The sequence below is a fragment of the Vreelandella lionensis genome, from assembly GCF_002087295.1.
Classification (GTDB): Bacteria; Pseudomonadota; Gammaproteobacteria; order Pseudomonadales; family Halomonadaceae; genus Vreelandella; species Vreelandella lionensis.
Genome location: NZ_MWVI01000074.1, coordinates 1 through 114,914 on the forward strand (window position 1 = coordinate 1; position 114,914 = coordinate 114,914).

General features: G+C 56.4%; 89 protein-coding genes and 24 pseudogenes (1 of these 113 running past the window's edge). 53 read left to right on the plus strand and 60 right to left on the minus strand.

Annotated features, from left to right (window positions below):
* Positions 1 to 32: 32 nt before the first annotated feature.
* Positions 33 to 479, minus strand: coding sequence for a MerR family transcriptional regulator (locus tag B4967_RS10170; RefSeq protein ID WP_083025044.1), 447 nt, complete (start codon positions 477 to 479; stop codon positions 33 to 35).
* A 138-nt stretch (positions 480 to 617) separates the two neighbouring features.
* Here B4967_RS10170 and B4967_RS10175 point away from each other — a divergent pair, with 138 nt between their 5' ends.
* Positions 618 to 1,574 carry an SO_0444 family Cu/Zn efflux transporter gene (locus B4967_RS10175; protein WP_243470522.1) on the plus strand — a complete coding sequence of 319 codons (957 nt, stop codon included), beginning with the start codon at positions 618 to 620 and terminating at the stop codon, positions 1,572 to 1,574.
* Positions 1,575 to 1,599: 25 nt separating this feature from the next.
* On the opposite strand, the gene B4967_RS10180 is transcribed toward B4967_RS10175, so the two are convergent.
* From B4967_RS10180 to B4967_RS10195, 4 genes and pseudogenes are all read right to left on the minus strand, one after another.
* Positions 1,600 to 2,964, minus strand: a complete 1,365-nt coding sequence (locus tag B4967_RS10180) for a metal-dependent hydrolase family protein (RefSeq protein WP_083025194.1) — start codon at positions 2,962 to 2,964, stop codon at positions 1,600 to 1,602.
* A gap of 275 nt (positions 2,965 to 3,239) precedes the next feature.
* A pseudogene (locus B4967_RS21340) lies at positions 3,240 to 4,543 on the minus strand (PQQ-dependent sugar dehydrogenase).
* Positions 4,540 to 4,968 carry a DUF2231 domain-containing protein gene (locus B4967_RS10190; protein WP_083025195.1) on the minus strand — a complete coding sequence of 143 codons (429 nt, stop codon included), beginning with the start codon at positions 4,966 to 4,968 and terminating at the stop codon, positions 4,540 to 4,542. Before B4967_RS10190 ends, B4967_RS21340 begins: the two are co-directional and overlap by 4 nt.
* Before the next feature lie 150 nt (positions 4,969 to 5,118).
* Positions 5,119 to 5,982: a LysR family transcriptional regulator gene (locus B4967_RS10195; protein WP_207953616.1), complete on the minus strand. Its 864-nt coding sequence runs from the start codon at positions 5,980 to 5,982 to the stop codon at positions 5,119 to 5,121.
* A 213-nt stretch (positions 5,983 to 6,195) separates the two neighbouring features.
* Here B4967_RS10195 and B4967_RS10200 point away from each other — a divergent pair, with 213 nt between their 5' ends.
* Positions 6,196 to 6,774: an NAD(P)H-dependent oxidoreductase gene (locus B4967_RS10200; protein ID WP_083025045.1), complete on the plus strand. Its 579-nt coding sequence runs from the start codon at positions 6,196 to 6,198 to the stop codon at positions 6,772 to 6,774.
* Positions 6,775 to 6,795: 21 nt separating this feature from the next.
* Here B4967_RS10200 and B4967_RS21345 read toward each other — a convergent pair whose 3' ends face one another.
* Both B4967_RS21345 and B4967_RS10210 read right to left on the minus strand, forming a co-directional pair.
* Positions 6,796 to 7,131 carry a response regulator gene (locus B4967_RS21345; protein WP_392567186.1) on the minus strand — a complete coding sequence of 112 codons (336 nt, stop codon included), beginning with the start codon at positions 7,129 to 7,131 and terminating at the stop codon, positions 6,796 to 6,798.
* Positions 7,132 to 7,156: 25 nt separating this feature from the next.
* Complete coding sequence (locus tag B4967_RS10210) at positions 7,157 to 7,348, minus strand: hypothetical protein (RefSeq protein WP_083025047.1); 192 nt, start codon at positions 7,346 to 7,348, stop codon at positions 7,157 to 7,159.
* Positions 7,349 to 7,536: 188 nt separating this feature from the next.
* Here B4967_RS10210 and B4967_RS10215 point away from each other — a divergent pair, with 188 nt between their 5' ends.
* From B4967_RS10215 to B4967_RS10230, 4 genes are all read left to right on the plus strand, one after another.
* On the plus strand, positions 7,537 to 8,511 hold the full coding sequence (locus tag B4967_RS10215; protein WP_083025049.1) for a DUF2157 domain-containing protein: 975 nt from the start codon (positions 7,537 to 7,539) through the stop codon (positions 8,509 to 8,511).
* On the plus strand, positions 8,508 to 9,476 hold the full coding sequence (locus tag B4967_RS10220) for a DUF4401 domain-containing protein (RefSeq protein ID WP_083025051.1): 969 nt from the start codon (positions 8,508 to 8,510) through the stop codon (positions 9,474 to 9,476). Before B4967_RS10215 ends, B4967_RS10220 begins: the two co-directional genes overlap by 4 nt.
* 94 nt (positions 9,477 to 9,570) lie before the next feature.
* The gene (locus B4967_RS10225; RefSeq protein WP_083025052.1) at positions 9,571 to 10,110 is read left to right on the plus strand and encodes a GDYXXLXY domain-containing protein; all 540 of its coding nucleotides are present in this window, start codon (positions 9,571 to 9,573) and stop codon (positions 10,108 to 10,110) included.
* 186 nt (positions 10,111 to 10,296) lie between these two features.
* Entirely contained in the window at positions 10,297 to 12,066 is a 1,770-nt protein-coding gene (locus tag B4967_RS10230; RefSeq protein WP_083025054.1) for a mechanosensitive ion channel family protein, read from the plus strand.
* Between the two features lie 41 nt (positions 12,067 to 12,107).
* Here the strand turns inward: B4967_RS10230 and B4967_RS10235 are convergent.
* Positions 12,108 to 15,587: pseudogene (locus tag B4967_RS10235) on the minus strand (acyl-[ACP]--phospholipid O-acyltransferase).
* A gap of 192 nt (positions 15,588 to 15,779) precedes the next feature.
* On the opposite strand from B4967_RS10235, the gene B4967_RS10240 reads away from it, so the two are divergent.
* A complete protein-coding gene (locus tag B4967_RS10240) occupies positions 15,780 to 16,634 on the plus strand; it encodes a putative RNA methyltransferase (protein ID WP_083025056.1) in 855 nt (284 codons plus the stop codon).
* Positions 16,635 to 16,741: 107 nt separating this feature from the next.
* Here B4967_RS10240 and B4967_RS10245 read toward each other — a convergent pair whose 3' ends face one another.
* Complete coding sequence (locus B4967_RS10245; RefSeq protein ID WP_009095703.1) at positions 16,742 to 16,948, minus strand: cold-shock protein; 207 nt, start codon at positions 16,946 to 16,948, stop codon at positions 16,742 to 16,744.
* Positions 16,949 to 17,170: 222 nt separating this feature from the next.
* Positions 17,171 to 17,386: a TIGR02450 family Trp-rich protein gene (locus tag B4967_RS10250; protein ID WP_083025057.1), complete on the minus strand. Its 216-nt coding sequence runs from the start codon at positions 17,384 to 17,386 to the stop codon at positions 17,171 to 17,173.
* A gap of 200 nt (positions 17,387 to 17,586) precedes the next feature.
* On the opposite strand from B4967_RS10250, the gene B4967_RS10255 reads away from it, so the two are divergent.
* Both B4967_RS10255 and B4967_RS10260 read left to right on the plus strand, forming a co-directional pair.
* Complete coding sequence (locus B4967_RS10255; RefSeq protein WP_083025059.1) at positions 17,587 to 18,852, plus strand: dicarboxylate/amino acid:cation symporter; 1,266 nt, start codon at positions 17,587 to 17,589, stop codon at positions 18,850 to 18,852.
* A gap of 29 nt (positions 18,853 to 18,881) precedes the next feature.
* Entirely contained in the window at positions 18,882 to 19,358 is a 477-nt protein-coding gene (locus B4967_RS10260) for a nucleoside deaminase (RefSeq protein WP_083025062.1), read from the plus strand.
* 103 nt (positions 19,359 to 19,461) lie between these two features.
* Here the strand turns inward: B4967_RS10260 and B4967_RS10265 are convergent, their stop codons facing one another.
* Complete coding sequence (locus B4967_RS10265) at positions 19,462 to 19,635, minus strand: YqaE/Pmp3 family membrane protein (protein ID WP_044629799.1); 174 nt, start codon at positions 19,633 to 19,635, stop codon at positions 19,462 to 19,464.
* Positions 19,636 to 19,821: 186 nt separating this feature from the next.
* Here B4967_RS10265 and B4967_RS10270 point away from each other — a divergent pair.
* Positions 19,822 to 21,863: pseudogene (locus tag B4967_RS10270) on the plus strand (TonB-dependent receptor family protein).
* A gap of 200 nt (positions 21,864 to 22,063) precedes the next feature.
* Here B4967_RS10270 and B4967_RS10275 read toward each other — a convergent pair.
* From B4967_RS10275 to B4967_RS10285, 3 genes and pseudogenes are all read right to left on the minus strand, one after another.
* Positions 22,064 to 24,643, minus strand: a pseudogene (locus B4967_RS10275) (glucose/quinate/shikimate family membrane-bound PQQ-dependent dehydrogenase).
* Positions 24,644 to 24,924: 281 nt separating this feature from the next.
* Positions 24,925 to 25,929, minus strand: coding sequence for an NADP-dependent oxidoreductase (locus tag B4967_RS10280; protein ID WP_083025064.1), 1,005 nt, complete (start codon positions 25,927 to 25,929; stop codon positions 24,925 to 24,927).
* A 186-nt stretch (positions 25,930 to 26,115) separates the two neighbouring features.
* Complete coding sequence (locus tag B4967_RS10285) at positions 26,116 to 26,508, minus strand: septal ring lytic transglycosylase RlpA family protein (RefSeq protein ID WP_083025067.1); 393 nt, start codon at positions 26,506 to 26,508, stop codon at positions 26,116 to 26,118.
* 318 nt (positions 26,509 to 26,826) lie between these two features.
* Between B4967_RS10285 and B4967_RS10290 the strand changes: the two genes are divergently transcribed.
* From B4967_RS10290 to B4967_RS10300, 3 genes are all read left to right on the plus strand, one after another.
* On the plus strand, positions 26,827 to 28,284 hold the full coding sequence (locus B4967_RS10290; protein ID WP_083025069.1) for a hypothetical protein: 1,458 nt from the start codon (positions 26,827 to 26,829) through the stop codon (positions 28,282 to 28,284).
* 117 nt (positions 28,285 to 28,401) lie between these two features.
* Entirely contained in the window at positions 28,402 to 29,199 is a 798-nt protein-coding gene (locus tag B4967_RS10295; RefSeq protein WP_083025070.1) for an RsiV family protein, read from the plus strand.
* A 126-nt stretch (positions 29,200 to 29,325) separates the two neighbouring features.
* Entirely contained in the window at positions 29,326 to 29,814 is a 489-nt protein-coding gene (locus tag B4967_RS10300) for an NUDIX domain-containing protein (protein WP_161491501.1), read from the plus strand.
* Here B4967_RS10300 and B4967_RS20880 read toward each other — a convergent pair.
* The gene (locus tag B4967_RS20880) at positions 29,797 to 29,976 is read right to left on the minus strand and encodes a hypothetical protein (protein ID WP_340638737.1); all 180 of its coding nucleotides are present in this window, start codon (positions 29,974 to 29,976) and stop codon (positions 29,797 to 29,799) included. The two genes, B4967_RS10300 and B4967_RS20880, sit on opposite strands and share 18 nt — an antisense overlap.
* Positions 29,960 to 30,676 carry an EamA family transporter gene (locus tag B4967_RS10305; RefSeq protein ID WP_340638738.1) on the minus strand — a complete coding sequence of 239 codons (717 nt, stop codon included), beginning with the start codon at positions 30,674 to 30,676 and terminating at the stop codon, positions 29,960 to 29,962. Before B4967_RS10305 ends, B4967_RS20880 begins: the two co-directional genes overlap by 17 nt.
* Positions 30,677 to 30,816: 140 nt before the next feature.
* Here B4967_RS10305 and B4967_RS10310 point away from each other — a divergent pair.
* Both B4967_RS10310 and B4967_RS10315 read left to right on the plus strand, forming a co-directional pair.
* A pseudogene (locus B4967_RS10310) lies at positions 30,817 to 31,689 on the plus strand (LysR substrate-binding domain-containing protein).
* 88 nt (positions 31,690 to 31,777) lie between these two features.
* The gene (locus tag B4967_RS10315) at positions 31,778 to 32,335 is read left to right on the plus strand and encodes a cytochrome b (protein WP_083025073.1); all 558 of its coding nucleotides are present in this window, start codon (positions 31,778 to 31,780) and stop codon (positions 32,333 to 32,335) included.
* Between the two features lie 162 nt (positions 32,336 to 32,497).
* Here the strand turns inward: B4967_RS10315 and B4967_RS10320 are convergent.
* Positions 32,498 to 33,363, minus strand: a pseudogene (locus B4967_RS10320) (LysR family transcriptional regulator ArgP).
* Between the two features lie 156 nt (positions 33,364 to 33,519).
* On the opposite strand from B4967_RS10320, the pseudogene B4967_RS10325 reads away from it, so the two are divergent.
* Positions 33,520 to 35,176: pseudogene (locus B4967_RS10325) on the plus strand (multidrug ABC transporter permease/ATP-binding protein).
* Between the two features lie 8 nt (positions 35,177 to 35,184).
* Here B4967_RS10325 and fhuF read toward each other — a convergent pair.
* The 3 genes from fhuF to B4967_RS10340 form a co-directional block, all read right to left on the minus strand.
* Entirely contained in the window at positions 35,185 to 35,958 is a 774-nt protein-coding gene (gene fhuF / locus B4967_RS10330) for a siderophore-iron reductase FhuF (RefSeq protein WP_083025075.1), read from the minus strand.
* A gap of 110 nt (positions 35,959 to 36,068) precedes the next feature.
* Positions 36,069 to 36,836, minus strand: a complete 768-nt coding sequence (locus B4967_RS10335; RefSeq protein ID WP_083025077.1) for an ATP-binding cassette domain-containing protein — start codon at positions 36,834 to 36,836, stop codon at positions 36,069 to 36,071.
* Positions 36,837 to 36,902: 66 nt separating this feature from the next.
* Positions 36,903 to 37,487, minus strand: coding sequence for a cytochrome b (locus B4967_RS10340; protein WP_083025197.1), 585 nt, complete (start codon positions 37,485 to 37,487; stop codon positions 36,903 to 36,905).
* A 169-nt stretch (positions 37,488 to 37,656) separates the two neighbouring features.
* Between B4967_RS10340 and fhuB the strand changes: the two genes are divergently transcribed.
* Positions 37,657 to 39,627 carry a Fe(3+)-hydroxamate ABC transporter permease FhuB gene (gene fhuB / locus B4967_RS10345; protein ID WP_422821854.1) on the plus strand — a complete coding sequence of 657 codons (1,971 nt, stop codon included), beginning with the start codon at positions 37,657 to 37,659 and terminating at the stop codon, positions 39,625 to 39,627.
* Positions 39,628 to 39,744: 117 nt separating this feature from the next.
* A pseudogene (locus B4967_RS10350) lies at positions 39,745 to 40,355 on the plus strand (LysE/ArgO family amino acid transporter).
* 97 nt (positions 40,356 to 40,452) lie between these two features.
* Here the strand turns inward: B4967_RS10350 and ltaE are convergent.
* A pseudogene (gene ltaE / locus B4967_RS10355) lies at positions 40,453 to 41,378 on the minus strand (low-specificity L-threonine aldolase); the annotation flags it as partial.
* Positions 41,379 to 41,535: 157 nt separating this feature from the next.
* Between ltaE and B4967_RS19400 the strand changes: the two are divergent.
* From B4967_RS19400 to speG, 3 genes are all read left to right on the plus strand, one after another.
* Positions 41,536 to 41,940 (plus strand): FAD-dependent oxidoreductase, encoded by a 405-nt coding sequence (locus B4967_RS19400; RefSeq protein WP_243470501.1) that lies wholly within the window; start codon positions 41,536 to 41,538, stop codon positions 41,938 to 41,940.
* 146 nt (positions 41,941 to 42,086) lie between these two features.
* Positions 42,087 to 42,740 (plus strand): NAD(P)/FAD-dependent oxidoreductase, encoded by a 654-nt coding sequence (locus tag B4967_RS19405; RefSeq protein ID WP_243470502.1) that lies wholly within the window; start codon positions 42,087 to 42,089, stop codon positions 42,738 to 42,740.
* Positions 42,741 to 42,865: 125 nt separating this feature from the next.
* Entirely contained in the window at positions 42,866 to 43,417 is a 552-nt protein-coding gene (speG, locus tag B4967_RS10365) for a spermidine N1-acetyltransferase (RefSeq protein ID WP_083025080.1), read from the plus strand.
* Between the two features lie 64 nt (positions 43,418 to 43,481).
* On the opposite strand, the gene B4967_RS20355 is transcribed toward speG, so the two are convergent.
* Complete coding sequence (locus tag B4967_RS20355) at positions 43,482 to 43,604, minus strand: hypothetical protein (RefSeq protein WP_255319117.1); 123 nt, start codon at positions 43,602 to 43,604, stop codon at positions 43,482 to 43,484.
* A 584-nt stretch (positions 43,605 to 44,188) separates the two neighbouring features.
* On the opposite strand from B4967_RS20355, the gene B4967_RS19410 reads away from it, so the two are divergent.
* From B4967_RS19410 to B4967_RS10385, 5 genes are all read left to right on the plus strand, one after another.
* Complete coding sequence (locus tag B4967_RS19410; protein WP_243470503.1) at positions 44,189 to 44,572, plus strand: thiamine pyrophosphate-binding protein; 384 nt, start codon at positions 44,189 to 44,191, stop codon at positions 44,570 to 44,572.
* Positions 44,562 to 45,902, plus strand: a complete 1,341-nt coding sequence (locus tag B4967_RS10370) for a thiamine pyrophosphate-dependent enzyme (RefSeq protein WP_243470504.1) — start codon at positions 44,562 to 44,564, stop codon at positions 45,900 to 45,902. Before B4967_RS19410 ends, B4967_RS10370 begins: the two co-directional genes overlap by 11 nt.
* 63 nt (positions 45,903 to 45,965) lie before the next feature.
* The gene (locus tag B4967_RS10375; protein WP_083025083.1) at positions 45,966 to 46,769 is read left to right on the plus strand and encodes an alpha/beta fold hydrolase; all 804 of its coding nucleotides are present in this window, start codon (positions 45,966 to 45,968) and stop codon (positions 46,767 to 46,769) included.
* Positions 46,770 to 46,812: 43 nt separating this feature from the next.
* Positions 46,813 to 47,580, plus strand: a complete 768-nt coding sequence (locus tag B4967_RS10380) for a metallophosphoesterase (protein WP_083025084.1) — start codon at positions 46,813 to 46,815, stop codon at positions 47,578 to 47,580.
* 90 nt (positions 47,581 to 47,670) lie between these two features.
* Complete coding sequence (locus B4967_RS10385) at positions 47,671 to 49,167, plus strand: alanine/glycine:cation symporter family protein (RefSeq protein ID WP_083025091.1); 1,497 nt, start codon at positions 47,671 to 47,673, stop codon at positions 49,165 to 49,167.
* A 44-nt stretch (positions 49,168 to 49,211) separates the two neighbouring features.
* Here the strand turns inward: B4967_RS10385 and B4967_RS10390 are convergent, their stop codons facing one another.
* Entirely contained in the window at positions 49,212 to 50,150 is a 939-nt protein-coding gene (locus tag B4967_RS10390; protein ID WP_083025097.1) for a cation diffusion facilitator family transporter, read from the minus strand.
* Between the two features lie 167 nt (positions 50,151 to 50,317).
* Here B4967_RS10390 and B4967_RS10395 point away from each other — a divergent pair.
* Positions 50,318 to 51,153: pseudogene (locus tag B4967_RS10395) on the plus strand (alpha/beta fold hydrolase).
* An 88-nt stretch (positions 51,154 to 51,241) separates the two neighbouring features.
* On the opposite strand, the gene nirD reads toward B4967_RS10395, so the two are convergent.
* The 3 genes and pseudogenes from nirD to B4967_RS10410 all read right to left on the minus strand — a co-directional run bounded on the left by nirD (position 51,242) and on the right by B4967_RS10410 (position 55,508).
* Entirely contained in the window at positions 51,242 to 51,616 is a 375-nt protein-coding gene (nirD, locus tag B4967_RS10400; protein ID WP_083025099.1) for a nitrite reductase small subunit NirD, read from the minus strand.
* Between the two features lie 28 nt (positions 51,617 to 51,644).
* A pseudogene (nirB, locus tag B4967_RS10405) lies at positions 51,645 to 54,171 on the minus strand (nitrite reductase large subunit NirB).
* Positions 54,172 to 54,188: 17 nt separating this feature from the next.
* Entirely contained in the window at positions 54,189 to 55,508 is a 1,320-nt protein-coding gene (locus B4967_RS10410) for an NAD(P)/FAD-dependent oxidoreductase (protein WP_083025101.1), read from the minus strand.
* 636 nt (positions 55,509 to 56,144) lie between these two features.
* On the opposite strand from B4967_RS10410, the gene B4967_RS10415 reads away from it, so the two are divergent.
* The 4 genes and pseudogenes from B4967_RS10415 to arfA all read left to right on the plus strand — a co-directional run bounded on the left by B4967_RS10415 (position 56,145) and on the right by arfA (position 60,980).
* Complete coding sequence (locus B4967_RS10415) at positions 56,145 to 58,904, plus strand: nitrate reductase (RefSeq protein WP_083025103.1); 2,760 nt, start codon at positions 56,145 to 56,147, stop codon at positions 58,902 to 58,904.
* Positions 58,864 to 59,737 (plus strand): annotated as a pseudogene (cobA, locus tag B4967_RS10420) (uroporphyrinogen-III C-methyltransferase). Before B4967_RS10415 ends, cobA begins: the two are co-directional and overlap by 41 nt.
* Positions 59,738 to 59,849: 112 nt before the next feature.
* Positions 59,850 to 60,674, plus strand: a complete 825-nt coding sequence (dkgB, locus tag B4967_RS10425) for a 2,5-didehydrogluconate reductase DkgB (protein ID WP_083025104.1) — start codon at positions 59,850 to 59,852, stop codon at positions 60,672 to 60,674.
* A gap of 123 nt (positions 60,675 to 60,797) precedes the next feature.
* On the plus strand, positions 60,798 to 60,980 hold the full coding sequence (gene arfA, locus B4967_RS10430) for an alternative ribosome rescue factor ArfA (protein ID WP_139794468.1): 183 nt from the start codon (positions 60,798 to 60,800) through the stop codon (positions 60,978 to 60,980).
* Between the two features lie 103 nt (positions 60,981 to 61,083).
* On the opposite strand, the gene B4967_RS10435 is transcribed toward arfA, so the two are convergent.
* Complete coding sequence (locus B4967_RS10435) at positions 61,084 to 61,797, minus strand: response regulator transcription factor (protein ID WP_083025106.1); 714 nt, start codon at positions 61,795 to 61,797, stop codon at positions 61,084 to 61,086.
* Between the two features lie 158 nt (positions 61,798 to 61,955).
* Here B4967_RS10435 and B4967_RS10440 point away from each other — a divergent pair, with 158 nt between their 5' ends.
* The 3 genes from B4967_RS10440 (at position 61,956) to B4967_RS10445 (ending at position 64,743) form a co-directional block, all read left to right on the plus strand.
* A complete protein-coding gene (locus tag B4967_RS10440; RefSeq protein ID WP_083025108.1) occupies positions 61,956 to 62,462 on the plus strand; it encodes a putative pterin-binding protein in 507 nt (168 codons plus the stop codon).
* A 176-nt stretch (positions 62,463 to 62,638) separates the two neighbouring features.
* Entirely contained in the window at positions 62,639 to 63,184 is a 546-nt protein-coding gene (locus tag B4967_RS19415) for a hypothetical protein (RefSeq protein ID WP_243470505.1), read from the plus strand.
* 77 nt (positions 63,185 to 63,261) lie between these two features.
* A complete protein-coding gene (locus tag B4967_RS10445) occupies positions 63,262 to 64,743 on the plus strand; it encodes an ATP-binding protein (RefSeq protein ID WP_243470506.1) in 1,482 nt (493 codons plus the stop codon).
* A gap of 64 nt (positions 64,744 to 64,807) precedes the next feature.
* On the opposite strand, the gene B4967_RS10450 is transcribed toward B4967_RS10445, so the two are convergent.
* From B4967_RS10450 to B4967_RS10490, 13 genes and pseudogenes are all read right to left on the minus strand, one after another.
* Positions 64,808 to 65,968 (minus strand): EAL domain-containing response regulator, encoded by a 1,161-nt coding sequence (locus B4967_RS10450; protein WP_083025110.1) that lies wholly within the window; start codon positions 65,966 to 65,968, stop codon positions 64,808 to 64,810.
* 168 nt (positions 65,969 to 66,136) lie between these two features.
* The gene (locus B4967_RS19420; RefSeq protein WP_340638740.1) at positions 66,137 to 66,574 is read right to left on the minus strand and encodes a methyl-accepting chemotaxis protein; all 438 of its coding nucleotides are present in this window, start codon (positions 66,572 to 66,574) and stop codon (positions 66,137 to 66,139) included.
* 13 nt (positions 66,575 to 66,587) lie between these two features.
* Complete coding sequence (locus tag B4967_RS19425; RefSeq protein ID WP_243470508.1) at positions 66,588 to 67,211, minus strand: methyl-accepting chemotaxis protein; 624 nt, start codon at positions 67,209 to 67,211, stop codon at positions 66,588 to 66,590.
* 133 nt (positions 67,212 to 67,344) lie between these two features.
* The gene (locus B4967_RS19430) at positions 67,345 to 67,821 is read right to left on the minus strand and encodes an MCP four helix bundle domain-containing protein (RefSeq protein WP_139794469.1); all 477 of its coding nucleotides are present in this window, start codon (positions 67,819 to 67,821) and stop codon (positions 67,345 to 67,347) included.
* Between the two features lie 171 nt (positions 67,822 to 67,992).
* A pseudogene (locus B4967_RS10460) lies at positions 67,993 to 69,842 on the minus strand (ABC transporter ATP-binding protein).
* Between the two features lie 122 nt (positions 69,843 to 69,964).
* A pseudogene (locus B4967_RS10465) lies at positions 69,965 to 71,574 on the minus strand (gamma-glutamyltransferase family protein).
* 59 nt (positions 71,575 to 71,633) lie between these two features.
* Positions 71,634 to 72,379: pseudogene (locus B4967_RS19435) on the minus strand (tripartite tricarboxylate transporter permease).
* Positions 72,376 to 73,110, minus strand: a complete 735-nt coding sequence (locus B4967_RS19445) for a tripartite tricarboxylate transporter permease (protein ID WP_243470509.1) — start codon at positions 73,108 to 73,110, stop codon at positions 72,376 to 72,378. Before B4967_RS19445 ends, B4967_RS19435 begins: the two are co-directional and overlap by 4 nt.
* Before the next feature lie 16 nt (positions 73,111 to 73,126).
* A complete protein-coding gene (locus B4967_RS10475; protein WP_083025111.1) occupies positions 73,127 to 73,597 on the minus strand; it encodes a tripartite tricarboxylate transporter TctB family protein in 471 nt (156 codons plus the stop codon).
* Between the two features lie 68 nt (positions 73,598 to 73,665).
* Positions 73,666 to 74,109, minus strand: coding sequence for a tripartite tricarboxylate transporter substrate-binding protein (locus tag B4967_RS20360; protein WP_279384695.1), 444 nt, complete (start codon positions 74,107 to 74,109; stop codon positions 73,666 to 73,668).
* 1 nt (position 74,110) lies between these two features.
* Positions 74,111 to 74,647 carry a Bug family tripartite tricarboxylate transporter substrate binding protein gene (locus B4967_RS20365; protein WP_279384696.1) on the minus strand — a complete coding sequence of 179 codons (537 nt, stop codon included), beginning with the start codon at positions 74,645 to 74,647 and terminating at the stop codon, positions 74,111 to 74,113.
* A gap of 127 nt (positions 74,648 to 74,774) precedes the next feature.
* On the minus strand, positions 74,775 to 75,305 hold the full coding sequence (locus tag B4967_RS10485; RefSeq protein WP_083025114.1) for a chromate transporter: 531 nt from the start codon (positions 75,303 to 75,305) through the stop codon (positions 74,775 to 74,777).
* Positions 75,302 to 75,859: a chromate transporter gene (locus B4967_RS10490; RefSeq protein WP_083025116.1), complete on the minus strand. Its 558-nt coding sequence runs from the start codon at positions 75,857 to 75,859 to the stop codon at positions 75,302 to 75,304. Before B4967_RS10490 ends, B4967_RS10485 begins: the two co-directional genes overlap by 4 nt.
* A gap of 189 nt (positions 75,860 to 76,048) precedes the next feature.
* Between B4967_RS10490 and B4967_RS10495 the strand changes: the two genes are divergently transcribed.
* The gene (locus B4967_RS10495; RefSeq protein WP_083025118.1) at positions 76,049 to 76,717 is read left to right on the plus strand and encodes a GntR family transcriptional regulator; all 669 of its coding nucleotides are present in this window, start codon (positions 76,049 to 76,051) and stop codon (positions 76,715 to 76,717) included.
* A gap of 91 nt (positions 76,718 to 76,808) precedes the next feature.
* Positions 76,809 to 77,373 (plus strand): annotated as a pseudogene (locus B4967_RS10500) (DUF1415 domain-containing protein).
* Here B4967_RS10500 and B4967_RS10505 read toward each other — a convergent pair.
* From B4967_RS10505 to B4967_RS10515, 3 genes are all read right to left on the minus strand, one after another.
* Positions 77,351 to 78,937 (minus strand): sensor domain-containing diguanylate cyclase, encoded by a 1,587-nt coding sequence (locus tag B4967_RS10505; protein ID WP_243470510.1) that lies wholly within the window; start codon positions 78,935 to 78,937, stop codon positions 77,351 to 77,353. The pseudogene B4967_RS10500 and the gene B4967_RS10505 overlap by 23 nt on opposite strands.
* 212 nt (positions 78,938 to 79,149) lie before the next feature.
* Complete coding sequence (locus B4967_RS10510; protein ID WP_083025122.1) at positions 79,150 to 80,826, minus strand: methyl-accepting chemotaxis protein; 1,677 nt, start codon at positions 80,824 to 80,826, stop codon at positions 79,150 to 79,152.
* 170 nt (positions 80,827 to 80,996) lie between these two features.
* Complete coding sequence (locus B4967_RS10515) at positions 80,997 to 81,500, minus strand: GNAT family N-acetyltransferase (RefSeq protein WP_083025124.1); 504 nt, start codon at positions 81,498 to 81,500, stop codon at positions 80,997 to 80,999.
* Positions 81,501 to 81,615: 115 nt separating this feature from the next.
* Here B4967_RS10515 and B4967_RS20885 point away from each other — a divergent pair, with 115 nt between their 5' ends.
* Both B4967_RS20885 and B4967_RS20890 read left to right on the plus strand, forming a co-directional pair.
* Positions 81,616 to 81,933 (plus strand): LysE family translocator, encoded by a 318-nt coding sequence (locus B4967_RS20885; RefSeq protein WP_340638742.1) that lies wholly within the window; start codon positions 81,616 to 81,618, stop codon positions 81,931 to 81,933.
* On the plus strand, positions 81,899 to 82,249 hold the full coding sequence (locus B4967_RS20890) for a LysE family translocator (protein WP_340638739.1): 351 nt from the start codon (positions 81,899 to 81,901) through the stop codon (positions 82,247 to 82,249). The genes B4967_RS20885 and B4967_RS20890 overlap by 35 nt, the downstream gene beginning before the upstream one ends.
* A 10-nt stretch (positions 82,250 to 82,259) precedes the next feature.
* On the opposite strand, the pseudogene B4967_RS10525 reads toward B4967_RS20890, so the two are convergent.
* The 7 genes and pseudogenes from B4967_RS10525 to B4967_RS19450 all read right to left on the minus strand — a co-directional run bounded on the left by B4967_RS10525 (position 82,260) and on the right by B4967_RS19450 (position 89,358).
* Positions 82,260 to 83,254 (minus strand): annotated as a pseudogene (locus B4967_RS10525) (LLM class flavin-dependent oxidoreductase).
* Positions 83,255 to 83,364: 110 nt separating this feature from the next.
* Entirely contained in the window at positions 83,365 to 84,051 is a 687-nt protein-coding gene (locus B4967_RS10530; protein WP_062361441.1) for an SDR family oxidoreductase, read from the minus strand.
* 89 nt (positions 84,052 to 84,140) lie between these two features.
* Positions 84,141 to 85,184, minus strand: a complete 1,044-nt coding sequence (locus B4967_RS10535; RefSeq protein WP_243470511.1) for a nitrate regulatory protein — start codon at positions 85,182 to 85,184, stop codon at positions 84,141 to 84,143.
* 300 nt (positions 85,185 to 85,484) lie between these two features.
* Positions 85,485 to 86,837: an MFS transporter gene (locus B4967_RS10540; protein ID WP_083025126.1), complete on the minus strand. Its 1,353-nt coding sequence runs from the start codon at positions 86,835 to 86,837 to the stop codon at positions 85,485 to 85,487.
* Between the two features lie 316 nt (positions 86,838 to 87,153).
* Positions 87,154 to 88,173 (minus strand): patatin-like phospholipase family protein, encoded by a 1,020-nt coding sequence (locus B4967_RS10545; protein WP_083025128.1) that lies wholly within the window; start codon positions 88,171 to 88,173, stop codon positions 87,154 to 87,156.
* Positions 88,174 to 88,260: 87 nt separating this feature from the next.
* A complete protein-coding gene (locus B4967_RS10550) occupies positions 88,261 to 89,127 on the minus strand; it encodes a CZB domain-containing protein (protein WP_243470512.1) in 867 nt (288 codons plus the stop codon).
* A 54-nt stretch (positions 89,128 to 89,181) separates the two neighbouring features.
* The gene (locus B4967_RS19450; RefSeq protein WP_243470513.1) at positions 89,182 to 89,358 is read right to left on the minus strand and encodes a hypothetical protein; all 177 of its coding nucleotides are present in this window, start codon (positions 89,356 to 89,358) and stop codon (positions 89,182 to 89,184) included.
* A gap of 451 nt (positions 89,359 to 89,809) precedes the next feature.
* Between B4967_RS19450 and B4967_RS19455 the strand changes: the two genes are divergently transcribed.
* The 3 genes from B4967_RS19455 to B4967_RS19465 are packed head-to-tail and all read left to right on the plus strand — an operon-like array spanning position 89,810 to position 91,557.
* Entirely contained in the window at positions 89,810 to 90,142 is a 333-nt protein-coding gene (locus B4967_RS19455) for a hypothetical protein (protein WP_243470514.1), read from the plus strand.
* Complete coding sequence (locus B4967_RS19460) at positions 90,111 to 90,566, plus strand: cache domain-containing protein (protein WP_243470515.1); 456 nt, start codon at positions 90,111 to 90,113, stop codon at positions 90,564 to 90,566. The genes B4967_RS19455 and B4967_RS19460 overlap by 32 nt, the downstream gene beginning before the upstream one ends.
* Positions 90,505 to 91,557, plus strand: coding sequence for a methyl-accepting chemotaxis protein (locus B4967_RS19465; protein ID WP_243470516.1), 1,053 nt, complete (start codon positions 90,505 to 90,507; stop codon positions 91,555 to 91,557). Before B4967_RS19460 ends, B4967_RS19465 begins: the two co-directional genes overlap by 62 nt.
* 63 nt (positions 91,558 to 91,620) lie before the next feature.
* On the opposite strand, the gene B4967_RS10560 is transcribed toward B4967_RS19465, so the two are convergent.
* Positions 91,621 to 92,340 (minus strand): murein L,D-transpeptidase catalytic domain family protein, encoded by a 720-nt coding sequence (locus B4967_RS10560; protein WP_083025129.1) that lies wholly within the window; start codon positions 92,338 to 92,340, stop codon positions 91,621 to 91,623.
* Positions 92,341 to 92,512: 172 nt separating this feature from the next.
* On the opposite strand from B4967_RS10560, the gene B4967_RS10565 reads away from it, so the two are divergent.
* The gene (locus tag B4967_RS10565; RefSeq protein ID WP_083025131.1) at positions 92,513 to 94,150 is read left to right on the plus strand and encodes a L,D-transpeptidase family protein; all 1,638 of its coding nucleotides are present in this window, start codon (positions 92,513 to 92,515) and stop codon (positions 94,148 to 94,150) included.
* Between the two features lie 80 nt (positions 94,151 to 94,230).
* Here B4967_RS10565 and B4967_RS10570 read toward each other — a convergent pair whose 3' ends face one another.
* Entirely contained in the window at positions 94,231 to 95,937 is a 1,707-nt protein-coding gene (locus B4967_RS10570) for a peptidoglycan DD-metalloendopeptidase family protein (RefSeq protein WP_083025132.1), read from the minus strand.
* Between the two features lie 593 nt (positions 95,938 to 96,530).
* On the opposite strand from B4967_RS10570, the pseudogene B4967_RS10575 reads away from it, so the two are divergent.
* Positions 96,531 to 97,451: pseudogene (locus tag B4967_RS10575) on the plus strand (LysR family transcriptional regulator).
* Positions 97,452 to 97,532: 81 nt separating this feature from the next.
* Positions 97,533 to 98,526, plus strand: a pseudogene (locus B4967_RS10580) (glutathione S-transferase family protein).
* Between the two features lie 89 nt (positions 98,527 to 98,615).
* Here B4967_RS10580 and B4967_RS10585 read toward each other — a convergent pair.
* Together B4967_RS10585 and B4967_RS10590 are read right to left on the minus strand one after the other, a co-directional pair.
* Entirely contained in the window at positions 98,616 to 99,098 is a 483-nt protein-coding gene (locus B4967_RS10585; protein ID WP_083025134.1) for a PRC-barrel domain-containing protein, read from the minus strand.
* 101 nt (positions 99,099 to 99,199) lie between these two features.
* A pseudogene (locus B4967_RS10590) lies at positions 99,200 to 99,399 on the minus strand (CsbD family protein).
* Positions 99,400 to 99,918: 519 nt separating this feature from the next.
* Between B4967_RS10590 and B4967_RS10595 the strand changes: the two are divergent.
* Both B4967_RS10595 and nfi read left to right on the plus strand, forming a co-directional pair.
* Positions 99,919 to 101,632, plus strand: a pseudogene (locus B4967_RS10595) (DEAD/DEAH box helicase).
* A 141-nt stretch (positions 101,633 to 101,773) separates the two neighbouring features.
* The gene (gene nfi, locus B4967_RS10600) at positions 101,774 to 102,463 is read left to right on the plus strand and encodes a deoxyribonuclease V (RefSeq protein WP_083025137.1); all 690 of its coding nucleotides are present in this window, start codon (positions 101,774 to 101,776) and stop codon (positions 102,461 to 102,463) included.
* Here the strand turns inward: nfi and B4967_RS10605 are convergent.
* On the minus strand, positions 102,460 to 103,125 hold the full coding sequence (locus B4967_RS10605) for a glutamine amidotransferase (RefSeq protein ID WP_243470517.1): 666 nt from the start codon (positions 103,123 to 103,125) through the stop codon (positions 102,460 to 102,462). The genes nfi and B4967_RS10605 overlap by 4 nt on opposite strands.
* A gap of 157 nt (positions 103,126 to 103,282) precedes the next feature.
* On the opposite strand from B4967_RS10605, the gene tpx reads away from it, so the two are divergent.
* Complete coding sequence (gene tpx / locus B4967_RS10610; RefSeq protein ID WP_054645311.1) at positions 103,283 to 103,786, plus strand: thiol peroxidase; 504 nt, start codon at positions 103,283 to 103,285, stop codon at positions 103,784 to 103,786.
* Here the strand turns inward: tpx and B4967_RS10615 are convergent.
* Positions 103,776 to 104,459 (minus strand): gamma-glutamyl-gamma-aminobutyrate hydrolase family protein, encoded by a 684-nt coding sequence (locus tag B4967_RS10615; RefSeq protein WP_083025139.1) that lies wholly within the window; start codon positions 104,457 to 104,459, stop codon positions 103,776 to 103,778. The genes tpx and B4967_RS10615 overlap by 11 nt on opposite strands.
* 47 nt (positions 104,460 to 104,506) lie before the next feature.
* A pseudogene (locus B4967_RS10620) lies at positions 104,507 to 105,515 on the minus strand (amidoligase family protein).
* Between the two features lie 126 nt (positions 105,516 to 105,641).
* On the opposite strand from B4967_RS10620, the pseudogene B4967_RS10625 reads away from it, so the two are divergent.
* A pseudogene (locus B4967_RS10625) lies at positions 105,642 to 108,069 on the plus strand (mechanosensitive ion channel domain-containing protein).
* Here the strand turns inward: B4967_RS10625 and B4967_RS10630 are convergent.
* A complete protein-coding gene (locus tag B4967_RS10630) occupies positions 107,986 to 108,417 on the minus strand; it encodes a hypothetical protein (protein ID WP_083025141.1) in 432 nt (143 codons plus the stop codon). The pseudogene B4967_RS10625 and the gene B4967_RS10630 sit on opposite strands and share 84 nt — an antisense overlap.
* A gap of 32 nt (positions 108,418 to 108,449) precedes the next feature.
* The gene (locus tag B4967_RS10635) at positions 108,450 to 109,442 is read right to left on the minus strand and encodes a DnaJ domain-containing protein (RefSeq protein WP_083025143.1); all 993 of its coding nucleotides are present in this window, start codon (positions 109,440 to 109,442) and stop codon (positions 108,450 to 108,452) included.
* 111 nt (positions 109,443 to 109,553) lie between these two features.
* On the opposite strand from B4967_RS10635, the gene B4967_RS10640 reads away from it, so the two are divergent.
* Together B4967_RS10640 and B4967_RS10645 are read left to right on the plus strand one after the other, a co-directional pair.
* Entirely contained in the window at positions 109,554 to 110,984 is a 1,431-nt protein-coding gene (locus B4967_RS10640) for a hypothetical protein (RefSeq protein WP_083025144.1), read from the plus strand.
* 138 nt (positions 110,985 to 111,122) lie between these two features.
* Complete coding sequence (locus tag B4967_RS10645; RefSeq protein WP_083025146.1) at positions 111,123 to 111,812, plus strand: CBS domain-containing protein; 690 nt, start codon at positions 111,123 to 111,125, stop codon at positions 111,810 to 111,812.
* 117 nt (positions 111,813 to 111,929) lie between these two features.
* Here B4967_RS10645 and B4967_RS10650 read toward each other — a convergent pair.
* Positions 111,930 to 113,056 (minus strand): annotated as a pseudogene (locus tag B4967_RS10650) (aminotransferase class V-fold PLP-dependent enzyme).
* A 239-nt stretch (positions 113,057 to 113,295) separates the two neighbouring features.
* Between B4967_RS10650 and B4967_RS10655 the strand changes: the two are divergent.
* The 3 genes in view from B4967_RS10655 to B4967_RS19470 are tightly spaced (each overlapping or abutting the next) and all read left to right on the plus strand, a layout consistent with a single transcriptional unit that may run on beyond the window.
* The gene (locus B4967_RS10655; protein ID WP_083025148.1) at positions 113,296 to 114,075 is read left to right on the plus strand and encodes a ThuA domain-containing protein; all 780 of its coding nucleotides are present in this window, start codon (positions 113,296 to 113,298) and stop codon (positions 114,073 to 114,075) included.
* Complete coding sequence (locus B4967_RS10660; RefSeq protein WP_243470518.1) at positions 114,072 to 114,767, plus strand: Gfo/Idh/MocA family protein; 696 nt, start codon at positions 114,072 to 114,074, stop codon at positions 114,765 to 114,767. The genes B4967_RS10655 and B4967_RS10660 overlap by 4 nt, the downstream gene beginning before the upstream one ends.
* On the plus strand, positions 114,767 to 114,914 hold the start of the coding sequence (locus tag B4967_RS19470) for a Gfo/Idh/MocA family oxidoreductase (protein WP_243470519.1). 206 nt of this gene lie beyond the right edge of the window; the window shows 148 of its 354 coding nt (coding positions 1-148); the start codon lies at positions 114,767 to 114,769; its stop codon lies off the right edge, out of view. The genes B4967_RS10660 and B4967_RS19470 overlap by 1 nt, the downstream gene beginning before the upstream one ends.

The following is a 114,914-nucleotide window of genomic DNA, read 5'->3' on the forward strand; positions in this document are numbered from 1 at the left end:
CAAATCCACGTGAAGTGACGAAGAACCATTTTTTATGTATTGGGTTTTGTCCCACACCCCCGCTCGCTGCAGGTGGGTTGGTGGTCGTAGAGGGTTTGAATAATCTGGCAGTCGGCGGTTTTACCGCCCCGGCACTGATGAACCACTTGGCGCAGCTCGTCGGCTAGCGCCTGAAGCTTGGCAATACGCTCTTCTAGGTGCTCTAAATGGCGGCTGGCGATCTCATCGGCGGCGCTGCAGTCGGTATCTGGGTGGTCGGAAAGCTCGAGCAATTCCTGAATATTGTGTAGGTCTAGCCCTAGGCTGCGGCCATGGCGAATAAACCCAATGCGTTCCAGCGCGGCCTGACTATACAGCCGGTAGCCTTGCTCCCCACGTTTGGGTGGTGGCAATAGGCCCAGCTTTTCATAGTGGCGAATACTCTCTGGTGAGCAGCCTGTGCGGGCAGCAACATCTCCAATGCGGTAATACGTACTCATCGGCTTGCCCCTGCAACGATTACAGGGTTTAAGCTAGTCCTCATTCCCACCGTGAACAAGTAGGTGATGAGATGACGCTGATAACCGAGCTGCTACAAATTGCCTTAACGGCGGCCCCGTGGCTGCTGTTTGGGGCTAGTGATTGCCGGGCTGATTAAGGCGTGGTTGCCAGAACGCTTACTGCAGCGTTGGATGGGTGGTCGCGGCCTGGGTAGCATTGTGAGGGCGGCAGTGATTGGGATGCCGCTGCCACTGTGTTCCTGCGGGGCGATTCCTACCGCGATTGCGCTGCACCGGGGCGGTGCGGGGCGCGGGCCGACTACCTCGTTCTTAATTAGCACCCCAGGCGTGGGTGTGGACTCGATTCTGCTGACCAGCGTGCTGCTTGGCCCGCTGATGGCGGTGGTGCGCGTTGTGGGCGCATTGGTGACGGCCATTGTGACGGGCTTACTGGTGGGCTTTACCCGCGAAGCAGAGGCGGTTGAGCCTGTTGCTAAGAGCGGCTGCTGTTCGCCGCATGGCTGCCATGACCCCCACGCCGAAACCGGCGAACCTAGCGGTTTGAAAGCGGGGCTGCGTTATGCGTTTAACGATCTGTTGGATGACATCAGCGCGTGGATGTTTGCCGGGTTACTACTGGCTGGGGTGCTGATCACACTGGTGCCGCCAGATACCTTGGCACAATATTCAGGCGGTCTTTGGGCGTTGCTGCTGATGGCGGTGGTAGGTATTCCGCTCTACATATGTGCGGCTGCCGCCACGCCTGTGGCCGCTGGGCTACTATTAGCCGGTATCTCACCAGGAATGGCGCTGGTGTTCTTGCTGGCGGGGCCGATTTCCAGCCTTGCCACCCTCGCCATTCTGCGCCGCGAGCTGGGTAACTCAGCATTGGCGGTTTACTTGGCTAGCGTGCTGGTAGTGACCGTACTGGTAGGTTGGCTGTTTGATGTGGCCGTTGGCATGGCCGGCTGGAACCCGGTGGAGCAGGCCAGCCAAGTGCAAGAGCTGCTGCCCCACTGGTTAGAGTGGTTGGCTTTGGCGATGTTGGCTATGGTGGCTATCCGGCCGGTGCGTCGCCGTTTACTGGGCTTTTAACCGATAATGAGCTTTTAACCGAGGCTTAGCGGGTGTCTTTGTAAATACGCCCGCCTTTCATAATCATGCGCAGGTTCTGCTCTGGGTCGTGCAGAAAATCCAGATTGCGGCTGGGGTCGCCGTCTACCAGCAGTAGGTCTGCCCAGGCACCGGGTTCGATCTTGCCTAGCGTGCCGGGGTAGGGGTTGCGCGGGCCGGAGAGCGCTAGTAGTTCGCCGTTACGCCCGGTGGCCATAGCAAGCACGGTGAGCGGGTCGTAGAAGCGGGTGAGTTTGGCGAGCTGGCGCAGCTGGTTGGGCGTATTTTGTGGGTTAAACAGAATATCGGTGCCCCAGGCGGTTTTAATATCGAAGCGCTTAGCGAGTTCATAGGCGCGCACGGTGCCTTCTGCTACTTGCCGCTGAGATTCGCGACGGGCGGCATCGGGGTAAACGTTGGCGTCCTCATCCTGCAAAAATGGCTGCAGGCTCCACGAGGCGCCTTCGCCCGCCATCATGCGGGCGGCTTCTTCATCGGCCAGCTGGCCGTGTTCGATGGATTTCACACCCGCCCTCAGCGCCCGCTGTATGCCCCTTGGGGTGTACACATGCACCATCACATAGGTGCCCCAGTCGTCGGCAGCCTCTACCGCCGCCCGTAGTTCGCGCTCGGTAAACTGGGTGCTGTCGAGTGGGTCGTACAGCGAGGCAACGCCGCCACCGGCCATTAGTTTGATTTGTGAAGCGCCTAACATGAGCTGCTGACGGGTGCGTCTCAGTACTTCATCCTCCCCATCGGCAATCGCGGCTACCCCTTGGCGCTCCTGCTCGCTGAGCGGGGTGTTCGTGCTCCGTGGAATCTCGTGGCGCATACGGAAATCGCCATGCCCTGAGGTTTGAGAAATCATCGCCCCGGCGGGAAAGATGCGCGGGCCATCCACAATGCCTTCGTTAATGGCGCGTTGCTGCGCGAACGAGGGCCCGCCCACATCCCGTACTGTCGTTACACCCCGCATCAGCGTGCGCTTAGCTTCTTGAGCCGCCACCAGGTGAATGTAGCCCACATCAGCTGTCATGGCGGTGGTTTGGGTAATGGCCGCCAGCGTGGTGTGCCAGTGGGCGTCGATAAGCCCTGGCATTAATACGCGGCCGCCGCAGTCGACCACCTCTGCCCCTTCGGCAGCGGCATCAGCGGGCAGTAAGGAGTGAATACGGCCCTCTTCGATACGTACCGAAACGCCGCTTTGCAGGGCACTGCCACTGCCATCAAACAGCTGTAGGTTGGTTAGCAGCAGCGGGCCGTTGGTTTGGCGGGGCTGCGCACTCACCACCGAGGGCACGCTGAGCCCGGCAAACATCGCCATCAACGCAGCGGTGCCGCCCAGCACTTGGCGGCGCGTGAGGTCGGCCATAAACCCGTTCATGAAATTGCTGAAGCATAGGTGAACCGCAGTAGCAGGCACCGTGCCCATGCGTATGGTGGGCGTGAAACAGCGGAGCGTGAAGCGCATTGGCAGCGGGCATAGGCGGTCTCTTATCAGCGAGGTGAGCATTAAGGCGCTAAGCGCCGCGTAGCGATAGCACTTAATAAACTATAGTGAGTGCCGCTAAGCAAGTGCGGGATGGGGAGGCAGTGTGGGGGTGGGCAGGTGAGGAGGGAGGGGGTGGCAGGCCACCCGCCGAGGGCTTATGGACTATCCGGCGTCACCCGCCAAATAACGTTAGATAGGTCGTCGGCAATGATCAGCGCGCCGTCGGGGTCGACGGTGACACCTACCGGGCGGCCACGGGCGCGACCATCATCGGTGAGAAAGCCTGAAACAAAATCGATGGGGTCGCCGCTGGGCTGGCCGTTTCGGAACGGCACAAACACGACTTTGTAGCCTACCGGGTCGGCGCGGTTCCAACTGCCGTGTTCGCCGATAAACACCCCTTCAGCGAACTCATCGCCCATTTCGGGGATAGAAAAGGCGAGGCCTAGCGGTGCCACATGGGAACCCAAGGCGTAATCCGGCGCGATGGCGCTCTCGACTTTCTCCGGGTGGCGGGGCTGAACGCGGTGGTCTACGTGTTGGCCCCAGTAGCTGTAAGGCCAGCCGTAAAAGCCGCCCTCCTGCACGGTGGTGAGGTAATCGGGAACGAGGTCAGGGCCTAGCTCGTCGCGCTCGTTGACGACCGTCCATAGCTGCTCGGTGCCGGGCTGAATCGCCATAGCGGTGGGGTTACGCAGGCCGGTGGCGTAGGGGCGGTGCATGCCGGTGTTAGGGTCGATCTGCCAAATTTCCGCCCGATTAACCTCTGCCTCCATACCACGCTCGGTGATGTTGCTGTTGGAGCCAATCCCCACATAGAGAAACTGCCCATCGGCACTGGCGGCCATCGCTTTGGTCCAGTGGTGGTTGATCTCGGCGGGGAGGTGGGTAATTACCTCCGGTGGCTCGCTGGCTTGGGTTTGGCCCTCTTCGTAGTCAAAACGCACCAGGGCATCTTGGTTGGCCACGTAGAGGTTGTTATCCACCAGCGCGAGGCCGTAAGGGGCGTTGAGGTCGTCGGAAAGGTGGTTTGCTCTTCATAGCGACCGTCGCCGTCGGCATCGCGCAGCAGAGTCAGGCGATTACCGCTCTGCACCGAGGTGGTGCCCTGGGATTTAATCAGCCCGGCAATAAAGTCCTTCGGTTTGAGCTGCGGCGCGCTGCCGCCACTGCCTTCTGCCACCAAAATATCGCCGTTGGGCAGGACCAAAGTTTGGCGAGGGATCTGCAGGTCGGTGGCAATGGCGGTAATCGTGTAGCCCTCCGGCACGCTGGGTAGGGGGTCGCCCCACTCGGCGGGTTCGGGCACGCTCATATCCGGCAGCAGGCCACGGGAAGGCTCGGGCAGCGTGGGGTTGGGGCCGGAGCGCGTTATTTCTTGGGCGCTGGCGCTGCCTGCCGCCAATAGCAGGCAGAGCGGCGCGGCGTAAAGGCGAGGGTGTTTGATGCCATCCTTCATGGTTTGCCTCCGTGGCCGAAGCGGGAAAAACCGACCCAAACGGCGGTGCCCGCAAAGATGGTGACCACCAGGGAGAGCGCAAAACCAATCGGCATCATGCCCCAGGCATCCCGTGCGTGTATCAGGGCGTTCACAAAGCCGAGTACCCAGGTCAGTAGCAGTAGCGCTGGGTAGATCAGCAGCATAATGCTGCGCGGTTGGGCACGGAAGTAGCTAATCAGCGCGCTAATCAGCGCTAGCCGGGCAAACACTAGCCCGCCTGCGTTGAGCCAGGAGGCGAAGGTCGCCCACTGTATTTGGTAGCTGTTGGAGTAGGCGTAGTCGCTGAGCGTTGCGCCTAGAAACAGCGGTAGGCACCCCACCAGAAAAACCGCATGGAAGAGGGGCAGTCCACGTTGATAGGTATGCGTGTGGGTGGCTGTCACGGCATGCTCCTTATGCTGATCTAGCGAATGGCCATGCTTGGCTAATGGGATGATGTGCGTTCCGCCAAGCAACGGCCTCCTGTGTTGCCTACCCAGTGGAGGTCAGTGGCCGAGTTTTACCCAAAGCGAAGCAAGCGGCGCTTAGCGTTCTCACGGGCCGTGGGCATACTGCGCGGGGAGCCGCTCGGCTAAAAAATCCATGAACAGCCGTGTACGCTGAGACAGGGTGGCTTGCCGGTAGTAAACCGCGTTAATCGGCTGCGTGACGAGCTCGGTGTGGTCGGGCAGTACCTCTACCAAGGTGCGGTTTTGCCGGGGCGCGCGGGTCATGAAGTCCGCCAAACACACGATTCCTTCACCCTTGAGTGCGAGCTCCAGCAGCGTGCTGCCGCTGGAGGCAGCGAGGGTGGGCGTGATATGTAAGCGCTTACCATCGGCGCAGATCAGCGGCCAGTGGTTCAAGTGGTCGAGCTGGCTAAAACCGAGCAGGCTATGGCGGCAAAGCTCCTCTACCTGCTGCGGCGTGCCGTGGCGGGCTAAATAGGCGGGGCTAGCCAGCACCCGCAGTGCGCTATGGCCAAGGGGGCGGGCGTGAAGGGAGGAGTCCTCCAATGCGCCAATGCGAATGGCTAGATCTACCCGCTGCTCCAGCAAATCCACAAAGCGGTCATGGGTATCCAGCTCTAGGGTAATGCCAGGGTAGCGGGCGCGGAATTCGCCAATCACCGGCACAATCACGAACTGCATAAAACTGGGAGCGGCGTTAACCCGCAGCCGACCCTGGGGCTGGTCGTGACGGTCGAGCAGGGCCTCTTCGGCCTCTTCCACGGCGGCGATGATGCAGCGGCAGTGGGCTAGAAAGGTGTCCCCCTCTTCGGTCAGTTCCAAACGGCGGGTCGGGCGGCGCAGCAGCGTCGTGCCGAGCTTCTGCTCCAGGCGGTTCAGCGCACGGCTGACGCCGGAAACGGTAATGCCCAACCGCTCGGCGGCGGCGGTGATCGAGCCGCAATCCACGACGGGAAATAAACGCTTGCTGCTCTTCCAAGGTGCTTTTCATAGGTGGCTTGGGGGTGCGCCATGACTAAACAATTATTGATATTAGCGCAAAAGTATCTTGCCGACTCCTTGGTTTTTCTCGGCTGCTTTGCACTGCACAATAGCCGCCACTTAATGCCCTGCCCACCCTTGATAAGCGGGGCGGTCACGATAGACGGTGCGGTTTAAGCAATGAAGATACTGTTGATCAATGGTGGTAAGGCGTTTGCCCACTCTGGCGGTGAACTCAACAATACCCTGCATGCCGTGGCGGTGGATACGCTGAAAGAGCTAGGCCATGAAGTGCGCGAAACGGTTATCGAGCAGGGCTATGAGGTTGCCACCGAAGTGCAAAACTTCCTCTGGGCGGACAGCATTGTGTATCAAATGCCCGGCTGGTGGATGGGCACCCCCTGGACCGTAAAGCGCTACATTGATGAAGTCTTCACTGAAGGTCATGGCTCTCTGTACGCCAGCGATGGCCGCTCTCGCCAAGACCCGACCAAGCAGTATGGCAGCGGTGGCTTACTGCAAGGCCGCCATTACATGCTGTCGCTGACCTGGAACGCGCCGATTGAAGCGTTCGACGAGCCGGATAACTTCTTTGAAGGCCGTGGGGTGGATGGCGTTTACTTCCCGTTCCACAAGTCTCAGGAGTTTATTGGCCTTGCGGCTCAGCCGACCTTTATTGCCAATGATGTGATGAAGGTGCCGAATGTAGAGCGTGATAAAGCCGCTTACCGTACACACCTGCGCCGTGTGTTTGGTTAATTCGCCACGCTGCTAAAGCATTCACACACGCATCAACACAAGCGCCCACCGACGTCGGTGGGCGTTTTTTTGTGCCACGCTTAGCGCTCTCGGCTCAGGCTTTACACGGTGAATGAGCCGGTAGACGCAGGCAGAAAGATACGCCCTGATTTTTTCAAGTGAGGCGGAAGCCATGGCATCCACTCGCCGAAACAGCGCTTTTACCCGGGCGGAAAGCTCTGCCACGCTGAATGGCTTCGTGAGATAGTTGTCTGCTTCCATTTCCAGCCTCAGCACTCTGTCCAGCTCGGCCACGTGCATACGAACCAGCTCGCCGATACCTGGGTTGTCCTCGATGATCAGTACGTTTCGCGTCATAGCTTCCTGGCTCTCGAAAGGGGCGTTACTCTTTCATGCTGTCGGTGGAGTCCATGTGATCGCTCTCCATGCTCATGTCGTCCATGGAGTGGCTCATGCCATCGGATTGCATATTGTCTTGCATCATGCCGCCATCGTTTTTCATCTCTTCTGCATGGCTGACCATTGCCATCAGGCTGAATAGGCATAATGCTGCCAGAGTAGTGAACTTGTTCATGTGCTTAACTCTCCGAGAGAAGACCTGCCGGGTTGGTAGGCTCACTGTTAGTCTCGGAGTTCCTCGTCACGGGAACATCACAGGGTGTTAAAGAGTTTATCTCGCAAGTTTAACGAATGTATAACGCAGCGCTGCGAATACCGGTAGATACAACGACTGTGCATAAAAACTGTGCATAAGGAACCTCTGTGACCACGAACCGCCGTGAACTCGTCTCGCTGATTGAGCAAGGGGCGATGGCCCCTGAGCAGGTAGCCAAGGCCGTGAGCGTGGCAGGCCTGCATCCTGCGCCTCACGCCTGGGCGGCACTGCTCGATAGGCTGCTGCTGTGGCTAGGCGGCTTAGCACTGGCCTTTGCGGTGCTGTTTTTCGTGGCGTACCACTGGGTGGCGATGGGCCACTGGCTGCGCTTTGGCTTGGTGCAAGCGGCGCTATTGGTGGCCATTGGGGCAGCGGTTTGGTGGCCAGCCAGCCGCCGGGTGGTTCAGGTCGCGCTGACCGCTGCCTTTGTGCTGCTGGGCGTTCTGCTGGCGCTAGTAGGGCAGGTATACCAAACCGGCGCAGACCCGTGGCAGCTCTTTTTCGCCTGGGCCCTCTTGGGGCTGCCGTGGGTATGGGCGGCGCGTTTTAGCCCGCTTTGGCTGGTATGGCTGGGCGTGGGGAATCTGGCGATTTGGCTGCATGCCAGCGTATGGGGCTGGGGAGTGAATGGCCGCTTTCTCGCCGGGGAGTCGGGCTTATGGGGGCTTTGGGCAGCCAACGTAGCGGCGCAAGCAGTGTGGGAGTGGGGCGCCCAGCGACGAGGCTGGCCAGGGCGCTGGGCAATACGCACGCTGGCGCTGGGCAGTGGCCTACCCATCACGCTGCTCATGATGAGTTGGGTGGCTGGGTTCACCTTTGGCGTCACGCCAAGCGCGTTGCTTTACCCCGTTTGGTTGGCTGCGCTTTATGGCGTTTACCGTTGGTGGCGGTTGGATCTGTTTATGCTGGCCGGTGGCTGCGTATCGGTTATCGCCGTGCTGACGCTTTGTATGGCTCGCATGGTGATGTGGGAGGGGCAAGGCGATCCAGGCGGACTGCTGATCGTTGCCGTGACGGTATTTGCGCTAGGAGCGGCAGCCGTAGCGTGGCTAAAACGCCTACAGCGTGAGGCTATCCAATGAGCCAACAATATTCACCGTTGAAGCAAGCACTCGCGCAAGCGGGAGTGGTTCTGAATGAGCGGGCCACTGCCACGCATTCTATGCCCTGGTTCGTGCGCGGCGTTCAAGCGCTATCGGGCTGGCTGGCCGCGCTGTTTTTGTTGGGGTTTATCGCCACCGGCGTAGTGTGGGTGCTGGAAAGCCCGCTCGCGGCACTCCTGGTCGGCGGATTGATGGTACTAGGCGCGTATGCGCTGCTGCGACGCTCACCCGGCAGCGATGTGATGGAGCATATGGCGCTTGCGTTTAGCTTGGTGGGGCAGCTGTTGATCGCGTGGCCGCTAGCGGATGCGCTTAGCTTTTCTGTGGGCTTGGGCTGGGCACTGGTGATCATGCAAATGGCCGTGGCATGGGGGATGCCAAGTCGCCTTCACCGCTTTGTGGCCGTCGTGTTGGCGTGCCTTGCTTTGGAGTTTTCGCTTGCCGCCAGTGGGTTGACGCAGGTGGCGAGTGGCTTTGTGGTATTAGCGCTGGTGGGGCTGTGGTTGAACGAGTTGCGCTGGCCGGAGCGCCTGAGTGATATGCATGCCTGGGGCGTGGGCCTGTTAGTGGGCGTGCTTATGCTGCAAGGCGTTGCCCATGCGGGGCAGGCGCTATGGTTAGGCCACTTTGTGGAAATTGATGCGATTTCCCCGATGCTCAGCCGCAGCATCAGCACGGCGTTGGCAGGCGTGGCGCTGTTATGGGTGGTACATACGGCGCTGAGCCGCCACTCGACCTCAAGCAGTATGAGGTGGGCGGCGTATGGTGCTGCCTTGCTGGTGGCGGTGCTCTCTTATTTTGCGCCTGGGCTGAGTAGCGGCATCGCGGTGCTGCTGCTGGGCGTTGCGATTAGCCATCGGGTGTTAATGGCCAGCGGCATACTTCTTCTACTAGCGGCGGTCAGCGCCTATTTCTACTGGTTAGATATCTCGCTACTTCATTAGGCAGCGCTGCTGTGTGTGCTGGGCTTCGCGCTGTGAGCGCTGCATTGGGGGTTGCAACGCTGGCGCTTAGCGACAACAAAAGGCGGTGAACACCATGGCCGCTAGCGTTAGGCGTTTTCGATGGGTGGTGAGGCTGGCCACGCTGGCGGTGTTGGTCGTGGTCAACAACGCCATTTGGCAGAAGGAGCGACATATCGAGGAAGGGGAGGAGGTTTACCTGGAACTGGCCCCGGTCGACCCCCGCTCCCTAATGCAGGGCGACTATATGGCGCTAAACTTTGCCCTGGCGCACCGCCTGCAAAGCGAGCTCTATCAGCGCGCTGAAAATCTCCCAACCTCTATGAACGGTGACGTGGTCGTCCGTGTCGATAGCGCTCGAGTTGCTCACTTCCAGCGAATAGACGATGGCACACCGCTAGACGCGGATGAGCGGCGCTTAAAGTTTCGCCTGCGCCATGGGCAGGCGCGCTTTGCCACCAACGCCTTCTTCTTTCAGGAGGGCCACGCCAAGCGCTATGAAGCGGCCCATTACGGCGAGTTTCGAGTCAATAAAGGGGGCGAGTTGTTGCTCACCGCGCTGTATGACGACGCGTTTAACCGCTTAGGCAATTTGGAAAACGGAGTGAAAAACTAAGCTGTCATTTCTTGCCTCCTCCATACGCCAACAAGCGCTAGAGCCGCTATTGCTTGCCGGATAAGGTAACGTGGTCTGTACTTTGACCAACCATCGACACGGATAGCCCTCTGATTTAAGTGGGCGGGCGGCACAAGCCGTTGGTTGATGGCGGGTATTGGCTCACTTTTACTGAATAAGGCAAGGATGAAAAATTACAGCTCGTGGCCCGTTTGGGGTGTGCTGGTTGTCACGCTACTGTTCTCTAGCGTTGGCATGGCGCAAACGCAAGGCGATGAGAGCGAGGACCCGCGTTGGTTCACCATGGATGCGATCAACGCAGGGTTGGATGAGGTGCCTGAAGAGGCGAAACGTATGTCGCCCCGGGAGACCATCCGCAGCTTTTTGAATTTCACCGACGATGAAAATTACGCCGATGCGGCGCATTTGTTGAATCTGGCAGATATCGACCCTAGCGAGCAGCCCGCGCGGGGTACGGAGCTAGCCAAGCAACTGGCAGAGGTATTACGACGAGGTGAGTGGCTGAACGCCTCTAACCTGCCGGGTCGCCAAGATGCCGCCATTGAAGATCCTTCTGGCCAAAATCCTTTGGCTGGTGAGCCACGGCGCAACATTGAGTTGGCCGCGTTGCAAATAGAAGGGCAGGCCTACGATGTGCGGCTAGGGCGCTATCGGGTAGGCGAAGAAGACCCCATATGGCTCATTATGCCGGAGAGCGTCTCGTCGATTCCTGCGCTGTATGAAGAGTACGGACCCTCCATGCTAGAGAGCTACATTCCCGAGCAGCTCAAAGCGTCGTTTGGCGTGCTGAAGGTCTGGGAGTGGCTGGCGATCCCTATTTTTCTGATCACGATTGGCGTCACGGGTATCGCTACTTACTATTTGGTAGGCCTTATTGCGCGCATTCTGCCTCCCGGTATTTCCACCATTTTTGCTGATCAAATCGGCGTACCGGTAGCGATGATTGTGATGTCGTTGGTCACCCAGATGCTGCTGGATTACGTTGTGTCGTTTTCAGCGGTAGCGACCACGACGTTTAGGGTGCTACTGATTAGTATCATGGCGTGGGGCGCAGTCACCATTGCGTTAGGGGTGGTCGATACCATCATGCTGCGCATGACCCGCCGCTTGGTGGGGGAAATCGACGATACCAAACCCAAAGACAAACGCCGGCTGCTGACCTCACTCTACGCCCTGCGCCGGGTGATTATTTTAATCACCGTGGTGGCGGTTTCGGTGTATGTGCTGGGGCAAATCCAGCTGTTTGAATCCCTGGGGCTTTCCATTCTGGCCTCGGCCAGTGTGCTGGCGGTGCTGGTGGGCATCGCGGGGCAGACGGTGCTGGGGAATATCCTGTCATCGTTTCAGCTCTCGCTGGCCAAACCCATCCGCATTGGCGATTTGGTGATCTTTGAAGGACAGTGGTGCTATGTGGAAGGGATTTTCTACACCTTCATCCGCCTACGCTCCTGGGATGAGCGGCGGGTAATTGTGCCGGTCACCTACTTTACCTCCAAGCCGTTTGAAAACCTCTCGGTGAAGAGCACCAAAATGTATCGCTTTATGGAGTTAACCCTGCACCTAAGCGCGGCAATCTCCCAGGTGCGCGAGAAGTTTTTAGACTTCGCCAAGGAGGAGGAAAGCGTGATAGAGCATCATAAGCTGCTCTGCTACGTCACCGGTCAAACTGCCCACGCGCAAACGGTCACCTGCTACTTAATGACTTCCGACCCAATGGCAGGCTGGACCGCTGAGATGAACGTGCGTGAGAAGTTAATGGCCTATATCCGCGACGAACACCCGGAATGGTGGCCCCGCGACGTGGTGGTGATTAGCCACCATGATATTGCGCGTGGTGAGCATGCCAGACAATCAAGAGGCCAACAGAAAGGTGCGACTGGACAAACCGGTGAGTCAAACGACTCAAATGACGCACCGGACGGCAGCGCTGAGTAAGTTCACCAGAAAGGGCAGCGGCTAGGCCGCTGCCCTGTTTACTAAGGTGATAGACGGACGTCGGCCGCCAACTGCGCTTCGGCAAGCCGTTTCGCGCCAGCAAAGTCTGCTTTTCCTGACCCTAAACGAGGTATCTCTTCCACGGTGAGCCAGTCGCTGGGAATCATTAACGCGGGCGTGCCGTGGCTGCGTAGGGCGGTTTTGAGCGTTTTGGCGTCTAGCGGTGCTTCGCGCAGTAGGACGATACGTTCACCTTTGTTTGCATCGGGCAGGCTGACGGCCATCAGCGGTATGTCGGGGTCGTCGACGACCGCTCTGACCGCGGCTTCGACGGCGCTGAGGCTGATCATTTCGCCGCCGATTTTGGCAAAACGGGCGTAGCGGTCGATCAGTGTTAAAAAGCCATCTTCATCAATAAACCCTTTATCGCCGGTAACGTACCAGCGCTGGCCGTCGAAGCTTTTGAGGGCCTGTTCGGTGCGCTGGGGGTCGTTGAGATAGCCCTGCATCACCTGCGGCCCGCTAATCACAATCATGCCTGGCTCGTTGGTGGGTAGCTCCTCGAAGCGCTCAGGGTCGACGACCTTAATGCTGGTGCCGGGGAGCGGCATACCCACGGTGCCGGGCTTATTGCCTTTTTGAACCTGCTGGTAGTGAACGCCGACGGCGTCGGGTAGGCTAACGGCTGCCACTGGAGCGGTTTCTGTCGCGCCGTAGCCTTCATAAATTGCCTTATTGAATTTGTGCGCAAACCCTTCACGTACGCTGTCATCCAGGTTCTCGGCACCAGCCACCACAACACGCAGGCTTTCCAGCATGGCGGGCCGTACCTTTGCGCTGCGGTTGAACAGCCGCAGCATGCGGGAGGTTCCGAACATAATGGTGGCTTTAGGCTTGGCGACCGCGTTGGCGACGCCTGGGGCATCGGTGGGGTCGGCGTGACTGACCAGCGGCAGCCCTTCGATCAATGGCAGTAGCTGGGTGACGGTAAAACCGAACGCATGAAAGAGCGGCAGCGAGGCCATGACCACATCGTCGTGCTGAGTATTGAGCACATCGGAGGTCTGTTTGATATTGGCCATCAGGTTGGGGGGGCTCAGCATCACACCCTTGGGCTGCCCTTCGCTGCCGCTGGAGAACAGAATGGCCGCCGGGGCGCCCGCATTCCGTCCATAGCAGAACAGCGCTTGTAACAACCAAGCGGGCAGCGGGCGCACGGCAAGAAACGTACTGATGCGCTCAAACCGGGAGATCCCCGCCTGTAGATCTTCCAAATAGATCACCTGCTTGCCTTCCAGCAGCGCTTCCACCGCCAGCCCCCGCTGGCTCAGCTTTTCCATAAAGCGGCGTGAGGTGACGACGGTGCGAATATCGGCTTGCTGCAGCGCAGAGGCCAGGGCAGCTTGGCTGGCGGTGTAATTCAGGTTCACCAGCGTTTTACCCGCGAGCAGCGTGGCCACATTGGCCAATACCCCAGACGTGCTGGTAGGCAGCAGTAGGCCAAGCGTCGATTCGTTGAGGCTGCGGTGGCGAAAGCGCTTGGCGAGCAGCAGGCTAGCGGTGAGCGCTTGGCCTGCGTTGAGTGGGCGACTCAAGGTGTCGGCCAGCGTTGGGGCGCTTGGGCTGCGTTTGACACTGTTGATCCAGGCCTCAGGCAGCGAAGGCAGTTACTCCATGGCGTGTTGCCACGAGTGGGTCGCCTGCTCGAAAATACGCCGGTTGAGTACGTCGGCGGGGGTGTCTTTGGGCAGCGGTTTGCCAAAGGCAACTACCACCCCGCGGTGCAGCGGCGCATTGCGTAGCTCTTTGAGTTTGCTAGACGAGCGGGAGAATTGGCTGCCCCACAGGCCGCGCAGGTAAAACGGCACGATGCGTACTCTGGGTGGGCGTGTTTGCAGGCGCGCTCGTAGCCACGGCGCAGCTCACCCAGCTGGCCGTTGCGGCTAATCGCTCCTTCGGGAAACAGGCAAACCACTTCCCCTGCGTTGAGCTGCTCGGCCACGGCGGCCAGCGCGTTCTCGGCCCCTGCGCCGCGCTCAATGGGAATGCAGCCCAGCGCTTTAAAGAACCAGCGTAGGTACCAGCGCTGGTAGATGTTTTTCAGCATCACAAAGCGCACCGGGCGCGGGCTAGCAATTTGCACCATCGCCCAGTCTACCCAGCTAATGTGGTTGCCCAGCAGCAGCACGCCGCCTTGGGCCGGCAGGTTTTCCAGTCCGTGAACGTCTACGCGGTAACGGCGGGTAAGCAGGAAGCTGAGAATGAAGCGCACTAAGCTCTGGGGCAGTTTGAAAATGGTGTAGCCACCGCCCACCATCGCCACGCTGGCGACCAAAAGCAGCAGGTAGTGGCTATCTACCCCCGCCAGCGCGAACAGCGCAGTGAGCACCAAAAAGCCCAGCATCGACAGGTTTTGGATCCAGTTATTGGCGGCCAGCACGGTGCCAAGCTCGTGGTCCGCCGCATGAAACTGGATTAATGCGTTGAGCGGCACGATAAATAGCCCGCCCATCATGCCGATGCACACAAAGTTGAGCGCTTGGCTGGTGGGCGTGGTGAGGAGAGGAAGGCACCAAAGCCCGACGGCGACACCGACAGCGCCCAGCGGAATTAACCCGGATTCAATACGGTTGCGGGAGAGCTTGCTGGCTAACAGCGAGCCGAGAGCAATGCCGATACCGCTGGCGGCGAGAATGGCTTGCAGCACCAGCGTGTTCTCAAGGCTGAGCGCTTCTTTGGCATAGGCGGGAAAAGCGGCCAGCAGCACTTGCCCCACCGACCAGAACGTTGCCAACCCAATGATGGAGAGCCGCAGCACCGGCTGGCGGGCAAGAATGCTCAAGTTGTCTTTTAACGCAGTGCCACTGCGGTAGCGTGCCCAAGTTAGCGGGGCAGCAGTAGGCTGTGCTTCTCCAGTTTGAGCTGATAAAGGGCGACGACCTGAAGGCCGCTGTTAAGCACCAGTAGCAGCCCAGCGGGGCGATATGGCGCAGTAGGTCGCTTGGGGTGCGGGCGCTGGGTGTGACCCAGTGTTCAAACAGGGCGGTAAACGCCACCGTCCCGGCCAAGATCGCGCCAATGGTAACCGCCTGCACTAGCCCGTTGGCTTCGGCTAGCCGGGGCTTACCAAATAGCCCTTTCACTAGGCCGTACTTGGCGGGTGAGTAGAACGCCGACTGAATGGCCAGCAGCAGCGTCATCGCAAAAGCAAGCCAGAACCAGCCTTGGTAATAGGCGGCCGTGATCCCCAGCGACACCGCCACCGCCGTCCAGGCGGAGAGCCTTAGCACACGTACTTTGGGAGTGCTGTCGGCAATATGGCCTGTCGGGCTGAAGAGGAGAATAAACGGAAGCAGAATCAGCCCATTCACCAGGGCGGTAAGCACGACCTGGGTTGCGCCATCGTAGCTTTTGAAAATCGTATTCTGAATGACGATTTTGTGCCCGAGATCTACGAAGGCATTGAGAAAAATGGCCATCAAGTAGGGCCAAGCGCCCGCGATGCGCAGCAAAGGTTGCATGGTGTGTCGCCTTAGTCGCCGAAAGTTAACGCACTGTCGGCAAACGGGGTGAGTGTTGCAACGCTCACCGTTCAAGTTGAGTTATATGGGCTTTCCGGTATCGTTAATGTTTAGATGCCTGATGCCCTCGATGATGTGTCAGCATATTGCCCGTCTATTCACACCAGAAAAAGCCGTCACGAGAAACTTCCGATGAATCGTACCCCTTTTCAGGCCCTGGCCTGCCCGTTAGACGGCGAACCGCTCCATTTGGAAGGCGGCACTTGGCGGTGTGCGTCAAACCACAGTTTCGATGTGGCGAAACAGGGCTATATCAATCTGCTACCAGTGCAGCAGAAACGCTCCACCGACCCCGGCGACAGCAAAGCTATGGTGGCCGCACGCCAGCGCTTTTTGGCGGCGGGTGACTATGCGCCCATTGCAAAGGCGCTTAGCCAGGCGGTGATGCGCCACTGTGAGCAGGCAGAAACGTACAGTTGCCTGGATGCAGGCTGTGGCGAGGGTTACTACCTGCGCCAGGTGGCTCAGCGCTTGCCCGAGAACCAGCCGCTCTCACTGATGGGGCTGGATATCTCGAAGTGGGCGGTGCAGTCGGCGGCGAAGCAAGAGGATAAGCACGCACCGATCAGCCGTTGGGTAGTGGGCAGTAACGCCCAATTGCCGGTGCAGTCAGCAACGCTGGATAGCGTGCTGTGTATGTTTGGATTTCCGGTACACGGTGAGTTTGCACGTGTACTTAAGCCGGGCGGGCAACTGCTTCAAGTAGAAGCGGGGCCGGAGCACCTGCGCGAGCTGCGGGAAATTATTTATCCCACCTTAAAACCTGCACGTGAGAAAGCGCCTGATGTACCGGAAGGGCTTGCCCACCGAGCTTCCGAGCAGATTCGCTACGCTATTTCATTAGAAGGGGCCGACGTTATCCGCGATTTGCTGACCATGACGCCGCATTTGTATCGTGCCAGTGCGGAGGGGCGCGAGCGAGCAGCTAACTTGGAGCAGCTAACGCTGACTATTGATGCTCAACTGATCGTATGGGAGAGGATTTAATACCCAAACGCAAAAAGGCCCGCCGAGGCGGGCCTTTCTGTTCGAACCGTTCACCTAATGGGTGAGGGTTCTAGCAAACTTTTCAGTGCTATCTAAGAAGATAGGACTTAGGAGATTTGCTTGATGTTAGAAGCCTGAAGGCCTTTTTTACCCTGGGTAACGTCGAAAGAGACGTTAGCGCCTTCCTGAAGGGTTTTGAAGCCGTCAGACTGAATTTCGGAGAAGTGTGCAAACAGATCGTCGCCACCGTCAGAAGGAGCGATGAAACCGAAGCCTTTGGTGTCGTTAAACCATTTAACTGTGCCAGTTGCCATTGTGTAAATCCTTTCGCGCTAATGCGCCGTAATAAAATTCCTGGTATTACCCAGATGAAGTAGCGGGTGAAACAAGGAATACAATATCAGGCTGCCGAAAAAGATCGTACACTTCTGAAACCATGCTGCTTGCTAACCAACTGACGCTACAGTGTCATGCTTCTTAGCCTAGGTCAAAGCCTTTTTGCATTTATTTTCTTAGGGCAGGGAGTGATAGGTTCGCTACTTCCAACCCATTTTCCAGGTGCTATCGTCTTTTAGCGCTTGCCACGCCATCGTTGTTTCCCGGTGGGAGTGAACCGCTTCCAGCACCACGTCCACTACGTTCTCCTCTTCATCACGTAGCAGTTGGGTCACGATAAAGTGTTTTTCTTTATTACGTGGCGTCACCGCGGTCCATTTGCTGTGGTGGAGTTTGTTAGGGTTGATCGTATTCATAGTGGCTCCTGTTAGTGGCGTTGAGGAGAGGCAAGCAATCGGCCCTGTGTAAAGTCGCCATAGGTGCCATGCTAAGCTATTTAGTCGGCGTGATGGAGTGCAATTAAACACCGCGCTGGCTTGGCAACCCGTGATGATGCTCCATGACGTGGTTTTACCACTGATTTACATCAACCTGATTTCAACCAGCAGGGCATTCAATGACATATTTATGGAAGCGCTACCTTCAAGCGTCACTCATTTTGCGCGTCACCATCGCGCTGGTGATGGGGGTTCTGGTGGGCATCGTTGGCGGTGACTGGGTGGCCGTTTGGCTGGCACCGCTGGGCGATTTACTGCTTCGTCTCCTGACCTTCCTCATCGTGCCGATTGTACTGTTTACACTCATGGTAGGGGTGAATCAGTCGCGGGAAGGCAGTGCAGGGCGCGTTGGCGGCAAAGTGTTTATTTACTATTTGGCCTCTTCAGCATTCGCCATCGTGGTAGGCCTAACCGTGGCAACGCTATTTAGCCCAGGCAGCGGCATGACGCTCAACGACAGCGCGAGTTTCTCGGTACCCGAGAATCCCGGCGTGGTCGATGCGCTGCTCAATATCGTGCCGGGTAATATCGTGGCCGCCTTTGCCGAACTCAATATGCTGGGCATCATCTTTACCGCGCTGGTGTTCGGGATTGCGCTGTTGAAAATGCGCCAATCTGAGCAGCAGCACGCGCTTGGCGAGCAGCTTTATCAAGTTATTGAAGGGTTAAACGAGGTCACCCTGAAAGTGATGTCGGGGGTGCTGCATTTTGTGCCCATTGGCGTCTTTGCCATTGTTGCTGAAACGGTGAGCCAGCAGGGGATGGAAACGCTTCTCTCGTTGGGTGACATGGTGATGGTGCTGTACATCGCGCTCGGCGCACAGCTGTTGATCTACTGTGCGGTGATGCTGCTGTTTGGCGTGAAGTTACGCAGCTTTTTTGGTGAGGCGCGCACGCCGATGGCCACCGCGTTTGCAACCCAAAGCAGCTCCGGCACGCTGCCTGTCACGATTAACGCCGCGCAGCGTTTAGGCATCCCGAAAAGTATTTATGGCTTTAGCCTGCCGCTGGGAGCAACGCTCAATATGGACGGTGCCGCCATCCGTATTGCCATTTCAGCGGTGTTTGCCGCCAACGTGATTGGCGCGCCGCTGGATTTGATGAGCATGGTGCAGATTGTGCGGATCGGCACGCTGGTGACGGTAGGCACGGCTGGGGTGCCGGGGGCGGGCATTATCATGATTGCCACCGTGTTTGCTCAAGTAGGCCTGCCCATTGAAACCGTGGCGCTATTAACCGCCATTGATGCCCTGGTAGGCATGGGTGCAACAGCGCTGAATGTCACGGGAGACTTGGTCGGCACGACCGTGATTGCCCGAAGTGAAGGGCATACGCTGGCTGAAGCGCCTGATGAAGAGGGCGGCCACGCGGTGGAGAACGGTTAATCCGTATTCAGACGATAGGGGAGGTCAGCATGGTTTACGATCATGAGTATCGCTACTTAGAACGCGCCGTGGCGCTGGCAGAAGAGGCGCTCAACGCCGGTGATGAACCCTTTGGCAGCGTATTAGTCAGCGCCCAGGGCGAGATACTGGCGGAAGACCGCAACCGTATTGCTGGAGGCGACGCCACGCAGCACCCTGAGTTTGCGCTGGCCCGCTGGGCAGCCAATCACCTGTCACCAGAAGCGCGTGCGGCCGCCACGGTGTATACCTCGGGTGAGCACTGCCCCATGTGTGCGGCGGCCCATGGCTGGGTAGGGTTGGGGCGGATCATTTACGTCAGCTCAACCGAGCAGCTAGGGAAGTGGTTGGCCGAGTGGGGCGTGGCACCGCCGCCAGTGGCTACGCTACCAATCAACGAGGTAGTGCCTGGGCTTGCGGTAGATGGCCCGGTGCCAGGGTTGGACGAGCAAGTACACGCGTTGCATCGCCGCCTGCATGGCAAATAGCCGCGCTGTTTCAACCATGGCTAAACGAGAACGCCGCCTTGCGCAAAGCAAGGCGGCGTTTGTTAAACTAATGACGCAATGAGAGATTACGCAATGAAAGAGGCTAGTGCTTCAATATGACGTAGAAGGCGTGAATGATGCCTGGAATGAAGCCAAAGAGCGTCAGCAGGATATTGAGCCAAAAGTGTCCTTTGAAACCGACCTCAAAAAACACCCCTAGCGGGGGGAAGATAACCGCAAAAATCATCTTGATCGGGTCAGTCGCGGTAAACGCCATGTAGCCTCCTTTGCTTACACCGTTAGTATAATGTTGCCCAGCCGCCAGTGTAGAACTAATCCCTACACTTGGCTAATTAGTCACTCCATCATACGACTACCATTTTACGTAGCCGTTCCCCGATGAACGTCATAACGTTGAACGTTCACTGATGATTCACTGGGATTTTTCATTGGAAAGGATGCCATGACTCGCTATCTCTCACCTTCATTATTGTTACTCAGCACCGCTTTTGCCGCCCCCGTATGGGCACAAACTGATGCAGAAGCCGTACTGCCCACCGTAGAAGTCAGCGCACCGCGTTTAGCGCGTGAGCTTTACGCCACGCCTGCTGCGGTCTCGACGATAGAGCAAGACGCCATTGCCCAAGGCCAGCAGCGGGTGCGTTTGGATGAGTCGCTCAACCGGGTGCCGGGTGTTTTCCTGCAGAACCGCGATAATTTTGCCCAGGGGCAGCGTATTTCGATTCGCGGCTTTGGTGCCCGTGCGCCGTTTGGGGTGCGAGGCATTACGGTGATGGTGGACGGCATTCCCTACACGCTGCCGGATGGGCAGGCCCAGCTAGATGCGATTGATTTGGATAGCGCTGAGCGCATTGAGGTCATTCGCGGGCCGTCCTCGGTGCTCTACGGCAACGCGGCGGGTGGCGTGATCGACATTACCACCGCCGATGGAGCGACAACCCCGGCACTCGGCTGCGCATGGGCGCCGGTAGCGATGGCTACCAGAAAATGGCGCTGCAAAATGGCGGCGTGCAGGGGGATTGGTCGCACCATATCAGCCTCACTGCGCTGAACGTAGATGGCTACCGGGAGCAGAGTTCCACCGAGAAGTATCTTCTCAATGCCAAGCTGCGCCGTGAGCTGGGCAGCGATCGGGCACTCACCGCGATTATTAACCTGCTGGATAATCCCCGCTCGGAAGACCCCGGCGCGCTCAACGCCCGCGAGGTGGCCGAAGGGCGCGACCAAGCCGCACCGAACTCGCTGGCGCTGGATGCTGGTCAAACCGTCGATCAGCAGTTGATCGGCCTGCAATACGAGGATTTGTCCGCTGGGGAGGGCGAACTGTACCTGAAAGGCTTTATCGCTCAGAGGGATTTTGAGCAACAGCTACCGTTTGTGGGCAGCAGCCGCTTGGGCTATCAGCGCGATTACATGGGCGCTAGCGCCGAATATCACCACGAGGTAACGCTAGGCAACCTGCCGCTGAATTACATCGTTGGGGTGGATGCCGCACGCCAGAAAGATGACCGCTTCCGCAACGATGTGAATCCCCAAGGGGAGGTGGGCGAGCCGCTCGCCGATGAAACCCAAACCGCGACCTCCACTGGCGTGTTTGCCCAGGGGGATTTAGCGCTGTCGGAGCCGCTGACGCTGTCGCTGGGCGCGCGGTTTGACCGGGTGGACCTTGATGTCGACGACGATTTTGCCGCCGACGGTGACCAGAGCGGCCAGCGCACCTTCAACGAATGGAGCGGCTCTGCCGGGCTGAGTTACCGCTACCGCCCGCAGCACCAAGCGTATATCAATACCGGTACCGCCTTTGAGACGCCGACGTTCTCTGAGTTTGCCAACCCCGCTGGCGGTGGTTTCAACCCCAGCGTAGAGCCGCAAAAAGCCTGGAACCGTGAAGTGGGGCTGCGCGGTTATATCGAGCCGCTGGCGCTGGATTACGATGTAGCGCTCTTCTCCGTCCGTGTGCGCGATGAGCTGGTGCCCTACGACGAAGGCGGCCGCACGTTCTACCAGAACGCCGGGGATACCAACCGTGATGGTGTCGAACTGGCGTTGGGGTGGCAGCTGGCCGACCAGTGGCGCTTGGACAGTGCGCTGACCCTGGCGCGCTACGAGTTCGACGAGTTTGCCACTCCTTCTGAACGCTTCGATGGCAACCGCATTCCCGGCCTGCCGGAACAAACCTGGGTGAACCAGCTAACGTGGGAGAACCTCGACGAGCGCTTCGCCACGCTAGAGACTGAATACGTCGGTGACTTGGTGGCCGATAACGCCAACGAGACGTCGGTGGATAGCTACTGGCTGGTGAACCTGCGGGTAGGCGACGGCTGGCAGCTGAGCCAACAGACTCGGCTAAGCGCTTATGTGGGCCTGCGAAATCTGCTGGATGAAGAGCACTACTCCCATGTGCGCTTGAACGGCACCTTTGGACGCTTTTACGAACCCGCCCCAGGGCGTAGCGTCTATGGTGGTGTCGAGCTGAGTTTTTAAGACAGGCGATGTTTAAGGCTGCATCAGAGTTTGATGGCTGAGCAACCCGTAGCGGGGGCCTTTCGCCATGGATGGCGAAAGTAGCGTCCATGGATGGATTTACAGCGCCCCCGCCCAGGGTTGTTCAGACAGCCCCATACACGAAAAGGGCGGCCATTGGCCGCCCGTTTTCTATCTAGCTGACTCCGTAGAGCTAGCAGTTACTCCGGTAACGCGTAGCCAATCACGTAGTCACCCATCTTGGTGCCAAAGGTACCGTGACCACCGGCCGTCACCACCACGTACTGGCGGCCATCGGCGCCGGTATAGGTCATCGGCGTGGCCTGACCACCGGCGGGGAAACGCGCTTTTTACAGCTCTTCACCCCTGGTGATGTCGTAGCCGCGCAGATACTGGTCCAGCGTGCCGCTCAAGAAAGAGACGCCGCCAGCGGTGGTCAGCGGGCCGCCCAGCGCGGGCACGCCCACGTTCAACCCAATCGGCAGGCCAAAGGGCATGCTGTCGCGGGTAGTACCGTTGCGATGTTTCCACACGACTTCGGCATCCTGCAGGTCAATACCGGCCACATCGCCCCAGGAGGGCGCTTGGCAGGGTAAGCCCAGCACGGAAAGCAGCGGGCCTAGTTCTACCGCATAGGGCGCGCCTTCGTTGGGCTGTAGACCCTGCTCGCTGGCGGAGCCTTGGCCCTCTTGCACTGGGTCACGGGGCACCAGCGTAGACACGAATGCGAGGTACTTCGCGCCGGTAAACAGTGCCTGGCGCTCAGGATCCACCGCAACGCCACCCCAGTTCATTACCCCCACATTACCCGGGTAGACGATGCTGCCTTCCAAGGAGGGCGGCGTGTACTGGCCTTCGTAGCGCAGCGAGCGGAACTGGATACGACACATCATCTGATCGAACGGTGACGCGCCCCACATATCCCGCTCGGTGAGCGGCGGTGGCAGCAGGTTCAGTGCCGAGCGTGGCTGCGTTTCTGCGGTCCAGTCGCCTTCGATAGCCCCTTGCGGTGCGGGCACTTCTTCGATCGGCACGATGGGCTCGCCGGTTTCCCGGTTGAGCACGTAGAGGCTGCCCTGCTTTGTGGGCTGAATGACGGCGGGCTGGGTGCCGTTTTCCGTTGCCAAGTCGATCAGAACCGGCTGAGCCGGGGTGTCCATATCCCACAGGTCGTGGTGAACGAACTGGTAGACCCAGGCCACTTTGCCGTCGTCCAAATTCAGCGCTACGAGCCCTGCGCTGTAGGTTTCATCGTTTTCAGAGCGGTCAGCGCCGTACTGATCCGGCGTGGCGTTGCCCATGGGCAGATACACAAGCCCCAATTCTTCATCGACGCTGATGGGTGCCCACACGTTGGGAGAGCCGCGGGTATAGGTTTCACCCTCTTCGAGTGGGGCGGTGTCGTCTGGGTTGCCACTGTCCCAGTTCCACACCAGCTCGCCGGTATGCACGTCGAAGGCACGAATCACGCCGGACGGCTCGTCGATGGAGCTGTTGTCGGTGCCGTGGCCGCCCAAAATGACCAGGTCTTCCGTCACCGTGGCTGGAGAGGTGGAGTAGTAGCCGCCGGGGGAGAACTCGCCGATGTTATTGGTAAGATCCACTTCGCCGTTGTTGCCAAAGCTTTCGCAGCGCGCGCCGGTATCGGCATTCAGCGCAATCAGGCGGGCATCGGCAGTGGGCAAGTAGAGCCTGCGCGGGCACATTACGTCCGTGGAGCTAATCATCTCAGAAGCGTCACCTTCATCGGATGCCAGCGCCGGGCTGTCGCCGAGGCCGCTGATGAAGAGCAGGAAGGCCAGGTCCAGGTCGAACTGGCTGCCGTCATCGAACAGCACGCGAGGAGTGGCCGCGCCGTCTTCCGCAGACGCCGTGCCATCGTTAGTGCTGCTGTCTGTATTTTCAGCGTCGTCGTTCGAGGCTTCGTCGTTAGAAGAATCGTAGTTAGACGCATCGTAGTAGGCGAGGCCGCGGCAGGTCATGTGGGCCCAACCGGAGAAATCGTCTGCGCCCATGGTGCTGATATTGGGATCAAACTCCCAAAGGGTTTCGCCGGTTTCCGGTGACAGCGCCATGGCACGGCTATGCGAGGTGCAGATATATAGGCTGTCGTTGACTTTCAGCGGCGTGTTCTGGTTGGTAATTTCCGGCGGAGCGTTGGGGCCGGGTTCATCGCCGGTTTGAATGCGCCACACTTCTTCCAGTTCGCCAACGTTCTCGGGCGTGATTTGGTCGCGTGACGAGTAGTGGGTGCCAGCATTGGTACCGCCGTAGGCAGGCCAGTCGTCGCCCGCGACCTGGGCCGGATTAACGTCCTCGGTGTTATTGGCGGACTCGATGGTGCCCTCCACCGTACCGGGGTAGCTAAACTGGCTGGCAATAGCGACGATGATAGCCGCGCCAATGCTGGCCGTAAGGGCGAGGCTGCCACCGCGCGAGTTGAGCGGTTTGCGCCACCACGGCAGCAGCATGATGATGCCGATGAGACAGGGAATGGCGACCCTGGGTACCAGTTGCCACCAGTCGAGGCCTACTTCCCAAAGTGCCCAAACCAGGGTGGCCAATAGAATGAGCGCGTACAGCCAAAGTGCCGCGCCTTTTCGCAGTGCTAGCAGCAGCCCAGCAACCACCACGGCGACCCCAGCGATCAAGTAGTAAGCGCTACCGCCTAGCATAAGCAGTTGGCCGCCGCCCACGGCAAGTGCTACGCCAACTATCGCTAGCAGCAAACCCAGCAGCAAGGCTGGCCATTTGCCGCGAGCACGTGTGTGTTCATCCATGAGGTAAACCCCTATTTACAACGAGTTGATGCTGATTTACCAAAGAGTAAAAGCAGCGGTTCCACAACGTGCCCTAACCCATCGGCAGCGCCGATGGGTTAAAACACACATTGATTATCTATAATTTTAATAATCAATTCGCTTTTGGTCTAATACTTTGCTGGCTAATTATTTCTATCGACAAAAAAGCCGCGCTATTCACCATAGCGCGGCTCAGATAGATAAGCTGGGAAAGGTGTCAGATTTAACCTAGCGTAACCTCGTTAACAGCAGCCTGGTGCTTAATCAGATAGCTTCACCAGCATTTTGCCGGTATTGCCGCCTTCAAACAGCGCTAAAAAGGCGTCTGGCGTGCTTTCAAGACCTTCTTTGATCGTCTCTTTATAGTCCAGCTTGCCATCAGCGACCTGAGGAGCGACTTCATTTAAGAAGTAGCCATAGCTGGCCCAGTGGTCGGCGACAATAAAGCCCTGCATTTTGGCTTTACGTGCCACCAACTGCGACAGGTTACTTGGCCCTGGGGCTGGGGTTTCCGCATTGTAGCCATCAATCATCCCGCAGACGGCAATGCGTGCGCCTTCGTTAAGTTGGCTGAGTGCCGCTTCCAGGCAGATACCGCCTACGTTCTTAAAATAGACGTCGATGCCGTTGGGGCTGGCGAGCTTAATGGCATCGCTCAGTTCTTGAGCGCTGCGGTCACGATAGCTGACCGGTTCAACGCCTAGCGACTCCCGCCAAGCAAGCTTATGCGCAGCACCTGCGATACCCACGACATGGCAGCCTTTTGCTTTTGCCAGCTGCACCACCAGAGACCCCACCGCGCCGCTGGCGGCACTCACCAAAACGTTATCGCCCGGCTTGCACTCGGCAATCAGGTTAAGGCCTGTCCAGGCGGTCATGCCGGGCATGCCCAGAACGCCTAGGTAGGCTTGGTCGGGCACGTTGTGATCTGGAAGAACGGTGACACTATCTCCCGGCAGCTGTGCGATATCGCGCCAGCCGCCCATGTGGCTCACTTTATCGCCCACTTTCAAGTGGGGGTGGTTAGAGGCGATGACTTCGCCAATCGCGCCGCCCTCCATTGGCTTTCCAAGCTGAAAGGGCGCTACGTAGGTGTGCACGCCGCTCATCCGGCCACGCATGTAGGGGTCTACCGAGAGCCAGTGATTGCGAATGCGTACTTCGCCTTCATCTAGGTCGGGAAGCTCCTGGCTCTCTAAGGAAAATAGCTCGCGCTTAGGTAGGCCGGTGGGGTGGTCGGTGAGGGTATAAAAACGAGATAGCATCGCTGCCTCCTGCATCAAGATGGTAAGTCACGCTCCTAGCAGGGTAGAGACCATTAGCACGCATGCAAGTTCGCGGACTTAACACGAGCATATAAAAAAGCGGCCCTGGGTGGGGCCGCTTTACTCAGCATTTGCTGCAACGCTGATCGCTTAAGGGGTATCACACGCTTGCGGATGTGTTATCCGTTAATCTACCAGGGTGATCATCACAGGTGCCGTGCCTCGGCGAATCATCCCTAGTGCACGCGCTGCCCGCTTAGAGAGATCAATAACGCGTCCTTTAACAAAGGGGCCGCGGTCATTAATCAGTACTTCCACTTCTTGCCCGGTATCCGGGCGGGTGACCAACACCTTGGTGCCAAACGGTAGGCTTGGATGCGCCGCCGTGAGTGCCTGTTGATCGAAGGGCTCGCCGCTTGCGGTGGTTGCCCCTTGGAAGCGGTCACTGTAAAACGAAGCGACCCCTTCTTGTAACTCAGTGCTTGATCCTGTTTGGTTGGCAACTGCCTGATTTGCGGTGAAAAGCAGGAGTAATGCAACCAAACAGCTCGTTCGGATAGTGCGTTTATGGGCTCCCATAGGAGTACCTCAGTGGTTCGTAAAGCGGACTCCACATTCATCGATGAGATGCCTGATAGGCGTATGGATAGTAGCTGGCGTTGCTAGAGTCAGCAAGCTTTAAGAAGATCGACGCAATTGGCCCCATAATTACGCTTTTTATTATGTGACGTTATGCCCTTTTTGTTTCAGTAAGTTATGCTGCCTCAATGAAAATGGCTAATGATGATTTTTGTGCGATGCAATATTTTTCATTAAACGCTCACTTTAACTCGCTAGGCGCCATATAATTCATTGATGCAATCACCGCATTTGTTGCCAATGATCAAGGATGCCCCTATGGCCAAGTCTTCTACTCTTACCCTGTTGGTAGTGGCGGTGGGCGGCGTTGCCGTCGGTTACGTTGCCGCGCAAACGCTTCCAAGCCAAGCGCCTGCTGCTGAAGAGCCCAGGGTGGAAACCACCACAGCTGATATGACTACTGAGCAGGACGCCACGCCTACCGCCCTGCAGGGCTTAAACTACCTTACGCTTGGTGAGCGTACGCGTGGAGAAATCACGTCTGCAAGCGAGCTAAACGGTAAAGATGGCAGTCGATTTGAGCGCTATGGGATTCGGTTAGATGAAGAATTCTTGGTGGAAATATCCCTGAGTGGTGCGCTTCAGGGAGTTGTTGCCCTATATGATGATCAACTACAGCTTTTAGCTAACGCGGAGACGGTTCGTCACCGCATTGAAGAGGGTGGTGACTATATTGTGGTGGTGAGCGGTACGGATGCTCACAGCTATGGCCCGTTCAGCGTTAATAGCCGCACCATTGAACTTAGCGATGCGGACACTATGAGCGTAGGGACCCCCATCGATAGCTGGTTAGACAGCGCGGATCGTGAAGTGACCCTGTCCATTGAAGAAGCGGGCATGTACCAAATCGAAATGCGAGCCGATGATTTCGATGCCTACCTGGAGCTGGAAGGCCCTAATGGTTATTACCGTGAAGATGATGACAGCGCCGGTAATTTAAACGCCCGTATTTCAGATTTTCTCGCACCCGGCGAATATACCCTTACCGCGCGCACGGCCTTTGGCGAGGGTGGTGGGCTATTTACCCTCACGGCCGAGCCACGCGAGCTGCCAAGTGATGGCGAGTTGCGTAACGATGGAACAGTGACACCTAACGAGACGCTAAGCGGTTGGTACAGCGGCCAGGACATCAGCTATCAGTTAGAAATTGATGAAGCAGGTATGTATCAAATCGATATGAGCTCCAGCGATGTGGATGCCTACTTGGTGCTGGAAGGCCCCAACGGCTACTACCGCGAAGATGACGATAGCGCCGGTAATTTGGATGCGCGAATCGCTGACTTTCTAGCGCCCGGCAGCTATCAACTCACAGCCCGTACCGCGTATGGCACCGACAGCGGCTTGTTTACGCTCTCCATAGAGCCGCGTGATCTACCTAACGGCGTAGAGTTACGCAATGAAGGCGCGCTAACCCCAGATGAAACGTTCAATGGTTGGTACAGTGGTGAAGCGTTAACCTACCAGCTCACTCTAGAAGAAAGCTCTCTGGTGACGCTGAGCATGAGCTCCAGTGACTTCGATACCTACTTGGAGCTTTACGGTGAAGGAGTTTCCTACAGCGATGACGACAGCGGCGGTGGTACTAATGCCCGTTTAGAACAGGCGCTGCTACCCGGTACCTATACCGGTAGCGCGCGGGGCTTTAGTGCAAGTGGCAGCGGCATGTTTGAATTGCAGGTGAGTGCTGAACCCACCGAAATGCAGCCAGATACCTAAACGTAAAGCTCATTCTTTCACGCTTCATACCAGCGCCCTTGCGTAACCGCAGGGGCGTTGCCGTTTTACTATGATCAACTAGCCTAATAAGGGTGAGTGATCCACAAGGAGGTTATTATGCCGCGCTTTTTCAGAACGTTAGGAGTGGGTCTATCACTCGTAGGGATATTACTGTTGGGCGGCTGCTTAGCCGCTGATACATCATCCTCTAAGCCGCTCACACTGGCATCCCTGGCCGTTGAAAAGCAGTATGTTGCACCTGACTGCCAAGGTGAGCAGTGCACAACAGTGACGATCTCTGCACTAGAGTTTCCTCAATCACCGGCGTTAAGCGAAGCGCTACAAACCCGCTTGCTGACGCTGGGAATGTCGATCAGTGAAGAGGCCGCCCAGCCTGCTGAAAGCTGGGAAGGTTATGCAGAGCGTTTTTTCGCGCTCGCTGAAGAGGATAACCGTACAGCGCCAGGCAACATGACCAGTGAAGCGCTGTTGGAAGCGACGATTCACGCGCGTCACTACGACCTCTTAGTGGTCGAGCTGAATAGCTATGTCTACCACGCAGGCCAAGCCCATGGGCTACCTCTGACGGAATACATGGTCATTGACGAGCGGGAGCGGCGCGTAGTTGAAGCGGATGAGATGCTGCTAGACGGCCAGGAGGCGGCATTCGATGCACTGCTGGTACAGGCACATCAGCGCTGGATAGGTGAGATGGGCTTCGATGATCAGTTTACTGCCAACTGGCCGCTTAGCCAGAGCCACAATATTGCCCCGCTGGAAAATAGTTGGGAAGTTACCTACAACGTTTATGAGATAGCCCCTTATGCCGTTGGTCAGCCCACGCTCACCATTCCACTTGAAGCGTTAGAGGGCGTCGCCAAACCGCGCTACTTGGGACGGGGAGGTGATGAGTAGATAGGGGGCGCCGCGCGTAAGTGCCCTAAACCAGCTATGTTTAAACTAGCTATGTTTAAACCAGCTCACCGAAACGCCATCATGGGTGAGCTGGTTTTATCTATCACTAATAGGCATGGATCGCTTATGACACCTAACAATGCAGTACGTCGGCTAGTAAGCCTGCTGGCGGTTGACCCTGAAGGCCGCCTGCTGTTGAAACGTTACGACTCGCCTACTCACTCCGCCCAGTGGTTACCCTTAGGGGGCGAGTTGTTAAGCGATGAAGATTATCCCGCAGCGGCAATGCGCTTGTTACACGAAGAAGCCGAGCTAAGCTGTCCCCTTGGGCCGTTACTGAGGCAACGTGACCTCACTGAACAGTCAGACTACTCAGTAGAAGAGCGCTTTTTCCTAGTACGTTGCCCTAGCGTTCAAGACAGTGATCAAAAGGGCACTCAGGGGGAGCTTTTGCTAACGGCAGCCAGCGGCGCTGAGCCTCTTTATCAGTGGTGGCCGCTGGCCGAGATGCAGTGCACCGATTCAGAAGAGTTTTCCCCCTCTTGGCTACCTGAGCTACTGGCCAGTGTGCTATTTAGCGAAATGATGATGCCGACCTCAACGGCTCGCCTTTAAACAACCCACAGCCACCAGCAGGGCGGCTGTGGGTAGGCGCCAGTCAAAGACGCTTACCCCGGCAAGTACGAGCAGTAAGGCCGCCAGGATAGGCACACCATAGGCCAAGCTGCCCACTAAGCTTGCTTGGCCAAAGCGCAGCGCTTTATCCCAGGCCACCATAGCAATGCCATATGGGCCCAATCCCAACGCGATACCTGCTAGCAGCGGCTTCACCGCGGGGTAGAGGGGCACTGCTTTCCAATAGTAGGCTTGCCGCGCAGGTGATCGCACAGGCCACTAATAGTAAACGCGGCAGCAACGGTGTTAAAGAAACCGGTGCTGCCTGCCCAAGCCAGGAATAAAGCGCCCAGCAGAAGGCGGCGAGCAGTGCCAAACCATAGCCGGATACAGCGCCTCCAAAACTACCATTCAACGCTTGGGGCAGCAGCAGAAGCGCTGCGCCTGAAAAGGCAATTAGCGCGCCAGCCACACTAGCCCACCTCAGGCGACACCAGCGGCTCCATTGGCTCAATAGCACAAACAGCACCGGCCACGTGTAGGTAATCAACGCCGCTTCGGCGGCGGGGGCAAGGCGCATACCGATGAAGTAGCTGCTAACGGCCCCAACGATCAGTAGCGGGATACCCAGCCACACGCTTAGCCGCCAGCCTAGCGAACAGGTTCGCGTAGCAGCACGACGACTCAACGGCAGAGTGGCAAGTGCACCTGCTAGCAAGGTACGTGCTGTTAGCTGAAGTGGGGCGGTGTCGGGGGCAAGCTCCGCCAGTAGCGGCGCAATGCTCCACAACGTCACCGCCACCAAGGCGGAGCAGACGCTGAATTTCGGGGATATGACTACTGGGGAGTGAATGGGATGCATGACGCGCCTCCTGGAGCCTTCAGTGATCCAAACTTTGAAGAGGACCAAGTCTTGTAATGATCCTATGGCGCGCAGCATACTCATCACCCACTCATCAAGATAACGATTTTTATGATCAATATCATCAACAGTGGTGATGTATGCGCGCACCCACGTTTGACTTAACGCTGTTGCGAACGCTAGTGGCGATTGCGGATACCGGAAGCGTGACCGCAGCGGCGAAACGGCTGGCCTATACGCAGTCCACGGTGAGTATGCAGCTACAGCGGTTAGAAGCGCAGTTAGCGGTCAGCCTGCACGAGCGAGATGGGCGGCGGCTGCGCTTTACCGCTGAAGGTGAGCGCTTACTGGCTCATTCGCGAAGGCTGCTGGCGCTAAACGACGAGGCCTGGAGCGATATGCAGGCCCGCCAGATTACCGGAGATCTCACCCTCGGCATCCCTGAGGATTACGCCTCGCTGCTACCGTCGGTGTTTGCCTACTTTCACCAGCTCTATCCGGCGGTGGGATTAACCGTTAAGTGCGGCACCAGTGCTCATTTGGTCGAGCAAGTGAAAGCCTCGTAACTGGATCTTGCACTGGTAACGCGCCAGCGCAACTCCCCAGGGGGCGATGTAATTCGTCGTGAGCCGCTGGTCTGGGCGGTAGGAGTTCACCAGCAGCCATCATTGAGCGACCCTATTCCGCTAGCGCTATATTCCCCAGGGGCGGATGTGTTTCGTGAGGTGGGGGAGCAGGCCTTCCAGGCCGCCGGGCGGGATTGGCGAGTGGCTTACACTAGCCAGTCTATGGCGGGGCTTGCGCCGATTGTGACTGCAGGGGTGGCAGTGGGGGTTGGGGCGCGGAGTATGCTCACACCTACGCTGCGACCGGTAGATGAGAGTAGCGGGCTGCCTGCTTTGCCGATGATTGAGCTGGCGTTGCACCGTGCGCCGCACCGGCCTTCAGAGCCAGCTCGACGGCTGGGTGAATTGATTCGCGAACAGCTAGCGGCTCCCAGCGAAGCATTATAAGGTATGTCATTACCTAACAATCATTTTTCTATCGTGACGCCGCTGAACTAAGCTAACGGTGACGACGCTACTGGGCAGGGAGTTTTGAATGCACGAGTTAGATCACTATATCTACCCACATCGGGTGCTGCACTGGCTGGTAGCACTGGCGGTGCTGCTATCGCTAGCGAGTGGCCTAACCCTTGGGTTTTTGGGCTATGAACGTACTGTAGCGCTCGTCGGGAATACTCTGCCCACCCTACTTTATACTAGCCATAAGACCCTGGGCGTCACGATTTTGCTGCTGATGACGCTGAGCATTATTACCCGAATTGCCTTTGTAGTACCGGATCACGATCCGCCCCTGAATGCCTTTGAGCGCATTGTGAGCACCAGCGTGCACCATTTGCTCTATGTGGGACTGGTCGTTATGCCCCTCCTCGGCTGGGCAGCCACCGCCACAGGCGGTTTTCCGGTGGAGTTTTTTCACTCGCATTTGCCAGGGCTACTAGGTAAGAATGAGGCGCTCTCGGAAACTCTGTTTATGTGGCACGAGCGTGTAGGTTGGGCACTGGTGGTGCTGATTACGCTGCATGTGGCTGGCGCGCTGTTTCATTGGCGAATTAAGCGCCATAACGTGATGAAGCGCATGAGCCTGTTTGATTAAATCGCTGCCTACGCATCTTCTAAGTCACGCTGAACCATAGCCATTAAAAGCAGGTGGTTTGGCGTGCTTTTTCCGTACACATAAGCTGCCGTTGGAGAGTAATGGGGCTGCTCTGGTTCCTTGAGTGTAGACCTCTTTTTAGAGCCTTGAGTAAACATGATGTTAAAGCGTGAGATGGCTCAGCCTTTCCGTGAGCCGCTGAAACAGCTGCCCGCTGTGACGCCAAAAGTGCAAGTAGAGCGGTACGGTTAATCCGTGCCCCGGCGCGATACTCACAAGTTGGCTGCTTGCAACTGTTCGGCAGCTTGGCGCTGCGGAATCATGCCGTATCCAATGCCCGCCATGGCCAAACGCACGAAGCCCTCTGAAGAAGGGCACAAATGGTAGGGAAAGTGCCCCTGGTAGCCGCACTGGGCCAAAAACTTGTGCTGTAGCTGGTCGTGGGGGCCAAAGACGATAGCGGGGGCTTTTTGAAAGGCCTCTGCGCTCGGGCCTGCCGGAAAAAAGTGTGCGGCATAGCTGGGCGATGCCAGCGGTTGATAAGACATATCCCCCACGTGTAGGCAGCGGGCACCGGCAATAGGGTTGGGTGTGGCGCATAGGCAGGCGGCAACATCGCCATCCCGCAGGCGCTTCAACCCCACGTCCTGGTCTTCAATGACCAAATCCAGCAGCACCTCTTCCGTTTGGCAGATATCCGCCACGGCGTCGGCCCACCAGGTCACCACGCTATCGGCATTCAGGGCAATGCGTAGCCTTGGCGCGGCTTTTTCTAGAGAGGGAAGAGCATCGTGTAAATCGCGCTCCAAGAGCTGCACCTGCTGGTAATGAGCCAATAATCGCTGGCCGGCAGGCGTGGGCGCGAGAGTGGGGTGGCGCACCAGCACCGGCTGGCCCAAGCGAATTTCCAGCGCTTTTACCCGTTGAGAGATGGCTGATTGCGAAAGGCCCATCACGTCGCCTGCTCGCTCGAAGCCGCCGCACTCCACCACGGTGGCCAGTGCATGCAGTAATTTGTAATCCACCATGGCGTTCTCTCTGTTGTTGGCTAGGGCAGTTAACCAACCCCGCAACGGTGAGTAAAGGCATGCACATCACGTTGCGTAAATGAAAATCAGTCTCTTTGTTTGACTTGCCGGGGAAGTGCGTCACAATTCGCCGCTTATGTGTAAAGGGGATGCAGCATGGAATTATTGCGGGTGGTTTTTCGTCACTACCGCTGGCCGTTTCTAGGCGCACTAGCGCTGAGCCTGGTGAGTGCCGGGCTAGGGGTCGGTGTGATTGCGTTCATCAACCAGCGGCTGATCGAAGCGGGCAGCGCCCTCTCCGCATTGCCCCAGTTTTTAGGGCTATTGGCGCTGCTGCTGGCAGTCACGCTGGGTACGCAGCTAGCGCTTACCTTGCTGGGCCACTACTTCGTCTTCGACCTGCGCTCCCGGCTGGTGAAGCGGATTCTGGATACCGATATCGAACGGTTAGAGCAGCTTGGCAACGCCACGCTGCTGGCAAGTCTTTCAAGCGATGTGCGTAATATCACCATCGGTTTTGTGCGCTTACCTGAGCTGGTGCAGGGCGTAGTGCTGACGCTGGCCTCAGTGGCGTACCTTGCGTGGCTCTCGCCGCAGATGGTGGTGATTACCGTGCTGTGGATGGCCTTCACTATGGGCGTTGGCTGGGTGCTGGTGTCGAAGGTGTATCGCCACTTTCATCAGGTGCGCGAAAGCGAGGATCGGCTGTATAAGGATTATCAATCGGCGATTGAGGGCCGCAAAGAGTTGGCGCTTAACCGTGACCGCGCGCGGCGCTTTTTTGATGAATACTACACGGATACCGCAAAAGCGTATCGACACCATATTATTCGCGCAGACACCTACCATCTCAGCGCCAATAACTGGTCCAATATCATGATGCTGGGCGCTATTGGCGTGGTGTTCTTCATGGCCAACGTGCTGGGCTGGGCAAGCCCTGCGGTGGCAGCCACCTTTGCTTTAACCCTGCTGTTTTTACGCACGCCCTTGATTCAAGCCGTAGGCGCATGGCCCACGTTAATCAGCGCCCAGGTGGCGTTCGATAAACTGGCCAGCCTGGAGCTAGCGGAGTACCAGCCGGGCTTCGATGTGGAGGATCGTTTCCACGACTGGCAGCGCTTAACGCTCACCAACGTGGTGTATCGCTACGCGCCGTCCTCCGGGGGAGAAGGTTTTCAGGTGGGGCCGTTGAACCTCACCCTAATCCGTGGCGAGCAGGTGTTTCTGATTGGCGGTAACGGCAGCGGTAAATCGACGCTGGCGCGTCTGCTTTCAGGGTTGTACCGCCCGCAAAGTGGCGAAATTAGTGTGGATTGGCAAAGAGCTTAGCCCGCCAGAGTGGGCTGCGTTTCGGGCGCGTTTTGCTAGCGTCTTTACCGATTTCCACCAGTTCGACCAAGCCATGGGGCCGGGTGGCAAAGCGGCTGACCCGGTACTGGTCGCGACATGGCTCGAGCGGTTGCAGATGCAGCAAAAGCTTGAATGGCAAGATGACCGCGTGGTGAATACGCAGCTCTCGCAAGGGCAGCGCAAGCGTTTGGCACTGCTGCTGGCGATTGCCGAAGAGCGGGATATTTTGCTGCTGGATGAGTGGGCGGCGGACCAGGACCCGCAGTTCAGGCGGCTGTTTTACCGCGAACTGTTACCTCACTTGAAGGCGATGGGCAAAACCGTGTTTGCCATTAGCCACGACGACAGCTACTTCGTCCATGCGGACCGCTTATTGGAGATGTCCAAGGGGCAGTTGAGTGAGCTGACGGGAGAGCAGCGGGCACAGGCCAGTGAGGACGCGGTGGCGCAGATCAGCTCGTAATGAGCTGCTTACCCTTTGCGCCGCGCCTGGCGGTCGCACCCTTCCAGCGGGCAATTACCGCATACGTCAAACTCATCGAGCAGGTAGCGCAGGCAGCAGAGCTTGCGCACCCGCTTGACCTCTTCACTGCCGCTGGGCTGATAAGTGCGCACTGGCTCGAATAGCGGATTGCGCTGCCCGTTGAGGGTGCGCGATTCCAGCAGCGCGCGCGTGGCGGCCAGCGCCTCTTGGTTGACCAGCGGATGCGCTGCCAGGGCATTGACGTAATAGTCCACGTAGCCGCCTGCATTGCTCCAAAACACCCGTGGCGCGGCTCCAGAAATGGCCGAGAGGCGCTCGATGAGCGGTGCCCAGTGTTGCTCGATGAGCGTGGTAAAGCGCTCGGTGGTGTCCTGCGTTGTAAAGCGCTCGCCTTCATGGGGCAGCCAAAGCCCTTGAGCGCAGCCTTCTTCATTTTGGATCACATAGAGATCGTCCAGCCCGACGGGTAGGTCGCGGTTCAGCAGCAGATGAGCGGTCAGCGTGGGAACCGTGACGGTGCTGAAGTGCCACTTCGACCAGAGCGAGGCAATGGCTCGCTTATCTCCGCCGGGGTAGCGGCTGGCGTAGCACGCCATATCCTCTTCAAGCAACGCAGCGTTGCGCCAACGGGATGCCTTGATCGCCCCATGCGGCACCGCACCACCGATCAATGGCGGCGTAAAGTGCTCAAGCGGCCCCTGATAGCAATCAGCGAGAGACAGTGGCAGGGCGGTGTCGGGCTGGCGCAAGGCGAGAGGCATAACCGAACTCCAAGACGTGATAAACGCACGTGGGTAGAGCACCAGCATAAGCGATAATGCTTATCAGTTGAAGAGTTAATTGAGAACGACTCGTCTTCCAGCCGTGGCGATTATTGCGCCACAGCTATGCGGTGCCCGCCGTTTGGATGCTGCATGACCTGCATGGGTAGCCCGTAAATGGCTTCCAACGTGTCGTTTTGCATCAGAGCATCGGGCTTGCCGTGGGCCAGCAGGCGGCCGCTGTGAAGCGCCATGAGTTCATCGCAGTAGCGCGACGCCATATTAATATCGTGAAGCACGATGATCACGCCCAGATTCAGCTCGTCGCAGAGCTTACGAATCAGCGCCAATACTTCCATTTGGTGGGCGATATCCAGCGCTGCGAGCGGCTCATCCAGCAGTAAAAAACGGCTGCCTTGGGCGATCAGCATAGCGAGCCACACCCGTTGGCGTTCACCGCCTGAAAGCGTATCTACCAAGCGGTCGGCGAAGGCTTCCGTGTGGGTGAGGGTAATTGCCCGCTCAATCGCGTTTTTATCTGTTTGATTATGGCGACCTAGTAGACCGTGCCAGGGGTAACGCCCAAACGCCACCAGCTCGCGTCCGGTGAGATTTTCGGCGCTGGGTAGATGCTGGGGCAGGTAGGCAACTTGGCGTGCAAACTCGCGGTTGCCCCACTCTTGTAAAGGGCGTTGATCGAAGTGAATATCGCCTTCGCTGACGGGCTGCTGCTGGGCCAGCAACTTAATCAACGTCGATTTGCCAGAACCGTTATGACCAATCAGGCCATACACCTTGCCTTCTTCAAAGGTGTGGTGGATAGGTTGAAGAAGGGGCTTGCCGTTGATGGCGAAGGTGGCACCCTGAACGTTAAACATGCGTCACTCCTAGCCGAGCGGACATCGCGCTAATGAAAAGCGTATTGTATCGTTAATAGTTATCATTTAGAAATCTTTCCGTGACCGGGAGCCTGCTTTTGTCATCAACGGCAGGCGTTTGTGTGCGATGGCCATCACGATATGCCCGACGACCAGCAGAAGCAGTAACCAAGAAAGAGGGCTGTGCAGCAGGTCGGCAGGGAGCATGAGCACTGGTATCTCGTTTTCTGCACCAGGAATCACCTCAATACCATAAACCTTGAGTGGCCAGCCGCCGGCGTAGTTTCTGATTAATCCAAGACTGGAAATCAGCATCAACAGCACATAAAACAAGCCATGCACGGCGCTAGCCAGCCGGCCACGTAACGTGCGCAACTGCCGAGGCCGCTGACCACGCCGGTTAAGCCACCAGACTAATCGCACTAAGGTGATGACCAATAGCAGTAGGCCAATCGCTCCGTGTGGCGCTAACCGTGACAGCATTAACGTCACGCTCGTTTCGCCAAACACACGCCACATGACCACGACAAAGAACTGAGTAAGCACTAATAGCGCAGTGAGCCAGTGCAGTAGACAACTGACGACACCGTAATGATGGGGAGTGTCGCGCCATGCAGTGGGCAACAGTGTAGAGGAGAGAGCAGCTTTCATAACAGACTTAGTGGTAATGGGCGGAGCCAAGATTGTAGTGTGAATACTTATCATTTAGAATCTCGCCCTTTGATTTATTTTCTGTTTCCTCGATTGCCAAGGTCACGCCAATGACAATGCCTGCCCGTGCCTCCGCTGTCCTCGTTGACGGGATATTGTCATGCATCTGATGGGCCGCCGTTCTCCCGCTCATATCTGCTTACTGCTGAGTTTGCCGTTGATGGTGCTGCTGGGGCTGAGCCTTCAGCAGCAGGGCGGTATCGCGCAGAGTGTTCAGGCACTACTGTTTCCCGCGCTCGATAACGTCGATGAGCTGCTGCTGCACTTCGCTTGGTGGCCGCGTTTTACCATTGCGCTATTAGCCGGTGGTGGTCTAGCACTGGCTGGCGTGCTAATGCAGCAGGTGCTTCGCAACCCGCTGGCATCGCCCACCACCTTGGGTGTTGCCTCGGGCGCTAACTTGGCACTGATGGCGGCCACACTGTTGGCCCCTGGCGTTCTTGCGATTGGCGGTGAGTGGATTGCGCTGCTGGGTGGTGCTGCCGCCGTGGGGTTGGTATTTGCGCTCTCTTGGCGGCGCGGATTAGCGCCCATTGCGGTGGTGCTGGCGGGGTTGGTGGTCAATCTTTATTTGGGCGCGCTCTCTACAGCCCTGCTGCTGTTCAACCATGAAACCCTGGCGGGGCTGCTGATTTGGGGTGCTGGCTCCCTGGCACAAAATGGTTGGGATGGCGTAGCGTCGCTGGCTCCCAGGCTGGCCATTTGCGGCTTGGCGGCGTGGCTGCTGCTGCGTCCTTTGGCCGTTTTAGAGTTAGACGACGCCAGCGCCAAAAGCCTGGGGATTTCGCTGAAGCATTTGCGCTTTGCCGGGTTAGGACTGGCGGTCTTTATCACCGGTAGCGTGGTGAGTGTGGTGGGTATTATCGGCTTCATTGGTTTAGCGGCTCCCAATATCGTGCGTATGGCGGGGGCACGCACGCTGCGTGCGCGCTTGCTCTGGTCGACGTTATTAGGCGCCGTGCTGCTGGCCACCACGGACCTCTTACTGCAGCGCTTTTCCGGCATGGTGGCGACGCTGATTCCCACCGGGGCCGTGACGGGCGCCTTAGGCGCACCGCTGCTGATGTGGTTAATTCCGCGCCTTAAACTGCAGGGCGACCGTCCTCCCCAGTCCTCCGGCGTGGTGATCACGCGCCACGCCGCGCCCCATCGGTTAGCGATAGGGCTACTGCTAGCGCTGGTGGCAGCCATGGTGGTGGGGCATTTGGTGGGGCAAGGGGCCAACGGCTGGAGCATCATCGCCCCGACGAACTGGGGCGTGATCGAGTGGCGCTTTCCGCGCGTGATGGCGGCGGCGGCCAGCGGTTTGATGCTGGCCATAGCGGGCACTATTCTGCAGCGCCTTTCGGCTAACCCCATGGCGAGCCCTGAAGTGCTGGGTATCAGCGGTGGCTGTGCCATTGCGCTGATTTTAGGGATCTACCTGCTCCCCGCCCCCAGCAATGCCTTGTTGGTGGCGATAGGAACGCTGGGGGCGTTGGCGACGCTGCTTGTGCTGGTAGCGCTCAACCGTAAGAGTGGCTTTGTGCCTGAGCGTTTACTGCTCAGCGGCGTAGCGATTAGCGCGCTGTTCGATGCGGTGCGCAGCGTGCTGCTGGCGGGCGGTGACCCGCGCGGCCAGCAGGTTATTGCGTGGCTGGCAGGCTCTACTTATTACGTGGATGTAGGCAGCGCGCTGCTCGTGGGGGGAATCGCAGCGGTACTGGCGCTGATATCGCTGCCATTCACTCGCTGGCTAGATATCATGCCGCTGGGTGCCGCCACAGCGCGTTCGCTGGGCATTGGTCTGAACCGTGCGCGCCTAGCGCTACTGCTGCTGGTCGCTGTGCTCACCGCCTGCGCCACGCTAGTGGTGGGGCCGCTCTCCTTCATTGGCTTGTTGGCCCCGCATATGGCTCGGCTAATGGGCTTCTCCCGAGCCCGCCCGCACTTAGTAGGCGCTGCCTTGATTGGTATGCTGTTGATGGTGCTGGCCGACTGGGTAGGCCGTCAAATCATGTTCCCTTATGAGATTCCCGCAGGCTTAGTGGCCTCGCTGATCGGTGGGGCCTACTTTATGTGGGGGCTGCGGCGGTTATAAGCGCTCAGTGTCGATGTGCATAAGCCTTGCTAATGCACTATTAGCAGGATGATTTTTGGTTATGCGAGCCTTCCCTTACCCTGTCGCCATCTTCACTCCAGCATAAGGCAAACGGCAATGTGGGAAAGCTACTTAACGGGTTTGGTAGTTTGCGGCGGCATTATCATGGCGATTGGGGCGCAGAACGCCTATGTGCTGGGGCTGGCCGTTCGCCGCGAGTACCACTGTGGTCGGCGGGGCTGTGTATTAGCGCGGATATCATTCTGCTCACGGCGGGTATGTTTGGTGCCAGCGCGTTTTTGCTCACCATGCCCAATGCCATGGAAGCCATGCGCTGGGTGGGCGTGCTGTTTTTGAGCTGGCTGGCCGCACAAGCACTATGGCGCGCTGCCAGCGGCCGCGAAGGCTTGAAAGCCAACAGCGCCAAAGCGCGCAGCTTGCGCGGCGTGTTACTGGCGACGCTGGCGGTGACGGTGCTCAACCCGCAAGTCTACCTCGATACGCTGCTGTTAATTCCCGCCATTGGCGCCCAGCAGGAGAGCGCCGGTGTGTTCGTTGCCGGAGCGTCAACGGCTTCGATTCTCTGGTTTAGCTTGCTGGCCTGGGGCGGCGCGGCGCTGTCACCCTGGCTTTCTCGCCCCGGCGCTTGGCGCACCATCGATGGACTGATTGGCCTGATGATGGCCGCCATCGCGGTGCATCTCGCGCTCGGCTCGGCGCTTTTGTAAGGGACGAATCGCCCGGTTAAGCCTGATCGAAGTAGCGCTTGATGATATTTAATACCTGCTCAATATCGCTTTCGCTGATATCGCGATGCACTACCATGCGCGTCGCGTAGAGCAGCTCTATCAGCACGCCGTGCTCTTTAAGCCAAGCGGCCAGCGGCGCGATATGCGCGTTGTCGATCTGCACAAACACCATATTGGTGTCCTGTGGGGTCACCTCAATGGCGGGAAAGGCGGCCAAGCCTTCCGCCAAGCGGGCCGCACGGCGGTGATCGTTTGCCCAATCCCCTACGTGATGATCCAGCGCGTGCTGGCAGGCGGCGGCAATAATACCTGCCTGGCGCATTCCGCCTCCCACTACTTTACGCCAGCGCCGGGCGCGGTCGATCAATGCTTGAGAGCCCACCAGTGCCGAGCCCATCGGCGTGCCTAACCCTTTTGAAAAGCACAGTGAAACGCTATCAAATGGCTGACAGAGCTGTTTTAGTGAGGTGTCCGTTGCGACAGCGGCATTGAAGAGCCGGGCGCCGTCCAAGTGAGTGGCCAGCCCGTGTGTGCGAGCAAGCGCGGTGGCCTGCTGAACGTATTCGGCCGTCAGTACCTTGCCGCCAATGGTGTTTTCCAGCGCCAAGAGCCGGGTTCGAGCAAAGTGAAAATCGTCGGCTTTTACGGCGGCGGCGATTTTTTCGAGTGGCAGGCTGCCGTCTGGGGCGTTTTCCACGGCTGCGGCTGAATGCTGCCCAGCACGGCGGCTCCGCCCCCTTCATAGCGATAGGTGTGGGCGCTCTGGCCCGCGATGTATTCATCGCCTCGTTCGCAGTGGGCCATTAATCCCACCAGGTTGCTCTGGGTGCCGCTGGGAAATAGCAGCGCCGCTTCCTTACCTGCTCGCTCGGCCAACATGGCTTGAAAGGCATTCACCGTCGGGTCGTCGCCCAACACGACGTCGCCCAGCGGTGCCGACATCATGGCGTCTCGCATGGCGGCGGTAGGGTGTGTCACCGTATCGCTACGTAAATCAATCATATGATTCTCTCCCGGCGGCCCTCCCGAACAGGGCACTATGGATATAAACAGCTATGGTTATCGCAGACATGTCTATCGCAGACATGGCTATCGCAAACATGGATCATCGTTTGTATAACCAACTCCTACCGCATGGCAACCTAGCATAGGCAATTAGATGGATCTTAAAAGTGGTTACCCGTTTTGGACGGTGAAAAATGGTCTGTTAACGGCTTTCCCGCAGCTTACCCACGATCACCAAACGGAAACGGTGATTATCGGTGGCGGTATTACGGGAGCGTTAATTGCCGACGAGCTAAGTCGCCACGGTCATCAAGTCGTGGTACTCGAACGCAGGGACGGAGGGTGGGGCAGTTCTGCGGCCAGTACGGCGCTGCTGCAGTACGGGATTGATACCCACATGGTGCACTTGGCCGAGCAGTACGGGGAGGCCAATGCGGTGATGGCTTATAGCAGCTGTGCCGAAGCGATTCATTCACTGGAGCGACTCGCCGCGGAACTTGGCAAAGTGGCTTTAGCCGTCAAGAGAGCCTCTATTTCGCCAGTCATGACGGCGATGTAGCGGCCCTGAAAGCGGAGCTTGCGATGCGCAAGCGCTTTGGCTTTGACGTTGCCTGGCTGGACCAGCGTGCGATTGAATCTGACTACGGTTTTTCAGCCCCAGGGGCGATTCTTTCCTAGCTGGCCGCCAGCATCGACCCTTACCGTATGGCGTATCATCTGCTGGAGAATGTGGTGCGACGAGGCGGAGGTGTGTTTGATCGCACACAGGTCGCGCGGCTTGAGCCGAACGCCGAGGGCGTCGAGGTGATCTTGCGCAACGGCGCGACGCTGCGCTGCCAACAGGTGATTATCGCTTCGGGTTACGAGAGCCAGTCGTGGTTGCCTGAACAGGTAGCCGAAAATCGCAGCAGCTACGCGTTTGTCACTGACCCGTTGCCACTTGATGTGCTGGGCAAGCTAAGCCATACCCTGGTGTGGGAGTCGGCGCGGCCATATCTCTACTTACGCTCTACCCAGGATGGGCGGCTGCTCATCGGTGGCGAAGATGATGAGGAAGATATTCCGGAGCGCCGGGATGCGAGTGTGATGGAAAAAGCCCAGACGCTGGCCGCAAAGGTGGAAACGCTCTGGCCGGGTTTAAAGATCAAACCGAAGTTTTGTTGGGGCGGCACCTTTGCGGAAACGGACGATGGTTTACCCTATTTCGGGCCTCATGAGGCGCTAGGGCCACGGGTACATTTTGCCATGGCCTATGGTGGCAACGGCATTACCTACAGCATGATAGGCGCACAACTGCTGCGCGCGCTCATTGAAGGCCGTCAGCACCCGTTAAGCGCGCTATTCTCATTTCAGCGGTAGTGTCTGGCCAATCACCTATCGGTAAGTAAACCGCTACACTACGAATATGGATGAATGTGTGTTTTGTCAGCAGGTGCGTCTTGCCTGCTGGTGAGCATTATGTAATTGATAAGTGAGTGTCTTCCATGAGCCCCACCCTGTTTTTACGTGCCCTAGAGCGTAACGACCTGCGCTTTGTGCATGAGCTCAACAATAATCAGAGCATTATGTCGTACTGGTTTGAAGAGCCTTATGAGTCGTTTGATGAGCTTGAGGAGCTGTATAACAAGCATATTCACGACAATGCGGAGCGGCGCTTTGTTGCCGAAGACAGCACGGGCCGAGCCATTGGCTTGGTGGAGCTCATTGAGATTGACTACATCCACCGCAGCGCCGAGTTTCAAATTATCATTACCCCAGAGCATCAGGGGAAGGGGTTTGCCCGTTCACTGATTCGTCAGGCGTTGCACTACTCGTTTACGATTTTAAACCTTCACAAGGTTTATTTAATTGTGGCGGTGGAGAACGTCAAAGCCATTCATCTTTACGAAGAGAGTGGATTTATTGAAGAGGGGCACTTGGTGCAGGAGTTCTTTATCAACGGGAAATACCGTGATGTAAAGCGCATGTATATCTTGCAAGACACCTATTTGACGCAGTTAGGTGAGCAGCCGGAGGAAGAGGGCGGTTGGGGCTAACAAGGCGTCATTACTGCGCCCCGGCGGATGGCTGTTTCAAACCTGCCGGGGCACTCGATGCTACTTACTGCTGACGCATATAAGCCGCTAGGGCATCAAAGGCAGCGCGCTGCTGCTGCGCACGCTTTGCCCACACTTCCATGACATCGACTTCCATTGCCGGGTGTTGATTAGAGGCATTTTGCATGGCGAACACTCCTGGTGCAGAGGTTGAAGAATCATTTTTGTTATACACAGTTTGCGTTGTGCAGTGCGGCAAGTTAGCTGTGATATGAAATATTAAGCGCTTTCTTTGACCGTGACTAGTTCAAAAGAAGTAAGTAATTTGCCATGGTGCGTAAGATTTGGCTTACAAAAATGGTCTTGAAGAGTGCCATGCTCTCTAGCTTGTTGAATGAAAAAGATTTTCATAATACAAAAAAGCCGACATCGATAGTCGGCTTGGGGTGTTATCTTTTCGTCTATATAGAATAAAAAATGCGAAAAAAGACGCTTTCTAGCGGTAGAAATGAGCTAGCGCGTCATTGGCTGCGCGTTGCCACTGCGCCTGACATTGCCAAAACGCGAGCACTTCATCATTACGTGCTGGGATTGCCTTCATGATTGTCATCACATGGTCCTCCTGTGGGACAACACTCAACAGTGTAGCTCCTTTCTTGCTGCGCCGCAGCATAATGCTTGGGATATGAAGACTACCCAGCAAAATATCCCATCTGCAGCTAGGCTTGACAGGCTGATCTGTTCATTTTTCCCCTGCGAAAGGAGTCGCACATGAGCACTAATGTCGCTGAAATCATCGTCGAAACGCTGCAAAGCGCTGGCGCAAAGCGTTGTTACGGCGTGGTGGGTGATACTTTGAATCACTTTACGGACGCTTTACGGCAAAGCGATATCCAGTGGATTGGCGTCCGTCATGAAGAAGTGGGTGGTTTTGCAGCCGGTGGCGAGGCGTATATGACCCAGGAGCTAGCGTTATGCGCAGGTTCCTGCGGCCCCGGTAGCCTGCATTTTGTGAACGGGTTGTTTGATGCCCACCGTAATGGCTCTCCCGTGGTGCTAATCGCCTCGCAAATTGGGCTCAGTGATACCGGTAGCCAATTTCCCCAGGAAGTCGATCAAAGCGCCCATTTTCAAACAGTACAGCGTGTTTTGTGAAACCGTTGTCTCTGCCGAGCAGGCGCGCCGTATGGCCGCTTTAGCCGCCCAGGCGGCGCTTGCCAAGCGCGGCGTTGCGGTGCTGATCGTACCGGGCGATGTGATGACGCAAACGCCGGATAATCAGTTGGGCTATCGCACGCATCGGTTTAGCTACTCGCTACGGCCAACGGCACAAGCGCTGGTGCCCGCCGTCGAGCAGCTCAATAAAGGCGGCAACATCACTATTTTTGCCGGCGCTGGCTGCGAGGATGCGCGGGAGCAGGTGATCGCCCTAGCGGAAAAACTTCAGGCGCCGATTGCCTGGACCTCTCGGGCGAAGGATTTCATAGAGCACGACAACCCTTATCACGTTGGCATGACGGGCGTGTATGGCCTGGAAGGCGGCTATCACGCGGTGGCCGAGTGCGACACCTTGCTGCTACTCGGCTGTACTTTTGCGTTTAGCCAGTTCTACCCAGAGCGTGCGACGATTATTCAGGTAGACCAAGACCCTACGCATATCGGCAAGCGTTACCCGGTAGACGTGGGCATCGTCGGCAGCACGCGGGATACCTGCGAGGCGCTCAGTCAAGTTGTTAAGGAGAATACGCGCAGCCACTGGCTAGAGAAGTGTCGAAAGCGCTACGCCAAATCGTTGGAAAAATCGGCCCATCAAAGCCGCGATAGCCAAGTGATTCACCCACAAGAGCTGACGTTGGCCATTGACCGCCACGCGGCGGAGAATGCCTTTTTTACGGCTGATACCGGCAGCGTCAACGTATGGATGCTGCGCCATATTCGCGGCTCCCAGCAGCGGCGCTCCCTGGCGAGTTTGCAGCACGGCACCATGGCCAATGCGTATCCCCAGGCGTTGGGGATTCAGTTGGCGTATCCCCACCGCCAAGTGATTGCCATGTGCGGAGATGGCGGTTTGACCATGCTGATGGGTGATTTATTGACCTTAGTGCAGCAGCAAATCCCGCTAAAAATCGTGGTGTATAACAACAGCTCTCTAAGCTTCGTGGAATTAGAGCAAAAAGTAGAAGGTTTGCTCGATGCTTACACGGAGCTTAAAAACCCCAACTTTGGCGAAGTCGCCAACGCCATGGGGTTATGGGGTCGCCGGGTCGAGCAGGAAGCCGAACTGGATGTCGCGATTAGCCAGTGGCTTGCCCAGCCGGGGCCTGCCTTATTAGATGTGGTGGTGAACCCCATGGAGCTGGTGATGCCTCCCAAGGTAGAGGCCGGGCAGGTCGCTTCAACAGCGCTCTACTCCGCTAAAGCCGTATTGAGCGGGCGCATGGACGAGGGGGGTCACTTAGTCAAAAGTAACTTCTTAAAACGCTAGCGGCTTTTCGCATGCTATGTTGGCAGTGGCTCATGACAAACTGACAACATTAAGAGCAATGCTATGACGCTAACGCCGGCTATTCATCACCATGACCGCTGGGTGAATACAACCAGTGGGCGAATATTTACGCGGACTTGGGAATCAGGCAGCACTCGTTCGGATGTCCCTATTGTGCTGTTTCACGACTCCCTTGGCTGTGTAGATCTATGGCGCAGCTTTCCCGCGGCGCTCTGCGCCGCAACGCGGCAACGGGTTATTGCTTACGACCGGCTTGGCTTTGGCCGCTCTGATGCGTATCCAACGCCTCTGCCGCTCAGTTTTATCGACGATGAACCCACGGGAAGCTTTGCAGCACTACGCGAGGCCTACCAAATCAAACGCTTTATCGCCCTGGGCCATAGCGTTGGGGGCTGCATGGCGGTGCACTGTGCTGGGGGTTACCCGGATCATTGCCAGGGGATGGTAAACATTGCTGCCCAAGCGTTTAACGAAAACCGCACGCGGCAGGGGATTGAGGAGGCAAACGCTGCCTTTAAGGCGCCGGAACAGTTCGCCAAGCTGGCCAGGTACCACGGCGACAAAGCCCGCTGGGTACTCAACGCCTGGGTGGACACATGGCTAAGCCCCGCGTTTGCAGAGTGGTCACTCATCCCTGCGCTTGAACAAGTACAGTGCCCGACACTCGTGCTGCATGGCGAAAAAGACGAGTACGGGTCTCATCGTCAGCCTGAGCGTATTGCCCGCTATACCCAAGGCCCCGCTCACGGCGAAATGCTACCCGGCATCGGTCATATTCCTCACCGGGAAGCCGAAGCCGTGGTGGTCGAGTTTGCCCGCCAATTTATCGCTCGCCTTGCCTATTAACGGCTTAATCTCAGGCCCATGTAAGCATCATGAGAGACGTTCTATGCGCTTAAGAGTTTTATCCGATCTTCATTTAGAACATTTTGACGGACACCGCGAACTGCCGCCTGCCGAGGCGGATGTGGTAGTGTTGGCAGGGAATATTCATCGCAGAACCGAAGGGCTGGCATGGGCGCGGCAGCAGTTTCCCGACCCGCCGATTCTCTACGTGCCGGGCAACCATGAGTTCTACGGCACTTGCATGCCGCTGCTGCGCCAAGAGTTAGCGCTAGAAGCTGCTAGGTATGATATCGAACTGCTAGATAATCGTAGCGTGACCATTGGTGGAGTACGCTTTTACGGCACAACGCTCTGGACAGATTTTGCGCTCTATGCCGACGACCCTACCCGCAACCCCTTAGATACCGAAGCGAAAGCGCTGCGCTATATGCCCGATTTTCGCATCATTACCACGGCTCCCGGCCAAGTGTTCACGCCCCAAGCCAGCCAAGACATGCACTGTGAGGCGCTGGAGTGGTTGGGTCGCGAGCTTCAACAGCCTTTCGATGGCCCCCGCGTCGTGGTGAGCAATCAGGCCCCGCTGCACGGTTGCATTCCCGAGCAGTACATAGGCGACGCGCTCTCACCCGCCTTTGCCTCCCACCTCCCGCAACTGATGGGCAAGATGGATCTTTGGATTCACGGCCACGTTCACGAGCCGGTGGATACACGGCACAGCGGCACGCGCGTCATCGCCAATCCGGGTGGTTACCCGGAGGAGTTTTCGCCGTCGCTGTTTCGGCCTGATTGGGTGGTCACTGTGGGCGAATAAGGGCTGAAATAACGCGCTGCTCTATAACCTAGCTACACTCCTACCTGTGACGATAACAGTTGCTCATACAACCACAGGGAGTGATAGGCGATGGAAATATTAGAAACAGTGCTAGGGCCACTTCGTGATGGTTTATATGCGGTCATGATGCCCGTCAGCAACTTTATCTGGAGCTACATTCTTGTTTACCTGCTGCTGGGTGCAGGCCTGCTATTCACGGTCATGACGCGTGGTATGCAGTTTCGTCTGTTTCGGCACATGGCCCACGTGACCTTTACCGCACGCGGCGCGGGTGACGGCATCAGTGGCTTTCAGGCATTCGCGACTTCCATGGCGGCACGGGTCGGTACCGGTAATTTGGCGGGGGTCGCTTTGGCGCTGTGGATTGGTGGCCCTGGGGCGATCTTTTGGATGTGGGTGACCGCGCTATTAGGGTTTGCAACGTCGTTTATCAAATCGACGTTGGCGCAGGTGTATAAGCACCGCCATGAAGATGGCGTCTTTCGCGGTGGTCCTGCGTTCTATATCGAACGTTGCCTGGGCTTGCGCTGGCTTGGTTCGCTGTTTGCGGTGTTCTTGATCATTGCCTACGGGCTGGCATTTAACGCGGCGCAATCCAATACCATTGCCCAGGGCATGAACGGTGCGTTTGGTGTTCCTAACTGGCTGACCGGCGTGGTCATTGCCGTGTTGGCAGGCTTTGTCATCTATGGCGGCCTGAAATCGGTAGCACGTACGGCCGAGAAGATTGTGCCGGTGATGGCGATTGCCTATCTGCTGGTGGCGCTATGGATTCTGTTTGCCAACCTCTCCGCCGTGCCCGATATGCTTTCGCTGATCGTGATGAGCGCCTTTGGCTTAGGCCCGGCGGTAGGTGGCGCGGCGGGTTACGCCATCAAAGCCGCCATGGAAAACGGCATCAAGCGGGGATTGTTTTCCAATGAGGCGGGTATGGGCTCGACCCCGAACGCAGCCGCCCAGGCCACCGTGAAGCACCCAGCGGCCCAAGGGCTGGTGCAATCCTTTGGGGTCTTTGTCGATACCATCGTGATTTGTAGCTGCACAGCGGTGGTGATTCTACTCTCTGGTGTATACGAGCGGCTGCTGTCCGAGTCGCCGGGGGAGAGTATCGAAGGGATCCAGTTGACCCAAGATGCCATGGTGGACCATCTGGGGGGCTTTGGTGAGATCTTTATCGCCATCGCGATTCTGTTCTTTGCCTTTACCTCCATTCTGGCGAACTTCTCGTTCTCGTCAGTGAACATTGAATACCTGTTCCGCCGCCACGCCAAAAAAGCGGTCGGTGTGTTTAAGATCATTATCCTCGCCATGGTATTGCTAGGCTCCGTTGCAGAACTCAGCGTGGTCTGGGACTTTGCCGACCTGGCGATGGGGCTAATGGCCACCACCAACCTGTTTGCCATTCTCTTGATGGCACCTATTGCGGTCTCGGTGTTGAAGGATTACGAGCGCCAGCGTCGCCACGGCATTGAGGAACCGCTGTTCGACCCCGCCATACTTAAAAATCCAGAGTTGGTGGATGAGGATGTGTGGCCGGTAAAAGAAGAGAAACCGGTAGACCGGTAAGCGAGTAAAGAGCGGCCTTCGAGCCGCTCTTTACGTGTCAGGGGTTAGCTAGCGGATTTCTCCACCAGCAGCCCACAAGAGGGCGCTGCCCAGCGGTTGTCAGCGGTGAAAACCACGTCGCACACCACGGGCGAGTAGTAGCGGCGCACTTCTTCATCGATGCGCTGACGCAGCGCGTCCTGGTTCGCCAGGGTCGCTTCGGGCAGCTCTTTGGGGAGTACCACGTGGACGATGACGTAGAGCAGGCGGCCGGGGCGCACCATACGCACGCGCACTTCCAAAGTATCGATATCGGCAAGGCCACGGGCGACGGCTTGGCGCACCGGTTCAGCGACGGCTTCTTCTGGGGTTTTGTTGAGCAGCTCTCTTAACGCTTGCGACGCCATACGTACGGGCACCCCCAGGCAGAGCACCACCACTGCAATCACCAACACGGAATCCACATAGGGCAACACCGCTCGCCAGCCGAGGCGTTCAAAGAGCATCACGAAGCAAAAAGCCGCCAGGACGGCCCCTGAAATCACGCTGTTGACCAGCCAGTTTAGTTTGTCGGCGGCGACCAAGGGGCTACTGACATGGCGCTGGCTGCGGTGCATGACCCAGGCGGTAAGCGAGCAGGCGGCGGTCGCAAACAGCGCATAAATCACCGCAAGCCCCGCTGAAATTTCTCGCCCGCCAGTCAGCAGCGCCGCTACGGCATCCACCAGCGCGAAGATCGATACCCCCAAAATCAGCAAACCTTTGCATAAATTAACCAGCGACTCGAAGTAGCTGTAGCCAAAGGGGTATGACTCGCTATCTGGGCGGCTGGCAAGCTTGCTGACCTTGATGGTCACCAGCGCTACGCTAAAGTAGATAGGATTGAACAAGCCATCCAATAGGATGGCCTGGGAGTTCGAGGCCAGGGTGGCCACGATACCGGCACAGCCAATGAGCAGCGCCATGAAGGCGGAAAAGGCTAACGTACTGGATTCTGTCTTCACGAACGTATGGCTCCCATGCCTACCGAATCAAGAGGCTGGCAAGCATAGCAACTTTGCCCTGATGATACCGCTGAATGAACGCCTCGCAGAGCTATTTGGCAACCGGGAAAGCGTTGTACTAGCCTTGAATAACGTTTTCCGTAAACCCAAACCAGGAGGTTGATGCGATGCCATTTCTGAATGCAGGGACGGAGCAGGGCACACCGGTTGAGATTTATTACGAGGTTCACGGGGCAGGAAAACCGGTCGTACTGATTCACGGTTGGCCACTGAGTGGCCGCTCTTGGGAAAAGCAGGTGCCTGCGCTGGTGGAGGCGGGCTATAAGGTGGTGACCTATGACCGCCGTGGTTTTGGCCGCTCGACCCAAGCGGATGGCGGTTATGACTACGATACCCTCGCCTCTGACCTAAAAAAGCTGCTGGACGCACTGGATCTCAACGACGCGACCCTGGTGGGCTCTCCAGGGGCGGCGGCGAAGTCGCACGCTATTTGTCGAGCTACGGCACCGAGCGTGTCAACAAGGCGGTGTTGGCAGCGGCGGTGCCCCGTATCTGTATAAAACCGACGACAACCCGGGAAGGCGGCCTGGACGATGCCACGATTCACCAGTTCCTGGAAGGCGTGAAGGGCGACCGCATCGCCTTCTTGGATGACTTCACCAAGAGCTTCTTTACCGCCAATGACAAGAGCGACCTGATCAGCGAACCGAACCGGCTTTATCACCGCGATATTGCGGCGTTCACCTCGCCAAAAGCGACCTACGACTGTATCAAAGCGTTTAGCTACACCGACTTCCGCAAGGTTTTACCCAAGATTGACGCTCCGACGCTGGTCCTACACGGGGATTCAGACGGTATCGTACCGCTGGAAGTAAGCGGCAAGCGCGCCGTCGAGCTTCTGCCCAACGCTTCGCTAGAAGTGATTGAGGGTGGCCCGCATGGGCTTAATGCGACTCACCCCGAGGCGTTCAATCAGGCGCTGATTCGGTTTCTGGATCAATAAGTAGCATTCACTCTCAAACAGCCGCGCCGCCTGGATAGGCGGCGCGGCTGTTTGCATTGCAGGTGGCGTTGTAGAAGCAAGCGTTCGGCTAGCCTTCCACCCATACTTCATCGCCTTTGAAGGCGACGCGCCAATTGCGTAGCTGTACCTCATCCTCCTCCAGGCATTGGCCATCTTCCAGGCGGAAGTGCTGCTTGTAGAGCGGAGAGGCCACCACGGGGCTGCCTTTGATATCGCCGACGATGCCGCGGGCAATCACATAGGCCTTCGAGAAAGGATCGAAGTGGTCCAGGGCATAGAGCTCTTGCGCGTGGCCGGGCAAATAGAACAGCGCCACTTGGGCGGGGCCTTCCGGTGTGTTCAGCCAAGCGGCAACGCCGGAAAAGGGCACGAGGTCTGCTCTGGTGCAGAGCGGCTGCCAAGTGTCGTTGCGGTTCGTTAGTTTGAGTACGGTAGCGGTCATGGTCGTCCTCGATTCTTTGGTCACTGGGTTAAGCAGGGCGCAGCTGGCCGCGCTCGGAAGTCATGATGATGGAAGGGTCGGGCCGCGCATCATTCACAAAGCTTCTAAAGCGCTTGAGCTTTTCGGGGTCGCTGATGGCGTTGGCCCACTCGCACTGGTAGCTATCCACCACGTGCTGCATTTGGCGCTCCAGCTCATCGCTGATACCCAGGCTTTCTTCCCAGAATCCCCTCTTTCGGGTAGTCTAGCCCCCCCTCCAGGTTTTCCCGCCATACCGAGGTTCGCTGCAAACGGTCAGCGGTGCGTACGTAGAACATCAAAAAGCGGTCGATGGGGCGGTAGAGCTGCTCGTCATCTAAATCGGTGGCGAAGAGTTCCGCATGGCGGGGGCGCATGTCGCCGTTGCCGCACACGTAGAGGTTCCAGCCGTTTTCGGTGGCGATAATGCCAATGTCTTTGCTCTGCGCTTCGGCGCACTCCCGGGTACAGCCGGAAACCCCGAACTTGATCTTGTGCGGTGCGCGCAGGCCCTTGTAACGGTTCTCAAGCTGAATTGCCACGCCCACGCTGTCCTGTACGCCGTAGCGACACCAAGTGCTGCCTACACAGGATTTCACCGTGCGCAGCGACTTGCCGTAGGCGTGGCCGGTCTCAAAGCCTGCGTCGATCAGTTCGCCCCAAATGGCGGGCAGGTCTTCCAGCCGTGCGCCGAACAGGTCAATGCGCTGGCCACCGGCAATCTTTGTGTAGAGCTGGTACTTCTGGGCCACTTGCCCTAGCACCACCAGCTTATCGGGAGTGATTTCACCGCCCGCAATGCGCTGCCCTACCGAGTAGGTGGCGTTTTTCTGCATATTGGCCATGAAGGTGTGGTTGGTGTCCTGCAGCGGCACGTGGGCGGCATCGGTAATCGGTTCGTTGAAGCAGGAGGCGAGAATCGAGGCCACCGCCGGTTTGCAGATATCACAGCCGAGGCGATGCGTCTCGGCATTGCCGTGCTTCTCCATTAGCTCGCTGAATGTCTTGATGCCTTCGACACGTACGATGTCGTAAAGCCCTTGGCGGGTATGGGCGAAGTGCTCGCAGATCGATTTATCCACTTCGACGCCGCGGGCCTCCAATTCGTGATCCACTACGCTTTTGAGCAGCGCCGCGCAGCCCCCGCAGCCGGTGCTGGCTTTGGTGGCGCCTTTAACGCTGCCAAGGTCAGCCGCGCCCGCGTCGATGGCACTGCAGATGCTGCCTTTCGTCACGTTGTGGCAGGAGCAGATCATCGCCGTTTCCGGCAAGGCATCCGGCCCCAGCGCCGGGGCAGCACCGCTTTGTTGCGGCAGAATAAGCGATGCGGGTTCCTTAGGCAGCTCGATGCCGTTGGCGTAGTACTGCAACAGCGTGTCATACACACTGTTATCGCCCACCAGCATGGCCCCCAGCAGCTTCTTACCGTCGCTGGTGACGACCAGTTTGCGGTAGACCTGGGTGAGCGGGTCGAGGTATCGGAACATGCGGGCGCCAGGGTTTTGGTTGCCGTGGGCATCGCCAATGGAGCCGACATCCACACCCAGCAGTTTTAGTTTGGTGCTCATATCGGCGCCGCTAAAACAAATATCGCCCCCCGTCAGCGTGGCGACGGCCGTTTTGGCCATTTGGTAGCCAGGCGCCACGAGGCCAAAGATGCTCTGATTCCACAGCGCTACTTCGCCGATGGCGAGGATATTCGGGACGTTGGTGCGGCACTGGTCATCGATCACCACGCCGCCGCGCTCGCCAATGGTCAAGCCGCACTCCCGGGCGAGCGTATCCTGGGGGCGAATACCGGCGGAGAAGACGATCAGGTCGGTTTCCAGCACTTTGTCGTCTTGGAAGACCATCCGCAGGCGGCTGTTGTCGCCGGGTTCGATACGCTGGGTGGCCCTTTCGGTGAGTACCTGAACGCCAAGAGCTTCGATTTTCTCTTTCAGCAGCTCGCCGCCTTCGCTATCTACCTGCATGGGCATCAGGCGCGGGGCGAACTCCACCACGGCGGTATCCAGGTTCAGCCCGCGCAGCGCGTTGGCGGCTTCCAAACCGAGCAGACCACCACCGACCACCACGCCGTTGGTGGCGTTTTTGGCCGCTGCCTGAATGGCATCCAAGTCATCCAGGGTGCGGTAAACCAAGCAGCCTTTGCTGTCGTTGCCGGGAATGGGCGGCACAAAGGGAAAAGAGCCGGTGGCCAGCACGAGCTGGTCATAGGCGTAGTGGCCTTGTTCGGTCACCACCAGCTGCTGTTCGCGGTCAATCGCGGTGACCGCTTCGCCGCTGCGTAGTTGAATGCCGTGGGTGTGGTAGTAATCGCCATCGCACAGCGCCAGTGACTCCGCATCGCGGCCGCTAAAGTACTCGGATAAGTGCACGCGATCGTAGGCGCGGTGGCGCTCTTCGCCAAAAATCGTCACCTCAAACCCTGCCAGCGCGCCGCTTTCCACGAGCTGCTCGGCAAAATGGTGGCCGACCATGCCGTTGCCTACAATGATCAACTTTTGCGTGTTGGAAGACGTGGTTGGAGTAGACATTGTGTGATTCACCATAGCTAAGCCGCCTCACGGGTGAGAGATAAAGGGGATGACAGGGTGTCGAGAGGGTTGTCGAGATGGTTATCGAGCGCTGTTTGGGCATCGGTTGCGCCAAACAGCAACAGGTGGCGGCACGCGGTTAGGTCGGTCGCGGCCAGCGCCTGCTCGAAATACCAGGGGCCGTGACGGGTATCGCCATACAGCACCGCGCCAATTAAGCGGCCTTGATGGAGCAGCAGGCGGCAGTAGTCGCCGGTTTCCGGGTCTTGGTAACGAAGCTCTTCGTGCTTGGCGGCGGGCTCGGTGGGGCCAAAGGCAAACAGGCTGACACCGCTGACCTTGAGTTTGGTGGCCGTGGGGGCTTCTTGATACGCCGCTGGCGTTTCACCACACAGCACGGCAGCAAGCACCTCCACCTGCCGCCAAATGGGTTCCACCAGCCCGTAAGTGTGCTGCTCGAACTGGCAGCATTCGCCCAGCGCATAAATGTGGTCGTCTGAGGTGGTGAGGTGCCCACCCACCACAATGGCGCGGTCGAATATAAGCCCGCTTTGCTGGCCTAGCTCCGCATGGGGGGTAATACCCGCCGCGACAATCACGCTGTCGGCAGCTAGCTTCCGGCCATCGCTCAGTGTGACCGACTGCACCTGCCCGTGGCCGTTATCCTCCAAGGCAGCAAGCGATGCGCCGGTTTCAATGATGATGCCGCGCTCGCGCAGCGTGGCTTCCAGCAATTGGGCGGCGGTGGTGTCTAGCTGGCGGTTCATCAACCGCACGCTGCGCTGTAAAACGCTGACGGTGAGCGCGCTACCGCCCCGTTTGCGCAGCCCTTCAGCGGCTTCCAATCCAAGTAAGCCGCCGCCAATCACCACGGCGTTGCCGCATTGCTGAGCAATAGCTTCTAAGGCGTCGGCATCGCGTAGGTCACGAAACGTATGAACACCGTCAAGCGTGATGCCAGGCACCGCTGGCAGCGTGGGGCGCGAGCCAGTGGCCATCACTAATCGGTCATAGCTTAAGATGTCGCCGCGATGCGTGAGGAGCAGGCGGCGTTCGCGGTCGATGGAGGTCACGCGGTCGCCAAGCGTCAGTGTGATGTTGTTATCGGCGTACCAGGAGGCGTCTTGCAGAGTGAGCGCCTCAGGCGCCAGTTCGCCCGCCAGTAAAGGAGAGAGCAAAATGCGGTTATAGGCAGGTACCGGCTCCTCACCCACCACTGTGATACGGCGGGGACGCTGCGGATGTTTCACCAGCGCTTCAAGTAGTCGGTGGCAAGCCATGCCGTTACCGATAATGACGAGGTGTTCGTTCTGTGAGCACCGGGAAGCGGTTTCCATAGGTAGCTCCTGTGGTTGAAGCAAAATGTTCAGAAAAAAAAACCGCCCCTGACACAGCCCTTTCAAGAAGGGAGTATCAGGGGCGTCGTTGCCCGTTGGCGTCGTTGATAACGAACAGCAACCGCCGTTGGCTGCCGAACTGTCTTATCTTATGGTGAGCAAAAAGCCCGCCAGCTTTTGCCGTCGGTGGATTTAATTCAGCCTAATCAGCGTATTAAGCGTTTTTGAGGAGGCGGCAGGTCGCTCATGGTTAGCTAGGCTTGCCCCACTTTGGCGCTTACAGCGGCGGTTAATGCACTCTCTTCAACCGCTTATTCGACAAAGAACATTCCTTTGGCGAGTAGTAGAAATGCAGAGTGTGTTTTTAAGTGATTGTTTATTAAATGCTTTAGTGATTTTAGCGCAGCGTGGGCGCAGGGTTTGCAGTTATTCTGGTAACAAGCAACAACGGCTCAGTGCAGGGTCTTTGCCCATAACGATCACAACGACTAATTGCGTCGAATAATACCAACTGCAGCAAATCACTGATGAGTACGGCACCCGGTAAGCGGTGCCCCTGAGACAACGGCGTCCAGGCAGGCTTCTTTCGAGGCTGGCTTTGGCGCTTTTTGCTTTTTAACGCCGGAGGAAACTGCCATGCCACAGGCCAATCGGCTCGCCCGAACCACCTGCCCCTACCGCGGCGTCGGCTGCGGCGTTACCGCCACGCTGGAGAACGAGCAGCTCATCGCCGTCGAAGGAGACCGCGAGCACCCAGCCAATTACGGCCGCCTGTGCGTGAAAGGCACCGCGCTGCACGAAACGCTGGGAGAGCAGGGGCGCTTGCTCAAGCCGCGCGTGGATGGAAAAGAGGTTTCTTGGGAGCAGGCGCTCCCCACCACCGCCGAACGCTTGCAGGCGCAGCGTAGTGCCCATGGCCCGCAGTCGGTGGCGGCATATTTATCTGGCCAGTTATTAACCGAAGATTATTACGTTGCCAACAAGCTGTTTAAAGGCTTTTTGGGCACCCCTCACCTGGATACCAACTCGCGGCTCTGCATGGCGTCTTCCGTGGCGGGCTACAAGCGCGCCTTTGGTGCCGATGCGGTGCCTTGCAGCTATGAAGACTTAGAAGAGGCGGAACTGGTGGTGCTGGTAGGGTCTAACCTTGCCTGGAATCATCCGGTGCTCTATCAGCGCTTGAAGGTAGCCAAAGAGCGCAACCCGCTGATGCGAGTCGTGGTGATCGACCCTCGAGTGACCGACACCTGCGAAATTGCCGATCTTTATCTGGGCATTCGTCCGGGCAGCGATGCTTACCTGTTTAATGGGCTGCTGGCGTGGATGGCTGACCACCAGCGCCTAGATAGCGTTTACCTGGAGCGACACACCGAAGGGCTGGAAGATGCGCTGAGTGCCGCTCGGCAGAATTCAGGACAGAGTGTAGGAGAGAGTGCAGGAGAGAGTGCAGGCAGCGTGGAAGCCGTCGCCCGCGAGTGCGATGTGGACCCTGAACGCCTGGAAACTTTCTACTACTGGTTTGCCAGCCAGCTGCATGTGGTCACGCTCTACTCCCAGGGGGTGAATCAATCCTCCAGCGGTACCGATAAGTGCAACGCGATTATCAACTGCCACTTAGCGGGCGGGAAAATCGGCCTGCCGGGGGCGGGGCCGTTTTCGATCACCGGCCAGCCCAACGCCATGGGCGGTCGAGAAGTGGGCGGGCTAGCCAATCAACTGGCGGCGCATATGGATTACCACACGCCGGGCGCTCGTGAATTAGTCAGCCGCTTCTGGGCCACCAAGCATTTAACCCCGGCACTGCCTGACGCCCCGGGTTACAAGGCGGTAGAACTCTTTGACGCCATCGAGCGTGGCGAGATTACCGCTCTGTGGGTGATGGCGACCAATCCGGCGGTGAGCATGCCGGATGGGGAGAAAGTGCGCCGCGCGCTGGCAAAATGCCCGCTGGTGATCGTTTCGGAGTGCGTCGCCAATACTGACCTGCTGCCCTTTGCGGATATCGTGCTGCCCGCGTCGGGTTGGTCGGAGAAGGATGGCACGGTGACCAACTCAGAGCGGCGAATTTCCCGCCAGCGGGGGATGCTGCCTCCTCCCGGAGAAGCGAAGCACGACTGGTGGATACTCTGCGAAGTGGCTAAGCGCTTAGGTTTTAGTGAGGCGTTCAGCTATACCCACCCGTGGGAGATTTGCGATGTGCACGCACGCCTCTCTGGCTATGAGAATAGCGGCGAGACTCAGCGGCTGTTCGATATCTCAGGGCTGGTAGGCCTGGGCCAAGCGGCTTATGATGCGCTCGCACCGATCCAGTGGCCCGTGACTCAGCAGGCTCCTCGCGGCACGGCAAGGCTGTTCGAAGATGGCCGGTTTGCTACCGCGAATGGCCGAGCCAAACTGCTGCCGATTACTCCGCGACCACCGGAGCAGCCGCTGAGCGACGACTACCCGCTGCGCTTGAATACCGGTCGCGTGCGGGATCAGTGGCATACCATGACGCGTACCGCCCGTGCGCCGCGCTTGATGAACCACCGCGCCGAACCGTTCATTGAGCTGCACCCAGACGATGCGGCTCAGGCAGGCTTAACGGATCAGGGCTTGGCGACGTTGACCGCTGCCGCCGGGGAGTACCGTGGGCGGGTGCGGGTTTCCAACGCCCAGCGCCGAGGCGAAGTCTTCGTGCCGATGCACTGGACCGACTGCTTTACCAAGCAGGGTCGCAGCGGTGCACTGATTAAAGGCTATACCGACCCGCTCTCCGGGCAGCCGGAAGCCAAGCAGGGGGCGGTGGCGGTGAGTAAACTCCCCATTGCTTGGCAGGCGACGCTGCTGCTAGCCAACGAGTTGGATACGCAACCATCGCCCTGGTGTCGCAGCGACTACTGGGCGCGCATTCCGATGGCAAGCTGCACCCGTTGGCAGCTAGCGGATAGCCAGCCAGTTAAGGATTGGCTGGCGCAGGTGGAAGCGTGGCGCGGCATGCCTGTCTCTTTGTGGTGTGACGACCCGGCAACGGGTAGGCTGCGCGCAGCGGGAGTAGTGAACGGGCGGCTGCGCTGGTGGTTGATGGTGGGGCCACCCGACGAACTGCCCGGGCTTGCCTGGCTTGAAGCGCGCTTCAATGACGCTACCCTGGAGACACAGCACCGTAGACGCCTGCTGGCCGGGTGCGATGATGGTGCTGTTGATACCGGCCCGGTGGTGTGCAGCTGCCACCAGGTTCGCCAAGCCAGCATTGTGAAAGCGATTCATGCGGGCGATACCAGCGTAGAAGCGTTAGGCGCACGACTGGCCTGCGGCACCCAGTGCGGCAGCTGCCTACCCGAACTAAAAGCGATACTTGAAGAGGAGCGGCCCCATGCGCGCGCTAAGCAAACAGCTAACACAGAAGTGGCCTGAAGCGCTGTGGCGCTTGGGTCAGAGGGCGTGGGCACCTTTTAGTCGCGACACCGCCGCTCGTTTACACCTGCCGTTAAGCGGTGAGTGCCAGCCGGGAACCGTCTATTTAGTCGGCGCAGGCAGCGGCGATGTCGAGCTGCTGACGTTAAAAGCCGCGCGGTTGCTAATGCAGGCAGACGCAGTAGTGTATGACCGCCTTGTCGGGGACGAGGTGTTAGGGCTCATTCCTCCGGGCACCGCGCGCTACTACGTCGGCAAAGCCAGCGGCCATCGCAGCATGCCGCAGGCAGAAATTGGTGCGCTGATCGTCTCCCTGGCCCAGGCAGGCAAATCGGTAGTGCGCTTGAAGGGTGGCGACCCCGGCGTGTTTGGGCGCATGGGCGAAGAGTTAGCGGCTCTGGCAGAGGCCGAGCTGCCCGCAGAGATTGTGCCGGGTATTACCGCCGCCTCCGCCGCAGCGGCGGGGATGGGGATCCCGCTTACTGATCGCGGCCACGCCCAGCAGGTGGGTTTTATTACGGCTCAGTTATGCCGGGAAGGCGGTATGCCGGACTGGGCGTCGCTGGCGCGTCAAGACGAGACCCTTGGTGGCCGCCATTTGCCATGGCCTGCGCCAAGCGGGCCTGCCCGATACGTGGCCTATCATGCTGGTGGCCAACGCCAGCCAGCCCGAGCAGCAGTCCCTGGTGGGCACGCTAGCCGATATGCCCGAACGCCTCGCCGCTCAGCCGCTGCCATCGCCCTGCCTCATTATGGTGGGGAGTGTGGTCAGTATGGTGACCCATAGCCCAGCTGCTACGGGCGCACAGGAGCAGCATTGTCAGCAGGCCTGATGGCGGGGTGGTTGTTTTTTTACGAAAGAATGTTAAAAGCCAGGGTTGAAGTCCTGGAGTGCTCTCCCCATATTCGTTAACACGCTATCAAATGAAGCAAAGGAGAGAAGGGATGCACAATGACGCTCCGAACCCGGTTTTTGGCACTTTTCGCCTGGAAGGCGATACGTTAACGAAGAGCATTCACGCGGCCCTGGAGGCCGGTTACCGCCATATCGATACCGCTCAGTTTTACGATAACGAAGCGGGCGTTGGCAAAGCGATTGCCTCTAGCAGCGTTCCCCGTGAAGAGATTTTTCTGACCACGAAAGTGTGGTTCGACAAGCTCGAACCCGCCGCGCTGAAAGCCAGTGTCGATGAAAGCCTGGAAAAGCTGGGCACCGACTATGTGGATCTGCTGCTTATCCACGGGCCGTCGCCGGATGATACGGTGCCCATGGCAGACTACTTAACCGCCTTAAAAGAAGTGAAGCAGGCGGGCAAAGCGCACCATATCGGCGTGTCGAACTTTACCATTGCACAGCTCGATGAAGCGGTGGATATCTTAGGCGCGGGCGAGATCTTTACAAACCAGATTGAGGTTCACCCGTTCCTGCAAAATCGCCGCTTAGTGCAGCACTGCGAGAAGCTGGGCATCAAAGTGACGGCCTTTATGCCGCTTGCCGTAGGTAAAGTGCTCGAAGAGCCTGTGCTACAACGTATCGCGGATGCACACGAGGTCAATCCGGCGCAAGTAACCTTGGCGTGGATCCATCAACTGGGCTACCTGACCATTCCGTCGTCCACCAAGGCGCGCAACATTCAAAGCAACATCGACGCTTTCAAACTGACCCTGAGTGAGTCAGAAATGGCACAGATTGCTGAGCTGGATAGCCATGAGCGTATTGCAAACCCAGATTTTGCTCCACAGTGGGACGACCAGCCGTTAGGTAGCTAGGCAGTCCACTCTATCGTAAAACCTGCGCGCTAAGGGGAACTGTTGGCGCAGAGGTTGTTCTTAAGGGCGGTGTCTGTTACTCGCCGCCCTGTTAAGCTTCTCTTAATAAACCAGGAGTACAGTGTGAAACAACATAAGGTTCGCGATAACGCGCTAAAGGCACAGTTACGTACGCCCATGTTCAAAATGCAGCAGCAAACGCCTAAGAAAGGCAAAGGCAGCTACTCTCGCAAAGGGCGTCATGTACAGAAGGGGCAACCTTCTATTTGCTATGGCGTCCTGAGAGGGCATCGCCAAGCCGCTTAAATCAGCGTTTTGGCGATGCCTTCCCCAGGCATCACTGCAGTCAATTTGCCAGTCTGCAGACTCTCATCAGCTTTTGGCCGACCGCAAGGTCGGCTTTTTTATGTCAATTGGCCGCTTGCTCTACGGTAGAGATACTGCACACTTCCATGCGGTAACCCGATTGATACACGCTACGTAGGCGCAAGCCGTGCCTGCCATCCAGCTCTAATTTGCGGCGCAATCGGCTTACATGGGTATCAACTGTGCGCGTTGATACATCGCCTTTTATTCCCCATACCAGTTCCAGCAAATGCGCGCGGCTTAACAACTCACCCACTTTGGAAAAGAACAGGGTTGCCAATCGATACTCCCGCTCGGTTAGCTCAACAGCGTGGTCATCGACCTTAATAGTGTGCTCGTCGGTATTAATCGAAAACGCTCTGGGGCAGGTCGCTGAAGGGCGGGGAGTGTCGTAACCGGCACGCCGACCCAGCGTGCTGACACGCGCCAGAAACTCCTTAGGGCGTAGCGGCTTCGCTAGAAAATCGTCGGCACCTTGTTCCAGTGCCTTTACCACGTCATCTTCCCCCTGACTTGCCGTAATAAACAGAATGGGCCCACGCCAACCGTCGTTTTGACGTAAGTGGCTCACCACATCCATGCCGCAGCCATCCGGCAGGCGCCAGTCAATAATAAAAAAATCGAAGCGCTGATCTTGTGTCGCGCGCCTTAGCTCACTTGCCCTACCAAAGAGCGAGACTTGATGCCCCGCAGAAAGCAGGCACTGCTCGATAAACGCTTGTTGGTCGAGATCATCTTCCAGCACGCCGTTATGCATAGTGAATTACCTATTTTTTATCGTGTGATACATCTCACACCACCGGGAGGGACTACTCATGCGTTAATTCTAGTTTAGGTAAGGGGAACGACACAAAGGTTTACAGTTAACGCTTAAACCTCAGCGCTATACTGCGCTTACAATCGGGAGGGGTAAAAATGAGTAAGATTTTGATTAATAAGATTATTTTTTTAATTGTTGGAGCGCTTTCTGCTAACGCAGCCTATGCGCTTGAAGCGCCCGTAGGGAGCGCTGTACTCGAAGTGGTAGGCAATATTACAAACACCAATGTAGGTGATGAGGCTCACTTCGATAAAGCGATGCTAGAAGCGCTCACGCAGCGCACCACGAAGACCAGCACGCCTTGGCATGATGGAGTCGTCAGTTTTGAAGGCCCGCTGGGGAGGGCGATATTAGAAGCTGCAGGTGCTAAAGGAGATCAATTGAGTGTCGTGGCGCTGAATGACTACTCCTCCACAGTGCCGGTCAGTGATTTTTATGATCATGACGTCATCTTGGCCATGCGGGCAGATGGTCAGCAGCTGAGAATTCGTGATCACGGGCCGCTATTTATTATTTATCCCTTCGATGAAAACCCCTCGCTCTTGAACGAAGAGATTCTTACCCGCTCCGTGTGGCAGGTTAAGCGGATTGAGGTCGAGTAGCGGGCGCGCGCTTGCTAGGTAAAAGCTATGTTGCCCATTTTGAGACACTACTTTTCGCGTCGTGTGAGGGTCGCCACTTTTTCAGCGATCCTCTTTTTTCTATCTGCCATTATTACGGGCGGAGTGATTTTCCAGCGGCAGCACGCCATCGAAAATAGGCTGTTGGAAAACCTCGTATGGGCAGGGATCAATTCGATAGGGAGGTACGAGAGTTTCATCTGATGCTGGTGGATAGCCAGCTGGGTCACATGAGCAGCGAGGATTTGCTGCTGCGTTTTGAAATACTGTTTAGCCGGAAGACACTGTTTCAGCAGGGGGAAATCAACCTGGCAGTGTCTAAAATTGAGGGCGTGAATGCTCTGGTAGAACAAGCCGCCGCCGTAATCCATGACATCGACCACCTAATCGAGCCGCTTTGGGACGATGCCAGCGCCCTAAACAACGAGCTAATTCGTCAGGCAATGGACCACACGGTTCAACTGCAGCAAATTACCGGCACCATCTTGATAGAGACCAACGCGAGCGTGGCGCGACTTCTCACACTAGAGCGTGAAAAGATGACGCAGCTCTACGGGCTGGCATTAATCATACTGCTCTCGTTGATGTTATCGGGCGGTCTATTGGTTCGCGCCCTACTTATCGAAGGGAAGGTCAGCATTCGTAAGGCCCATGCGGTAGAGGTAAAGAGCCGAGAGTTAAAAGAGACGGCTAAACGCGCTTAAATCGCTAGCCAAGCTAAATCCCAGTTTATGGCGGTGATGAGCCATGAAATTCGCACGCCGCCCAACGGGGTGGGGGTATGGCCGACCTACTGAGTGAAGAAGTACATACTCCTAAAGCCCACGCTTACCTATCGGCACTCAAACCCAGCGCTGAGAACCTGCGCGCCGTGATCAACGATATTCTGGATTACACCAAAATAGAGAGCGGACGGCTTGATTTAGATGCTCGTACTTTTGATCTGCGTGAATGCATAGAAGCGCTCTGTACAGGCTATGTGCTGCAGGAGAAGAGCAAATCGGTCGTGTTTAACTACTCCATTGATCCTTCGTTGCCTCGGTTTGTGGTGGGCGACATCGCTCGCCTTCGCCAAGTCATGATGAATCTGATCAATAACGCGCTGAAATTCACTGAAGAGGGTTTTGTGAAGTTTCACGCCTCGCCAGGTGATGACCATCGACTGCTGTTCGAAGTGTACGACACGGGGTGCGGTATTGAAGCGGCAGATCAAGAGCGCCTTTTTTCAGCCTTTTCGCAGGTAGATACTTCGATGGCGCGTCGCCACGAAGGTACAGGGCTGGGGCTCGCCATTTGTAAGCGACTCGTGCATGCCATGGGCGGTGAGATTGGCGTGACCAGCCAAGTAGGGCTGGGGAGCCGTTTCTTGTTTTCGGGCGCCCTGCCGGAAGCAGAGGGTGTGGAGGTTTATCACCACACGGAACAGCAAGCGACACTGGTGAGTAACCATCACATCTTAATTGTGGAAGACAATCCGATTAACCAAACTGTGGCCAAAGTGATGTTGGAGCAATTAGGGCAGCGCGTCACGATTGCAGACAACGGGCGGTCTGCATTGGAGCTGCTTCAAGAGGAGTACTCGGCCATTGATCTTGTGTTAATGGATATGCAAATGCCGATCCTAGATGGGCCTGAAACCACGTTGCGCTGGCGTGCCTTTGAAGCAGCGAATGCACTGACTAGGCTACCCATTGTGGCTATGACCGCGAATGTTATGCCAGAGCATCGCGAGCGCTGCTTCGAGAGCGGCATGGATGACATGATCAATAAGCCGTTCACGCGGGAAGAGCTGTATCAACTCATCAGTCGCTACGTTCCCACCGCTGACGTGACGATGGAGAGTGTCGAGCAAAGCGGATGCTCCGTCAGCGAGCAGGAGAGTGCGCCAAGTGACTCACCAACAGAGAGGGACGTACTGGACGTGCTTGATCGCAAAATTTGCGCAGAGCTTCAGGAGGCTTTTGACCCTGCTGCGCTTAATGCGTTGTTGAATGCGTTTCTCACCCGGTTAGAAGAGCGTCTTATCCGCTTACGGACTTGCTGGCTAGCGGGAGATAATGAATCGTTGCGCAAGGAAGCACACTCGCTTAAGGGGGCCGCCGCATCGCTAGGCTGTGCCGCTATTGCAAAGAATGCCGCGCTGTTGGAAAAAGGCGCATTTCACGAAGGTGGTGAGTGGATAGTAGGGGTATTGAATAGGCTCGAAGAGTTGCAAGTGACCACTCAACAGGCACTGCTAGATCAAGGATTGTTAGAGGTTTAATGCTCACATCAGCGCTACCTCGGGTAGCGCTGAGTCATCTGTCAAGTGGGTGCTGACTATCTGGTTAGGCCCGTTTGGCCATGGTCATTTGATGTTGTAACCACTCATCAAACACAGCAGCTGATAGCGGGCGAGAGATGAAATAGCCTTGCCCAATGGGGCAGTGCGCCTTAGCAAGAATGGCGTGCTGGTCTGCATTTTCAATTCCCTCCGCCACGACGCTCATCCCTAGTCGCGCACCGAGCTCTACAATCGAGAGCGTAATGGCTTGGGCACTAGGCTCGCTATCAATTAACGATACGAAGCTACGGTCAATTTTCAACTCATCAAACGGTAAACGATAGAGTTGGGTTAATGAGGAGTAGCCCGTCCCAAAGTCATCCAATGCCAGCTTACACCCGCGCTTGCGAAGCTCTTCCAGAATATGGCGTGCGTAGCCTAAGCATTCCACTCCCACCGACTCCGTCAGCTCGAGCGTAACTTTGGTCATATCAATGGTGTGCTTGGCGCACAGTTCGTCGAACATCGACAACATATTTTCAGCTTTAACGAACTCGGCGGGCACATTAATGGCAATACTCAACGGTAACCCACGGGTGTGCCACGCGGACAATTGCGCTAAAGCCAGTTCTAAAATGCACCAAGTGAGAGGCACCATTAGGCCACTTCGCTCGGCTAGCGGAATAAAATTATCGGGGTAGATGGTGCCGCGCGCTGGGTCTTCCCAGCGTACCAGCGCTTCCACGCCTAGCACCGTGCCGGTCATGAGTGAGACCTTGGGCTGAAACGCCAGGCAGATGTGCTGCTGTTTGATGGCCTGCGCCAGCTCGCCCACAGTGGGTGGTTTCGGTGACGACTCAATTTGCTTAATAAAATCGCTAAGGCCCGTCATTAACCGAGCCTTAGGTAGGAACCCTAACATCTTCAGGCCCTTGGAAGTGCCTTTAGCAATAGCATGGGCAGCCGTTTCGTTATTACAACTACTTAGCAGCAAAATAGGGGCGTTGATTTTTAGGTCATAAAGATAGTCGAGGATATCCAACCCCGTAAAATCGCCCAAGCCAAAATCAAGGACGATCAGATTAGTGTTGAGCAGGGCAGGTTTACGTGCCAGCTCTCCCAAACACCCGGCGGTGGCTACCTCGAACCCATGTCGACTCAGCAGCATTTTGCCGAGCAGTTGGATATCCACGTCATCATCAATTACTAACGCACTAGGCGGCATGATGTGTCCTTTCATATGAGCGCGCGGTTGTTTTAAATAAGAGTTATGACGCGCGCACTAAACGCATGGCCGATGCTGGCAATGCAAAAGCGTCTTCGGGTGCCAGGGGAAGAGCCCGAAGACGCAGACAGTAGTAGGATTAAACGAGCGGCCTAGTCGGCAACATCATTAAAATGACTCCCATTCAGGCGTCGGCTGACGTACTAAATTTCTAGGCAGTGTTGAGGCTAAATGTAGTGTGCTTTTCTTCGTTTGATCAAGGAAAGCGTGACGGCCTGAATCAACGATGGGCTGGTGGTTACTCAGTTTAAAAGAGCCCACTAAGGCGCTGAGTCGATCGGCCTGTTCACGCAGCTCAGCGGCAGCGGCGCTAGACTCTTCCACCATCGAGGCGTTGTGCTGCGTCATGCTATCCAATTCGTTCACCGCATCATTGACCTGACCGATGCCCACGCTTTGCTCTTTTGCCCCAGCACTAATCTCGGCGATCACATCGGCTACGCGCTCGATGCTTTGCATCATGCTGTGAAGCGTATTACTCGCTGCTTTTACTTGGGAAACCCCAGCGTGTGAGCGTTCAGCCGAGGTGCTGATTAGCCCAGAGATACTCTTCGATGCTTCACTGGTGCGGCTTGAGAATGCGGACCTCTTGTGCGACTACCGCAAAGCCTCGGCCATGCTCTCCTGCCCTGGCGGCCTCCACCGAAGCGTTCAATGCCAGGATATTGGTTTGGAAGGCAATGCTTTCGATCATGGTCACGATCTCACCAATTTGGCTAGATGACTCGCTAATACTGCCCATGGTTTTCTGAACGCTTTGCATGGTGTTGAGGCTTTTATGGGCGATGTCGCGGGTAGAAAGCGCTAGCTGGTTGGCTTGTTGGGCCGACTCTGAGGCATTGTTCACCACCGCCGCCATTTGCTCCCTAGAGGCAGACGTTTGTTGTAAGTTGGCTGCCGCCTGTTCAGTGCGCGAGGCGAGCTCCTGGCTACCCTTGGCAATTTCTGTTGACGCGTGTTGCAGGCTAACAGTGCTATGGCTAACCGATTGGAGCGTGTCGTCGATGCGGTTGATAAAGGCATTGAACTGTTGGGCAAGCTCGCCAATTTCATCCCGGCGTTGGCTTTGAATGCGCGCGGTAAGGTCTCCTTCGCCCTCGGTGATGTCCTTGATGCGTGCCGTCACCTGACGAATCGCCCGTGACATGGTGATGGGGCCTGCCAAGGCAATGAAGATAGCCACTAGGAAAACAGCGACCGAGAACGTCCCTGTTATCCACTCCTGACGTTTTACTTTTGCAACCGTTGCCGTTTCGGTATTACTCGCGACGTCTACGACAGCTTCACCAGCCGTGTTCTAGAGTTCTCTTAGTGCATTAAAGGTCGTGAGCGATTCCTGCTTGTGTAATTTGTAATGCTGAGTTTAAATCACCACGCTGGTGAGTATCGAAAACCGCGTTAGATGTGGTTTTCCATTGATTAAATAACGTGTCAAAAAGAGCAAGTTGTTCGAGTATGTGAGGCTGTTGTTGCATGATTTCTTTAAATCGATGCATACCGTCTAGCGCTTGTTGGGCATTCTCTTCGAACGTCGCTTTTAGCTCGACGGACTCTCTACTGTCGGGGCTCACAAGGACGTACTCCGCTTCGGCAATACGGGCTTGATGCAGGTCGCGGTCTGCGTTGCTCACGGCAGCAGGGGCTGGCCCGAACCGCTGGCTAAACTCCAACATGCGGTGTTGAACGCTATTTACCAAGAGCAAGTCGACAATAAAAATAATCAATAACGCCAGCGCAACGCTAATAAAAGCGACAGAGTATTTAACGCTGATGGAGTGTAGTCGGTTGTTCATTTTCGTTGCCTCGAAAAATGAGCCATGGGATATGTTGTAAAGTAAACGAGGCAATGATGTCAGTCGATAGTGCGAGGGGAAATGTCACTTTGCCTTCACGTTGTAAGAGTCTCTGGCTAATGATGAATAATGAGACTTAACGTGCTTTTCGATAGCAGCTTAACTAACCACTTATCGATACCCCTCCGCCTGCAAATGAAACAGCGATACATAGCGTCCGTTGGCGTCGAGCAGTGTGTCATGAGTGCCGTTGTTCGATGATGCGCCCTTGGTCGATGACGATGATTTGGTCGGCGCTGCGGACGGTCGAGAAACGATGGGAGATCAGAATCGTCATCTTGTCGCGGCTGTGATCACGAAAGCGGGCAAAGACATTCGCCTCGGCGGCAGCATCCATCGCGGCGGTGGGCTCATCGAGCACTAAGATATCGGCATCTTTGCGCCTGTAAGCACGGGAGAGCGCCACTTTCTGCCACTGGCCGCCGGAGAGCTCCTGACCATTTTTAAACCAGCGGCCCTAGCTGGGTTTGGTAACCTTCGGGCATACGCTTGATAAAGCTATCGGCCAGCCCGTCTTTTGCCGCTTGCTGCCAGCGCTGCTGATCATCGAAGGCTGTGGTATCGCCCACCCCAAGGTTTTCACCCACGGTGAGCTGGTAGCGTTCAAAGTCCTGAAAGATCACGCCCACTCGTGCCCTCAGCGCTTGGGTGTCCCACTCGTTGAGGTCGCTGCCGTCTAGCAAAATTCGACCTTGAGTGGGGCGGTAGAGCCGCGTTAAGAGCTTAATCGAGGTGGTTTTGCCTGAGCCGTTTTCACCCACCAGGGCTAAGCTGCTACCGGGCACAATGTGTAGCGAAATATCGTGCAGCCCCTCTTGCCCACCGGGGTAAGCAAAGCTCACGTGCTCAAAGCGCAGCCCGTCGTTAGGTACTGCGCCTTGGGTTAAATGGCCCGGGTCGGCTTCGGTGGGCTGTTCCAGGTATTCATATAAATTGGAGAGGTAGAGATTATCTTCATACATGCCGCTCACGTCTGTGAGGCTGGCAGATAGCGCGCCTTGCCCCTGTTTGAAGACCATTAAATACATGGTCATTTGACCTAGCGTTAGAGCACCTGCCACGGTTTCCACCACGACCCAACCATAGGCCGCGTAAAAGGTGAGCGTACCCAGTAGCCCTAAAATAAATCCCCAGCTCTCCCGGCGTAGGGTCAAGCGGCGGTCTTCGGCAAACAGCTGTTGAAAAATAGCCCGGTAGCGCTGAAGAAAGCGCTGCTCTAAACCAAACAGTTTGACCTCTTTAATGCTGTCTTCTCGGGCCAAAACGGATTCCAGGTACATCTGCATGCGTGTTTGCGGCGAGCGCCAGCGAAATAGCCGGAAGGCATCGCCGGAAAATTTCGCTTCCGAAAGAAATACCGGCAGCGCACCGGCTACCAAAATCAGCAGTGCCCAGGGAGAAAACTGCACCAGTAGGAAGGAAAAACTGCCGAGGGAAATGGCGTTCTGCAGCAGCCCAAAGGTTTTATTGACCAGCGCCAGGGGGCGAGTTGAGGCTTCTCGTCTAGCACGGGTGAGCTGGTCATAAAGCTCTGAATCCTCGAATTGGCTCAGCGACAGCGTGCCCGCTTTGTCCAAAATCATCACGTTCACTTTCTGCCCGAGCAGCGCTCTTAACAGCGACTGCTGGGCCGAGAGGCCACGCTGGGCTAACGCCATCAGGGCAATGATGCCGCCTTCCAACGCCACTAACCCCAACACTGGAGTGAGCGTTGCCCATAAGTCAGGGTTGCTCGCTGCCTCATAGCTTTCCATCGCCGCCAGCACGCCATCAACAATCAGTTGGCCCACATAAGCTGCTACGGCGGGCAGCACGCCAGCCACCAGCGTGCAAAGCGCCAAGCCCAGCATCATCCAGCGGGAGGTTTCCCATACCAGCGACAGCGCGCGACGGCTATAGCGAAACACGCTAAAGAAGCCGCTAAACGGAGAGGGGGAAGGTGAGGAAGGAGACGGCATCATGGCGTTAGCAACATCGAAAAGTAAGGAGCACCAGCATCAGTAGGCCGCCATGATGCGGTGCTTTGGCGTTGATAGCCAGCCTGCTGCCCCTGAGAGGGCAGCAGGTGATGGGGTGAAAAGCGCTACAGCGGCAGCACGGCCCCATCGGTGCGCGGTTCAGTACCGCCTTGCAGCACGCCGCTCTCAGAGTCGCGTAGAATAATTTGACCACGGCCAAAGCTAATCGAATCCGCCACCTTAACAATCTTGTGGCCGCGCCGAGCGAGGGCCAGCGCCAAGTGGTTGGGGAAATCCGCTTCCACTTCCACGGTTCTGCCGGTTGTCCACTTCCAACGAGGCATATCCAGCGCGGCCTGTGGGTTTAACTGATCCTCAATCATGGCGGTGACCACCTGCACTTGGCCCTGAGGCTGCATATAGCCGCCCATGACGCCAAATGGCCCAACGGCTTGATTTTCTTTGGTGATAAACCCGGGAATGATAGTGTGATAGGTGCGTTTTCCGGGTGCCAGAGCATTCGCATGCTCAGGGTCTAGCGAGAATGACCAGCCACGGTTTTGCAGGCTAATCCCGGTGCCGGGAACCACCCTGCCGGAACCAAAGCCTTTAAAGTTACTTTGGATAAACGACACCATATTGCCTTCGTCGTCAGCCGTGGCTAGGTAGACGGTGCCGCCTTGCAAAGGATTGCCGTGCGCCGGGTCAACGGCCTGATCGCCGATCAGCGCAGCGCGTGCGGTGAGGTAGGCATTATCCAGCATTTGCTCGGTGGTGGGGGCCATCGCGCTGCGTTCGGTGATGTGCTTGAAGCCATCCATATAGGCCAACTTCGTGGCTTCAATCCGTCGGTGTAGGGTTTCAACGGCATCGCCTTGGGCACGGGTCTAATCGTTCAAGCATGCCGAGTGCTTGCAGCACGATCATACCGCTGCCGTTCGGTGGAATTTCCCAAATATCATGGCCTTGGTAGCGCACGCTAATCGGGTCGATCCACTCGGGCTGGTAAGCGGCCAAATCCTCTTTGCGGATGAGGCCACCATGCTCGCGGGAGAACGTATCGATGGCCTCAGCCAGCTCTCCGCGATAAAACGCCTCGGCGTTTGTGGCGGCAATCGCGGCTAAGCTTTTCGCATGACCAGGGGAGGACCATAGCTCGCCTGGGCGCGGTGCCCGGCCTTTAGGGGCAAAGGTATCGAACCAGGGTTGGAAGGCAGCGTCGGGGTAGGGCGCGTAGTTATGGAAGGCCTCTTCCCACATTTGATGGATGATCGGCGTCACGGCAAAGCCCTCTTCTGCCAGCGCAATGGCAGGTGCTAGCAGATCCGCAAAGGGCAGTTTGCCAAAGCGCTCAGAGAGTGCCGCCCAGGCCGCAGGCGCGCCAGGCACGGTAACAGGCAGCATGCCGTGGTTAGGCATAGCGTCATGGCCAAGCGCTTTCAAAGCCTCAATCGTGGCCTGCCTGCGGAGCAGGGCCGCTGGCGTTGAGGCCATGTAGCTTTCCATCGACCCATACAATCGCGAAGGCATCGCTGCCAATGCCGTTAGACGTAGGCTCTACCACAGTGAGCGCGGCGGCGGTGGCAATCGCCGCATCAATCGCATTGCCGCCCTGCTGCAAAATCGTGATACCTACCTGGGCGGCGAGCGGCTGAGAGGTGGCCACCATACCGCGTTTGCCGAAAGTGGCCATACGACGTGAGGCACTGGGGTAATAGAGAGCGTTGTTATGCATGTAAAGTATCCTTTTTATCAATCATTGATCGCTAGTTGTTGGTCGCTGGCTTTAGGCGCTTAAGTTTGCGGTCTTGATAGAGGGAGAAAGCGGACGGATGCGACCGCCAGTGCTAAAAAGAGAGCAGAGAGAGGCCGTGTTAAAAAAGTCAGCCAGTTAGGGTCCAACTCCAGCGCTCTAAACAATTGCCGTTCCAAGTTGTTGCCCAGGACTACACCGAGGATGAGCGGTGTGAGAGGAACGCCAGCTTTCCAGAGCAAATAGCCAACTACTCCGAAAATAAACAGCACCCAGATATCAAAGAGATTGTTATTGAGTGCATAAGCACCGATAGCGCAGAGGATCAGTACCACCGGTACTAAGATCTGCTGCGGGATTAACGAGATTTTGGCGAACCAGCGCACGAGCAGTAGATTACACAACACCATGATCACAGCACCGATCAAGAGGCTTGCGTAGATCGCGCCCACCAGCACCGGGTTTTGTTCAAACATCATCGGACCTGGGGTGATGCCGTGGAGGATCAGCACGCCCATCATAATAGCCATGGGAAGATCGCCAGGTATGCCCAGCGCTAGAGTGGGCACGAATGCACCTCCAGCAACGGCGCTATTGGAGGCCTCAGAGGCAACAATCCCGCTAGGGGTGCCTGTGCCAAATGTTTCTGGATGACGTGAAAACTTTTTCGCCTGGTGTAGCTCACAAAGTTAGCCACGGTGCCGCCAGTTCCCGGTAGCGCACCGATCAGGCTACCAATAAAAGAAAAGCGAAAGGTGTTGAGTTTTTGACCTGCCATATCTTTCATAATTTGGCGGTAAGGAATCGACACGTTGGTGTCCACGCCTTGCCGTTACCATCGCCGTCGCGCAGTTTTTCGATATTGCCGAGCAGTTGAGAGAACGCAAACACCCCAATCATCACGGGCAGCATCTCAAACCCCGAGCTGAGTGCGGGCAGATCAAAATCAAAGCGCAGATTACTGTTGCGGTCATACCCCACAGTGGTGATCAGTAAGCCCAGCGCGGCGGCTAATAGCCCTTTTAGGAGTGCTCCATTTGATAGGCCTGCCACCAGTGTTAGAGTAAAGATAATCAGCGCGGTAATTTCCCAGGGGCGGAAATTCAGACTAAAGCTGGCTATTAACGGCCCAAAAAAGACCAGCACGTCCACGCTGATAATGGTGCCAAGAAAGGAGGACATGACACCGATCCCTAAGGCTCGGCCGGGCTCACCCTTTTGAGCCATGGGGTAGCCGTCATAGACAGTGGTAATGGAGGAGGGTGTTCCAGGTATTCCCAGCATAACACCCGATACAATACCGCCCGAGTACCCACCTACGAAGACACCCACCATCAGCGATACGCCGCTGACCGGGTCCATGGCAAAGGTGAACGGGAATACCACTAGGATAGCCATGGTCACGGTAAAGCCTGGAATACTCCCGCCTATAATACCGAATAGCACGCCGAGTATGATCAAGCCCATTACCGAGAAGCTTCCGACTTCGCTGAGCGCTTGAAGAAAGAAATTAGTCATTTGTTGGTCCTCAACATTAGGGCAGCCATACGTTTAAGCCGTAACGGAAAATGACAAATACCAGCGGCACAAGTGTGAGGCTGATCCCTAGGTTGATTGCCCATTTACGCTTTGTATCTATGCCCAATAACAAGGCAAAAGACGCCACTAAAAAACTGATAGTGGCAACGATATAGCCCAGTAAGGGGAGAAGTGCTGCATACAGCCCAAACAGTACAAACAGCGCTACGACGATTTTACGTCGAGTAAACCAATCGCTGATCTCTGTACGCCATGACGCCACAGGAGTGACGCGGGTAAACAGAGAGCGGACTAGCAGCAGTACTGATAAGAGACCGATCGTCACTAGCAAGATGCGTGGAAACAGTGCTGACCCATAGGGCTGCCAGCTAGTCGGTGGGCGAATAGACCCCGACTCCACCCACATGACAGCCACCATCAATAGCAGCGCCAGCGCCAGCGCGCGGTCTTTGGTAAGCGTTAGCATTAGCGATGCCTCCATGAGCTCCCAGGTCGAAACCTGGGAGCATTAGCGAGTAATGACATGTAAAGCGCTTAGTTTTGAAACTCGATGTTTTCGGCAGCGGCAGAGAGCGCCGCTTCGTTTTCATCTAGGAACGCTTGATAGTCATCACCGGCTAGGAAGCGCACAACCGACCCGAACTCATTTTCGATACGGCTTTGTACCTGCTCATCCTCAAGTGCTTGCCCATAGGCATCAGCCACGGCGTCTAATACCTCTTGGGGGGTGTCTTTAGGCGCAAAGATGCCGCGGCTGGTGGAGTGGTCCATCTCAATACCCTGCTCTCGCCGGGTGGCGACGTCGGGCATGCTGTCTAGGCGCTCGGGATGCGCAATGCCAAGGGGTTTAAGGTGCCATCTTCGTAAAAAACGCCACCAGATTGGCAGGTTGAACATGGCAAAATCAACTTCTTCTGCCATCAGCGCCGATACTTGTTGGCCAGTATCGGGGTAACCCACTAAACGCACATCTGCCATATCAATACCGGCTTCCTGGAAAAACTGCGCCCAAAAGAAGTGGTCGGTGGAGCTTTGGGATCATGCTGAAACGTACTTGGCCTGGGTTTTCTCGCACGTAGTCAGCAATATCGGCCGCGCTTTCTACTGGGTGGCCGGCATAAGTCGTGGGGATATTGATGGTTTGTGTGAGCAGGGCGATGGGTTCAAAAGCGTCGTAAGAGTAATCGACCGTACCTGCGAGTTTTGAAAGTGCAATCGTGTCATGGCTACCTAGCAGCGTATAGCCATCAGGCGTCGCATCTTTGACGTTGCGTGACCCCAGTGTCGCGCCTGCCCCAGCCATATTGACCGGAACAATCGAGGCGCCTAAGTGCTGTTCGGCCTCTTGTGATACCAGACGGAAAATAATATCCGTGGCACCCCCGGGCCCATAAGGAATAATTAAACGAACATCCTGCTCAGGATAGTCCGCATGGGCAGTGGAAATGAACGCCAGGCTGGAGGTGAGTCCAATGGCGGCGAGTGTCGTACTTAGAGCAAGATTTGAACGCGTCATTCTCTATACACCTTTTTTGATTGAGTTGGTGTGGTGATCCGCTGAGATTAAGCAGCGGCGTGGTGAGCGCGTGGTCCCATATTGGGTTCTTATTGTCTGCAGTGAATGGTCTTGAGTGCACAACAGGTCAACCTAAGAAGAGCCCTCCATAAACCAAGGCGCCGATAACAACAAAGGCGGGGTGGGTGTTAAAGCGCACAAGCGCAATCGCGGCCACGATACCGATAATCAGCGTGTGGAGGAGGCCGCTTGCCGCCATACTTTCTGTGAAAAAACCGAGGGTAAGCCACGCCATCATCATGGCAATCACTGGTCGTACCCATTGGCTCATGCGTTTAACGCGCGGGGAGTCGCGGTGGCGATATAAAAGCCCCAAAGCGCCAAGCATCAGCAGGAGTGAGGGAATGACCGTTGCGGCAACAGCCACAAATGCCCCGCCAATACCGGCAACTTCATAGCCAACATAGCCCGCCATTTTGGTGGCAATCGGGCTGGGGAGCGCATTGCCGAGCGCCAGCGTTTCAGCAAAGCCCTGTGACGCCATCCAGCCAGAGCGACCCACTACTTCTGCTTCAATGAGCGGAATAATGGCGGGGCCACCGCCATAACCCATAATGTTAGGAATAAAAAACGCTAAAAAAAGATCCCAATAAATCATGCGGCACCCCCCGCGCGTTTTTTACGGGATGGGCGTAGGAGGCCCGCCAGCAGAATGGCCCCAATCACCCAGCCGGGATGTACGCCTAGCCAATAAATCCCCGCGCCTGCGATGACCGCCATAGCGATGCTGATTAGCCAGCCAAGGGCGGCTTTGGATTTATCGAAGAAGTCCCAGGTGAGCTGAGCCATCATGACCATGACTACCGGAATGACCGCTTGTCCCATACCGCGAATCCAGCCAACGTCGCGGTAGCGGCTAAAAATGCCTAACATCACAATCATGGCCACGATCATCGGTAGGATAACGGCAATGACGGCCGCCGCGCAGCCGCTGATGCCCGCTACCCGGTAGCCAATATAGCCGGGCATTTTGGTGGCGATGGGGCCGGGTAGGGTATTGCCGATGGCGAGCACGTCGGCAAACTCTTCATCCGTTAGCCACTGGTGGCGTGTCACGACTTCCGCACGGACCAGCGGTACCATGGCAGGGCCGCCGCCAAAGCCGAAAATGCCGACGCGAAAAAATGCCCAAAAGAGTGCGGTTTGCTTCATGCGCTCATCGCCTGCAGCGAAGGCAGCACGGTCAACAGCATAAGATTTCCCTATTTATCGTTTGTAGGTTAAAAAATCGATTATTTTGTCTAAAATCGAATATAGGTGAGCCAGATAAGAGGCGTCAACACCTAGCGATGGAATCTCCGTAAACTGAAGCTTTGCCATGTGACGCAACAGGACTCCGGAATGAACAAGCACATGCAGCTCCCCGCTGTTAGCGCATCCAGCCCCATTTATGACGTGCTGCGCCGAGATTTGGTAGGCGGTCGCTTCAAGGCGGGCGAAAAACTCGCGATTAATGCGCTCAAGGAGCAGTATCAAGTTGGCTTGAGCCCACTACGTGAGGCACTCAATAAGCTAGCGGCGTATGGCCTGCTGGTGCAGGAGAATCAGCGGGGGTTTCGAGTCCCTAAGCTTTCGCGGGAAGAGTTAGATGACATCGCCCGCCTTCGCACCGAACTTGAAGGTATGGCGCTTGAGCGAGCGATAGCCCATGGCGATGCGGTGTGGGAGGCAGACCTTTTGGCGGCAGCGCATCGTTTAAAGCGTGCCGATATTACGCTGGATAAAGGCGAAGAGTGGGAACGCCTGCATACGCATTTTCACCGTACCCTGGTGGCACCCTGTGGTTCAGTATGGCTCTTGCGCTTTATTGAACAATTGAACTACCAGTTCGACCGCTACCGCCGTTTAGGGCCGAAAATGCCGACTATCCGACAGGAACTGGATGAACAGCACCATGAGCTGGTAGAACTAGCGCTTCAGCGCGACGCGACAGCCGCAAGAGCGCTAATGGACGACCATATTCACAAATCTTATGAAGTGGCCTTGGCGCGTTATCAACAGCATGCCTAGCGTATTTCCGAGGGCTTATCTGTACACTGGCGTCCAATACGTGGCAGATGCCACGCCATTTAAAGAGCCGTAAGGTGCAGGTGGAACGGGTATGACGCAAGCAGCAGATCAGCAGGTAGTGGACCAAACGCTGGCATGGGTGAGCCATTTTATTGTTGGACACAACATTTGCCCCTTTGCTAAACGTGAGCTGGAGAGCAATACGATTCGTGTTGAAGTCGTGCGCTCGAAAAAAGTGGATGTGGCCCTTGAGGAGTTAGTGGCGGAGCTGGAGTGGCTCAACGAGCACCCTGAAGCAGAAACTACCCTGCTGGTGTTTCCGACACTTTTTAAAAGCTTCGACCACTACTTGGATTATGTAGAGCTTGCCGAGCAACTGCTCGTTGAGTTGGGCTACGAAGGTATTTACCAGCTAGCGACGTTTCACCCTGACTACTGTTTTGCCGATGCAGAGCCAGACGACGCAGCGAATTACTCAAACCGCGCGCCCTGCCATGGTGCATTTGCTGCGCGAAGCCAACGTTGAGAAGGCCATCGCTTTTTATGGCGATACCGCGGCTATCCCCGAGCGCAATATCGCCTATCTCACCGAGTTAGGTAGTGAAGCCGCTGAAGCACAGCTACAGCAGTGGCTTAACCCGACTCTCCATAAATAACCAAGCGGTGTTTGCCTTTGCCCTTAGCTGCGTATAGAGCAGTATCCGCCAGTTGAAAAACTTGCTGAATGTCATTGCTATGTTGGGGCCAAATAGAGGCTCCTAGGCTACAGCCTACATGGGCGTTTTGAGCATCCGGTAGATTCACTGGGGTAGCGATGCGAGTGAGTAAGCGCTGGCTAACTTCATGAGTTAATGCAGCGCTGGTGGATGAAGGGCTCTTTAACACCATCACAAACTCATCGCCCTCTAGTCGCGCCACCGCATCTCCACTGCGTAGCGTTGCTTTTATCCGCTGCGAAATTTCGATAAGCAGTAAATCCCCTGCATGATGCCCTAACTCATCATTTACACGTTTGAAACCATCAAGATCAAAGAGCAGCACAATAATACTTTGCTGCTGACGTTCTGTTTCTGGCAGGGTGTGTTGAAGATATTGATTTAAGAAAGCCCGGTTGGGCAGGCCTGTTAATGGGTCGGTATTGGCCAAGTCCTCTAGGCGGCTAATGGTTTGGCGCTGGTCAATTAGACGCTCCACCATATCGCGCATAGAGGTAGAGAGCCGTTTAAGTTCGGGAGAACCGTTTTCCTGGGTAAACTCAAGGCGGCTTTTGACGGTTTGGATGTTATCGGCGGCTCTGGCAAAGCGGGACAGGGGGTCGACTAAGCGAGAGGCAACAATCCATCCGATAATGGAAAATAGCAACGCCACCAGCAGACCAGTACCTAAAATGATCTCGGAAAGCCTATCAACAGGGGCAAAGGCGGTGGCCACGGGCTGCCTGCTCACGGCCACCCAGCCCAGTCCTGGAAAGTCTCCAAACCCTTGGCTACGAGCGACGCCTGTGACGTAGCGCTGCCCATCCGGCCAAGTTTCGACAGACCATTCAGGGGTGGTGCTGTTCGAAGAAGAGTGAATAAACGCCAGAGGTTGCCCTATCATCTCGTCAGGACCCAAAATCACAGTGCCTTCCGATGAGAGCAAGAGTAGGTCCGTTTGTTGGTCGCGCAGTTGTGGTGAAAACATAGAGTCTTTCACTTGAGTCGCCCACTCCCAGCTTAGATGAACCCCCAGAACGCCAGTAAACTCACCGCGCTGGTTGTGGAGAGGCGCGGCAATATCTACAAATTGGATAGGTTCCCCCGTGGGGGTAGGCAGTAGCTGCGCCAGCATCACGGCATTGTGCACATCCCCCACCCACAGTGCATGCTGGCCCTCCATAAACACAGGCCGCTGGGCAATCGAACTGCCTTCCAGAATGCCGCAAGTTGAAGCGATAACGGTACCAACGGCATCTGTCACGCCGATCCATGAGAGTACGTCATAGTTACGCTGCAGGTGTTCTAATTGCTCACGTATCCAAAATCGACCGGAAGAGTCAGAAAACTCTTTAATGCCTAGAAGTAGCCGCACTTCTTTAATCCGCGCATCCATACTGCGGTTGAGTTTATCCACCATTTGGTAGGCGGTATCAGCACTGTCGTGACCAATATTGGCTTCAAGCTGAATGGCAGCCTCTCGGGAGGCTACCCAGCTAAGCAGTAAGGTAAGAGCGACTACCAACGAGGTCGTAAGGCCAATAATTCTTGCGCGTAGGGAGATGCGCCGTAGGAGCGAGCAGTGGTTAGGCATTGAGGGGGCCAAGCGAGTTGTCGTTATGATTGGTTACCTTATCTTAATTTTTGTTATCGAACTAATAGGGAGGGTCAACGTTGCAGATTTGACTGTGCGGGCCAAAAACGGCTGATGGCCCGCGCTAGTCTGTTAGGTTTTATTTAAAACTCTTCCCACTCTGGTTCAGCGGTTGGGCGCTGGCGCTGTGTGGCGCTCACGTTTTGCGATGGGGCACGTAAACGTTGGGCAGGCGCAGTGGCCGAGGGTTGAGCAAGCGTTGCTTGACGGCTGGATGCGTTTAGCCGGAACGCCGCGACCAGTTCTGCCAAGCGTGAAGCTTCATCTTGTAGGGAAGCCGACGCCGTACTGGTCTCCTCCACTAAGGAGACATTCTCCTGAGTGGCAGAATCCATTTCAGCAATCGCGGTGCTGATTTGGCTAATGCCTGACTCTTGCTCCTTCGCTGCAAGTGCTAGTTCCTGCATCATATCGTTCACGCGAATAATGGCTTGGTTAATGTCGTCCATGCTTTCGCCATTTTTCAGCGCTTGATCGGCCCCTTGAGCAATGCGGCTCGCGATGTCCTCAATCATGGTGCGGATTTCTTTAGAGGAGTTCGAGGTTTTAGTGGCCAGTGAGCGTACTTCACTCGCGACCACCGCAAAACCACGGCCATGCTCCCCCGCCCGTGCTGCTTCCACCGACGCGTTCAAGGCAAGAATATTGGTTTGGAAAGCGATGGAATCAATCACTTGAATGATTTCATTCACCTTCTGCGAGCTGGTTTCTAGTTCACGCATCAGCACGCTAGTTTGTTCAGACTCTTGCTTACCGTGAGCGGCTTTTTTGGAAGCATCTTGAGTCAAGCGCTCTGCCTGGGAGGCGGTATCCGCATTTTGGCGAACGATGGATGAGATTTCATCCATGCTGGCAGCGGTTTGTTGAAGCGCAGCTGCCTGCTGCTCAGTACGTGATGCAAGATCCTGGCTGCCGCCGGCAATTTGCCGTGAGCTAGCGGCCACGGTAATGCTGCTTTGGGAGAGCGTACCTACCATTGCTTGTAGTTTGTTCTGCATATCGTGCATTGCACTGTAAAGGCGCCCAATTTCGTTGTTTCCACGAGACACTATTTTGCTAGTCAAGTCTCCCTTGGCAATGTTCTCACATAGCTGAACGGCGCGCTGTAGTGGGAGAACAATAATGCGGTTGATGCCAATACGTACGCCAATAAACAGTGCCAGAGCGAGGAAAATCAGTACACCACTAATAAACATTGTAATGGTATGCAAACGTTCTGCTGCGGTAATTTCCTCCGTCGCTAGGGTTTGCGCACGTTGGTTGAAATTACGCACCGCGTCAGTGAAGGGGCCAAAGTTGTCATTAATTCGATCACGATGACTCATTAATATGGCTAAATTTTCTGTTGCTAAGTCGCTGCGCAGATCATTGGTCACCAACAGTTCAAAGTTCGTCTGAAGCGTTTGAATGATGGGAGCTCGTAAAGCTGTGCTAGGTACCTCGACGGCTGTGAACTGTGCAAAGCGAGATTCAGCTCGCTCTAGGGCCGTCCGGGCGAGATCTAATGATTTTTGAGCGGCGACAGTATTACCATCTTCGCTATATTCGTTAAAGCGTCCTAGCCGTACTCTTAGTTCCATTAAATTAACTTCAGCTCTGTTAATGGCGGAGACTTGCTGTGCCGCAATTTCATCAACTCTACGTAAACTTTCCATAACATCGAGTTTTGTCATAATACCTGTCGCTGCAATGTCCATTAGTGCAGCTAGCATCAGGCCTTGTACCACTGCCAATGTATGTTTGACAGATAGGTTTCTCATGTTGATTGCTCTCATAGGCAAGGAAAGTAAGGAGTTTGACAGGCAAGGAGGAGAGCCTTGCCTGTATATTATCGACATAAAGGGAGATAAGTTGAGAGATACGAAGCCATTTTTTGCAGCGTTGAATGTTCAGCAGGCCAGAGGCCTGTCGATGAAAAGAATAACGCTGTTTAGTGTTCGGTTAACGATTTATGCATGACGTGCGTATCAACGTAACCATGTGAGGCGTGCTGATAGGCATGGGGAACGGTGCCGACGATGCTAAACCCAAGGCGTTGCCATAAGGCCACGGCGACTTGGTTGCTGGCCACTACGGCGTTGAACTGCATGGCTATAAAACCATGTTGGCGCGCAGCTTGCTGTGAGTGTTCGCACATGGCTCGCGCAACCCCTTTACCTCGCGCGTGCGGCGTTACCATATAGCCGCAGTTACACACGTGGCTACCAGGGCCAGCGGCATTCGCTTTTAAGTAGTAACTACCTAGCAACTGCCCCTGTTCGTCTTTCACTGCAATACTGAGCAGTGGTGTTTTGCACCACAGTGAAAAAGCGTCGTCATAAGTGATGTTAGGATCTATCGCGTAGGTTTCTTCGGCAGCTACAATGGCCTGGAACGTGGGCCAAAATAGGGCGAACTCATCCGCAGTCATTGGTGAAAATTGAAGGGTTTGCATGGGTCTTTTCTCGTTCATTAAGGCATAAGCTACGTTAGCATATTCTGATGCGGCTCAGCGCAGTTGCATCGTTCCCCACCGAGTGGGCCATAAATTACAACGAGAGGGCTTGGCAATGACCATCGAGAGCGCACTGACCTACTTTTTAGCTATCTTTGTGTTTGCCGTGACGCCTGGCCCAGGAATTTTTGCGTTACTAGCTAAGGGGATGTCGGCGGGTACGCGTCCGTGTATCCCGCTGGCGCTGGGTATGACGGTGAGCGATGTGATCTATTTATTGCTGGCGTTCGATGGCCTAGCAGCGCTGGCCGAAAACTGGGGGGAAGCTTTTACGCTGCTTCGCTATGCGGGGGCCGCATACCTGGTTTTACCTGGGCTGGAAGATGTGGACCGCGGACGTGACGCCTCACGCACTAGATACTATTCCGCTTAGTAGCGGCGCTTGGCGGCGGGATATCTTTAAGAGCTTTCTACAAGGCTTTCTGATTTCGGCCTCTAATCCGAAGGTCATTCTGTTCTATATTGCGTTTTTACCCACCTTTATCGATCTCACCGTGCTAAACCGGAGCGATATGTTTCTGGTGGTGGGCTTAACGCTGGTTGGGTTGATGATGGGCTTAATGCTGGTAGCATCGTTTGCTTCCTCTGCGCGGCGCTTTTTTCAATCGGCGCGCGCTCAGAAAGGCACCAACCGTACCGCAGGCTCGCTGATGGTAGCGGCAGGTGCTTTTCTCGTTGCGAAAGGGTGAGTAGAGCGGCTTAACGTGCGGCTTGGGCAACAATCTCATAGCTACGCAGCCGATCAGCGTGGCTATAAAAGTCGCTATTAATCATAAGTTCGTTAGCGCCGGTACGTGCTTGAAACTCTTCTAATTGCGCTTTTACTGTTTCCGGGCCGCCAATAATAGCCGCCCCCAAAAACTGCTCTACTTGAGCGCGTTCCATGGGGGACCAGTCTAACGTGTCGACGGGGGGCAGTGACTGGGTCGGTTTACCACGAATCAAGTTTAAGAATTTTTGCTGAGCAGTGGTGGCCAAGTAGTGCGCCATCTCGTCACTTTCCGCCGCCATGACAGGCAGGCCCACCATCGCATAAGGTGCCTCTAAATGCTCAGATGGCCGGAAATTATCCCGGTATAGGCGCAATGCTTCAAAGAGATAGCCCGGCGCAAACTGCGCAGCAAAGGCGAAGGGTAGGCCGAGCTTTGCCGCGAGCTGTGCGCTGTAACCGCTGGAGCCCAGTAGCCAGATGGGGACATGGGTGCCTTGGCCTGGAACGGCTTTAACGGTTTGGCGAGGGTCCGCATCGTCTAAATAACGGCGCAGCTCTTCAAGTAGCTCTGGAAAATCATCAACTCCTGCATGGGCGTGGCGGCGCATAGCCCGCATGGTGGCACCATCTGAGCCAGGCGCGCGGCCCAGGCCAAGGTCAATTCGCCCTGGGTAGAGGGTTTCCAGCGTGCCAAACTGCTCGGCAATCACTAACGGTGGGTGGTTAGGCAGCATAATACCCCCGCTACCCACGCGAATGGTAGATGTTTGCCCCGCCACATGGCCAATCAGTACGGCGGTGGCCGCACTGGCAATCCCTGCAATGTTGTGGTGTTCGGCTAACCAGTAGCGCTGATAGGCCCAAAGACTCCGTATGCTGGGCTAGAGAGAACGCTATCACGAAACGTTTCAGCAGCGCTGCCGCCTTGGCGGATGGGCGCTAGGTCAAGAACAGAGAGTACGGTTGAGGCAAGTTGGCTCATAAGTCACCTAATAAACATGCATGGTCGGCGGGCCAAGTTGTTAGCACGCTTCATAATACTATGTTTATGCGGGCAGCAACGAGCAAAAACAAGGCGTCAAGCGAGCAGAGTTACTCTCGGGGCGGTGTGGGTCGCACTAGGATTTCATTAACGTCAACATGGGGTGGTTGCGACAGAGCATAGATCACCGCATTGGCGATATCGCGGTCTGCTAGCGCGTACTCGGGTGGTTCATCAAAGAAGGGAGTATCGACCATGCCAGGCTCAATCAGCGTCACCCGCATGCCGGTGCCGCGTAACTCCTCGCGCAGATTATAACCAATACCCGTTACTGCCCACTTAGTGGCGCTATACATGGAGCCTGGGATGGTGGTGCGGCCTGCGGCAGAGCCGGTTAAAAGAATATGACCCTGGCGGCGTTTTAGCTCTGGCAAGCAGGCTTGCAGCGTAAGGCCAACGCCGTAGACATTGGTGAGAATCATCTCCCGCCAAGCAACATGATCGGCGCTGCTAAACCCACCCGGTGAGCCACCGCGACCTGCATTGGCGAATACTGCATCAATGTGGCCAAAGGTTTCAATCGCCTGTTCCACCATAGCTTGCTGCTGGCTTAAGTCGGTGACATCAACTTCGCAGGTGAGTACGTTCTCTGGACCAAGCTCTTGAGCAAGCGATGTCAGCTTATCGGCTGAACGAGCGGCAAGTACCAACTGGTAGCCTTCACGAGCCGCTGCACGAGCGGTGGCCGCACCAATGCCGCTGGAAGCGCCGGTAATTAACAGTACGCGGTCATGCATCGCTTGCTCTCCTTGCTCATTAAACTGGGTGAGCTTTCAGCATGGCTAAAACCTAATCAGGTTGCAAATCGGGCTCAGCGCTGCTGTTTTTACTCTTTACGTTGCAGCATGGCAGAGAGGTCAAGAATCGACTGTGCCATATCCGCCATGCTTTTGCTTTGGTCCATTGAGGTTTTTCGCAGAAAGCGGTAGGCCTCCTCTTCACTCATGGACTGGTGCGCCATGATTAATCCTTTTGCCCGCTCGATTAGCTTGCGTTCACGGAGAGCCTTGCGGGTATTCTCCAGCTCGTCGCTTAGCCCCTGTAAGCGGCTGGATTGAGCATGAGTGAGCTCCAGTAGTGAGCGGCTAAGCGGAGAGTTGAGGGCGTTGGCGGTTAGGTCTCCAAGCGGCTGAGTAGAGTGAAGGGCTAGTAACTGTTCACAGGGCGCAGGCAGCGGTCTGTCAGGCTTCGCCTTCGTCTGTTCTAGCTCTGCTTGGGCCTGGACAATTTTATGATGGCAAAGGGCCGTTAATTGGGTATTCAGGGTGTCTTCAACCGTTTTAATCGTATCAATACGCAGGGTGGTGAGCTCGTACCAGGTTTCACCTAACGTATTGCCCGTATTGCCTGATGCCGTTTGGTGGTGAGAACGCTGGCAAGCAATATCTCGCAACTGACAAATGCCCGCCAGTGTTCTAGGAGAGAGGGATTGTTGCCAAGTCCCCAGAGCCTCTGGGGTGGCAAATTCTACAAAGGTGTCAAAGCAGCGCTGTTGAGCGTCAACCAACTGGTTCAGCAGCGTACGGTGGGCATTGTCGAAATGACCGAGAGTAAAACCAAAGGCGCCGCAGGCGCGCTCTTGCCCCGCCAGCTCTTTACCCTGCATAAGATGAAAAATAGCGACCAGGGCACGGGTAATGTCTGGGTCGACCGCTGTGTCGGCCGCTTCAAAAACAATCGCTAAGAGACTGCTAATGAGATGGTTAAACGCTTGAGTTGCTGCATCTGGCGATATGTTGAAGGTCTCAATTGCATGCCGTAATACATCTAGTTCATCCAGTGACAGCCAGACGGCAGCAATGCGGCGTAATAAGCGCGCTGTCGCCTGTGGCCGTGACTCCTGGCTAAGCGCTTCGAGACGCTGACGCATCGAGGCTTCCGCCGCTTGACTATGCTGCAGGTAAGTGGCTCGTCGAGTTTTAAAACGCTGCCTTTTGAGGCTAAGTAAATCGTCGAGGCTCCTCGCTCGCGTTGAAGCACATGAATAAACTGGCTGATATCGCTGACGATATCTGCTGTGGTTGCTAAGTGGTGAAGGTTATCAATGTCGCAGCGCAGGGCGGTTAAGAGTAGCTGTTGGGCAGAAGACATGTTGATTTCCTTATTACTCGCCGCCTAAAGGTAAAAAGCCCCCACAGCGATGCGCATGCAGGGGCGGTGTTAATTAATATTAACGCAATGACAGCGCGCCTGCTCCTGTGTCTTTGCCTAGCGCATCACGATAGGCGCTGGCTTCTTCTGCTTCGGTGGCATCACTAAAGCGAACGACCAGTACGCAGGAGGCAAGTACCAATACGGTTAAGCCGAGGTAAAAGAGGCCTTGCTGGTAGCTGAGGCTTTCGCTACGGAATAGAAACGCTGCCGATACAGCGCCCCCGTTACCGCCTGCACCGACAATACCGGCCACTGCGCCCAAGGCTTTTTTATTGATAAAGGGCACCACACCAAAGGTGGCGCCTTCCGCCATCTGCACGAACAGGCTAAATACCAGCATGATGCCAATCGCCAAGCTGAGTACATGCATTTGCGAGAAGGCGACGAGAGCGATGCCTTCGCATACTAGTGCGATAAAGAGCCAGCGGACGCGTCCTTTTAGCCCACCCTGTTTAGCGAATAGGTCGGAAAAAACGCCGCCAAGGGTACGAGCAAAAATGTTCATTAAGCCGAACAGGCCTGCGATTAAGCCGGCGGTTGCCAGGGTAAGATCGAATTTATCGGAGAAGTAGATTGCCGCGATATTGTTGATGGTCAGCTCGACCCCAAAACAGAGTCCGTACACCACAAACAGCGCCCAAACGCGGATATCCTTTGCCGCCGCTAAAAAGCTCTGGGCTGCGCCATGCTCTCCGGTGGCTGGCGGTAGTTCACCGCGGGCGCGCAGCTCGCTGAAGTTGCCGGCTGGGGCATCTTGAGTGAACAGCCAGTAAGCGATACCGGTAAAAAATAGCACTACGCCAGGCACGACCATGGCCAGACGCGAGCCGAGCGCTTCATTAACGCCTAGCATCAGCATGCCCGCAAAAATCAACGGCATAACAATTTGTGTGGTGCCGCCGCCTAGGTTGCCCCAACCTGCGCTCGTGGCATTAGCTGTGCCAACCACATTGGGCGCAAACATCATGGTGGTGTGGTACTGGGTAATCACAAACGAAGCGCCGATAGCGCCAATCGCTAGGCGGGCCAGCAAAAACGTTTCAAAACTGTTAGCCAGACCAATGCCCATAACCGGAATGGAGCCGAGCATCAGTAGGCCTGTGTAGGTTTTACGTGGTCCAATACGATCACACAGCACGCCAATCAACAGGCGCACCCCCACGGTGATCGCCACCGAGGCAATAATGGTATTGCCGATTTGGGTTTGGGTGAGCGATAGATCCTCGCGAACCACCGCCATCAGCGGCGCAATGCCGAACCAGCCGAAAAAGCAGATATGAAATGCGAACCAGGAGAGGTGAAACGCGCGCATTTGCGGTGTTGAGAAGTTCAACAGTCGAATGCGGTTGGCTTTATTGCGAATGTCCATGGATGGCCTCACAGAGCATAGAACGAGTTTGCCGAGACACAACGCATCAGGCGTTGCGTGGTTACGAGAACATGCCTTCGCCGTTGAAGGTCAGGTTCGACGCACTCGTACCCTTGCGGGCCTGGTCCACGCCTACTACTACTGCATAGCAATAAGCAAATACTCCGCCATCTGTCTTTTTAAATATTTAAATCAGTTGCTTAATGTTTTTTCAAAGCAGTGCTAAGGGAAATAAAATCACTAGATTCATCAAGTGAGCGCACTCCTCATGAGCAGAGTGCGCCAAGTTGGGGCAGTGCTGGATGGCTGAAGGGAGTTATTCGTGCAGATATACTGCATCAATATCCAGGGTTGAGCGTTGGCCGATGGCATCAAAGTTAGCCGTGATCCAGTTGTCGGCGGCTTCTCTCCCTTGGTCAAACAGGTGGCATAAAAATGGCCATTCAGAGTTGAGTTTGCTTGAAACCGATAAGCTATCGAGTGCCTGATCGCCACTAATGCGGTGAAAAAGCGACTGCTGGTAGCAGTTTTCAATACCCTGCTCTTCAAGGGTACGTTTCAACAGCGCGATCATGCGCACTTCTTTAATCAGCGCGGCATTAAAGGTGATTTCGTTAAGGCGGTTCATAATGGCCGAAGCGGAGGTGGGTAGTTCATCACGGCGAATCGGGTTGATCTGTACCAACAGAATATCCCTTGCGCTGCACTCTTCCATTAAGGGGAAGAGGGCTGGGTTGCCCATGTAGCCGCCGTCCCAATATGCTTCGCCGTCGATTTCCACAGACTGGAACATAAAGGGCAGACAAGCCGATGCCATGACCGCATCAACGCTCATCTCTTCTCGACGAAACACACGCGGTTTGCCGGTGCGCACGTTAGTAGCTGCCACAAAGAGCTTTAGCTGGTCGCACTGGCGTACCCGCTCAAAGTCGATGTGGGCCGCCACAATATCGCGCAATGGATTCAAATTGAGCGGGTTGAGTTGGTAGGGCGACACCAGGCGAGTCATCAAGTCCATGGCGATATAGCCGGGGGAGTGCTCCAAACTCCAATTGCCGGTTAATACATCCATCGGCGAGCGGCGGATAGGACTTGCCATGCCCGCGCGGCTTACCGCCTTCCAAAAATCCCTGAGAGATTGCCGGGCGGCCTGTTTACCACCACGGGTAAGGGCATCTGCCATGACTACGCCATTCATAGCGCCTGCGCTGGTGCCACTAATGCGCTCAATCTCAATACGGTCATCTTCCAGAAGTCGATCAATAACTCCCCAGGTATAAGCACCATGGGCTCCACCGCCTTGTAGCGCGAGATCTAGCTTCTTTGCAGCTGCCATCGTCATCCTTACCGTCTGCGTTATGAGTGCCATGCTCAGCATGGCATAAATAACGCATTACGGAAGGAGTGTTATATGGGGAGCAATTTAAGGCGCATCAGCAAGCGGTGAAGGATGACTTGCTGACATCGGTATCTCATAAACAGCCTGCTCCATAAGCTGATCAAGTTGCTTAGCAAGTGCTACGCTTGCTTCCTCCATCAGTGCTAGGGAGGCCAGTTGACCCGTATGATCCCCTTGTCGTGCATAGCGCAAAGCGTCCAAGCCGCTTTCATGGAAGCGGCGGTGAGGAGCCGCCAGCGAGCGATACGCCTCGGTATGTTTATAGCGCTGCCCCTCGCCCGTAAAGTACCAGCGGCCTAGCGTACAGTGCTGATGATCCACCATGTGATCCTCGAAATAGGCGGAAAGTATCTGTTGGTAGATCTGACTTTTCCAAACGGCGTGCTCTAGCTTGGCAGCGTGCAAACAGGCCGTCGTGGTGCTGTGGTGAATCACTTTATACATATGACGTGCTTGATCCATGAGTTGCTCTATCACCTGCTCTGCCGCTTGGGCTGCATTGGCCAGCGCCGTAGATGTTTCCCGCTGATGGGCCTGCACGCGAGCATCTTCTTTTAGCAATATGGCAACCTGCTCAATCCAGTGATCCAATTGGTGGCCTAGATGCTGCGTATGGTCGGCAAGGTGCTGGATATCGCTGACGATAGCAGGTAAGCCAGAGGGCTCCTGGTGTATATGAGCCTCCTCTAGCGCCGTGGTCATGGCAAGTGCACGGGTATGCCCGGCGTTACGGGATAGCTCTACACCGATTTTGCGTAGCTCGTGCAGCGCCTGTTCGCTAGCGAGTGGGGCTGCAGAGTGAACATCTGCCTGTTGGAAGCGTTGACACTGGTGTTTGATCGTCTGAGCCGTTTGTTCAGCATGATGAAGCCGCGCAAATAAGTCCGACAAAGTGGCTCGTTCACTCGCTAACTGCTCGGCATGGTGTTCGGCCCCCGTGCTTAATTAAGTCAGCATATCTGCTCCTTTGGACTGGAGCATGCTGATCGATTCAACCGGTGTCATCAGGCTAATAGCACGGCAACCATGAACGCTTTTTTCAGTCGCAAGCTGAGTACGCAGCTCGGTAACTTCATGCTCTAAACGGCGGATCGTTTGAAAGGGGTGCATAAAGGCAAACATGACCAATACCTGCAGTAGTGGATCGTTGTGTGATCTTTTGTCACAGAGTATGGCAGAGGGTTTCCATGTCTACCTGGAAAGAGTATCGATTCACGATCAAAATCAACCTCTTGCATATAAAAAGAGGGAGTATTTTCATGCTTCACGACTGCTTTTCTTAATTGTTAATGAGTGTGGGTAGTATCTTATACCTAAGTATTATTTAATTGTTATGGTTGCTGACGAGCGCCTAGCACTCAGGCCGCCACATATAAGCAGTAAACCTATTTCAGCGATGATTAGTGATAATTGACTGCTATTGCATGACCTATTTCTTCCTTAATATTCTTGGCTAATCCCGTAAATTATGGTGCACTAAACTAATAAGAAAATATTACCTTTGCGCTAAGGTGGTGCGCTAGGCAGCTGTTTTTTTAACCAATAATCATAATGAGCTGTGAAAGAGGTCTAGATGAAGGTCGCGAATACATCCCGGTTAAAGCTGACGCTACAAAGCAAAATGGTACTGTTGACGCTACTGCCCATGCTGGTGCTTGCGTTAGTACTATCGTTACTGGAGGTGCGTAGTTCCATGACGCGGATTGAAGAAACGTTAGCGGAACAGCGCGAGGTGCTGGTCGATGAGCGAGAGACGACAGTACGCTATTTAGTAGAGTCAGCACGTAATGCTATTTCGCATTTGGTTGACAATCCAAATCTAAGCGAAGCCGACGCGCAGGCAGAGGCCCAGCAAATTTTGCAAAATTTCCGTTTTGGGAAACGAGAACTGCGTTTTTGCTTTTAGCTATGATGGCACGGCAAAAGCACTGGCTGCAGCGCCCCAACGCATTGACACTAATATGTCGGGTATCACCGACAGGGAAGGTAACGCCTTTGTGGATGATCTTATTGAACGTGCGCGCAGCGGAAACGATAGCTTCTACGATTACCTATGGATTAACCCAGCGACAGGAGAGATTGAACCCAAACACTCGCTTTCCATTGCAATACCAGAATGGGATTGGATGATTGGGACGGGCATCTACCTAAGCGACATTGATGAAGGTCTGGAGGCCGTTGAAGTACAGGCGTGGCAAGAGTTTAAGCAGGAACCAATGGCAGAAAGGTTTGGTGACTCTACTACTGCTTATTACTGTGGGCGTTGTCATGGCACTGTTGGTTCGTCGCGCACTGAGCCCGATACGCCATGCTGCTGCTGCCATGAGTGAGGTAGCCTCCGGTGACGCGGATCTACCGACGCGCCTGACCGTCGAGACAGACGATGAGGTGGGTAACTTGGCTCGACAGTTTAATGCCTTTATTGAACGTATCCAGCTGACGTTGCAAGATTTTAATCGAACCACGCAAAGTGTGTTGCTAGCCTCGCGTGAGATTGCTCAAGGCACTAACGAGCTAGCCAGCCGTACCGAGCAGGCAGCCGCTAATTTACAGCAAACCTCCTCGTCGGTAGAGGAAATTACTTACACCGTATATAACACCACCGAGGGTGCCGACCAGGCATCTCAACTGTCCAATAGTGCTGTTGACGTGGCGCGTCAGGGCAATTCCGCTATGCAGCGGGTGGAAAGCACCATGGCTGAAATCGACCAATCAGCTACTCAGATCGGCGAAATCATTACCATGATGGATGCCATTGCCTTTCAAACCATTATATTGGCGCTGAATGCGTCAGTAGAGGCGGCTCGTGCGGGCGAGCATGGTCGTGGTTTTGCCGTCGTTGCTGAAGAGGTACGGAAGCTAGCGGGTCGCTCCAGCGAGGCGGCAGGTGAAATCCGTCAATTGATCGATAATTCCGTTAAGCGTACCCGCGAGGGCAGTGAACTTGTGCACGATGCTGGAGCTACCATGCAGGAGATCGTTGACAGCGTGACACGGGTTACCGATGTCATTGCCGAAATCAGTGCGGGTGCCCGTGAGCAGAGTTCAGGCATTAGCGAGATCAATAAGGCCGTCGCGGAAATGGATAGCATGACTCAGCAGAATGCGACTATCGTGCAGCAAAGTGCAACCGCTGCCCAGCAGCTGCGGGAGGGAGCAGAGCGCTTATCGACACTGCTAGCCGCGTTTGTATTGGGTGATTCGGCAGCTTCAACAGCGTTACCTAGCCAAACTTCAAGCGCCCGACCGGCTAGCAACATGCCCTCTCGGTCGCCTAGTCGTCAGCTCGAACACGAGCATGATGAGTGGGACTCCTTCTAAGCCTTGGGCGAAGCAACAAACACCTAGCTTGTCTGGGTGTTTGTTGCAGTTGGTTCCTACCCTTTAGCGGCGAGCTAACGACAGTGCGGTAGGGCAGTTAATCACCTGAGAAGTAGCTAACCACTCCTCATCAGGGTAGTAAGCAAAGACATACTGGTTCTCTTTCAAACTATCAATCAGCGGATATGTGATGTCTTCACGCACGGCGGGGCAGCCGTGGCTACGGACAAGGCGGCCGGTTTGCGCAATAAAGTCATCGCTAACATAGTCGGCGCCGTGCATAACAATTGCTCGCTCAAAAGCTAGATCGTTCACTTCTGGCTCCAGGCCGTCCAGGCGCAGCGAATAGCCATTACGGCCGTAGTAGCTATTCATAGTGCGGAACAGGCCAATGCTGGACTGATGGCTGTCAGGTGTATTCGAGAAAGCACTAGCCACCGCATCGCCAGAGCCCTGGCCATGTGACACCAGCTCTTCAAACAACAGGGTATGCTGGTGAAGGTCAAATACCCACATGCGTGGCTCTGAAGAGGGGAGCGAGTAATCAATTACGGCTAGGCGCTCTGCTGATGGGTCTGCACAGCTTAGTGCCTGGGCAGCAAGGCGCAGTGCCTCGGGCGTGGCCCCTGGTGCTAACTGGAGTAACTGGTGGTGAAGAGGAGAAACACCTGCGGCCGGTGCTGTTGCCACCTGGGAGAAAAAACTCGCCGCTTGAAGCGGGTAAGAAAGTAACACGAAAGGTAAAGAAAACAGTACAGTGGTGATGCGTGAGCGAAAAAGCATGGGTGCAATCCTGACTAAAGTGGCGAAAAAAGGGTACACACGTAGAGTCATCACGAGTAAACGTAAACGGCTATGATAAAAAACGCGTATCGGTACGTGAACAGATGATATGACGTTAAGCAAAAAGAGAGAAGCCACACCACAACGCTGCATAGTAACGCAAGGTGAGGCGATGAACGACAATCAGCCACTAAGACGATGGGCGATAGGGGCCGCGCTCTGTCTGACGCTGACCTACCCACTGATGGCCACCGCAAGCGAACCCGCTAGCGAAGCGTTACAGCAAGCGCTGACACAACGCATTCAGCAAAGCGGAGAAGCGCTGCCGGTAGAGTCGTTTTACCAACTGAGGGATGGGCAGCCTGCTTGGCAGGCTATCAACCGTGTTGAAGCGCTGGTCAGCGCATTGAATAGCCTCGTGGATGACGGTTTAACGCCGAGTGATTATCAAGCCGCTTCGCTGTTGGATGATTTTCAGCTTAGCCAGCAGCTAGACGCCCAAGCGAAAGCAAGCTTCGATGTGCGCGCTACCCGTTCGCTGCTGTTAGCACTGGATCATTTATCGCTAGGTAAAGTGAACCCAAAAGACGTCGAGCCCAACTGGGACTTGCCACGCCCTGAGCGGAGTTATGCACTTCCTCGGGTAGTGCAGGCGGTTGAAGAGGGTGATGTGCATCAGGCGCTGGCTTTCGCTCGCCCCGCATCTCCTGAGTATGCTGAGCTGCGCGAAACGTTGACGCCTTACCGCCGTTTGGCAGAGCAGGGCAGCGTGCCTTACTTACCGGGGCGTGAGGGGTCGCTGCATCCCGGCGATATTGATGACGACATTCAAACGCTACGCCAGCGCCTGACACTCTGGGGGGAGCCGCATCTGTTAGCGGCGGATAGCAGCGCTTACCCTATGATTGGGGCGCAGTCTGCCGGCGGCGACCATCGCGCCTTTGATAGTGAGGTAGAGCGGGCGGTGATACGTTTTCAGCGGCGTCACCAGCTACAAGAGGATGGCGTGGTTGGCGAGCGCACCCGCTTGGCGCTCAATATGCCGGTAACTGCGCGTATTGATCAACTGCGCGTTAATCTGGAGCGTGCCCGCTGGATTCGGCCGATACAGCAGTCTGAGCCTCGGGTATGGGTCGATATCGCGGGCTATCGGTTGCACTATGTTCGCCCTAACGGCCAGCACTGGGATACCCGTGTGGTAGTGGGGACACCCAGCCGTGAAACGCCGATTATTCACTCCTCCATCAGCCATTTAACGGTTAATCCGAGCTGGACGATTCCGCCTACGATTATGCGTGAAGATGTGCTGCCACGGGTTCGCCAGGATGTGGACTATCTAACGCGACAGAATATTCAGGTCGTGAGCCTAGCCGGTGAAACGTTGGATGCCCAAACGATTGATTGGCAGCGCCCTGGTGGGGTGATGCTTCGTCAGGTAGCGGGCAGCAGTAACCCACTTGGGCGTGTAGTGGTGCGCTTTCCCAATAACGATATGATTTACTTGCACGATACCCCGGCTAGAGGGCTTTTTCAGCGGGATCAGCGGGCGCTGAGTTCCGGGTGTGTCCGTGTGGAAGGCGTAACGGAGTTCGCGCAACTGTTGCTGCAAGATAGCGGGAGCCGCTACCAGCTCAGCTCGTTGATCAATAGTGGCCGCAGTGACCGTAACGTTAGCTTGCCCACGCGTATTCCTGTGGGACTGCACTATTTGACTGCTTGGCCTAATAGCCAAGGAGAAGTGGTGTGCAGAGAGGATATCTACCGCCGCGATGCCGCGCTACTAGCCGCACTCTCTACCGGAACGGCATAGCAAGCGCTGCTTGAAAGCCAACGATAAAAAAGCCGCCCCTGCGTGTGGGCGGCTTATTGCGTTAGCGTTGTTAAAAGAGATTACTGAACGCTTTCGTCACTCTCATCAGCGCGCTGGTTGTTAGCGACGCTAATGTTGCCTGTCTCACCACTTTCAAGCGCGGCTAGCATAGGCTCTGCTTGGCGCTGGAAAGCAATTAGCGTATCGCCACTTAGGCTGGTGTTTTCCGGTAGCTCTACGGTCATCGCGTTGACTGGCGTGTTATTCACGATGACTTCGTAGTGCAGGTGAGGGCCGGTGCTGCGCCCAGTGTTACCAGACAATGCAATACGCTCACCCATCGTTATACGCTCGCCTTGGCTAACCAGGGGCTTGGAGAGGTGCAGATAGCGAGTGCGGTAGCCGTTATCGTGGCGTACAACAATGTAACGCCCTGCTGCATGGTGATTGCCGACACGCTCAACACGGCCATTGGCTGGCGCTGTGATGGGCGTGCCAATGGGCATCGCAAAGTCGGTGCCGTTGTGCGGGCTAACGCGACCGGTGACCGGGTGCAGGCGGCGCGGGTTAAAGTTGGAGCTCAGGCGATAGCTGCCTTCAAACGGACGGCGCGCAAATGCAGGGTCGAGGCTGCTGCCTTCTGGGGTATAAAAGTTATCATCGTTGGCGTTGCGAACTACGGTTAGGTCCATCCGATCACCATCGTACTTCACTGCCAGTACGCGGGAGTCGAGGGTTTCGCCATCGATCATGTCGGACTCAACCAAGACCTGAAACTGATCCCCCCGGCGGCTGTCGCGACGGAAATCCAGCTTCTTCTCCAGGATGCGCGTCAGCTCGGTGACGGAGCTGCTGCTCAAACCCGTGGCTTGGGCTGAGCGAGCAAAGCTGCCGCTCACGTTACCAGCATAAAGGCGCTGTACCGGCTCACCTTGGCGCTCAATCGCTGTAATAGCATAGTGGTCGCTGTCGCGCTCAAGCAGAACCCCTTCGCGGGTGTTCTTCATCATGCGCAGAGCTAGCAGCTGGCCCTCTTCATCCAACTGGTAATCGAAGCTGTGGCCCGCTCTCCAGTGAGTCAGCATGCGCGGGTCCGGTAGGTCATCTAGTAGTGCTAATACTTCGCTGTAACCCAGGCCCAGCTCATTTTGCGCCAGCACGGCAAAGGTTTCACCGGATTCAACGATGTGTGTTTCCCACTCAGGAACAAATGGCTCGTCTGCCGCGAGTTCTAGTTCAAGGAAAGAGACATCGTCGTAAAGTTCTACGCCATAATCTTCATAAGAAGTAGCATCATAAGAAGTGGCATCAGCGATTTCGACGGAGTCGTCGACATTGAGCATGCCGCTTGTAATCGTGCCTAACACGATGGCCATATGAAGGGCACCGTCATCCAGTGCCCCCTCGTGCAGCGCTACCTGAGATTGGGCATCGCGTGGCTCAGCTTCACTCGCCATAGAGGCTTCTGCGCTGGTAATCACGTCGAGATCAACGATCTCGGTGGCAGCTAATTCACTTAAGGGGATATGTTCCCGGGTAGCGTCGAGCGCGCGCGAGGCACGGTCAATCGCTTCTGCAACGGGCGCTCGCTCTTGGCGAAGCGAAGGCACGCCCGGGGCAGAATCACTGGGAAGCGGAACTAACACGCTTTCCAGCGGAGTCTGGGGTTGGTTTAAATCGTGGTACGTGGTGATAAGTTTCTGTGCGCCCAGCACGGTGACCATGGTGGCCACGGGTAACAGTAATAATTTATGCGTGCGGGGCAGCGAATGAAGGATTCGCAACATGGGTAAATGGGCCGCCGAGTTCGTGAAATAAAAGTAACATGATAGTAAGCAAACTCGGGAACCATACCCCATGGAGGCAGGAGTGAATAGACTGTACATCTATACACAAAACATACTTCCGCTAAAAAGCGGAATTATTCAACTTGGGTGAGGATTTATGAACGCCGTTTGCTAACAAAAGTAACTTTGAACGTGCATGCTGGTGTGCGACGGCCCTCATTATTTTGCTCTTAACCATAGACGTAAATTAGGCATTGCGAAAGCTGTTATACAGCTTGCGTCTAATTTAAAAGGCTTTTATCTCTTTTTGCGACTTTAATGAGCAGCCAAACAGGGTCTGAGTGAGAGGATCTACACCACGTTAGCAGCCTATACGATGATCATTACTCAAATAATTGAGGCAGCGTTAAAGATAACGAACAGTTTTTTTGTAATTTTTTGTATTTTTGGCGAGTGAGCTTTTGTCTTAGCGCGCTGCCGTTTACGCAGTGTTTGTCAGCGAACGAGTACTCGACGCTATTTCCTGGCATTCTAGTGGTATTTTTTCGAAGATGAAGTGGGTTGTTTCGCTGTATGGCGTCGAGGAAATCGAAATGTCTCGGGTAACACTAGCGCAGTGGCAGATGCTGGCCGCCGTGGTGGATCACGGTGGATTCGCACGGGCGGCAGAGGCTATCCACAAAAGTCCCTCCACGCTTAATCATGCGGTCCATAAATTAGAAGAGCAGTTGGGTATTCAGGTGCTTGAGCCGGTAGGTCGACAGGTGCGCCTAACAGAAGCAGGCGAGCTGCTGCTTCGCCGTGCGCGCCAATTGATCGAGAGTGCGGCGTCACTGGAAGATGTAGCGTCGCGGCTTGCGGCGGGTTTAGAGGCTGAAGGGGGGGTGGGCATCGACCAAATTTTTCCTGCGGCTGCTCAGGCAAAAGCGTTGGAGCGCTTCTCTGACACCTATCCGCAGGTCAGAGTGCAGCTTCACGAGAGCGTGCTCAATGGCGGTACGGAAATGCTCTACGACGGCCGGGCGGACTTGGTGATTTCTGGCATCGAAGCGCAGGGATTTCTGGGGGAGCCGCTAGTGAATGTGCGTTTTGTGGCCGTCGCGCCTCCACGCCATGCGCTGCATCAGTTGGGGCGCTCGCTGGATTTGCGCGACTTGGCGCAGCATCGACAGTTAGTGGTGCGCGACTCGGCGCTACGCCAGTCTACCAACGCTGGCTGGTTAAAAGCCGAGCAGCGCTGGACCGTGGGGCATGTGAGTACGTCATTAGATATGCTGCTGCGCGGGCTAGGGTTTGCCTGGATACCGTGAACGCGTATTGCCGATGAGCTGGCCAGCGGTCAGTTGAAGCCGCTGCCGCTAAGCGCCGGGGGTATACGCGAAGTCCCCGTTCAATTGATCTTCCGTGAGCGTGACCGAGCAGGCCCCGCGGCCCATGCCATGGCGGCAGCGTTAAAGCGGGCAGTAAAAGAAGTCTGCGAGCAACGTTCGATTCCCTCGAATGAACAGCCGTAAAACATGCGCTTGAGCCTGAATCAGTCGGGGGTATGCTGAACGTCAATCACAGTATAAAACGTTCAACGTAGGAGACGCCTGATGGGACTGCTTGTAAACGGTGAGTGGGTAGACCAGTGGTACGACACCAAAAAGCATGGCGGTGAGTTTGTACGTGAGTCTGCGCAACTGCGCGATTGGGTGGGCAGTAGTGAAGAGTCGCAAGGCGACAGTTATCCGGCCCAAGCGGATCGCTACCACCTTTATGTATCGCTCGCCTGCCCCTGGGCGCACCGTGCGCTAATCATGCGCAAACTGAAAGGTCTGGAACCGTTGATAGGTACTTCTCACGTTAGCCCACTGATGCTGGGCAACGGTTGGACATACCATCAAGACGAAGGCGCCAGCGGCGATCCGATCAATCACGCTGAGTTTCACCACCAGCTCTATACCATGACCAACCCGACCTACACTGGGCGGGTCACGGTGCCGGTATTGTGGGATAAACAGCGCAGCGCGATTATCAATAACGAATCCGCTGATTTGCTGCGTATCTTCAACCGAGCCTTCGATGAGCTGACAGGCAATAACCTGGATTTCTACCCAGAAGATCTGCGCAGCGTCATCGACGAAGTAAATGATGACGTATACGACCATATCAATAATGGCGTTTACAAATCCGGGTTCGCCACCGAGCAGCAGGTGTATGAGAAGCATGTGACCGCACTCTTTGATGCGTTAGAGCGTATTGAGAAGCGACTGGCAGAGCATCGCTACCTAGCGGGGGAGTGGCTCACCGAAGCGGATATTCGCCTCTTCACAACGCTAATTCGCTTTGACGCGGTCTACTTTGGCCACTTCAAGTGTAATTTCAAACGCATTGAAGATTACCCGAATCTTTCCAACTACGTGTGTGAGCTTTACCAGTGGCCGGGCGTGGCGGAGACCGTCAATATGGATCATATCAAGCGACACTACTATTACAGCCACGACACGATTAATCCCACGCGTATTTGTACCAGCAGGCCCGCTACTGGACTTTATGCGCCCGCACGACCGGGAGCGTTTGCCGGGGCAGGGGATACGACGCCGCTAAGCCGCTAAATGCTGTACGCTATGTACGAAAAAGGGCCACCCGCTTGGGTGGCCCTTTTCTATATTGCTGTGTATCAGCAAACAAACGTGTTACTCGTTGGCATCTACTGCTTCACGAGTAGACTGCCAAGCGCTCTGTGCACCTTCTTTAGTGGTTTGCCAAGCATCGCGTGCGTTCGCTTTGGTTTGTTCCCACCAGTCGCGATCATACGTTGGGAATGACTCCACTTCTTCAGATGTAGCTTCCAACATGATGCGATGCTCAGTGTCGCCATCGTTTTCAGTATGCGTCTCAAGCGTAAATTGGTCAGTGTTCACTACAATTTCGCGTCCGCCTAAGCCAAGTACAGCGCCACTCTCGATTACGAGGGCTGAAATACGCATCTCTTCGTCAAACAAAATGTCATCGACTTCGCCAATCTCTTCGCCTGACCCATTGGCAAAGAACACTTCTGCATCAAGGATATCATCGGCAGAGTACATACCCTGCGGCTCTGTTTGCGCCTGAACATTAAAGGCCATACCGCCAAGCAGTGCCGTTGTAATTGCAGTCGTGAGGATTGATTTACGCATAGCTTCTCTCCATGTGGCTATAAAAGTAGCGTTTTAACGCTAAGAATGACGGGGGGTCGCTTTAGCTGCCGAGCATCGTATGCGAGCAGAGGGTGGTGACCTTAGATCCCGTTCGCCCAATCATCAGCGCGGCGCTCCCGCCTCTTCGCGTTCCAGGCCATATTTCTGCTGTAGCTTACCCAACTAGTTGATCTTTCTTGCCGCCAATTTGCGACAACTCATCATCTGTCAGTTCGCCCCAGCTAGCGCTAGCTTTACCCTTCATTTCAGTCCATCTGCCTTCAATCTGATCCCAGTTCATGTGCATCACTCCTTGAAGTTTGTGAACGTCATCAGGCACCTCTCAGGTTAGACGACCTATACACAAGTGCAAGCTCGGGTATTGATATGGGTTAAATTAAAAAGGCTGGTCAGAACCTATCGGCAGTGTTAGGATGCGCCCTCCTCGCATGTGTTGACCCCTCCATCATGACGATAAACGTTCTTCGCTGTCGCTGAGCCTCAATAGCCACGCTAAGCAGAAACGTTTGCGGGAACATCTCACCAGTTGCAGATGTTCATTGCTGTGAAGATGGCGCGCCTCCAGCATTTCACCAAACGGGTGAAATCGGCGCAGAAGGTCGCCACAGCGGTTGGCCCGCAAGTGCGGTGTTGCCAACCGAATGCTAGGTGCGACCGGCGTCTCCGACTCCACTGATGACGATATCCGCTATGCGGACCCTTGTTCTTTTGTTGCGCACCGTTACGCGCAGCATGAAACAGAGTCAGAGACGCTTACGATGTTTTTTGCCGGTACAGCCGGCCTACCAAGGTGTGATTAATGACCTCGACTTCTGTCGCCTCGCCGAGCTTCGGCGATCTGGCTCTTTTGCCTGCCGTTCTGTCTGCTGTTGAAGCACAGGGCTATGAAATTCCTTCGCCTATTCAGGCGCAGACGATTCCTGCGTTGCTGGAAGGCCGCGATATGCTGGGCCAAGCACAAACCGGTACCGGCAAAACTGCTGCCTTCGCACTGCCGCTGCTGTCGCGTCTCGATATGCAGCGCCGCGAGCCTCAAGTACTGGTGCTTGCACATACCCGCGAACTTGCTCAGCAGGTCGCTGTTTCCTTTAGTAAATATGGTCAAAACCTGCAGGGCTTAGAAGTTGCTACCCTGTGCGGTGGTCAAGAGTACCGTGAGCAGTTAGGCGCGCTGAAGCGTGGAGCCCAAGTGGTAGTGGGCACGCCGGGCCGCGTGATTGATCACCTGGGATCGTGGCAGCCTGAAGCTAGATGGCCTGTCTGCGCTGGTGCTGGACGAAGCCGACGAAATGCTGCGCATGGGCTTTATCGACGACGTAAAACGCGTGGTTGCCGATACCCCGAAAGATGCTCAGCGTGTGTTCTTCTCTGCGACGCTGCCGACTGAAATTGAGCGCATTGTTAACCGTTATTTGGTTAACCCGGTGAAGGTGGCGATTGAGTCGCGCACTACCACGGGGGAAAACATCGAACAGCGCATTGTTCGCGTTGACGGTGGCGCTAAGCTGGAAGCCGTGGCACGTATTCTTGAAGTCGAGCCGGTCGATGCCGCGATCGTCTTCGTACGTACCCGGGCTGCCTGTACCACACTGGTAGAGCAGCTAACGGCCCGTGGCGTGAACGCTGCTGGCCTGTCGGGTGACCTGGATCAGAGCCTGCGTGAGCGTACCATTACCCGCTTGAAGCGTGGCAAAGTGGACGTGCTGATTGCGACTGACGTTGCAGCCCGTGGTCTTGACGTTCCGCGTATCACGCACGTCATCTACTACGACCTGCCGCAAGATGCTGAAGCCTACACCCACCGTATCGGTCGTACCGGTCGTGCGGGCCGTAGCGGCATCGCGATTACTTTCGCAGGCTTCCGTGAAGGCCGTAAAGTGGGCTGGATGGAACAGGCAACCGGTCAGAAAATGACTGAAATGCCACTGCCTGACGAAGCCGCTATTCGTGCCCACCGTGATGAAGTTTTCCATCATCGCGTGGTTGCCGCGCTGACAAAAGGTGCAGAAGAGCAGCGCGCACTGGTCGAGCGTTTGGTGGAAGAGGGTCACGATGCCGTTGAGCTAGCCTGCGCGTTTGCCGCCATGGCCCGCGCCGACGAAGCGCCGATTGGTCGCCTTCAGGCACCGCGTAAAGAGAAGCCCATGCGCGATGGCGCACCGGGCAAGCCGGGCGGTGCTCGTCGCGAGCTCTGCAGCGCGCCCAGCGAAGGCATGACCCGCTACCGTGTTTCCGTTGGCCATAAAGACGGTGTGAAGCCGGGTCAACTGGTCGGCGCGCTGGCGAACGAAGGCGGCATTGAAGGCGCGCGTATCGGTCGTATCGATATTCGCAACGCTTTCTCGGTCGTTGAACTGCCTAGCGGTCTGCCTTCCACGATTCTAGCGAAAATGGCTCGTGCCCGTGTGGCCGGTCGCCCGCTGGAAATCAGCGAAGACCGTGCGCCTGAGCGTGCACCGCGCCGCCGCCGTGACGATGGTGACGCGCCGGTTCGCCGCCGCGAACGTGCGTAACTCAGTCTTGGGCGCTTAACATCGCCTAACGCTTGAGTCACGTCGATCCCCCTATGCCACTGGCCTCGTGCCAACTGGCGTAGGGGGATTTTTTTTGGCTACGCTATACGTACCTCACTTTGATAGTCACAAGGAGCATGCATGGACGCTGCGCTACACGAATGGAGCCTGTCACCCAAACAGGCGATTGCGCTGCAGTCACAACTCGCCCAGCAGTTAGAGAGCCGTGACCGCATCAACCCGGCGACGTATATCGCGGGGGTAGACATTGGCTTTGAAGAGGGCGGGGCGGTGACGCGGGCGGCAGTGGTGGTGTTGCAGTGGTTGCCAGAAGAGGCTCCGCATCTACCGGTGGTCGAGCAAGTGGTGCATCGCGAACCCACACGCATGCCCTATATTCCAGGGCTACTCTCCTTTCGCGAAATCCCCGCTGCGCTAGGTGCGTTTGCCAAGCTCAAGACTCAGCCACAGCTGGTGATGGTCGATGGCCAAGGCATCGCCCACCCCAGGCGGCTAGGGGTCGCGGCACATCTAGGGCTTTGGCTTGATCTACCTACCATCGGTATCGCCAAGTCACGGTTGACTGGTAAGCATGCAGAGGTTGGTGAAGCGCGGGGCGATTGGGTACCGCTCATGGCCGGGCAAGAGGTGATTGGTGCCGTACTACGCTCGCGGGCGAACGTAAAGCCGGTATTCGTCTCGCCGGGGCATCGGCTTTCGCTGGATACCTCCCTTGAGTGGGTAATGCGCTGCCTGGGCCCAACCAAGCTGCCTGAGCCGACCCGCTTGGCAGATCGGCTGGCATCGCGGCGAGATCAAAAGAAGCGTTAAATAAAGTCGATAAAAAGCTGCAGCAGGCTGGTCGCTTCTGGCGTCTCGCTAATCTCATTGAGTAGCTGGTCTGGGTTGTCACCCTGGTCACGCAGGGCTGCGCGCTGGCGCTCAATGTAGGCGCGCATGACGGGCGGTGAAAACTCAGGGTGAAACTGCGCGCGCCATTGGCGCGGCCCGTAGGGTAGCGCTTGGGGGGCGTCGTGGCAGTTGTGGGCCAGAATAGTAGCGCCATGAGGAAGCTGCATCACCGACTGAGCGTGGGTGAGGTGAGCAGGAAAGGGCCCGGGTAGTTGGCTAAAGAGCGGGTCTTGCTGGCCTGCCTGCGTTAAGCGGACCGTCCGAGTGCCCGATTCTCGGCCAGCGGGGTGATAGTCGCTAATACCGCCAAACGCCGCCGCCATTAGCTGATGGCCATAACAAACGCCCAGCAGCGGCAGGTTATCGGCCAGTGCTTGCTGCAGCCAGGGTTTTAGCGCCTCGCTCCAGGAGGGCTGCTCGCTCACCATGCTGTGAGAACCGGTAATCACGGCACCTGCAATGTCCTCGGGAGGCGTCGCCGTCAGCCGCGCATCCCACACCTTTAGCGTTAACTGCTCGGGTAACGCATCGTTCAGCCGCCGGATAAACAGCTGCTCAAAATCACCGTGTTGGTCGACCACTTCAGGGAAGGCTTACCCGGTTTTAATAATGACTAAAGAGGCCATGGCATTCTCGTTATCGTGTCGCGGCGGTGGAAAGATAGCCGAATCAGGTCATTACGCTGTAAGCTGAAACGTCTTGTTTAATTACCGTTTTACCATACATTAGGAGCTTGATATGCAACAGATTACTCGTGCAGGGCAGCCGATAGATGTAGCAGGTACTCTACCTGTCGTTGGGCAAGCTGCCCCGGCGATGACGCTGACCAACAGCGACCTGGAAGATGTCACGCTGGACACCTACCAAGGCAAACGTAAAGTGTTGAACATTATACCCAGTGTGGACACGCCCACCTGTGCGATGTCTACCCGGCGGTTTAATGAGCTGGCCTCCAGCCTGCAAGATACCGTTGTACTGGTAGTCTCGGCTGACCTGCCGTTCGCCGCCAAGCGCTTCTGCGGAGCCGAAGGGCTGGATAACGTTGAGACGCTCTCCACCTTCCGCCATCGGGAGTTCCAGGAAGCCTGGGGCGTGGCGCTGTGTAACAACAGCATGGAAGGGCTGTGTGCCCGCGCGGTCGTCGTACTGGATGCGGACAACCGCGTGCTACATAGCGAGCTGGTAAGCGAGCTGAAAGACGAGCCGGATTACGAAGCGGCTCTCGCGGTGCTCAACGGCTAATTCGTTCGCGCCCTTGTTGGGCAGCCCCCACCAGCGCGCTAATCAAGCGCTGCTGGGGGCGGTTGAAAATCAGCCACTCGGGGTGCCACTGTACACCAATCAGAAAGTCGTGAGCTTCGGACTCGATCCCCTGTACCAGTCCATCTCTGTCTCTCGCGACGATTTTAATGCCTTTTCCCGCCTGGTTAACGGCCTGGTGATGTAGGCTATTCACACGGCACCAAGTCACTCCCAGCAGTTGATACAGTTGGCTGTCTCCGGCGATATCCACCGTTTTACGCGGCAGCACGGTGCGACGCCGCTTCAACCCTTCATGGGTCGTATAAATATCGGGGTCCAGCGTGCCGCCCAAATGTACGTTAATTAACTGAGCGCCCCGGCAGATGCCAAGCACCGGCGTGTTTTGCGGAATGAACCGATTCAACAAGCTCAATTCTAACTCGTCCCGGGCGGGGTCCAAGCGCACGTCGAGCTGGACTTCGCCGCCGTACAGTTGCGCTTGAATATCATCGCCGCCGCCGATGATCAGCCCATCCAGGTGCTCGGGCATAGGGCGAGAGGGCGACAGACGTAGCGGTTTGCCGCCGTGACGCCATACGGCAAACCAGTCAAAGCACCAGGCAAGCTGGCTTTTACGATCCGAGGTGGTAATTCCGATGAGTGGTCGAGGCATGCAGGCGGCGTCTCGTCTTTCCAGTAGGGTGAAGGGGGAGCGTCGTTTTAAGAAGCGCTAAATGGCCTCAGTAGCTTAGTTTTTAAGCGGGCCCACCATGGCTTGCTATGCTCGTCGATGTACTCATCGCAGCGCGCCCGCAATACTTGGTCGTCAGCAGCCAGCTTCTCTACCTCTACCCAGCGGTTCCACTCCACCACTGACCCCCAGCCCGGCTGAGAGAGCTGCGCGTTAGGTAAGCGGTAGTGAAAGGTCGGGCGCGGTTTGGTGAGCTCGCCATGCAGCAGCTCGTGGGGGTGGTCGGGGCGCAAATAGGCAAACAGCGGGAGCAGATCCAACTCCCGATTACGAGTCGGGTTATAGTGTAAATAGTCGTCGATAAAGGTATCTAGATCCGGTTGGTAGCGGACGTCCAGCACCTTCAGGGCATACTCTTTGTGAAACGGGTTGGCGTGAGGCAGCACTTCGCGGGTGATATCCACCTTAATTTCTTCACGCAGCCAATTGGCCAGCAGCAGGTAGGCGCGCATCATGGCGAGCAGGTACTCCACCTCCTGGCTTTCCACCTCAGGGTTCAGGTGTAGTCCAAAACCATAGAGCAGGCTGGCATCGGTGCCTTTTGGCGCCTTTTTCCCGCAGCGTTTCAAAGAGCGTATCGAGTGTTTCTAGCTCGTCCCAAGGAATAGGCGGGCAGACGATTTCGGTGGGCACCAAGCCGGTCACCATATCGCCGATCAGCTCGCGGGTTTTTTGGTGAAACTCTACTCGCCGCTGGTGCTGCTGGCGCGCCCATTCACTGTCGCTTTCATGGTGCTCTTCCAGCAGTGCTTTATCAGGGTGGGCGTATTGGGTATCCAGCTCAATGCCAAACTCTCCCCAACGTGTGCCTTCCACCTGTAGCCGATGAGGGCTGACCACGTTAAGCTCCCCACCAAATAGCGTGCGCACCAGCTCAGCCGTCTCGCGGGGCGGTAGCCCGGCAAACTCGATTTCAACGCCGACGCAGCGTGTTTGGCCATCTTTATTTACGCGTTTGGGTGGGGCTTGCAGCGTCATCTCGGTATCCTTGAGAGGAACGTTTGAAGGGTCAGCCTATCATAGTCACGCGTTGAGGCTGAGCGTAATCAACGAAGTAAATGTTAATCACCGGTACCTGTGGCCGGTCTATGTCGGGAGTGACGTGTGCGACAGCACTGGATAACCAAAATCATCGTAGGCGTAGTGCTCAGCATGCTGCTCAGCGCGGCGGCACTGGCGCAGAGTGTTTCCTTGCCTAACCTGACGGGTGGCGACTCGTCGGAACAGGCCGAGGTAAGTAACGAAGATTTTCAGCGCTCGCTTAGCGATGTGATCTCCATGCTCGAAAACGAGCAGCAGCGTACTGCGCTACTTGAGTCGCTGCGGGAGCTTCAGGTAAGCACCGATGCGGCCGAAGACGAGGGCGTGGTAAGGCAAGGCCTGCTAGGTGCACTGGCCGATACGCTAACCGACATTGGCGAACAGGCCCAGGCTGGTGATTCACCGATTGACGAGTGGTCACGCCAGCTAGTGCAGGGGGCGGATGACTTACGCGCTTTAAATGATGGCGCTGACCAAGGGGAGGCCATTCGCGCGGTGGCCGACGGCGCCGTGCTGGCCTTTGTATGGAGCGCGCTGTTGGTAGTGATGATTGCCTTTGGCCGCTTAGTCGCCACGCGTCGCCACTGGCCGTTGGATCTTCCCCGCGACCCCAAAGCGTGGCTACTGGCGGTGCACTTTTTACGTCGCATGCTGCCGTGGACGCTGGCGTTTGCCATTACGCTCGGTATTGGTCAAATCCTGCCTTACAGCCCAGGGCGTGCCGTGGTGCTGGTGGTGGCATATATCTGCCTATGTGGCCGCGCGCTCTCGGTAGTGTTTGAGACCGTGATCGCCTTCTTCAGTCGGGGCCATCGCTTCCCCGCGGTGCAGGTGCTACAGCATAAAGCGCTGCGTGGCCTGTTTGTGATTGGCGCGTTGATTGCTCTGGGCGATGCGGTGAACTCCACGCGCTTAGTAGAACTACTAGGCGCAGAGCTTTCCGGCTTGGTATCGGTGCTGGCGAACATGCTGGCAGCACTGCTATCGGCGCGCTTTATCTTTAAGTTTCAGCGCCCTATACGCCATCTGATTTGCAACCGGCCTTACAAGCAGCGCCGGGATGCCAGCGCCGCTGTTGAGATGATTCGTGCCCTGGGCGGGCTTTGGCATATCCCCGCGCTATTGATGGTGGGCGGCTCGCTGCTGGCGATTTTTATTACCGTGGGCGATGTGGGCACGGCCCTGGCACGCTCGATTGTCTCTGCCAGCCTGCTGGTATTAACGCTAGTGGTCACTGGGCTGTTGCGTCGGCAATCAGAGCGGCTTAATAAACGCCGTCATCGCCGCCGTTTTAGCCAGTACCGCAAGCGCTTAGAGCGCTTTGGCTTTGTGCTGGCGCATATCTGCGCGTGGATGGTGTTTGCCGAGCTCTCCATGCAGGTATGGGGAGGGTCGCTGTTTGGGCTGGGGCAGCAGGCCGTGGCGAGCGCCCGGATCGGGCAAGCGCTGGTGAGCCTTGGTGCTACGATTTTGCTGGCCTGGCTGGTATGGATTTTTGCCGATACGGCCATTCAGCGGGCGTTGACGTCGTCGGCTCGCTCCCGCGGGCGGCGCGTGAACCAGGCGCGGGCGCAAACCATTACGCCGATGATTCGCAACGTGATTTTTGTCGCTATTTTGATCATCGCGGTGATTGCGGGGCTAGCCAACCTTGGGGTGAACGTCACGCCACTGCTGGCGGGTGCCGGTGTGATCGGTCTGGCGATTGGTTTTGGTGCCCAAACCCTGGTGCAGGATTTAATCACCGGGTATTTTTATTCTGATTGAAGACTCGTTGGCGGTGGATGACTTTGTGCAAATCAACGGCCATATGGGCACAGTAGAAGGGTTAACACTGCGCACGGTGCGGCTGAGAGACCTGGATGGCGTGGTGCATATCATCACCTTTAGCCGCATTGAGTCGATCCACAATATGTCCCGCCAGTTCGGCATTGCCCTGATGCGTATTCGTATTCCGTTCGATATGAAAATCGACGATGCGATTACCCTCATGCAGGAGACCGCCCAGGAGCTGCGTAAAGACCCGATGATGCGCCACTATATTTGGTCGCCGCTGGAGATGCAGGGCGTGCAGGGCTTTGAAGAGGGCTGCCCGATTTTGCGGATGCGCTTTCGCACCGCGCCGGAAATGCAGTGGGATGTTTCCCGCGCCTTCAATCTGCTGCTGAAGCAGCGCATGGAAGCACAAGAGATCGATCTGGGCGTACCGCGTTTGAGTGTCAGCATGGAGGCACGCTCAGAGTCGCGTATGGAAGACACCTCCGGCACCGATTTAAGCATGGAGCGGGGCGAGGAGAGCAGCGCTTCTGCACAGGACGAGGCGCATAAAAAGCCTGCGCCGCCGAAGCCCGCACCGCGGCCCACCCAGGCAGAAATACGCCAGGATGAGCGGGAGCGCAACGGTGCTTCAGCCCATGCCAAGCCCCAGGCTCAAGGCAAACCCCAAAGCGAGGCCTATGCCCGCCCCCACGGTGAAAACGGAGATGAGTAACCAAGGCCCGCGCAGGCGACGCCAGCGGTTATAGAGCGAGACCGCGTGGCTGACGCGGTCGACTAGCTCATCGTGGCGGGAGATCGCGTTATCCGGCGGCAGCGAAAAATCATTGGCCACATCGCCCTGCCAGTGGGCGCCATGGGTTAGGCCCAACCGGGCGCGCAGGCGCCCAATGTCGCTCAGCGTGTGGTGAAGAGTATCGTAGGTTTCCCTGTGTGGGGCAACGGCGAGCACTGACGTGGCATCCTGGCGTAGCGCGCTGTTCGGGCAGCGGGCCACGGCACTGTTGATCTGATGGTCGTTCGCGTCAGGCGACAGAGCGAGGCGTTGATACAGGTCACGCATAATCCAGGTGATCACTCCCCAAGTGGTAACGGTTAATAGGTTTGCATCAGGTAATCATAGGCATTTTTGATACGTTGAAAACGTGCCGACGCCAGCGCTACCTGATGCTCACTTTCGGAATAGAAACGGTCAGGGTGGTGGAGTTGGGCCATGCGCCGATACGCCCGGCGCACGTCAGTTTTGCTCGCGCCGGGGGTTAACCCCAGCACGGCCAGGGCGCGGGTGGTGCGGTCAGGCGGTGGAGGGCTGCTGCGCTGATAGTGGCGTCGCCGAGCTTCTTCCTGGCGCGCCTGCTCTTGCCGGGCCTGCTCCTGACGCGCTTGCTCGGCTCTGGCTCTCTCTGCTCTGGCCTGTTCGGCGCTGGACTGCTCCGCCCGCGCTTTGGCACGGCGGGCGTCCTCTTTTTGCTGCTTTTTTTCCTGCTGTTTCTGCTTCTTTTCCTGCTGTTTATCCGCTTTGGCCCGCTGCTGCTGTTCAGCCTGTTCTTGCGATGCCTTCTCGCGTTGGGCGGCGTCGGCCTCTTCTTGCGCCTTCTGGGCGTAATAAGCCGGGTCGTGGGTTTGCCAATAGGCGTCTCGGCTTGGGTCTTCTGGTGGGCGCAAGGGCTGGCCGGTCAGCTCTTGAAAAAGCGTGCCCAAGGTGGCTGGAGCTACGTTTAGCAAATCGGCTAAAAAACGCAGGATATAATGATTGGCAAGCGAGATATCACCGTCGTCTGTCGCGACAGTAATCGCCTGGTGCATCACACTCAGGCTACGCTCTTTAGAGCACTCTTTGCGCACTACCTCGGCGGCGAGCTGGATGGCGTGCAGGTCTTGGCTGTGGGCAATGCTCATCACCGGCCCTAGTTCATGCCCGTGGCGAAACTGCGCCGTCACCTGGGCCAAACGGCGACGCCGCTGGCCTTCCGAGACGTGCTGGCGGTGCACCAGCACCCAGCCCAGCAGTAGCAGTGTAGCCGTATCCACTTGGCTGCGGCTTTTGAGCAGCAGCAGCTCAAAGGGTGAAAAACGGGCGATGGACATTCCCTAGCTCCAAGGCGAAGTAGTAAACCGTAGCCTCTGTTTAGCAGACCACTATGGCGAATTAACCATGGTATATCATCGTGTTTGGCAATGAAGTAGGAGATTAGTGAGGTGATCAACGTTGAGCGTAAAAATAGTTTCCAGCTACGCCTGTCGCGGCGGCTAAAAGAAGAAACGTCGCATACGCTCGATGTGTATCTGTTTGTGCCCAAAGAGCTGGGGTTAAGCCCCCAAGTCATCTCCGAAGAGGCATTTTACCACGGTGCGATTAGCGTCTCGCGCACCTACTACAGCGATGAATACCATCTGCCGCTGGTCCATAGCCGACTGGCCAGCCGTAACCAGTTGGGCAGCGACTCTTACCGCCTCAGCCTCAGCCTTTACGCCTATCAATACGTGGGTGCATTGGAGCGCACCACGCAACAACTGCTTTCTGATGCCCGTAAACTGCGTCGGGAGCCAGGCGATGACCCCTCCGCTTGGCAAGAGAAAGCCGACGCGCTGAGCGAGCAGCTCGCCGAGATGAGCGATCTCAGTGACGGCATATTAAAACGCCTACGGCGCAATCCGCCCAGTGACGAGCGGCTGTACAAATACTTTGCCAATATTGACAACTACCTCTCCTGGTTTACCGAACAGCAGCTATTAGCCCTAGTCGCGCATATGCCACGGGGCGGGCCGTTTAGTGATATCAAGCGGCGCTTTATTAACATTTGCCAGCGCGAAGGGGAGTACCGTCAGGCCCAGGAGTACAACGCTGAACGGGTCATGGAAGATCCGACTCGCATGTCGAATAAAATGCGCCTGCTGCGGCGCCTGATTGAGCAACCGATCACCCTCAAGCAGCGTGCCCTGGAGCTGGGTAGCGGCGAACAAAAGGCGGTCAAAGCGCTGGCCACGGCGGTGGTGATGGCGTTTGTGTCGCTGGGTGTTCTGCAGCTACGCAACGCCCTAGGGGATATTACCGCACTGTTTGTACTGGCCATGGCGCTGCTCTATGCGCTGCGGGAAGTTTTCAAAGACGATCTGCGTAACACCCTATGGCGCTGGCTGCGTCGCGGCCGTCCCAAGTGGCGTCGCCAATACATCGACCCCACCCGAAACGCCCTGGTGGGGCGGCAGCTTGAGTGGTTCGACTACAAGCGCTACTCTGCTCTGGATAGCGATATTCAGCAGATGCGGCGGCGCACCGTGGCCCAGCGTGACGAGGTGGTGATGCACTACCGCTCCAGCTCACGTATGTCGCCGACGCGCTTTCTCAGTGGTTATGAACACACCCGCGAAACGCTGCATATCGACCTCTCGATGCTGACCCGCCTAATGAGCAAAGAGAAACATCACATCTACCGTTTAAAAGAGGGCCAATCAGTGCGGGAGAGTGTTGAGCGGCGCCACCTGTTCAACCTAGTGATACGTGAAACCGGCAGCGAGGACACGCCCTATCTTGCCCGTTGGAAGGTCGTGGTCAGCCGTTCTGGCATCGTCGCGGTGGAAAGAGTCGCGGAGAGCAGCGCTGAACAAAATGGCAATAAACTGCGTTAGATCAAAATAGTCTCAACGCGCGGGCTTAGATACTTAGCTGGTATGGGTAAATTTTCTGCAGCGAACTAGTCTCAAAGAATAGGCAGGTGAGCCTTGAAAAGAGGGCTGACTCAAGGGCTGGGCGCAAGGAGGATAACCATGCAAGCTATCGATATCATGACACCCAAAGTGGTAAGTGTAGGGCCCGATACTGAAGTGCGTGACATTGCACAACTGTTGCTCAAACACCGGATCAGTGCGGTTCCCGTGGTAGATGATGAGCACCGGGTGGTTGGGATTGTCAGCGAAGGCGATTTGATGCGTCGGGTAAAAGATGACAGCGAGCATGGCCACTCGTGGTGGTTGACGCTGTTCAGCGGCGGCAAGGATGCTGGCGACTATGTTAAGTCTCATGGTCGTAAAGCCCATGAAGTGATGACCCCGAACCCCATGACCGTTGAAGAGAACACGCCGCTACATACCATTGCCCGGCTGTTAGAAAAGCACCACATTAAGCGCGTGCCGGTTGTGCGTGAAGGCAGGTTAGTGGGCATCGTCAGCCGCGCCAATTTGCTGCAAGGTATTGCCAACGCAGTGGTCGCATCAACGCAGTCGCCTACGGATGACCGCCAGATACGGGAGGCCATTCTGAATGAGGTGGAGCACCACACAGGCGTGCAAACTGCAGGCATCAGTGTGATTGTGGATGGCGGCGTGGTGGCCGTCTGGGGGTTGGTTGAATCCCTTGAGCAGAAACAGGCGGTGACGGTGGCTGCTGAGAACGTGCCGGGCGTTACCCGAGTTGAAAACCACCTGGGCATGATGCCTCGGGGTGTGGGGTATATATAGTCTTTGACAGCGCCTTTCCTGTGGTCTGAATACTCCTCTCGTAACCAGACCAATAGTGTTGAGGGAGTCGTTGATCGTGCCCGCTATGCAGCTATGCACTAGCGGGCATTTTCTACCTTATGAGACTGCCTTGATTGCTTGTTCCAGGCTCTCCACGCTGCGCTCCGTATGGTGCAGCTTATCCAGCCCAAACAGGCCTATGCGGAAAGTTTGGAAGTTGTCGCCCTCATCGCACATCAGCGGTACACCGCCTGCCACTTGCACGCCCGCCTGGGCAAGCTTGCCCACCAGGCCGCTATCCTCGCTATAGCACACCACTACGCCGGGTGCTTCAAAGCCTGGTGCAGCAACGCTTATAAATCCGTGGCGTTTCAGCATGGCGCGTACTTCACGTCCAATCGCCTGCTGCTCCTCTTTAACTTTGGCAAAACCGTAGTCGCGTGTCTCTTGCATGATATCGCGCAGTGTTCGCAAGGCATCTGTGGGCATAGTGGCATGATAAGCGTGCCCACCGTTCTCATAGGCCTGCATGATGCTATGCCACTTGCTCAGGTCACAGGCGAAGCTATTGCTCTGGGTCTCGTTCAAGCGCTGGGTGGCACGCTCTGAGAGCATCACCATGGCGCAGCAGGGGGACCCACTCCATCCTTTCTGCGGCGCACTCACTACCACATCAATGCCCAGTGCCTGCATATCTACCCATAGGGTACCAGCAGCAATGGCATCCAATACGAACAGGCCACCTACCGCGTGAGTTGCCTGCGCTAGCGCCTGAATATAGTCATCTGGAAGCAGCAAGCCTGCGGAGGTTTCGACCTGAGGCGCAAATACTACTGCGGGTTGCTCGCTGTGAATTCGCGCAACGGCCTCGTCAATGGGCACTGGCTGAAAGGAGGAGTGTGGCTCAACGGCATTCAGGCGTCGTGCTTTAAGTACGGTGTGCTGTTCAGTTAAGCGACCCATTTCAATAATTTGCGTCCAGCGATAGCCTAAACCAGCCGTTGCGGATGACCAGCGTTTTCTGGTCAAGAAGCAAACTGACGCGCCACTGCTTCCATACCAAAGGTGCCGCTACCGGGCACGATGACCGCCGCGTGTGCGTTATACACCTCTTTCAACGTGGCAGAAATATCGCGCATCACCGTTTGAAACTGTTGTGACATGTGATTCAAGGAGCGGTCCGTGTAGACCACTGAGTACTCAAGCAAGCCGTCGGGATCGACGTTGGGCAGTAAACCAGCCATGGCGTTCTCCTACTGTTAGAACAGTTAGTTATTCACTCTAAAGCGCGTGTTTACGTCTCAGAATACGGATAACCTCGCCGCGATGCCAATAGTGTTCATCACCAGGATATACGCATAGATATGACTAAAGTTGCATTTTAGTAAACGTTTACGTGTTGGCCGTAAACGTTTACTTTAACGCTTGAGGCTCTAATTAATGCCCTTTTGATTCAACTGCCAGAGCTGTATGAGGAGAACAGATGACCCTTAACGTCACCGTGTGGGGCGAAAACGTCCACGAGCAAACCAACGAGGTGGTAGCACGCATTTACCCAACCGGCATGCACCAGTGCATCGCCGACGGTTTGAATGAGTCAGAGGCGCTGTCCGCCACCGCCGTCACGCTGCAAGACCCAGAACAAGGGCTCAGCGAGGAGACACTGGAGAATACCGACGTGCTGCTATGGTGGGGCCACGCTGCCCACGTCGACGTGCTGGAAGAGACCGTTGATCGGGTGCAAAAACGCGTGCTGCAGGGCATGGGCTTGATCGTGCTGCACTCCGGCCACTACTCCAAAATCTTCAAACGGCTGATGGGGACTACCTGCTCGCTGAAATGGCGAGAAGCCGGTGAGCGTGAGCGCCTTTGGGTCGTTAATCCTGGCCACCCCATCGTGCAGGGCCTAGGGGATTATCTGGAGCTGCCCCATACCGAAATGTACGGCGAGCCATTTGCGGTACCTAACCCGGACGAAGTGATCTTTATCAGCGCCTTTGAAGGCGGTGAAGTGTTTCGCTCCGGCCTGACCTACAAGCGTGGCAACGGCAAGATTTTCTACTTCCGACCCGGCCATGAAACCTATCCGATCTACTACGACGAGCAGGTGAATCGGGTGCTCAAAAATGCCGTTGTCTGGGCACAGCCGGAAGGCTCACGCTGGATCGATAGCTGTCCCAACGTGCCCGCCGACCAGGCGCCCAACCCGGTCGAAATCAAAGGTGAAAGCCTGCATAAACCCGGCGAGGAGGGCTTCAAATGATCCGTTTAGCAATTATTGGCGCCGGCAGCATGGCGGGCGAACACGCCAAGCACTATGGCCGCATCGAAGGCGTTGAGGTCGTGGCCGTTTGCGACCGAGACTATCCTAAAGCCCAAGCGTTTGCCGAGCGCCACGGCATTGCTGACGTGTATCAAGACCTGGACGCCATGTTGGCCCGGGACGATATCCACGCGGTGAGCAACGTCACTCCGGATGGCGTACACAAGGTCACGTCGCTGGCTGCCATTGCCGCAGGTAAACACATTCTGTGTGAAAAGCCCCTAGCCACCAACGCCGAGGATGCCCATGAGATGGCCGCCGCCGCCCAGGCCGCCAACGTCACCAACATGGTCAACCTGAGCTACCGGGACGCCCCCGCCATTCAGCACGCCCGCGCGCTGATTACCGGCGGCGCGATTGGTACCGTGCGCCATGTAGACGCCAGCTACCGCCAAAGCTGGCTGGTGAGCAATGCCTGGGGCCGCTGGGACCAAGAAAGCCAGTGGCTATGGCGGCTCTCGGAAGCGCACGGCAGCAAAGGGGTGCTAGGCGATGTGGGCGTGCATATCGTCGATTTCGCCAGCTTCCCGGTGGGCGATATCACTCGGGTGAACTGCGAGCTGACCTGCTTCGATAAAGCGCCGGATAACCGCATTGGCGACTACGTGCTGACGCCAACGACACCGCGCTGATGCGCGTGCGCTTTGCCAACGGCGCCATGGGTACTATCCAAGCGACCCGTTGGGCCACCGGCCACCACAACTCGCTAACGCTGAGCGTTCACGGTGATAAAGGCGCGATTCGTGTGGATCTGGATGCCTCTAAAGACGACGTACAGG

What these genes read in the sequence shown, in the direction of transcription:
- B4967_RS10170 (WP_083025044.1), bottom strand. Translation starts at nt 479, where the DNA reads ATGAGTACGTATTACCGCATTGGAGATGTTGCTGCCCGCACAGGCTGC.
- B4967_RS10180 (WP_083025194.1), bottom strand. Translation starts at nt 2,964, where the DNA reads ATGGCCGACCTCACGCGCCGCCAAGTGCTGGGCGGCACCGCTGCGTTG.
- B4967_RS10200 (WP_083025045.1), top strand. Translation starts at nt 6,196, where the DNA reads ATGAAGATACTGTTGATCAATGGTGGTAAGGCGTTTGCCCACTCTGGC.
- B4967_RS21345 (WP_392567186.1), bottom strand. Translation starts at nt 7,131, where the DNA reads ATGACGCGAAACGTACTGATCATCGAGGACAACCCAGGTATCGGCGAG.
- B4967_RS10210 (WP_083025047.1), bottom strand. Translation starts at nt 7,348, where the DNA reads ATGAACAAGTTCACTACTCTGGCAGCATTATGCCTATTCAGCCTGATG.
- B4967_RS10220 (WP_083025051.1), top strand. Translation starts at nt 8,508, where the DNA reads ATGAGCCAACAATATTCACCGTTGAAGCAAGCACTCGCGCAAGCGGGA.
- B4967_RS10225 (WP_083025052.1), top strand. Translation starts at nt 9,571, where the DNA reads ATGGCCGCTAGCGTTAGGCGTTTTCGATGGGTGGTGAGGCTGGCCACG.
- B4967_RS10230 (WP_083025054.1), top strand. Translation starts at nt 10,297, where the DNA reads ATGAAAAATTACAGCTCGTGGCCCGTTTGGGGTGTGCTGGTTGTCACG.
- B4967_RS10240 (WP_083025056.1), top strand. Translation starts at nt 15,780, where the DNA reads ATGAATCGTACCCCTTTTCAGGCCCTGGCCTGCCCGTTAGACGGCGAA.
- B4967_RS10245 (WP_009095703.1), bottom strand. Translation starts at nt 16,948, where the DNA reads ATGGCAACTGGCACAGTTAAATGGTTTAACGACACCAAAGGCTTCGGT.
- B4967_RS10250 (WP_083025057.1), bottom strand. Translation starts at nt 17,386, where the DNA reads ATGAATACGATCAACCCTAACAAACTCCACCACAGCAAATGGACCGCG.
- B4967_RS10255 (WP_083025059.1), top strand. Translation starts at nt 17,587, where the DNA reads ATGACATATTTATGGAAGCGCTACCTTCAAGCGTCACTCATTTTGCGC.
- B4967_RS10260 (WP_083025062.1), top strand. Translation starts at nt 18,882, where the DNA reads ATGGTTTACGATCATGAGTATCGCTACTTAGAACGCGCCGTGGCGCTG.
- B4967_RS10265 (WP_044629799.1), bottom strand. Translation starts at nt 19,635, where the DNA reads ATGGCGTTTACCGCGACTGACCCGATCAAGATGATTTTTGCGGTTATC.
- B4967_RS10280 (WP_083025064.1), bottom strand. Translation starts at nt 25,929, where the DNA reads ATGCTATCTCGTTTTTATACCCTCACCGACCACCCCACCGGCCTACCT.
- B4967_RS10285 (WP_083025067.1), bottom strand. Translation starts at nt 26,508, where the DNA reads ATGGGAGCCCATAAACGCACTATCCGAACGAGCTGTTTGGTTGCATTA.
- B4967_RS10290 (WP_083025069.1), top strand. Translation starts at nt 26,827, where the DNA reads ATGGCCAAGTCTTCTACTCTTACCCTGTTGGTAGTGGCGGTGGGCGGC.
- B4967_RS10295 (WP_083025070.1), top strand. Translation starts at nt 28,402, where the DNA reads ATGCCGCGCTTTTTCAGAACGTTAGGAGTGGGTCTATCACTCGTAGGG.
- B4967_RS10300 (WP_161491501.1), top strand. Translation starts at nt 29,326, where the DNA reads ATGACACCTAACAATGCAGTACGTCGGCTAGTAAGCCTGCTGGCGGTT.
- B4967_RS20880 (WP_340638737.1), bottom strand. Translation starts at nt 29,976, where the DNA reads ATGGTGGCCTGGGATAAAGCGCTGCGCTTTGGCCAAGCAAGCTTAGTG.
- B4967_RS10305 (WP_340638738.1), bottom strand. Translation starts at nt 30,676, where the DNA reads ATGCATCCCATTCACTCCCCAGTAGTCATATCCCCGAAATTCAGCGTC.
- B4967_RS10315 (WP_083025073.1), top strand. Translation starts at nt 31,778, where the DNA reads ATGCACGAGTTAGATCACTATATCTACCCACATCGGGTGCTGCACTGG.
- fhuF (WP_083025075.1), bottom strand. Translation starts at nt 35,958, where the DNA reads ATGCCTCTCGCCTTGCGCCAGCCCGACACCGCCCTGCCACTGTCTCTC.
- B4967_RS10335 (WP_083025077.1), bottom strand. Translation starts at nt 36,836, where the DNA reads ATGTTTAACGTTCAGGGTGCCACCTTCGCCATCAACGGCAAGCCCCTT.
- B4967_RS10340 (WP_083025197.1), bottom strand. Translation starts at nt 37,487, where the DNA reads ATGAAAGCTGCTCTCTCCTCTACACTGTTGCCCACTGCATGGCGCGAC.
- fhuB (WP_422821854.1), top strand. Translation starts at nt 37,657, where the DNA reads ATGGGCCGCCGTTCTCCCGCTCATATCTGCTTACTGCTGAGTTTGCCG.
- B4967_RS19400 (WP_243470501.1), top strand. Translation starts at nt 41,536, where the DNA reads ATGGATCTTAAAAGTGGTTACCCGTTTTGGACGGTGAAAAATGGTCTG.
- B4967_RS19405 (WP_243470502.1), top strand. Translation starts at nt 42,087, where the DNA reads ATGGCGTATCATCTGCTGGAGAATGTGGTGCGACGAGGCGGAGGTGTG.
- speG (WP_083025080.1), top strand. Translation starts at nt 42,866, where the DNA reads ATGAGCCCCACCCTGTTTTTACGTGCCCTAGAGCGTAACGACCTGCGC.
- B4967_RS20355 (WP_255319117.1), bottom strand. Translation starts at nt 43,604, where the DNA reads ATGCAAAATGCCTCTAATCAACACCCGGCAATGGAAGTCGATGTCATG.
- B4967_RS19410 (WP_243470503.1), top strand. Translation starts at nt 44,189, where the DNA reads ATGAGCACTAATGTCGCTGAAATCATCGTCGAAACGCTGCAAAGCGCT.
- B4967_RS10375 (WP_083025083.1), top strand. Translation starts at nt 45,966, where the DNA reads ATGACGCTAACGCCGGCTATTCATCACCATGACCGCTGGGTGAATACA.
- B4967_RS10380 (WP_083025084.1), top strand. Translation starts at nt 46,813, where the DNA reads ATGCGCTTAAGAGTTTTATCCGATCTTCATTTAGAACATTTTGACGGA.
- B4967_RS10385 (WP_083025091.1), top strand. Translation starts at nt 47,671, where the DNA reads ATGGAAATATTAGAAACAGTGCTAGGGCCACTTCGTGATGGTTTATAT.
- nirD (WP_083025099.1), bottom strand. Translation starts at nt 51,616, where the DNA reads ATGACCGCTACCGTACTCAAACTAACGAACCGCAACGACACTTGGCAG.
- B4967_RS10410 (WP_083025101.1), bottom strand. Translation starts at nt 55,508, where the DNA reads ATGGAAACCGCTTCCCGGTGCTCACAGAACGAACACCTCGTCATTATC.
- B4967_RS10415 (WP_083025103.1), top strand. Translation starts at nt 56,145, where the DNA reads ATGCCACAGGCCAATCGGCTCGCCCGAACCACCTGCCCCTACCGCGGC.
- dkgB (WP_083025104.1), top strand. Translation starts at nt 59,850, where the DNA reads ATGCACAATGACGCTCCGAACCCGGTTTTTGGCACTTTTCGCCTGGAA.
- B4967_RS10435 (WP_083025106.1), bottom strand. Translation starts at nt 61,797, where the DNA reads ATGCATAACGGCGTGCTGGAAGATGATCTCGACCAACAAGCGTTTATC.
- B4967_RS10440 (WP_083025108.1), top strand. Translation starts at nt 61,956, where the DNA reads ATGAGTAAGATTTTGATTAATAAGATTATTTTTTTAATTGTTGGAGCG.
- B4967_RS19415 (WP_243470505.1), top strand. Translation starts at nt 62,639, where the DNA reads ATGGGCAGGGATCAATTCGATAGGGAGGTACGAGAGTTTCATCTGATG.
- B4967_RS10445 (WP_243470506.1), top strand. Translation starts at nt 63,262, where the DNA reads ATGGCCGACCTACTGAGTGAAGAAGTACATACTCCTAAAGCCCACGCT.
- B4967_RS10450 (WP_083025110.1), bottom strand. Translation starts at nt 65,968, where the DNA reads ATGCCGCCTAGTGCGTTAGTAATTGATGATGACGTGGATATCCAACTG.
- B4967_RS19430 (WP_139794469.1), bottom strand. Translation starts at nt 67,821, where the DNA reads ATGAACAACCGACTACACTCCATCAGCGTTAAATACTCTGTCGCTTTT.
- B4967_RS19445 (WP_243470509.1), bottom strand. Translation starts at nt 73,110, where the DNA reads ATGACTAATTTCTTTCTTCAAGCGCTCAGCGAAGTCGGAAGCTTCTCG.
- B4967_RS10475 (WP_083025111.1), bottom strand. Translation starts at nt 73,597, where the DNA reads ATGCTAACGCTTACCAAAGACCGCGCGCTGGCGCTGGCGCTGCTATTG.
- B4967_RS20360 (WP_279384695.1), bottom strand. Translation starts at nt 74,109, where the DNA reads ATGGCAGATGTGCGTTTAGTGGGTTACCCCGATACTGGCCAACAAGTA.
- B4967_RS20365 (WP_279384696.1), bottom strand. Translation starts at nt 74,647, where the DNA reads ATGACGCGTTCAAATCTTGCTCTAAGTACGACACTCGCCGCCATTGGA.
- B4967_RS10485 (WP_083025114.1), bottom strand. Translation starts at nt 75,305, where the DNA reads ATGATTTATTGGGATCTTTTTTTAGCGTTTTTTATTCCTAACATTATG.
- B4967_RS10490 (WP_083025116.1), bottom strand. Translation starts at nt 75,859, where the DNA reads ATGAAGCAAACCGCACTCTTTTGGGCATTTTTTCGCGTCGGCATTTTC.
- B4967_RS10495 (WP_083025118.1), top strand. Translation starts at nt 76,049, where the DNA reads ATGAACAAGCACATGCAGCTCCCCGCTGTTAGCGCATCCAGCCCCATT.
- B4967_RS10510 (WP_083025122.1), bottom strand. Translation starts at nt 80,826, where the DNA reads ATGAGAAACCTATCTGTCAAACATACATTGGCAGTGGTACAAGGCCTG.
- B4967_RS10515 (WP_083025124.1), bottom strand. Translation starts at nt 81,500, where the DNA reads ATGCAAACCCTTCAATTTTCACCAATGACTGCGGATGAGTTCGCCCTA.
- B4967_RS20885 (WP_340638742.1), top strand. Translation starts at nt 81,616, where the DNA reads ATGACCATCGAGAGCGCACTGACCTACTTTTTAGCTATCTTTGTGTTT.
- B4967_RS10530 (WP_062361441.1), bottom strand. Translation starts at nt 84,051, where the DNA reads ATGCATGACCGCGTACTGTTAATTACCGGCGCTTCCAGCGGCATTGGT.
- B4967_RS10535 (WP_243470511.1), bottom strand. Translation starts at nt 85,184, where the DNA reads ATGCGTCAGCGTCTCGAAGCGCTTAGCCAGGAGTCACGGCCACAGGCG.
- B4967_RS10540 (WP_083025126.1), bottom strand. Translation starts at nt 86,837, where the DNA reads ATGGACATTCGCAATAAAGCCAACCGCATTCGACTGTTGAACTTCTCA.
- B4967_RS10545 (WP_083025128.1), bottom strand. Translation starts at nt 88,173, where the DNA reads ATGGCAGCTGCAAAGAAGCTAGATCTCGCGCTACAAGGCGGTGGAGCC.
- B4967_RS19450 (WP_243470513.1), bottom strand. Translation starts at nt 89,358, where the DNA reads ATGTTTGCCTTTATGCACCCCTTTCAAACGATCCGCCGTTTAGAGCAT.
- B4967_RS19455 (WP_243470514.1), top strand. Translation starts at nt 89,810, where the DNA reads ATGAAGGTCGCGAATACATCCCGGTTAAAGCTGACGCTACAAAGCAAA.
- B4967_RS19465 (WP_243470516.1), top strand. Translation starts at nt 90,505, where the DNA reads ATGGCACTGTTGGTTCGTCGCGCACTGAGCCCGATACGCCATGCTGCT.
- B4967_RS10560 (WP_083025129.1), bottom strand. Translation starts at nt 92,340, where the DNA reads ATGCTTTTTCGCTCACGCATCACCACTGTACTGTTTTCTTTACCTTTC.
- B4967_RS10565 (WP_083025131.1), top strand. Translation starts at nt 92,513, where the DNA reads ATGAACGACAATCAGCCACTAAGACGATGGGCGATAGGGGCCGCGCTC.
- B4967_RS10570 (WP_083025132.1), bottom strand. Translation starts at nt 95,937, where the DNA reads ATGTTGCGAATCCTTCATTCGCTGCCCCGCACGCATAAATTATTACTG.
- B4967_RS10585 (WP_083025134.1), bottom strand. Translation starts at nt 99,098, where the DNA reads ATGCGTAAATCAATCCTCACGACTGCAATTACAACGGCACTGCTTGGC.
- nfi (WP_083025137.1), top strand. Translation starts at nt 101,774, where the DNA reads ATGGACGCTGCGCTACACGAATGGAGCCTGTCACCCAAACAGGCGATT.
- tpx (WP_054645311.1), top strand. Translation starts at nt 103,283, where the DNA reads ATGCAACAGATTACTCGTGCAGGGCAGCCGATAGATGTAGCAGGTACT.
- B4967_RS10615 (WP_083025139.1), bottom strand. Translation starts at nt 104,459, where the DNA reads ATGCCTCGACCACTCATCGGAATTACCACCTCGGATCGTAAAAGCCAG.
- B4967_RS10630 (WP_083025141.1), bottom strand. Translation starts at nt 108,417, where the DNA reads ATGCGTGACCTGTATCAACGCCTCGCTCTGTCGCCTGACGCGAACGAC.
- B4967_RS10635 (WP_083025143.1), bottom strand. Translation starts at nt 109,442, where the DNA reads ATGTCCATCGCCCGTTTTTCACCCTTTGAGCTGCTGCTGCTCAAAAGC.
- B4967_RS10645 (WP_083025146.1), top strand. Translation starts at nt 111,123, where the DNA reads ATGCAAGCTATCGATATCATGACACCCAAAGTGGTAAGTGTAGGGCCC.
- B4967_RS10655 (WP_083025148.1), top strand. Translation starts at nt 113,296, where the DNA reads ATGACCCTTAACGTCACCGTGTGGGGCGAAAACGTCCACGAGCAAACC.
- B4967_RS10660 (WP_243470518.1), top strand. Translation starts at nt 114,072, where the DNA reads ATGATCCGTTTAGCAATTATTGGCGCCGGCAGCATGGCGGGCGAACAC.